General features: G+C 39.7%; 78 protein-coding genes and 1 pseudogene (1 of these 79 only partly in view). 36 read left to right on the top strand and 43 right to left on the bottom strand.

The features are described 5' to 3' along the window. Positions 1-66: 66 nt before the first annotated feature. From ACHFIZ_RS10000 to ACHFIZ_RS09980, 5 genes and pseudogenes are all read right to left on the bottom strand, one after another. On the bottom strand, positions 67-420 hold the full coding sequence (locus ACHFIZ_RS10000) for a hypothetical protein (RefSeq protein WP_410885367.1): 354 nt from the start codon (positions 418-420) through the stop codon (positions 67-69). 357 nt (positions 421-777) lie between these two features. After that, a pseudogene (locus ACHFIZ_RS09995) lies at positions 778-1,077 on the bottom strand (FMN-binding negative transcriptional regulator); the annotation flags it as partial. Positions 1,078-1,256: 179 nt separating this feature from the next. Then, positions 1,257-3,962 (bottom strand): outer membrane beta-barrel protein, encoded by a 2,706-nt coding sequence (locus ACHFIZ_RS09990; RefSeq protein WP_410885365.1) that lies wholly within the window; start codon positions 3,960-3,962, stop codon positions 1,257-1,259. Between the two features lie 9 nt (positions 3,963-3,971). Next, the gene (locus ACHFIZ_RS09985; RefSeq protein ID WP_410885363.1) at positions 3,972-4,997 is read right to left on the bottom strand and encodes a FecR family protein; all 1,026 of its coding nucleotides are present in this window, start codon (positions 4,995-4,997) and stop codon (positions 3,972-3,974) included. Positions 4,998-5,077: 80 nt separating this feature from the next. Continuing rightward, positions 5,078-5,692 carry an RNA polymerase sigma factor gene (locus ACHFIZ_RS09980; RefSeq protein WP_410885361.1) on the bottom strand — a complete coding sequence of 205 codons (615 nt, stop codon included), beginning with the start codon at positions 5,690-5,692 and terminating at the stop codon, positions 5,078-5,080. Between the two features lie 568 nt (positions 5,693-6,260). Here ACHFIZ_RS09980 and ACHFIZ_RS09975 point away from each other — a divergent pair. From ACHFIZ_RS09975 to arsB, 4 genes are read left to right on the top strand one after another with little or no spacing between them, the layout of a single operon-like run. After that, positions 6,261-6,590, top strand: coding sequence for an ArsR/SmtB family transcription factor (locus ACHFIZ_RS09975; protein WP_410885359.1), 330 nt, complete (start codon positions 6,261-6,263; stop codon positions 6,588-6,590). Between the two features lie 58 nt (positions 6,591-6,648). Continuing rightward, the gene (locus ACHFIZ_RS09970) at positions 6,649-7,119 is read left to right on the top strand and encodes a DUF6428 family protein (RefSeq protein WP_410885357.1); all 471 of its coding nucleotides are present in this window, start codon (positions 6,649-6,651) and stop codon (positions 7,117-7,119) included. A 15-nt stretch (positions 7,120-7,134) separates the two neighbouring features. Then, positions 7,135-7,548 carry an arsenate reductase ArsC gene (locus ACHFIZ_RS09965; protein WP_410885355.1) on the top strand — a complete coding sequence of 138 codons (414 nt, stop codon included), beginning with the start codon at positions 7,135-7,137 and terminating at the stop codon, positions 7,546-7,548. Between the two features lie 3 nt (positions 7,549-7,551). Next, complete coding sequence (arsB, locus tag ACHFIZ_RS09960) at positions 7,552-8,637, top strand: ACR3 family arsenite efflux transporter (RefSeq protein WP_410885353.1); 1,086 nt, start codon at positions 7,552-7,554, stop codon at positions 8,635-8,637. Between the two features lie 34 nt (positions 8,638-8,671). Here arsB and ACHFIZ_RS09955 read toward each other — a convergent pair whose 3' ends face one another. Further along, positions 8,672-10,735: a right-handed parallel beta-helix repeat-containing protein gene (locus ACHFIZ_RS09955; protein WP_410885351.1), complete on the bottom strand. Its 2,064-nt coding sequence runs from the start codon at positions 10,733-10,735 to the stop codon at positions 8,672-8,674. A gap of 309 nt (positions 10,736-11,044) precedes the next feature. Here ACHFIZ_RS09955 and ACHFIZ_RS09950 point away from each other — a divergent pair, with 309 nt between their 5' ends. Then, a complete protein-coding gene (locus tag ACHFIZ_RS09950) occupies positions 11,045-13,507 on the top strand; it encodes a TonB-dependent receptor (protein ID WP_410885350.1) in 2,463 nt (820 codons plus the stop codon). A 74-nt stretch (positions 13,508-13,581) separates the two neighbouring features. Here ACHFIZ_RS09950 and ACHFIZ_RS09945 read toward each other — a convergent pair whose 3' ends face one another. The 11 genes from ACHFIZ_RS09945 to ACHFIZ_RS09895 all read right to left on the bottom strand — a co-directional run bounded on the left by ACHFIZ_RS09945 (position 13,582) and on the right by ACHFIZ_RS09895 (position 28,548). After that, complete coding sequence (locus tag ACHFIZ_RS09945; protein ID WP_410885348.1) at positions 13,582-14,907, bottom strand: glycoside hydrolase 5 family protein; 1,326 nt, start codon at positions 14,905-14,907, stop codon at positions 13,582-13,584. Positions 14,908-14,963: 56 nt separating this feature from the next. After that, positions 14,964-17,288, bottom strand: coding sequence for a DUF2309 domain-containing protein (locus ACHFIZ_RS09940; protein WP_410885346.1), 2,325 nt, complete (start codon positions 17,286-17,288; stop codon positions 14,964-14,966). Then, complete coding sequence (locus tag ACHFIZ_RS09935; RefSeq protein ID WP_410885344.1) at positions 17,285-18,712, bottom strand: proton-conducting transporter membrane subunit; 1,428 nt, start codon at positions 18,710-18,712, stop codon at positions 17,285-17,287. Before ACHFIZ_RS09935 ends, ACHFIZ_RS09940 begins: the two co-directional genes overlap by 4 nt. A gap of 145 nt (positions 18,713-18,857) precedes the next feature. After that, entirely contained in the window at positions 18,858-20,210 is a 1,353-nt protein-coding gene (locus ACHFIZ_RS09930) for a dihydroorotase (RefSeq protein WP_410885342.1), read from the bottom strand. Next, positions 20,211-21,230, bottom strand: coding sequence for an L-threonylcarbamoyladenylate synthase (locus ACHFIZ_RS09925; protein WP_410885340.1), 1,020 nt, complete (start codon positions 21,228-21,230; stop codon positions 20,211-20,213). A 230-nt stretch (positions 21,231-21,460) separates the two neighbouring features. Continuing rightward, positions 21,461-22,849: a TolC family protein gene (locus ACHFIZ_RS09920; protein WP_410885338.1), complete on the bottom strand. Its 1,389-nt coding sequence runs from the start codon at positions 22,847-22,849 to the stop codon at positions 21,461-21,463. Beyond that, positions 22,839-24,203: an HlyD family secretion protein gene (locus tag ACHFIZ_RS09915; protein WP_410885336.1), complete on the bottom strand. Its 1,365-nt coding sequence runs from the start codon at positions 24,201-24,203 to the stop codon at positions 22,839-22,841. The genes ACHFIZ_RS09920 and ACHFIZ_RS09915 overlap by 11 nt, the downstream gene beginning before the upstream one ends. A gap of 8 nt (positions 24,204-24,211) precedes the next feature. Beyond that, entirely contained in the window at positions 24,212-25,900 is a 1,689-nt protein-coding gene (locus ACHFIZ_RS09910; RefSeq protein ID WP_410885334.1) for a peptidase domain-containing ABC transporter, read from the bottom strand. Between the two features lie 10 nt (positions 25,901-25,910). Continuing rightward, positions 25,911-26,774, bottom strand: coding sequence for a DUF6671 family protein (locus ACHFIZ_RS09905; protein ID WP_410885332.1), 864 nt, complete (start codon positions 26,772-26,774; stop codon positions 25,911-25,913). Continuing rightward, positions 26,761-27,069, bottom strand: a complete 309-nt coding sequence (locus tag ACHFIZ_RS09900; RefSeq protein WP_410885330.1) for a hypothetical protein — start codon at positions 27,067-27,069, stop codon at positions 26,761-26,763. The genes ACHFIZ_RS09905 and ACHFIZ_RS09900 overlap by 14 nt, the downstream gene beginning before the upstream one ends. Positions 27,070-27,111: 42 nt before the next feature. After that, positions 27,112-28,548: an NADP-dependent isocitrate dehydrogenase gene (locus ACHFIZ_RS09895; protein ID WP_410885329.1), complete on the bottom strand. Its 1,437-nt coding sequence runs from the start codon at positions 28,546-28,548 to the stop codon at positions 27,112-27,114. A gap of 90 nt (positions 28,549-28,638) precedes the next feature. Between ACHFIZ_RS09895 and ACHFIZ_RS09890 the strand changes: the two genes are divergently transcribed. Beyond that, the gene (locus ACHFIZ_RS09890; RefSeq protein WP_410885327.1) at positions 28,639-29,562 is read left to right on the top strand and encodes a LysR family transcriptional regulator; all 924 of its coding nucleotides are present in this window, start codon (positions 28,639-28,641) and stop codon (positions 29,560-29,562) included. Between the two features lie 200 nt (positions 29,563-29,762). Next, positions 29,763-30,347: a hypothetical protein gene (locus ACHFIZ_RS09885; RefSeq protein WP_410885325.1), complete on the top strand. Its 585-nt coding sequence runs from the start codon at positions 29,763-29,765 to the stop codon at positions 30,345-30,347. Positions 30,348-30,477: 130 nt separating this feature from the next. Here the strand turns inward: ACHFIZ_RS09885 and ACHFIZ_RS09880 are convergent, their stop codons facing one another. Then, positions 30,478-31,206 (bottom strand): esterase family protein, encoded by a 729-nt coding sequence (locus ACHFIZ_RS09880; RefSeq protein ID WP_410885323.1) that lies wholly within the window; start codon positions 31,204-31,206, stop codon positions 30,478-30,480. 68 nt (positions 31,207-31,274) lie between these two features. Next, on the bottom strand, positions 31,275-31,862 hold the full coding sequence (locus ACHFIZ_RS09875; RefSeq protein ID WP_410885321.1) for a GDSL-type esterase/lipase family protein: 588 nt from the start codon (positions 31,860-31,862) through the stop codon (positions 31,275-31,277). A gap of 150 nt (positions 31,863-32,012) precedes the next feature. On the opposite strand from ACHFIZ_RS09875, the gene ACHFIZ_RS09870 reads away from it, so the two are divergent. From ACHFIZ_RS09870 to ACHFIZ_RS09850, 5 genes are all read left to right on the top strand, one after another. Next, a complete protein-coding gene (locus ACHFIZ_RS09870; protein WP_410885319.1) occupies positions 32,013-33,194 on the top strand; it encodes a glycosyltransferase in 1,182 nt (393 codons plus the stop codon). Next, positions 33,191-34,102: a lysylphosphatidylglycerol synthase domain-containing protein gene (locus tag ACHFIZ_RS09865; protein ID WP_410885317.1), complete on the top strand. Its 912-nt coding sequence runs from the start codon at positions 33,191-33,193 to the stop codon at positions 34,100-34,102. The genes ACHFIZ_RS09870 and ACHFIZ_RS09865 overlap by 4 nt, the downstream gene beginning before the upstream one ends. Before the next feature lies 1 nt (position 34,103). Next, positions 34,104-35,264 (top strand): glycosyltransferase family 4 protein, encoded by a 1,161-nt coding sequence (locus ACHFIZ_RS09860; protein ID WP_410885315.1) that lies wholly within the window; start codon positions 34,104-34,106, stop codon positions 35,262-35,264. 160 nt (positions 35,265-35,424) lie between these two features. Next, entirely contained in the window at positions 35,425-36,702 is a 1,278-nt protein-coding gene (locus ACHFIZ_RS09855) for a leucine-rich repeat-containing protein kinase family protein (protein WP_410885313.1), read from the top strand. A gap of 68 nt (positions 36,703-36,770) precedes the next feature. Further along, positions 36,771-37,535 carry a hypothetical protein gene (locus ACHFIZ_RS09850; RefSeq protein WP_410885311.1) on the top strand — a complete coding sequence of 255 codons (765 nt, stop codon included), beginning with the start codon at positions 36,771-36,773 and terminating at the stop codon, positions 37,533-37,535. A gap of 15 nt (positions 37,536-37,550) precedes the next feature. On the opposite strand, the gene ACHFIZ_RS09845 is transcribed toward ACHFIZ_RS09850, so the two are convergent. Then, on the bottom strand, positions 37,551-40,793 hold the full coding sequence (locus tag ACHFIZ_RS09845) for a glycosyl hydrolase (RefSeq protein WP_410885309.1): 3,243 nt from the start codon (positions 40,791-40,793) through the stop codon (positions 37,551-37,553). 185 nt (positions 40,794-40,978) lie between these two features. On the opposite strand from ACHFIZ_RS09845, the gene ACHFIZ_RS09840 reads away from it, so the two are divergent. From ACHFIZ_RS09840 to ACHFIZ_RS09805, 8 genes are all read left to right on the top strand, one after another. Next, positions 40,979-41,350 carry a transmembrane 220 family protein gene (locus tag ACHFIZ_RS09840; RefSeq protein ID WP_410885307.1) on the top strand — a complete coding sequence of 124 codons (372 nt, stop codon included), beginning with the start codon at positions 40,979-40,981 and terminating at the stop codon, positions 41,348-41,350. A 10-nt stretch (positions 41,351-41,360) separates the two neighbouring features. Beyond that, entirely contained in the window at positions 41,361-42,071 is a 711-nt protein-coding gene (locus ACHFIZ_RS09835; RefSeq protein WP_410885305.1) for an EboA domain-containing protein, read from the top strand. Positions 42,072-42,081: 10 nt separating this feature from the next. After that, on the top strand, positions 42,082-43,068 hold the full coding sequence (locus ACHFIZ_RS09830; RefSeq protein ID WP_410885303.1) for a TatD family hydrolase: 987 nt from the start codon (positions 42,082-42,084) through the stop codon (positions 43,066-43,068). A gap of 34 nt (positions 43,069-43,102) precedes the next feature. Continuing rightward, positions 43,103-43,990 (top strand): UbiA-like protein EboC, encoded by an 888-nt coding sequence (eboC, locus tag ACHFIZ_RS09825; RefSeq protein ID WP_410885301.1) that lies wholly within the window; start codon positions 43,103-43,105, stop codon positions 43,988-43,990. A gap of 17 nt (positions 43,991-44,007) precedes the next feature. Then, complete coding sequence (locus ACHFIZ_RS09820; RefSeq protein ID WP_410885299.1) at positions 44,008-45,186, top strand: 3-dehydroquinate synthase; 1,179 nt, start codon at positions 44,008-44,010, stop codon at positions 45,184-45,186. Next, positions 45,176-46,384 carry a metabolite traffic protein EboE gene (gene eboE, locus ACHFIZ_RS09815; protein WP_410885297.1) on the top strand — a complete coding sequence of 403 codons (1,209 nt, stop codon included), beginning with the start codon at positions 45,176-45,178 and terminating at the stop codon, positions 46,382-46,384. The genes ACHFIZ_RS09820 and eboE overlap by 11 nt, the downstream gene beginning before the upstream one ends. A gap of 11 nt (positions 46,385-46,395) precedes the next feature. Beyond that, positions 46,396-47,766: an alkaline phosphatase family protein gene (locus tag ACHFIZ_RS09810; RefSeq protein ID WP_410885295.1), complete on the top strand. Its 1,371-nt coding sequence runs from the start codon at positions 46,396-46,398 to the stop codon at positions 47,764-47,766. A 207-nt stretch (positions 47,767-47,973) separates the two neighbouring features. Then, the gene (locus tag ACHFIZ_RS09805) at positions 47,974-50,625 is read left to right on the top strand and encodes a hypothetical protein (protein WP_410885293.1); all 2,652 of its coding nucleotides are present in this window, start codon (positions 47,974-47,976) and stop codon (positions 50,623-50,625) included. A gap of 416 nt (positions 50,626-51,041) precedes the next feature. On the opposite strand, the gene ACHFIZ_RS09800 is transcribed toward ACHFIZ_RS09805, so the two are convergent. Both ACHFIZ_RS09800 and ACHFIZ_RS09795 read right to left on the bottom strand, forming a co-directional pair. Next, positions 51,042-51,671, bottom strand: a complete 630-nt coding sequence (locus tag ACHFIZ_RS09800; protein ID WP_410885291.1) for a DUF1684 domain-containing protein — start codon at positions 51,669-51,671, stop codon at positions 51,042-51,044. 293 nt (positions 51,672-51,964) lie between these two features. Further along, positions 51,965-53,809, bottom strand: a complete 1,845-nt coding sequence (locus tag ACHFIZ_RS09795; RefSeq protein ID WP_410885289.1) for an alkaline phosphatase — start codon at positions 53,807-53,809, stop codon at positions 51,965-51,967. 161 nt (positions 53,810-53,970) lie between these two features. Here ACHFIZ_RS09795 and ACHFIZ_RS09790 point away from each other — a divergent pair, with 161 nt between their 5' ends. The 3 genes from ACHFIZ_RS09790 to ACHFIZ_RS09780 all read left to right on the top strand — a co-directional run bounded on the left by ACHFIZ_RS09790 (position 53,971) and on the right by ACHFIZ_RS09780 (position 58,780). Further along, a complete protein-coding gene (locus tag ACHFIZ_RS09790) occupies positions 53,971-55,509 on the top strand; it encodes a choice-of-anchor I family protein (RefSeq protein WP_410885287.1) in 1,539 nt (512 codons plus the stop codon). 58 nt (positions 55,510-55,567) lie between these two features. After that, positions 55,568-58,432 (top strand): M16 family metallopeptidase, encoded by a 2,865-nt coding sequence (locus tag ACHFIZ_RS09785; protein WP_410885285.1) that lies wholly within the window; start codon positions 55,568-55,570, stop codon positions 58,430-58,432. 165 nt (positions 58,433-58,597) lie between these two features. Next, entirely contained in the window at positions 58,598-58,780 is a 183-nt protein-coding gene (locus tag ACHFIZ_RS09780) for a hypothetical protein (protein ID WP_410885283.1), read from the top strand. Here ACHFIZ_RS09780 and ACHFIZ_RS09775 read toward each other — a convergent pair. Next, positions 58,770-59,033 carry an isoleucyl-tRNA synthetase gene (locus tag ACHFIZ_RS09775; protein WP_410885281.1) on the bottom strand — a complete coding sequence of 88 codons (264 nt, stop codon included), beginning with the start codon at positions 59,031-59,033 and terminating at the stop codon, positions 58,770-58,772. The genes ACHFIZ_RS09780 and ACHFIZ_RS09775 overlap by 11 nt on opposite strands. A 229-nt stretch (positions 59,034-59,262) precedes the next feature. Between ACHFIZ_RS09775 and ileS the strand changes: the two genes are divergently transcribed. The 5 genes from ileS to ACHFIZ_RS09750 all read left to right on the top strand — a co-directional run bounded on the left by ileS (position 59,263) and on the right by ACHFIZ_RS09750 (position 64,859). Then, complete coding sequence (ileS, locus tag ACHFIZ_RS09770) at positions 59,263-62,658, top strand: isoleucine--tRNA ligase (RefSeq protein ID WP_410885280.1); 3,396 nt, start codon at positions 59,263-59,265, stop codon at positions 62,656-62,658. A 5-nt stretch (positions 62,659-62,663) separates the two neighbouring features. After that, positions 62,664-63,047 carry a TraR/DksA family transcriptional regulator gene (locus ACHFIZ_RS09765; protein WP_410885278.1) on the top strand — a complete coding sequence of 128 codons (384 nt, stop codon included), beginning with the start codon at positions 62,664-62,666 and terminating at the stop codon, positions 63,045-63,047. Further along, a complete protein-coding gene (locus ACHFIZ_RS09760; protein ID WP_410885276.1) occupies positions 63,047-63,649 on the top strand; it encodes a lipoprotein signal peptidase in 603 nt (200 codons plus the stop codon). Before ACHFIZ_RS09765 ends, ACHFIZ_RS09760 begins: the two co-directional genes overlap by 1 nt. Before the next feature lie 82 nt (positions 63,650-63,731). Beyond that, on the top strand, positions 63,732-64,436 hold the full coding sequence (locus ACHFIZ_RS09755) for an SIMPL domain-containing protein (RefSeq protein WP_410885274.1): 705 nt from the start codon (positions 63,732-63,734) through the stop codon (positions 64,434-64,436). Between the two features lie 114 nt (positions 64,437-64,550). Beyond that, positions 64,551-64,859 carry a hypothetical protein gene (locus ACHFIZ_RS09750; RefSeq protein WP_410885272.1) on the top strand — a complete coding sequence of 103 codons (309 nt, stop codon included), beginning with the start codon at positions 64,551-64,553 and terminating at the stop codon, positions 64,857-64,859. A gap of 106 nt (positions 64,860-64,965) precedes the next feature. On the opposite strand, the gene serS is transcribed toward ACHFIZ_RS09750, so the two are convergent. Beyond that, positions 64,966-66,237, bottom strand: a complete 1,272-nt coding sequence (gene serS / locus ACHFIZ_RS09745) for a serine--tRNA ligase (protein ID WP_410885271.1) — start codon at positions 66,235-66,237, stop codon at positions 64,966-64,968. A 35-nt stretch (positions 66,238-66,272) separates the two neighbouring features. Between serS and rsmI the strand changes: the two genes are divergently transcribed. From rsmI to lnt, 3 genes are read left to right on the top strand one after another with little or no spacing between them, the layout of a single operon-like run. Continuing rightward, entirely contained in the window at positions 66,273-66,977 is a 705-nt protein-coding gene (gene rsmI, locus ACHFIZ_RS09740; protein WP_410885269.1) for a 16S rRNA (cytidine(1402)-2'-O)-methyltransferase, read from the top strand. An 11-nt stretch (positions 66,978-66,988) separates the two neighbouring features. Beyond that, entirely contained in the window at positions 66,989-67,672 is a 684-nt protein-coding gene (locus tag ACHFIZ_RS09735) for a PH domain-containing protein (protein ID WP_410885267.1), read from the top strand. Positions 67,673-67,689: 17 nt separating this feature from the next. Continuing rightward, positions 67,690-69,306: an apolipoprotein N-acyltransferase gene (lnt, locus tag ACHFIZ_RS09730; protein ID WP_410885265.1), complete on the top strand. Its 1,617-nt coding sequence runs from the start codon at positions 67,690-67,692 to the stop codon at positions 69,304-69,306. Here lnt and ACHFIZ_RS09725 read toward each other — a convergent pair. Next, positions 69,303-70,943 (bottom strand): NAD+ synthase, encoded by a 1,641-nt coding sequence (locus tag ACHFIZ_RS09725; RefSeq protein ID WP_410885263.1) that lies wholly within the window; start codon positions 70,941-70,943, stop codon positions 69,303-69,305. The genes lnt and ACHFIZ_RS09725 overlap by 4 nt on opposite strands. Before the next feature lie 18 nt (positions 70,944-70,961). Further along, the gene (locus tag ACHFIZ_RS09720; RefSeq protein ID WP_410885261.1) at positions 70,962-71,630 is read right to left on the bottom strand and encodes a porin family protein; all 669 of its coding nucleotides are present in this window, start codon (positions 71,628-71,630) and stop codon (positions 70,962-70,964) included. Between the two features lie 17 nt (positions 71,631-71,647). Here ACHFIZ_RS09720 and gldB point away from each other — a divergent pair, with 17 nt between their 5' ends. After that, the gene (gene gldB, locus ACHFIZ_RS09715) at positions 71,648-72,724 is read left to right on the top strand and encodes a gliding motility lipoprotein GldB (RefSeq protein WP_410885259.1); all 1,077 of its coding nucleotides are present in this window, start codon (positions 71,648-71,650) and stop codon (positions 72,722-72,724) included. Between the two features lie 7 nt (positions 72,725-72,731). Then, positions 72,732-73,520, top strand: a complete 789-nt coding sequence (locus ACHFIZ_RS09710) for a patatin-like phospholipase family protein (protein WP_410885257.1) — start codon at positions 72,732-72,734, stop codon at positions 73,518-73,520. Here the strand turns inward: ACHFIZ_RS09710 and ACHFIZ_RS09705 are convergent. From ACHFIZ_RS09705 to ACHFIZ_RS09675, 7 genes are read right to left on the bottom strand one after another with little or no spacing between them, the layout of a single operon-like run. Beyond that, positions 73,517-74,233 (bottom strand): 2-phosphosulfolactate phosphatase, encoded by a 717-nt coding sequence (locus ACHFIZ_RS09705; RefSeq protein ID WP_410885255.1) that lies wholly within the window; start codon positions 74,231-74,233, stop codon positions 73,517-73,519. The two genes, ACHFIZ_RS09710 and ACHFIZ_RS09705, sit on opposite strands and share 4 nt — an antisense overlap. An 11-nt stretch (positions 74,234-74,244) precedes the next feature. Next, entirely contained in the window at positions 74,245-75,324 is a 1,080-nt protein-coding gene (gcvT, locus tag ACHFIZ_RS09700; RefSeq protein ID WP_410885253.1) for a glycine cleavage system aminomethyltransferase GcvT, read from the bottom strand. A gap of 39 nt (positions 75,325-75,363) precedes the next feature. Then, positions 75,364-76,566 (bottom strand): glycosyltransferase family 4 protein, encoded by a 1,203-nt coding sequence (locus ACHFIZ_RS09695; protein WP_410885251.1) that lies wholly within the window; start codon positions 76,564-76,566, stop codon positions 75,364-75,366. Positions 76,567-76,584: 18 nt separating this feature from the next. Then, on the bottom strand, positions 76,585-77,196 hold the full coding sequence (locus ACHFIZ_RS09690; protein WP_410885249.1) for a ribonuclease HII: 612 nt from the start codon (positions 77,194-77,196) through the stop codon (positions 76,585-76,587). A gap of 24 nt (positions 77,197-77,220) precedes the next feature. Then, on the bottom strand, positions 77,221-78,312 hold the full coding sequence (locus ACHFIZ_RS09685) for an ABC transporter permease (protein ID WP_410885247.1): 1,092 nt from the start codon (positions 78,310-78,312) through the stop codon (positions 77,221-77,223). Next, positions 78,312-79,451: a glycosyltransferase family 2 protein gene (locus ACHFIZ_RS09680; RefSeq protein WP_410885245.1), complete on the bottom strand. Its 1,140-nt coding sequence runs from the start codon at positions 79,449-79,451 to the stop codon at positions 78,312-78,314. Before ACHFIZ_RS09680 ends, ACHFIZ_RS09685 begins: the two co-directional genes overlap by 1 nt. Beyond that, positions 79,429-80,406, bottom strand: a complete 978-nt coding sequence (locus ACHFIZ_RS09675; RefSeq protein ID WP_410885243.1) for a hypothetical protein — start codon at positions 80,404-80,406, stop codon at positions 79,429-79,431. The genes ACHFIZ_RS09680 and ACHFIZ_RS09675 overlap by 23 nt, the downstream gene beginning before the upstream one ends. Positions 80,407-80,449: 43 nt before the next feature. Between ACHFIZ_RS09675 and ruvC the strand changes: the two genes are divergently transcribed. After that, positions 80,450-81,013, top strand: a complete 564-nt coding sequence (gene ruvC / locus ACHFIZ_RS09670; protein ID WP_410885242.1) for a crossover junction endodeoxyribonuclease RuvC — start codon at positions 80,450-80,452, stop codon at positions 81,011-81,013. Positions 81,014-81,116: 103 nt separating this feature from the next. Here the strand turns inward: ruvC and ACHFIZ_RS09665 are convergent, their stop codons facing one another. The 10 genes from ACHFIZ_RS09665 to ACHFIZ_RS09620 form a co-directional block, all read right to left on the bottom strand. Next, positions 81,117-81,482: a hypothetical protein gene (locus ACHFIZ_RS09665; protein ID WP_410885240.1), complete on the bottom strand. Its 366-nt coding sequence runs from the start codon at positions 81,480-81,482 to the stop codon at positions 81,117-81,119. A gap of 318 nt (positions 81,483-81,800) precedes the next feature. Continuing rightward, positions 81,801-82,019: a hypothetical protein gene (locus ACHFIZ_RS09660; protein ID WP_410885238.1), complete on the bottom strand. Its 219-nt coding sequence runs from the start codon at positions 82,017-82,019 to the stop codon at positions 81,801-81,803. Between the two features lie 65 nt (positions 82,020-82,084). After that, complete coding sequence (gene atpG, locus ACHFIZ_RS09655) at positions 82,085-82,966, bottom strand: ATP synthase F1 subunit gamma (protein WP_410885236.1); 882 nt, start codon at positions 82,964-82,966, stop codon at positions 82,085-82,087. A gap of 9 nt (positions 82,967-82,975) precedes the next feature. Continuing rightward, entirely contained in the window at positions 82,976-84,550 is a 1,575-nt protein-coding gene (gene atpA / locus ACHFIZ_RS09650; protein ID WP_410885234.1) for a F0F1 ATP synthase subunit alpha, read from the bottom strand. 60 nt (positions 84,551-84,610) lie between these two features. Then, positions 84,611-85,159: an ATP synthase F1 subunit delta gene (atpH, locus tag ACHFIZ_RS09645; protein WP_410885232.1), complete on the bottom strand. Its 549-nt coding sequence runs from the start codon at positions 85,157-85,159 to the stop codon at positions 84,611-84,613. Between the two features lie 22 nt (positions 85,160-85,181). Continuing rightward, complete coding sequence (gene atpF / locus ACHFIZ_RS09640; RefSeq protein WP_410885230.1) at positions 85,182-85,676, bottom strand: F0F1 ATP synthase subunit B; 495 nt, start codon at positions 85,674-85,676, stop codon at positions 85,182-85,184. Positions 85,677-85,746: 70 nt separating this feature from the next. After that, positions 85,747-85,956 carry an ATP synthase F0 subunit C gene (gene atpE, locus ACHFIZ_RS09635; RefSeq protein ID WP_108553637.1) on the bottom strand — a complete coding sequence of 70 codons (210 nt, stop codon included), beginning with the start codon at positions 85,954-85,956 and terminating at the stop codon, positions 85,747-85,749. A gap of 40 nt (positions 85,957-85,996) precedes the next feature. Then, positions 85,997-87,121, bottom strand: a complete 1,125-nt coding sequence (gene atpB / locus ACHFIZ_RS09630) for a F0F1 ATP synthase subunit A (protein WP_410885228.1) — start codon at positions 87,119-87,121, stop codon at positions 85,997-85,999. 17 nt (positions 87,122-87,138) lie between these two features. Beyond that, a complete protein-coding gene (locus tag ACHFIZ_RS09625; RefSeq protein WP_410885226.1) occupies positions 87,139-87,525 on the bottom strand; it encodes a hypothetical protein in 387 nt (128 codons plus the stop codon). A 45-nt stretch (positions 87,526-87,570) separates the two neighbouring features. Continuing rightward, entirely contained in the window at positions 87,571-87,786 is a 216-nt protein-coding gene (locus ACHFIZ_RS09620; RefSeq protein WP_410885224.1) for an AtpZ/AtpI family protein, read from the bottom strand. A gap of 100 nt (positions 87,787-87,886) precedes the next feature. On the opposite strand from ACHFIZ_RS09620, the gene ACHFIZ_RS09615 reads away from it, so the two are divergent. Continuing rightward, positions 87,887-90,646, top strand: coding sequence for a tetratricopeptide repeat protein (locus tag ACHFIZ_RS09615; protein WP_410885222.1), 2,760 nt, complete (start codon positions 87,887-87,889; stop codon positions 90,644-90,646). A gap of 1 nt (position 90,647) precedes the next feature. Beyond that, positions 90,648-91,093, top strand: the 5' end (the start) of a protein-coding gene (locus ACHFIZ_RS09610; protein WP_410885220.1) for a penicillin-binding protein 1A. It continues 1,774 nt past the right edge of the window; only the first 446 of its 2,220 coding nucleotides appear in the window; its start codon is at positions 90,648-90,650; its stop codon lies off the right edge, out of view.

Genomic DNA, 91,093 nt, shown 5'->3' with positions numbered 1-91,093 from the left:
GTTTATGCACGTTTCAATAATTACACTCCATGCCCTAATTTTTTAAGTAAGAGACTCAAATTTTAACTACCTCAACCCTAAAGTCACACCACTGCTTTCCTCACGAATTTCACTTTCAGAAATAATTTCAAAGGTATAGGTGCCGGAATTTTGTTCAGTTTTAACCTTTATTTTGGACCCATTTATCTTGTAGGTGCCACCATATCTAATATCACCACCTGGATTAACTTCGGCAACGCCATTATGTTGCAGCGTTAAAGCCCAACCACCATCATAGGCATTCATTGGTATATGGCCAACTTCCCTATATTCCTTTACTTCATTTACTTCTAATTTATCCTTTTTACAACCGGTAGTCGTAAGGATGAACAAAAACAACACAATTGGTAAACAGCTAGCTTGTAATAGTTTTAGTTTCATAATCAAAATTTATAGGTTTTTATCAAAGTTGTTTCACTTAGAATTCTATGCTTAGAATTCTATGCATTGGATTAAACGATTAAATAACTGATAATGCTACACTTACGATACAAGACCTTGCGGTTTGTCAGGTAACCAGGGAATAGTGATAGGTTAAATTTACAGAAGAACCTAAAACTAATAACCCTTTTGTGCTTAGGTAACCTTTGGCCCTCATACAGCGTCTAATTCCGAACAAATAATATGATAGTCCGTTCCATCTTAATCTTATTTATAATTTCGACTTACATTCCAAATGTATTTTCTCAAGAAAGGAATAACAAAAACAAGATAGCAGAGGTTGAAAACGGACTACCATTAGGCGTAGTCTTTCAAGATAGTTCTGAGATAAAATATATTATCATTGATAGAATGCAGTTCTACAAAGTACCATCGGGTGTCTATCGCTGTTGTCGATGATGGTAAATAATATGGTCTAAACCATATGGTAAACGCGAGGCAACGTCTGTCAGCACCGCTGACTAAAGTACAACCTCCATTGACATGTACTGCATAATAATTGCAGGTCTGAACGCTTTCAAACTTATCATAGTGTTTAGGCGATATGTAGGCATGTGGCTCAGCAAAAATGACAAGTACTTTTTGACCTTCAATGTTCTTCCACTGCGGAGTATAGTTTGTACTTTAGTTAGCCCATGCGGTGTAATTAATTGGAAAAAAGATATTGTCTATTATAAATAATTCCTAATATTTACCGGTATAATTGGAAGTTCGCACTTGCTATCTTTATTATTAGGAAATTCGTTTCATTTTATAATGAAACAGGCCTTTTATGATCATAATCTTTTTAAAGCATCTTCATTACCTAGCTTCGCTTCGTTTTTGTTAATATGTGATTTTCCGAATTTATAGGTAAAACCAAGATAAATCCTTTTGCTGTCAGTATTCACTCTTTCCGCACTACGAAAACTTCCGTAATCCCTTGATATCAGGTAATCATTCCGTTTAAATACCAATTCATTTCCTCCGAGTCTCATTTGACCCTTTCCTTCCCATAAACTGAGCAAAAAGGATGCGTCAACATTTTTATTTCCTGTGTTATGTGAAAGATCCTGAACATAATCAGTCCAGTAATAGGCATCCACCTGAATTTTGAGCTTACTAGAGAACTTAAATATATGTGATGTTTTAAAATCCGAATGTAAGGCAGACAATTTATATTGCTGTCCAAGGACCATGCCTCCTGCCTGATTATATCCTATGGGTGTACCGCTGTTGATAGTTTGCCACCAATTATTAATCTGTAAAGGATAGAATAGATAGAGGGAAATATCTGAAGCACTTTTTAAATTTTGCCTCGTGAAGTAAGTCACTTTTGTTGTGACATCCTGCTTAACCGGGAATAGTCCGATCAACCCCTTGTTTCTCGTATAACTTACGGACAGGTTGAGTTTATTGACATTTGCATTTAAGGCGTATATATTATCAAATCCCGGAGTCAGCGCCGGATTACCTTGCTCAATGGTATATTGATTAATAAATACAATATAGGGTACCAGCTCATAATAGGGCGCACGGCTAATTGTTTTTTTATAAGATGCCGAAAGGTCTATAACCTTACTCAACTTATGCTGGTACAACAATGTTGGAAAGATGTTTGTATACTGTTGTCGGAAATGATCTCCAAAATTTGCTCTGGTATCCTCCAGTCGTACACCCCCTTGTAATTTAACATTTGTCCAACCCACAGAAAAAATACCATAAACTGCACCAATAGATTCCTGAAGTGTATTCTGACTAGAGAATTCAGAAACCTGTTGCATCTGTCCACTTCGGTCATCCTCGTAATACACACTCGTTGTTGAATTAGTTTTTTGAAATTTTATTCCGGTTTCAAACTTCCAACGGTTATTAAACTGATGGATGTAATCTGCCTGCCCAATGTAAACATCTATAGCACCTTTGTTCCTGGTCTGATATATAGCTGGGGTTCTGATCAGATTGCCTGCTCCATTATAAAGTGTCGATGGAAAACTTTGAAACATATTCCTCTGCCATGGGGTGAAGGTTGCTAGCATTGTTAAGTCATTCTTACCGGAATCAGACATTAAATGATAATTCAAGTTGTAGGTAGAAGAATTAGCCTTTTGATTAAAAACAGCGCCTGTAAGTGAAACTGAGTCTGACATGGCGTTCTGTCTTCCAAATTCATTTCTTGTAGCCCAGGGTCCTTCAAATCTGAAAATGTTTGCATCTGCGAAAAACCCTATAGTCTGATTATTACCCAATTGATAATCTATGCTGGCTTGAACGGAAAACATGTTATTATGCGAAAGACGTGTCCAGTTATTTGACATATAATAAGCTGGTTCTGTAGGGTCTTGAAATCTGGCGGAAGTCACTCCAAATAAGTTATCACCTTTAATAATTCCTCCATTTGCATAAACAGTCAAACGGTTACGTTTATAGGTCGCAGATAAGTTTGTGCTGCCGTTGGCATATTTTCCAGTTGAGGCATCAACGCGGAAGTTTCCGGTAAAACCTTCAATTTGACTTTTTTTAGTTATGATGTTAATCACTGCCCCATAAGAAGCATCGTATTTAGCTGAGGGTTGTGTAATTAATTCAAGTTTCTGAATGTTTCCTGCAGGCATAGTCTGTAAAATATTTTCAAGGGAAACATCTGGCACAGGCTTACCATCAATTAAAATCATTGTTTTTTTTCCTTGCAAGCTTACACTGTTATCGACAGATATCCGCACGAAGGGTGCCGACCTGAGCAATTGTAAAGAATTACCGGTAGCCATTGCACTGTTTTCGACATTAAAAATCAGTCTGTCGCTTTTCGTTTCTACAAGTGGTCTTGTAGAAGTGATCTTTACTTCTTTTAAAGTTTCTTCAGAAGCCCGCATGGCGATAGGCTCAATAGTAGCTTGGACAGCCCCCCCGACTGTAAATGGTTTGGTTGTGTAAGGATACTTTCCAATCGTGGAGATCCTGATCTTGTAAGTGCCCGCCTTAATTGCTGTAAAATTGAAATTACCATCTGGATCTGTTAAAGCATTCTCTACCAGGGAAGAATCTATGGCTGTCAGTAAGGTTACTGTTGTAAAGGCTAATGGTTTCTGGTGCTCGTCTAATACCCGCCCTCTGACCTGATCCTTTACTAATGAATCCTGCCCCAGTAACTTTAAGGCTGTTATCTGCTTTGTATTAGAAACTGTCGGGGCAGGTTTCGGAAATATGGAATAGTTCAGCACATCCACCTTATACCAGGAAAGGTTTAGTGGAACTAATAAACTATTAAGAACCTCAGTGATTGATTTTCCTTTGTGTAAGCTGGCATGGTATTTCACTTTTTGATGGGTAACATTAGCTTCTTCGTATAAGAAGTTGACTTTATACTGTGCTGCTAGTGCAGTAAGTACACTCGCCACGGATTGAGATGCTTCGGCAGGTTTTACTTGTCCTATCGCGGCAGTGGAACTGAAAAGGATAATACAGATTAAACTGATTATTCCAATTTTTAAGTGCTTTCTCATAACTCTCAATTATTTAGCTTTAATGATGAGTTCATGAGATGCCTTATTTGGCGTAATGCTGAGGTTTAAAGTCCTTGCAATTGTCTCAAAGAAAACCATTTCATTCTTGGAACTCATTGTTCCCGAAAGTCTCCTTTTTAAAATCTTGGGATCATCTACGCTGACTTTATAGCCATAGATGTCTTCGAAATAATTAAATATCTTAGATAGCGGAACATCCCTGAAATACAGCTTTCCGTCTTTCCATGAAGTGTATTCTACTACGTTAGTAGGTTTCTTATTTAATTTTCCGCCTGCATATTCTACGATATCTCCAGGGACAAGAATTAACGATTTTTCTTCTTGATTACGAAGAACCAAACTTATTTTTCCATCCAGTAGGGCAACTTCTGTCCTGCCTCTTCTGTCATTTACATTAAAGGAGGTACCAATTACTTCTACATTCAACGCGCCAGTGTGTACTACAAAACGCTGATGATCTTTAACCGGCCCATTTTTATGAAGATGGTTTACCCTCAAGAATGCTTCTCCTTCAATCCATACTTCCCTGATTTCATTGTCTTCCCAACTTCTATCATATTTGATATTAGAATTTGCATTTAAGGTCACCTTAGATCCGTCTGGTAAATTCACTATTTGCATCTGGCCATATGGTGTCTGAATAGTTACCTGCTGGAAGCTTGAATACAGGAGACCTACTGCGAAAAGTACACCAACTAATATGGCTGCTGCAGCATAAGAGGACCAAAGTCTGAACTTTCTAACTGGTATGCTACTTAGCGTAGTTCTGGCCGCAATTGTGTTCCAAAGTTCTTGTTGTTCTTTTTTATCCAGTATTTCAACTTCAAAACGCAGGGACAGTACGATCCTTTTGGCCTCTGCGATAATTGAGGTTAAGCTGGGGTATGCTTTCTGGATACTAATCCATTTGATGTCCAGCTCGTCAGTGGGTTGACTAACCCATAGCATAAAAGATTTGTCGTTAATCAGATCATTCAGCGTGTAGGATTGGTAATCACTTAATTGTTTCTTCATCTTAACTGCTTTGATCCTATTAGCTGACAATGACCCGTTTTACCCCACGATATCGATTTTATTTTACAGTCTATTGTTAATCAGCTAATTAATTTCAGATTCAACACAAAATAAAGCACTAATAGATCTTCTTTTGATAAATTTTCGCGTAAAAAGTTTAGCGATCTCGCCATTATCTTATAACTGGCCTTAACTGTAATGCCCATAACTTCTGCGATCTCCTCATAAGACAGCTGCTCATAAAATTTCAGGAAAATTGCCTCTCTTTGCCTGGCTGTAAGTCCTGAAAGGGTTAGTTGTAGCTGTTCACAAATATGTTTGCGATTTTCATCATCAATAAGTGCCTCTTCGATATTAAGGCAGACACTAAATTCATAGTCTTCCGCTTCATCAAACTCACTGTTCTTTTGCAACTGAGATACTTTTCTAAGAATAAGATTTCTGAAAGATTTGTAGAGGTAATTTTTAATATGACCCGGATTTCCAATTGAATTCCTGGATGTCCATATCTGTACGAACAGTTCTTGAATGCAGTCTTTAATCAGGTCTTTATCCCTGGAGAACTTCGCACCATAGTTATAAAGTCCTGCAGAGTATTGTTGGTAAAGATGGGAAAAAGCGGCCGTGTCTCCGGTCTTAAAGGCTTTCCAATGCCTATCTTCTGACTCGCCTAAATTAAAATATGGTGTTATCAATTGTCTTGTTTGCAGCTAAAATACAATTTTTAGGCTGTTATTGAACAGGCCGGGCTTGTAAATGTTTGTTGATATATGTATCTACCTTCTTGTAGGGATAAGATCATTTCGTTGCTTAGCTGTTCGAGAATATAAATTTAAGTCTAATACACTTATCTCAACGTGACGATACTTCAGCTTGGTGGTTCTGTAAGCGCTATCAAAAAATGGTGGAATTCTGATAAATAAATAAACTGTTCTGCTTTTAAAGGAGAAACGGCACAGCTCTTCAGCACCTACACGAGCTATTTCTTTCCATGCTGAAATAATGCGATTTAAGGCCATATTGATCGGGTCTAGCCTGCCGGATCATATAGGTTTATGCGCTGCTTGATGAAAAGTGCGTAACCTTTTGTTTCATTTGCAAATCTTTCAATTCGTTCTGCTTGCCCCCGTCTGGCACGGGGCTGTAGAGTTGCAAACGTAAGCACATTCGTTACCCAAGTTGATCCATCAATTTCCCCCTTCTTAAATTCTACTAAATTATCTTGTTATTTATTAATAATAATCGTAATATTGCAATATAAACATGGGGCTTACAAAAACAGAAATATTTACAGCGGAGCAGAATCAGCTTTCACAGCTTTTAAAAGCTATATCACATCCAGCTCGTATCGCTATTTTGCAAAGAATTCTGATTTCTAATACCTGCATTTGTGGTGATTTGGTAGAAGAATTAGGATTGGCACAGGCTACAATATCTCAACATTTAAAAGAATTAAAAAATGCCGGAATTATACAAGGTACTATTGAGGGGGTGAGTGTTTGCTATTGCATAAACCCAGAAACCTGGAAGCTAATGGAGAAACAAATCATGACATTCCTTACTGCATTTAAAGGTCCGGCAAGTTGCTGTTAGCTTTTTTTGTGTATATCAATCGTAAAATTGCAATAATGTAGTATATAAAATACCAATTATGAAATTATCCGAAATAAAAACCTATTTGACTGAGGCTGAAAGTGTAAATTTTAAATTAGAAAACGGCACACAAGTTCCTGAACACTTCCATGTAACTGAGGTTGGTGTTGTCACCAAAGATTTTATTGATTGCGGTGGCACGGTTCGTCATGAAAAAGTAGCCAACTTTCAGCTTTGGGATGCCAACGATTATGAACATCGTTTAAAAGCAAGCAAACTGCTTAACATCATATCGCTCTCAGAGAAAGTATTAGGGATGGAGGATCTGGAAATAGAAGTAGAATACCAGGCTCAGACTATTGGTAAATACGATTTGGGTTATGATGGTAAAAACTTCATCCTTATTACCAAAACAACAGCCTGCCTTGCATCAGATAAATGTAGTATACCTGAGGTAAAAGAAAAAGTTCAGTTGAAGAATCTTGGTACTTCAGGATCCGTGTGTACACCAAGTGGCGGTTGCTGCTAGTTAATTATAGATAAAATGAAGAAAATATTAGTGCTATGCACAGGAAACAGCTGCCGAAGCCAGATTGCAGAAGGATATTTAAGACATTTCGCTGGAGAGACAGCGGAAGTTTATAGTGCAGGTATTGAAACGCATGGCGTCAATCCAAAGGCTATTGAAACGATGAAAGCTGATGGAATTGATATTTCAGCACATACCTCCAATAACGTCAATGAATACATGGATATCGATTTCGACTTTCTGATCACAGTTTGTGATAATGCAAAAGAAAGCTGCCCTTATTTCCCAACTCAGGCGAAAAAGTTTCACTATAATTTTCCCGATCCGGCAAAAGCATCGGGCACCGAAACTGAAGTCCAGGAACAATTTAAAGTGGTAAGGGATATGATTAAGAACTATTCAAAAGATTTCATCAAAGAGAATATATAAACGATGTCTGCAAACCACTGTGCACCTGCTGTCGAAAGAAGAAAACTTAGCTTTCTAGACCGGTACCTTACCTTATGGATTTTTTTGGCGATGGGTATCGGTGTTGCTACCGGCTATTTTCTTCCATCTTCTTCCGGATTTATAAACTCCTTCTCCAGCGGAACCACTAATATCCCATTAGCTATTGGACTGATTTTGATGATGTATCCGCCACTTGCCAAAGTGAAATATGAAAAAATGGGAGAGGTATTTAAAGATACTAAAGTGCTGAGTGTTTCGCTTGTCTTGAACTGGGTGATCGGCCCACTTTTGATGTTCTTTTTAGCGATTATTTTTTTAAGAGATTATCCTGAATATATGGTTGGACTAATCCTTATTGGCCTTGCACGTTGTATTGCGATGGTAGTAGTTTGGAACGAACTGGCAGAGGGAAACAGAGAATATGCAGCTGGCCTTATTGCCCTTAACAGCATCTTTCAGGTATTATTATATAGTGTATTTGCTTACCTCTTTATTACCGTTTTGCCGCCCTTTTTTGGCCTGAGGGGCCTCGAAGTAAACATCACCATTTCAGAGATAGCCAAAAGTGTAGGGATCTATCTGGGGCTTCCCTTTGCAATGGGGATCATCAGTAGGTACGGGCTTATTAAATTGAAAGGGGAAGACTGGTTTCAAAACAAGTTTATCCCTCTGATTTCCCCAATTACGCTGATTGCCTTACTTTTCACCATTGCTATTATGTTTAGCCTTAAGGGGGAATTAATTGTGCAAATCCCTATGGATGTAGTGAGAATCGCTATACCTCTTGTAATTTATTTCTCAATCATGTTCGTGATCAGCTTTTTTGCTGGTCGTTACTTTGGCGCAGATTATTCGAGGAGCACCTCAATTGCTTTTACAGCGACGGGGAATAATTTCGAACTGGCCATCGCTGTGGCTATCGGCGTTTTTGGAATCAATTCCGGACAGGCTTTTGCAGGCGTTATTGGTCCATTGGTAGAGGTTCCTGCACTGATCGCCCTAGTGAACCTTGCTTTTTACTTCCGTAAGAAATATTATCCATCAAAAATCTTAGATACCACACCATAATGAGAATTGCACTCATAGGATACGTTTACATACTTTATCTTCTAAAAAGCCCCTCAAAATGTTTTTCGACTACTTTACCTAAAATCGCTTTTTGAGTCCAGCTTTTGTCGCCGTATACACCTGCATGATTTGCGTTGAATAACTTGAAATTTATACTTTGTAGTGCAGATTTATTTGTCGGCTGATTGTTAATTAATCGCGGATCTGCCAAAACTGAATGCTCATCCTTCCCACTTTTTTGCCATTGCTCTATAGGTAAATTGCCAAAAGTAATTTTCTTATTTGTTGTATTCCAGTAAAGATTGTAATCTGATTTAAAATTGGCGGTGCTCCAATTGATACCGCTTAGTGCTCCCGCCCCATAAACTATGATATTATTTGTAAACGTAAAGCCAGTATGTGGTTCTACTCTAGTCGCTTCTAATTGTGCCAGCTGCTGGTTGTAAAAGATATTGTTGCGAACAGTGTTGTCCTGCCCATAATGCTGATGAAATGCCGCACTTTTGCAGTTGTAAACCAAGTTATTTTCAAGTAAAATACCGGTTGATCCTTCGTCAGTATAGAGTCCCCAACCTCCGTATCCTTTAGAGAAAATATCGTGTAGAACATTGTTCCGTAGTACGGTGCCTTCCGACTTCCCGAGTGTGTAGATGCCGCCCATATCACTTAAGATACCCCATCCAAGATGATGGATATGGTTGTAGGAAATGTTATTGTTCTTAGCCAGACTCTCGCCGTAACCCCAAGTCCAACCAACAGAAATGCCTGTATAAATGAAGTCTGCAATGTCATTGTGGGTTATGGTGTTATTGCTCGACTGGAAAATAATCAGCGCAGCAGCAGAAGGAAAAACCTTTGAGCCACTCTGCATAATGCAGTTGTTTATTCGGTTATGATGGGTCTGCATAGCTTGGTTTTGAACAATAGATTGCTCCCCAATTTTAACTGCATTGGCACCCAAGTCTTTAAACAAGCATTGTTCCGCAGTGATGTAGGAACATCCTCTTCGAATCCAAAGTGCAGACTGACCAGTTTTGGTAATGCTACAATTGCTGAAACTGATGTTATCGGAAAAATCTAACACAATTGCCGCCTGTGTATTGGCTGCTGCCTGTACAGGCTCAATGCCGGTTTGTGGCATTGTGTATTTAGTCATCTCGAAACTCAATCCCTTGAAATTCAGAAATGCCACCTTACTGCCTTCTGATCCTTTAAAAACTAAAAACTGTTCGATAAAAGGTGTAGTCGCGATAGTAGTTTTTGGTTGTTCTCCCGGCTTTGGCCTATAAATAATGCTTCCATCCTGATCATAGTACCATTGTCCGCCGTTTTTTAATGCAGCGCTTACATTTTCAATCGCTATGGAGCTTAGTTTATTTAGCGGATTCCAGGATTTTATCTTATTTCCACTGATGTAAAATGCTGAATCTGCCTCGCTGTAGCTCAGGATTTTTTTTCTGCTGAAATCCCAATTGTGGTAAAAAGTTACTATGGCTTGATGTAAATCTGACTGGGATATCTTACTGAAATAACTAACCTGTTCTTTATTCAATTTGACCTTGATGATAGCGGAATCTACCCCGGCTTTACCTGCGTTCATGATTTTCTCAGTTACACCTGAAGGGGAGAAATAGCCACTATCGGGATATCTAGATCTTGGAACACGCAGCCCATTGATGAAGAGTTGCTCCGGTTCTCCATTCCTTTTGACTTTTGTCGGGACCTGGATAATCCAATTGCCGTCGGATTTAACTTTAAATTCCTGCAGTCTTATTCCGCCAGTAAATATAGACAAATTCGTTTTTTCTGCCAGGTAAGAAATGGGATGTTCCTTTGTCCCCGAATCTTCTGCTGTAAAGTATATTGATTCAGTGACAGAATATATACCGCTTTTAAAGATCACATTTACAGCCTCAATTAGTTTGCCTGCTTTTTTAAGCTTCCTGATCATATCCCGCGCAGCGATAAGCGTAGCCAAAGGCTTTTGTACGGTACCAGGATTGGAATCATTGCCTTTGGGTGAAACATAAATGTTTAAGGCCAATAGTTGCTGGCAAAAGAAAAGACCTGCAAGAAGAAATATTGCTTTAAGTTTCATAGTACCAAAAAGTATACTTAAAGGTACAATATTTTAGGGCAGTTCACATTCGCTCAGATCACAGGTGAGATAAATATTGGTATTCAAATAAGTGATCGGTTATTCACACTATCTTTTTATTTAACTTTAAGCGATAAGTTGCTACATATGACTCCTATATTTTTCAGTATTTTTTTGGTACAACGAGTATCGGCTTGCAGGTCGAAATGCGGCAGGCTTATCTAAATTTGCTTAAGGCAAGTAAATGAATAGGATGGATTACACAAATGGCAAATAGGTTGCGCAACAATATTTAAAAACAAATTAAAAATGAAATTCTTTGCTTTAAAAACTTTAATGGTTTCTTTTACCATGTGCCTCGCAATTAGCTCTGCTAATGCCCAAAAAACAGGTAGTGTTAGCGGAACAATTCTCAAAAAAAATAACAAACAATCTTTGGTTGGCGCAACCATAAATATTGTAGGCACAAATTTATCAGCTGCCACTGACTCTAATGGAAGGTTTAGAGTTCTAAATATCCCAGTTAAAACATATAACCTTATTGTTAGCGCTGTGGGTTTTAAGACAATTTCACTCTATAATATTGTTGTAAACAGTGGTAATGAAAATGTTTACACGGTCGAACTTGAGGAGGACGCAGCAATATTGGCAGAAGTAAACATTACAGAAAACAAACGCAGTGTTATTGCAGCCTCATTAGAAACACCACTAAGTGTTCAGCGGTTAACTGCCGAAGAAATAAGAAGTAATCCAGGAGGTAGTTTTGATATTAGCAAAGTAATTCAAACCTTGCCTGGGGTAGGTGGTGGGCAACAAGGAGGTTCATTCCGTAATGATATCATCATTCGTGGTGGTGCCTCCAACGAAAATGTATTTTATCTAGATGGCATCGAAATACCAGTGATTAACCACTTTCAAACGCAGGGCGGAAGTGGTGGCCCACAGGGAATTCTAAATACGTTTTTTATTGAGGATGTAAAACTTAGTTCTTCTGCATTTGATGCCCGATATGACAACGCACTTAGCAGTGTATTTCAATTTAAACAAAAAGTTGGTAACGCAAACAAATTCCAAGGCAATGTTCGCGCAAGTTTGATCGAATCCGCCATTACATTGGAAGGGCCTTTATCTAAAAATAAAAAAACAACCTTTTTAGCATCTGCCCGAAAGTCCTATTATCAGCTACTTTTTAAAGCACTTAACCTTCCATTTCTGCCGGATTTCTGGGATTTTCAAACAAAAATCACTCATAAAATCAATGATAAGTTGACCCTCAATTTTATTAGCATTGGTGCTATTGATGATTTTAGATTTGTTCCAATAGATAATGTTTCTCCAGAAAAATTATATCAAATAAGTTCAAGTGCAACTATACAGCAATGGAATTACACTATGGGCGTGTCTCTAAGAAAAAGCCTCGATAATGGCTTTTGGAATCTAGCTTTAAGCAGGACAAGATTCAATAATAATCTTCAAAAATTTGAGGATAATGAAAACCCAACTCCAGCAAGTCAAACCTTAGATTTTGTAAGTAATGAAACAGAAAACAAATTGCGGTTTGATATCAATGAATTTAAAAATGGATGGAAATTATCCTATGGAGCATCCACCCAGCTGGCAGAATATGACAATAACACATTCGCGGTACTTAAAAAAGAAGTTAGAGATACAAGCAATAACATCATACAACCGGGTGTAAATCAAAATTTTTCAAGCCCATTAAATCCTTTTCTGCGCCTGGGAGCTTTTTTACAGGTAAGCAAAAGAGCATTGAATGACAGGCTAGGCATAAGTGGCGGTGTTCGAACAGATATAAACACATTTACCAAAGGTGGGATGAATGGTTTACAAACCTTATCCCCCAGAATTTCCTTTAGCTATGTTTTAACCCCTAAATGGACAGCAAATGCATCTACCGGTATCTATTATAAATTGCCTGTTTATACCCTTTTGGGTTATTCCAATAATAATAATGTGCTGGTAAATCAAAATGCAAAATACACACGATCAACCCACTACACCTCTGGGTTTGAGTTTTTACCAAACGATGGGTTACGCTTTACCTTAGAAGGTTTTTATAAGCAATACGGAAATGTAGCTGTATCTTTAAGGGATGGAATTTCATTAGCTAACCTTGGAACTGATTTTACAGCGCTTGGCAACGAGGCGGTAAACACAAACGGAAAAGGTAAAGCCTACGGCATTGAGTTTTTTGCACAGAAAAAGTTAACGGAAAAATTCTTTGGTATTCTTTCTTTTACCTATTACCGCAGTTTGTATAGCGGAATCGATAACAAACTGATTGCAAGTAGCTGGGATAATCAACAGCTATTATCCATAACAGCCGGTTATAAGTTTTCTAGAAACTGGGAACTGGGTTTAAAATTTCGCTACCAGGGTGGAGCACCTTACACACCATTTGATGAAACTGCTTCTAGATTAAATTACTCCTCACAAGGAAGAGGAACCTTGGATTTTGCACGACTGAATACACAACGCTTGGGAGGCTTTAACAGCAGCGATGTACGGATAGATAAAAAAATTAATTTGAAAAAAACTACCATTGATGTTTTTTTAGATGTCACCAATTGGTATGTCGCGAGAAATCCAGCTATACCAGAATATACCTGGCAAAGGGCAGCCGATAATAGAACCTTTAAAACTACTGACGGCCTAGCGATTAAAGCTGATGGAAGTAATGCCATGCCAACAAATGTAAAAAATGATGAACCCCAGGTAATTCCTACAATTGGTGTAGTTTTTGAATTTTGATTTTATCCCCAAGATCATGCTAAAAAATGCGATTGCAAGATTCTGTATCCCTCAGCCCGGCAAATATCTCTAAGTTATTTCTTCCCTATTTTATCCATTTTTTCAGTGTACGTTTTAATGACATTAATGGTACTGCTGTCAGTATCATAAACAGAATACCATCCCTGTGCTTCATGCGGAGGATCGCCTATAAAATCGTCACCAGCTTTCCAGAAACCGTCGGGCACCCTGGGACGCCCCTCGCCTGCCCATGCCCAGAAATTTACTCCCGCAAGTTCATTGTCTTTTTTATTGGCTCTAATAAACACCTCTTCAAAAATTCTGGCGTAGTATTTATCTCTTATAGATGTCTGTGATGTTGCTTCATGGCTGTTCAAATCTCTTGAAATACCAAACTCTTCTAAAACCAACGGCTTATTTAACTTTTTAGCGATTTCGACATGCTCTTTAATATAATTCAGCGCATAATCAACAGATGGCTGATAGGTTTTATCGGCCCTTTTTGGGTCATAGAAGTTCCAGTTTTGCACCCATATGTGCATGGTTGTATAATCAATATATTTGCTGGAATGATCGTTTTTAAGATTGGTGCCTGATGCTACATCATCTGATGTTTTACCCTCGCTTCCTGTTGTTACCAAGTGGTTTTGATCTAGATTTTTTATAAAACCGGCAGTTGCATCTACCCATTTTAAAAAGTCAGGAATATTATTTACACCCCGGGGCTCATTAGCCAGTTCCCAAGCCATAATGGTCGGATCATCTTTGTAAGCAACTTTAGAAACAGAGTTGATCCGATTTATGATAAACTCGATATGTTTATTAAACGTTTCAACGGCCTTTTGATTAGAATAAAATTTAGCCGTGAATTCAGCGTATTTGCCCCAGTCGCCATTGGGATGTGGCGGTGGATATGGAATAGAGTCAGCAGCACCAGCCCAAACTAAGTACTGCCCCATGCCGCCCGACCATGGCCAAAAGTCATTTAGGCACATAACCGCTTTCATATCCCTTTTTTTCATCTCATTTAAAAGGAAGTCAAGACCCTCTACAACATCCTGATTATACTTACCAGGAGCGGTTTGCAATGATGGAAGCATTCTCCAAGGCTCAGTATCTGGCCCTTCACTTCCAGCAACAACACGCAGATTTCGCACACCCATAGCGGATAGGCGATCGAGTTCCCTAATTAATCGCTCTCTATCACCTCCTGCACCTTTGGAGCCAAGGTTCATACCGTACCAAAAATTGGTGCCCAGATAGTAGTATGGCTTTCCATTTATTTCGAATGCGCTGTTTTTAACTTTAACAAAGCCATTTTGATCTTTTTGCCTTTCCTTTCCGCTATTACAAGCAAAAAATAAGAGGGAAAAAAACAGAAGTAGATAATTCTTAATCATGCTTGAAGATTAGCTAAAGATATATAGTCAATTAGATGAGTAATAATACAAATTTTTTATATCAATGACCAATTCCCCGTATTTTTATAAATACTCATTTGATTGTTCTCCATAGGATCCATTACCATCAAGTATATCCAATTGTTAACTAGTAAGGATTTCAACTGACTATTTCGTTCCAAAATTTCCGACACCCTTTTTAAAGGTGCCTCGATAATAACTGACAATCTCAGAGGTTGATGAAACATTTCTTTATCTGCACGATTAACCGACTGGAGTGGAAGCCCTCTCTTTAAATCTCCCCCATTTCCCTGAACAACACCAAATTTACCGGTTACATTGTGCGTGATTTTGGACCCTCCACCGAACCTATCGTTGTCTACCGTTGAAAAGTAGTAATGGTTATTTATCCATTGGGTGACCACCATTGGGCCTTGCATAATGCCTTCCAGAAATTTTCCTTCCGCATCTAATCTCCAGTCGTAGGAATGTAGAAAGCATCTGCTCTCTAAGTCAATTTCTTTAGTAATATTGCGTGGACCGATTACAAATCCAGCATTGTTGGCTAAACCCCACTCCGGTCTTGTTTCTGCCCAATTTGAAGCATTTTTTATTGCCTTCTTAATGCCATGACTTTTTACCGCTAGCCTTTCTGAGATCGCAGACTGTTGTACGGCTGCTAAATCGACCTTTAACGCTTGTATCGCTTTGAGATGTGAACCCGGAGCTTCAGCGTCAAAAAGGATGATTTCGTCAGTAGTGGTATTGTGTTCTGCACCAATAAAAAAAGTATTGTCTGGGATATTGATATTGAACTCTTCTCGGAGCGCAGTCTTAACTTCCGGTAAATTGGCCAGTTTGGCCAGCATTCTCGCGTTGTGACGACCAGGACTTGCCGCGCAGGCTCCACAATCCAGGCTTGAACCGAAAGGATTATTCGCAGAGTGACTTGCATGACCAGCAAAAACAACTAGTGGCGCAAACGTATTCCATCCGAGAAGGTCAAAGGCTGATTTCACAATTGCTACTTTATCTTCTGTCGAAATCCCTGCAACTTGATTAGGAGTGGTGTCGTTTGAATGGATTTGCGGTTCACAGATCTGTTCATGCTGAACTTCATATCTACCAGCAATCAAATGATATTCCACCGGAAAAAGAGTCCTCCATACCATCTTGAAGCCGTATAGGAGACCTGCTCCTTCCACATAACCAAAAGCAGAAGGCAACATATTCTTCATACGACTGGACAAGAACGCTAAGAATTTTGAGAACTCATTTTTTTGTAGGAATTGGGTGAATTCCTTTGTCTTACCTGGCTGAGCGGTTTCTGAAATGGTATATGCAGAGGCAACGATGGGCGGACATGACTTACGTACTAATCCAGTACCTACCTCCATGTAATCTGTGGCTATTCCAAAAAAGCCTGCATAACCAAAGGTTTCATAATTATTCGTCTTCTCTATATGTCTTCTTATCAATTCTGATCTGGTATCAATGCAAAACACCATTTGGACAAGTGAATGAGGCTCTTTTTTAGATTGAAGTCCTAAGTCGGTTAAATTGGACTGCAACTTAAACCTCAATTGATTTTGGAATGTTTTTTCCCACGCTCTTAGCCAGGCATGCTGTACTTCAGTAAATTTAGATCTGATTTCGGAAACAGGATTTCTACCAACAATTTCACCATAGAGATGATTTGCCAGCCATAAACGAACAGCGAGGTATTCTTCTAAATTGATCGGATATTTCTGCTGCCAGGCTGAATTTTCGACCAGTCGATATTTGATATATCCTGTCCAACCAGGAAGTGCGGCAATATGTTGCTTAAAAATATCCAACTGTTCCTGCTCTGAAAATAAACTCAAAAGAGAACTCAGCATTTCAGTAGCCGTTTCAGGTATTTGTCCGGTCGATATAACTCCAATTTCCTGATCATATTTCGCCAATTCTCGCCATGCCTTATAAAAGCCTTTGGATCTGCCGGGCATTTCCCATTCTGCCATACCCTCGTCCAGAAAAACACCAAGCCATTTCGAAACTATCCTGTCTAGTTGATGCGTGGCATTTTTAGTGGTTGAAGTTCTTTCCGCCTCCATTTCTTTTAGGTAAAATTCGGGTTGCTGACACAGACCAGCTTTATTTAACAGATCCTGAAGTATGGCCTTGTCTATTTTTCCGCAATCCCATGCCTGGCGAAACAAGTATGCTTCAGGTAAGGATGAACCACCCATAAACTTATTCGCCTGTTGCGTAGCATCTTCGAAAGATAATCCCTCATAACCAGATAGCGGATTGGAAGTTACAAAGGCATATAACGGCCAAGTTTTACCCACTATAGCGGAAGCTTCTTCAATTTTACCAGTAAAATCTTGCTCGATCATATAGATTTTTTATTAAACATTAAAATTGTTTTTTTAAAGGGTTGAGATACGTTTAACAGCATTACATATACAAAAGGTACTTTTCGATATACACCAAGCTTCATGATAAAAAAGCATAGGAGGAAGGCTACACCAAAGGAAATTTGCAGGAAAGAAAGTGAAGACGGCACTTCTACATTGGGCATTCCTTTCATTACTTTGGTTACACCATTGTATATTAAGGCATAGCTAACGATGCCGGAAAAGAACAATACTATGGGTAGAAATAACTTTTGAAAGGCTTTCATAGTCTTCTGTTTCACAATATTATAAGTGGCCTGACCAACAGTAATCGCCACAATAAGTGTTAAGAAAATACTACTGTTAACTGAAGTTCCTTTACCGGTAAGAGCAGCAAAAAGTAGTGCTCCCAGTAGACCCATGACGACAACGGCTATTGCCTGCAATGGCTTTATATGTAAAAAAGCCGGCTTTTCTGGAGCAGAGGCTTCAATATTTTCACCCGAAGAGAGGAATAAATAGGCCTTGTAAAAGCCGTGCAGAATCAAATGGACTACGGCTGCGTTGAAAAATCCGAGTCCACATTGCATGATCATAAAACCCATTTGAGCAATGGTGGAGCAAGCAAGTTTCTGCTTAACTGTTACTTGTAGGAGCTTAGTGAACTGGGCAATTATTGCTGTAATACCTCCTATAACAAACAAAATGGTCAGCGTTCCAGTTGCAAAAAAAAGCGTGGAAAATAGCGTGAGCAGAATACCGGCCGCATTAACAAAGCCAGCGTGCATCAAGGCTGATGCAGGGGTCGGAGCCGTCATTGCCGAAAGTAACCAACGGTGGAAAGGGTAAATCGCCGACTGTATAATGGCCGCAAGTATGATAAGGCAGGCAGAGACTAACAATATGCGTGAAGACAAAGTTCCCAGACCTGCCGTTATTTCACTTAAGCTAAAACACCTACAGTTATAAGCCAATATTAAAATGCCCAAGGCTAGGAAAAGTGTTCCGAGCCCAAAATATCTGAAGCTGAATTTTGATGCTTCTTGAGCTTCAGCCCAATCCTTATCTGCTCCAATTAGTTTAGCCATAAAATAACCCATTGCAAACCAGCACAGAATAAATAGTCCAATATTGTCGCTGGCTACAAATAACATGACTGAAATTGTAAATCCCAGAGTTAGACGAGTAAAACGGGCATGAAATTTAAACCCCTGAAGGTAGGTTTGACTGTAACTATTAATCAGTGCACTGAAAAAGCTCACGACGGTCCATATCAATATCGTAAAACTGTTGACGCGGAAAATTCCAGAAATACTCCAGTCAATCTCGTTAGATTTTACTATCAAATAACTGATGTTTGCAAGGAACAAAATCCATAGAGAGCTATTAATAAATTTAGATAAATGATTTTCGCTTGTTGTCATTAACTGATTTAGTTTATATTAATGTTATATCGACCGCAAACTTCAGCAGTTTTTACCATATATTTATATATATATATTCTATGATATACATAAATTATATTAATGATATAATCCCTTTAATAAAAATCTTAATCAATATATTCAGCTACCTAATTTTTGAAAAGATGAGTCTCTTCCCTTTTCTACTTTCATTAAATAATCCTTGGTCATATACCAATACCCCATTGACAAATGTTTTAACAATCTGACTTTTAAAGCATTGGTTTTCAAAGGGTGACCATTTACACTTAGAAAGTATATTAGTAGAATTTACTGTCCAGGGGCTATCGTTATCAACCAGTACCAAATCTGCGTAATACCCTTCTCTGATAAATCCGCGTTCTTTAATCCTGTAAATATCTGCTACGTTGTGGCACATTTTCTCGACGATGGTTTCTAGACTTATCTTACCTTGGTGATATAGCTCTAGGGCTGTTGGCAACGCGTGTTGAACCAATGGGCCACCTGACAGTGCATTGAAATAGTTTCCTTCTTTTTCTTGTAGCGTATGAGGTGCGTGATCTGTGGCTATGACATCTAGCCTACCCGCTAACAGGGCAGATAAAAGGCCGTTTTTATCGTTTTCAGATTTAACAGAGGGGTTCCATTTTATTTTGGCTCCCAGCCTTTCATAATCCGCATCTGAAAACCAGAGATGGTGGATACAAGCCTCGGCTGTAATGCGTTTTTTGCCAACAGGCAATTGATTATCAAATAGATTTGCCTCTGCAGCCGTGGAGATATGAAATAAATGAAGACGGTTATTCCACTTTTTGGCTATTTCCAGAACACACTTTGTAGCGCTTAGGCAGGCCTCTTCATTTCTTATCAACGGATGAAATTTGAAAGGTATATCCTCATGGTATATTTTTCGGTACTTTTCAGTATTCTGGCGGATTATGACATCATTCTCACTGTGTAGCGCAACCAGTGAGTTAGTTCTCGAAAAAAGCTTCTCGAGGAAGTACGGGTAATTAGCTAAAATACCCTCTTCATTATTGAAGTAAAGACCGTCATCTGTTATTCCACAAACCTTTTCGTTATCAGTTTTTAAAGCCTCCTCAAGATTATCCTTAGCTATACCCATAAAAAAAGAATAATTAGCAAGTGAACTTTCGGATGCCAGCGTATATTTTTCTTCTAATAACTGCTGGGTAAGTGTATTCGGTAGTGTATTCGGCATATCCATATAAGACGTAATCCCACCTGCGACAGCTGCCTTGGATTCAGAGAAAATAGTTCCCTTATGAGTTAGTCCGGGTTCCCGAAAATGTACCTGATCATCAATAATGCCTGGTAATACATAAAGGCCTTCAGCAATAATTTCATCGTACAACGTTTTGCCGGGTAGTGCTATAACAGACTGGATCTTTTCAATTCTTTCGTTGGACAGGAAGATATCACTAACTACAACCTTTCCCTCATTTACCACCTTTGCATTCCGAATAACAGTTTTCATCTATTTTCTTTTTGATGCCCTTTCAAGCCGGTCATTGATTGTTTTACCCAAATCGTTATCTGGAAATTTCTCGGCAATAATTACATCTAGGTTTAGCCTGTCCAAACGGTGCATCGCACTAAATAAGTTGCTTGCGGCCTCTGTAATATCCCCATTTGTTGATAGTATTTCTTGATGGATTATCCCGTTATCGACAAGCCTATCTTTAAACACAAGAAGGCCAATTTTTCTTCCGTCAAAGATTTTAACCGTTTGGTTCACATTGTTGGTTACATGCAAATCTGTACGAGGGGCATAATGACGGGAGAGCATTCCAGGCGCATTTGGTCTGCTATCACTATTAGTCTGGAGGGCTAATGGTCCGATTACTTTTTCTATTTCTTCTATTGATAAGGCACCGTGCCTATATAAAATGGGTTGATTATGTTCAAATCCGATGATGGTTGATTCTATTCCTCTCACACATAAACCGCCATCCATAATAACTTCAATTTCTTTATTAAAATAATTTTGAACATGTTGGGCAGATGTGGGACTTATGCAGCCGAATGGATTTGCACTTGGTGCTACCAAAGGAAAATCAAGTTGCGCTAATAAATCCAGCGTCAATAAATGATTAGGAACCCTTACCGCAACGCTTTCTCTACCTGCTGTTACACTATCAGGTATACAATCCCGCTTTTTTAACACTAAAGTTAGCGGACCTGGCCAAAAATATTCAGCTAATTTTAATGCATCGGGAGGAATATCTTTTGCAATTTCATTTAAATAAGCGAACGATTTAATGTGAACAATCAAGGGATTATACTCGGGTCTCTTTTTTAGTGCGAATATTTTTTTTATAGCAGTTTCGCTAAAAGCATTACCTGCCAACCCATATACTGTTTCTGTGGGAATGGCAATTAATTTATTTTTTATTAATGCGTCTTTCGCCTGTTTGACATTTGTGGTTATTTCCATATGTTGATCTTTTTCTAACCACTTTAACCCTGGTTTTCCGACGGCATAAAATCCGATCATTTGGTCTTAAAGTTGCGTAAGTTTCCTGTGAGAGCCTATCTTGTTTCAACAACAGGCGATAAGTGTAAGATCCTATTATTATGGGAACTGAAGCGAAAAATTGATAGTAAGGAAGATCTTTGATAAAGAAAGACATCACCAAAAAAAAGATCATAAATACCGAACCTAAATAAATTTTTGTTTGTAGTCTCATCATAAAACCTATTTATTATTTATACGCGCACTTTTAATCATTTGATTAAGCCGCCCACAATCCATTCCCCTTTCAACCAGTTCTTGCGGATCTTATTCTCTGTCTCTATCAATTTTTCCTGTATTTCTAGTAGTTTACTTTCCCTGGCGTTCACCAGGAACAAAGAGCTGTCTCCAAACTTAAACCGCAGCTCCTCACCTTCCAACAGCTTCTGGTTTGCTTCCAGCGATTGACGGATCAGAACAAGCTGAGATCGAAGCGTCTCTTTTTCTGCGTTATTCTGATTTAGTTTAACGTTAAGGTCATTTCGAACCAAACTCTCTTCCAGCCGTGTATCTCGTAGCTTTATTCTGGCCTCGGCCAGCTCGCCTCTGGCCGTGGCAAAGGTCAGCGGAAAGGCTACCTGAATCCCAATCTTATTGTTGTTTTGCCCGTAAGGAACGTTCAGATTTCTAAAAGCATTAGAACCGCTGTTTAAGATTCCTAATTGCAGATCAATTGTGGGCCGAAGATTCTCTGCCTTTAACCGCCTTTCAATTTCCAGATCGCGAAGTTTAAATCCGTAACTGATTAGTTTAGGGTTATTGTTTATAGATGCATCCGGGTTACCTGGCAATATGACTGCAACACGCTGAGGAACTATGCTTAGTTTTTGAGGGTCAACAGGCTGGTTTTCTGGCAGCCATAAAAATGAGCTGATTTCGTATAAAGAATTCTGCAATTCTAATCGAGCCTCCAGCAACTGCACCTCACGCTGTTGCAATTGGGTCAGGGCCTCAACAGTATCAATTGCCGGTCGGTCGCCTCCAGAAAGCCCTTCCTTTACTGCTTGATACCGCACCGTGGAAAGCGCCAAAGCCTGTTCAAAAACCTGGCTAATCCTGTATTGATTCTGCCAATTCAGATAAGCCTCTCCCGCCTCAAAAACCAAGTCATTTAAGATGCGCAACTGCTCATTGGTAGTGGCTTCCGTAAAGATCCGGGCTTGTTTCATGACTGCCCGGCGTTTATCCATTAGTAGTCCCTTTCCTAATGATATATTTAATCCTACGAAGCTTAGCCCTTCCTGCGGTAATTTATTCTCGGGGTTAAGGTAAGCACCCTCGGCCTCAGAGAAGTTACCCTTTAATTCTACACCATACCAAAGTGGCAACTTTACCTCTGGCGTCGAAAAACGGTAATAATTGGTACCACCAAACCGTTTTTGATCGTAATTGTAGGAAAGCTTTGGTTCAAAATTGCCCCAAGCCTGCAACAAACGTGCTTTAGCAAGACTATTGTTCAGGTTTGCCCTTGCCACGATTGGATGATAGGTCATCAGTACCTCCTTAAACTGACCCCAGCTTAATGTATCCACTACCGTCTGGCCAAAAGCAGGTATAGCGAAATTTAACGTCAAAAGAACAGCGAATAGTTTATTTTTCATCTTTATTCTTGTCCTTTTTGTTATCTCCTGCAGTGTTGACTGCCTGGTAAAATTCGGGAGGGAATCCATTTAACTTTCTCCAAAGTTCATATACTATAGTTACGTCTTTCAATAAAGCAATTCCCTTTGCACCAGAACCATATCTCAATTGTTCGGGCCAGCTTTTTTCGCTTTCATCGGGTACTACCCATGCCCTAAATTTACCGCCTATACTGATAGATGGATTAACGGCGGCTATCTTTCCTCCGAAAGTACCGTATGATGAATTTGGCCAACCGGAAAATACAATCGCAGGAAACCCGTCAAACTGTAGTCTTACCTTCTGCCCTTTGTTCAATAAGGGCAAATCAACGGGTTCTACAAAGATCTCTACGGCCACATCAAAGACAGTGGGTACAATCTCCAGCAAAGGGTCACCTTCTTTTACCGTTTCGCCGATCCCTGCCTTACTGGCTTTTATAACCTGTCCGGATTGCGGCGCAGTGATCACATAAAAATTTCGTCTCATGCGGTAGTTGGCCAACTGATTTTGTAGTTTAGCCACTTCACTTCTCGTAGAAGCCATCTCTGATAAAGTGGAAAAGCGATCTCCAGTCGCTTTTAATATTTTCTCAGCGTATTCCTGGCCAATGGCGGATTGCTCTATCTTTATGTTGAGTAGTTCATTACGACTATTATAAAACTTATTTTCGGCACTTATCTTCTTAGATACTGCATCTTGGTAAGCTTGCTGGCGCTGCTCAAACTCGACCAATGATTTCAGTCCGGCATCATATAACTGCTTCTGGCGGCGCAGCTGCTGGTCGGCTATTTTCAACTGGTTTTCTGCGGCCGCAAAACTGATACTATCAGACCCTACAAGTAGCGCATATTGTTTTATTTTATTAACCAGCTGGCTTAGCTTTAATTTTCTGGAATTCCCTAAAGCGGCCGATTGTGAGCCAGTAGCCTCGGCCTTGTCCTTATAAAATTCAATAGAAGCACCCTTGGCCTTGATCTGTTCGTCTACCCGGGTTAGCTGCGAAGGATCAAGGTAATCTTCTTTAATCTCGGTAATACGGACCAGGGTATCTCCTTTATTAACCAGATCCCCATCCTTTACGTACCATTCCGCAATTCTACCGGCAATAATACTGTTGATCTGCTGGGGGCGCTGCTGGGGGTTCAAGGTAGAAACCTGACCACCAGATTGAATATTCTGTGTCCAGGGCAGAAATAAAGCTACTACAAACAACACAATAAGAATGGCAATCCATTTATTGCTAACCTTGTTTCCAGGATGTTGTCTCATTACTCTTCCAAAAGCTTTAAACTTGCTAAATTGTGCGTAAGGTATTTTTGTATCTAAAAACATAAAATTGCTTAAATAGTATTCGGTTTCATAGATCCCTTTTCCATATAGATCCTGCGGTCGCAACGACTCGAGAAAGTTTCGTCGCTGGTTACCGCTATCATAGTAAATTCACTTGACGCTGCTGTTAAATAGCTGATTACCTGTTCCCGAACTGACGCTTCGATACCCATCCAGCCGTCTTCCATTAATAGCAGTGCTGGCTTCAAGATCAAGCAGCGGGCAAGCAGGATCTTCTGGATAATGTTGTACGACAGCTTTTTTCCCTGCGGATCTAAAAAAACCTGATAACCTTTCTGCTGGCCGTGTATATAATCTATAAGTCCTACAATCTTGCAAACCGCATCAAGTTCTTCCAAACCAACTGCTTTATTTCCTACGGTAATATTTTCGAACAAAGTGCCGCTGAACAATTCTTCATCGGCCAGCAATATTGAAACCCGCCTATGAAGAATATTTCCAGGAATCATTTTCAGGGGCATATCATTGTAAAGAATATTGCCTGAAAAATCATTATAAATACCTGCTAGAAGTCGTAATAGGGTGGACTTTCCGGAACCTTCTGGGCCCATAAGGCATATTTTTTCTCCGGAAAGAATATGTATATCTATTCCGTTGATTGCCGGTTTGTGATCAGGGTAACTGAAAGTGAGGCCGTTGATCTTGATATCCATGCCAGTTGTAATGGCCATCTGGTGATTTAAAGTTAGGGTATGTTCGTCATCCTGGGGCTTATCCAGTACTTTGTTTAATTTTTCTAATGACGTAAGAACATCGTACAGCACCTCAAGACTTAAAATCATTTTTTCAATAGAATTTAAAACAGTGATAATGATAATTTCAGCCGCAATGAACTGCCCAAGGTTAATCTGTTGCTTGATGAACAAAAAAGATCCAACGATTAAAATGGCACCGATGACGACCACTTTAAAAGCAATCATTACCCGGTACTGGAAAAGCAAAACAGAAAAATGAGCATCCCGCGACTCCAAGTACCCGGTAACCAGCTTATCGGTACGATCCAGGTGCAGTTCATGTTCCTGACCAAATTTAAAGGTTTTAATAGCTCTAGACACTTCCTCCAGCCAATGCGCCACGTCGTATTTATAATCTGATTCGGCCATGCTGGTGTTAAATCCTCTGGGGCTGGTAAGGTAAAATATCAGTACAACCAAGGTGATGATCATCAGGGCAAAAATGATAAATACCGGATGATAAAAACACAGCAGGGTTAGCCCGAAGAGAATCTGGATGCTGGCAGCTGGGAAATCAAGCAACAGCTTAGAAAAACCTTTCTGCAAGTTTGCAGTATCAAAAAATCTGTTCACTAGTTCGGGCAAATAATATTCATCGATGCTTAACAAACTAATCCTCGGAATACGATAGGCATAGGCGAAGGTTAGACGGGTGAAGATTCGCTGCTGGATCCGTTCGGTAATCCTCATCTGCCCAACTTGCAAAACCCCATTTAAGATTACTCCTAGAATAACCACCCCGATCAGAACAATTAGGGAAGTACTTACCGTGCCACCGAATAGCAAATTGGTAATTGCCTGTATGCCCAGCGGAAGGGATAAAAGAATGAACCCACTGATGACCGCATAAAAATATACATTCATTATTTCCCTGCGCTCAACATTTACCAGCTGGTAAAACCTGTAAATTGCTTTTCTAAGTGAATATTTTTTTTTTTCGTTCATTAAATTTAGTTTATGGATTACAATAGTAACAATATCCCGCATACGCCACTGTTTTTTTTTCAGGGAATTTTTCCTCGGTATTGAAGTGGCAGCTTCCGCATTCGTAAAAATGGCTCAATAGCAAGCGGGTAGGCAAATGGCAGCTTTCGCATGGCAAGCCTTTCCTGTATTCTGTAATTCCGAAACCGGGATAATGGCACGCTGGGCAAACGGTTTTCAGACGAGATACGAGGCCTAACGCAGCTAAACCGATATTCTCCATGCGGGTCGGATTATAGCAGGCGCGCATATCTGTTTCTACAGCTACAGCCCCTGTTTCTGATATGGCGATGAAATGTTGAAAAACCTGTTGCAATATTTCAACAGATCTAATCCCCTTCAAAATTTCCTGATTACCATCGCCAATATTTACTTTTAAAATAAGCCCATGCTTAGGAAAGCCCATACCCCCAGCAAAGTCCATCAACTCTGCAAAAGTTGAAACTTCCGACCGTGCCATATTTGTATGAGTAGAATAATATTTTACCAGTACATCAACACCCGTCTTACGGTCTATTAGCAGTAGCAGCTCTTCATTTAACGTTGAAAGCGCAAACATCGGATTAGGAAAAAAGGATCCCTCACTTGAAATAGCGGTACGGCATTCTGGATTTTGACGGAATACCTGTTCAATCTTCAACCTTGCGGTTTCTTCAGGGCTGTATTTGCGTTCAATCTCCCCGCTGAATGTGCCGAAATTATCTGTATCCAGGTTTTCGGCAACCCTTAGATCTATATTCAGTTCCGTTTTTAGCCAGGGAGCAATCGCCTGCTCTTTTCCGTGCATCGAGGCAAGCATTATTTCTCTAACTGAATAAAAATCATGAACCTTCATTTGAAACAGATTGCGATTCTTTAAGCACAAAACTTAATGCTATTATGCTTTTTATCTCCACCTGATCTCCGTGTTCTATGGCTTCCCTCATTTTTTGTTGAAAAGCCTGTCGGGATTTTTTCAGCTCGGAAACCCTTTCATCCTCTTGTGAATGGTTGGTTCCACCTTCATGTGCCCTGAGAATATTTCGGTTATGGTATTCGATCTTCGTACCAAACAATGTAGAGATCAAGGTTAATGCGTCCATAGGATCGAACTTTCCTTCAATAAGTGTGAATATTTCTTTACTTTCCATTGTGATTTAATAAATTACTTTTCTTGTCAGATTAGATTGGTTTTACTGCCCCTGTCCAAGAGAAAAACCTGCTTTGTCATCGAAATAATAGAGATTTTCAGTTTTTATTACGTCTATACCGTTTTGTATGGCTGCCCACAGAATGTTTACAATTTCCCTTTTTGAGATTGTTTTTCCATCCGCTGCCTTGAACCTACATCTCCAGTGATCAGTGCAAAAGGTTTCCTCAAATCCATGAGGCCAGACTTTAATCCCCCTGTTAGTAATCATGTTGATTGTAAGACTTTTCGTATTCAGTTTGCTGATAATCTCTCCTAGTTCATTGGGGTCAAGTCCCTTCCAGTGAACAAAAGCATCAAAGCCAACCAATTCTTTTTTTGTGGAAGGTTTACGCTGATAAGGCTTAATGATTATTGGACTTACCTCGCTATAATTTACTGTCTTTAAAATCTTGGGACTTTGATCCAACCTACTGATTACCGCTTGGGCGAATTCTTTGGTACCTACTTTTTCTTTGCTGGTGTTTTCCTTATAAATATCGTAAGTATGTATTCCATCCTCTAGAGTTTTCAACCAAGCATTTTGTACTTTTTCTGCTATATCATTCTGCCCGATATGGTTCAGCATCATAACCGCACCTTGTAATAAGCCTGATGGATTGGCCATGTTTTGTCCCGCTCTTCTAGGAGCAGAACCGTGTATGGCTTCAAACATGGCGCACTCCTGACCTATATTTGCCGAGCCTGCAAGTCCAACTGAGCCCGCTATCTGGGCAGCGATATCAGAGATCACATCACCATATAAGTTAAGGGTAACGATCACATCAAATATTTCGGGAGTATCGGCCATCTTTGCAGCACCAATGTCAATAATCCAATGCTCCTTTTCTATGTCCGGGTACTCATATCCTATTTCATTGAATACTTCATGGAAAAGGCCGTCGGTCTGTTTCATGATATTGTCTTTTGTGAAACAGGTTACTTTCTTTCTGCCATATAGCTTGGCGTATTCAAAGGCGTAACGTATTATTTTCTCGCATCCGGGTCTGCTGACTAATTTAAGGCACTGGACCACTTCATCAGTTTGCTGATGTTCGATACCTGCATAAAGATCTTCCTCATTCTCACGAATGATGACCATATCCATATTTTTGTGCTTGGTTTCTACGAAAGGATATAGACTACTGCAAGGCCTTATATTGGCGTAAAGTCCAAGCATTTTACGGGTAGTCACATTCAGGCTTTTATACCCTCCACCTTGCGGGGTAGTAATGGGGGCTTTCAGAAAAACCTTGTTGCTTCTGATACTTTCCCAAGATGCCTTGGCAATGCCCGAAGTATTCCCTGCAAGATAAACTTTTTCACCTACCTCGATTTCGTCAATTTCTATCCTAGCTCCCGCAGCCAGGATGATGTCTAGGGTAGCATCCATTATTTCTGGCCCGATGCCGTCGCCCTTGGCAACTGTAATTTTTTTCATAATTTTACATTAGTTGATACCATACAAACCTATTGCAGATAATCCATATATTATCATTTATATTTGCTATGTAAACCATAAGCATTTTTTATGAACTATACCCTTCATCAGTTGCAAGTCTTTCTCAAGATAGTTGAGACTAAAAGCATAACCAAGGCTGCCAACAAGCTTTTTTTAACTCAACCCGCAGTTTCAATTCAGTTCAAGAACTTTCAGGACCAGTTTGATATCGCCCTCACAGAAATAGTCGGAAAACAGGTTTACATTACTGACTTCGGACATGAAATAGCAGAGATGGCTCAGCGGATAATTGATGAAATGTATGCTATCAATTATAAAACCTCCCATTACAAGGGGATTTTATCTGGGCGTCTAAGACTTACAATAGTGTCTACAGGAAAATATATTATGCCCTATTTTCTATCGGACTTCCTAAAAATAAACCACGATGTTGAGTTGACTATGGATGTGACCAATAAATCAAAAGTTTTGGAAAGTCTGGCAAATAATGAGGTAGATTTCGCATTGGTTTCGGTCTTACCCGATAAAATGAAAGTTGAGGAAGAAGTGCTTCTAAAAAATCATTTGTACCTCATTGGCAATCTTGATGAAAAGTTTCACAAAACAACCTATCCAAAGTCTTTTTTAAATGATATTCCCCTAATATACAGGGAAACTGGGTCAGGAACCCGCTTCGTAATGGAAAGTTTTTTCGAAAAAAGTAGGGTAAAAGTTCGAAAAAAGATGGAACTCACTTCTAATGAGGCGGTAAAACAAGCTGTTATTGCCGGTTTAGGTTATTCGGTTATGCCATTAATCGGCGCTCATACAGAGCTGTTGAACAAGGACTTGCAAATTATTCCTATTTCTGGCTTGCCTGTTACATCGACCTGGCGATTAATTTGGTTAAAAAGCAAAAAATTGTCTCCTGTTGCACACGCTTATCTTGACTACCTTAAACAACATAAAGAGGAAGTTCTTGAAAAAAATTTTAGCTGGTTAAAGGAATTCTAGTAATTACACTTAACATTAATTTATTTTTCTATCCTGGCTCTAAAAGAATTTCAGATGCGATAGAAAGCGCATTCAGCGGCACAAAAATAGTGGATTTCCCAGCCTCCAGAAGCAGACTTACAAAAAAAGACTGAGAGCAATCAGGAATCAAGAAAAGGAAATGAATGCAGAATAAAAAATTATATGATAACTTTGCATCCATGTCAGAGATCAAACAACATCACGTTTTAACATATATTTCGGAAAAGATTAAATCTGCGATAGCGGATGCCAAAATAGAGAAGCAATCAGAAAATATAACCATTATCAAAGATGGTAATGACCAGATTCATTTGGAACAAGTAACAGATATCTCTAGCAATATCACCATTCAGATCACCGACAAAAAAGAAATACTTTACAGTGAAGATCTTTTAGAGCCTTTGCAAAACATTGAAGAGGGCACAGAATCACAAATAGAATTACACGGAGCTTTACGATCTACTACCATTGTAGTGAACGGTTTAAGCATTGAAACAGATTTCGTATTTCAGGCAGTAAAAGACTGCTTCGATACCTTAAGCAGCAGTTATCAATTTGTAAAAACGATTTCTAAGCAAATTAACGGGCTTACCATATCATTTCAATTTGGCGATCACAAGTTTCAACTTGTAGTAGTTAATGATGCCGATAACATCCTTATAACCTGTGATTTAAATGAAGTGAAAGATATAAAGGTTAAAAAGACAATTGAAGGTGACGTTTCTAAAGTACAGCAAGCGTTGAATAAAATGTTTAAAGAATAAGAGATCGAATATATTAGCGCCAATAAAATATTTTAAGCGACTGTTGTTGCACATGAGGTAAAAATCTAGCAAATTTAGATGGTTCACCGAGCTCAAATGCTGATCTTCTTTCCATAAACTACCTAAACGACTATAAATATAATGGTAACATTTGTCGCCAATAATGCGGTTTATGTGCATAACTGCCCCAGACATGGCATTGATTAGAAATATTTTTACTCCGAAGCGTATCCCTTAATTCCATGTTTGACTGGAAAAACGGATCTGTTTCTCCTATCACTAAAATCAGCTCAAGTCCACGCAGGGCATTCAACAATGAACTATCGCTTAGATTGGGAAGGTATTGCGCAGGCATATTAAAGTAAACATTTTTATCGTGGCGCCCATCCAGAAGGTCTTTGAAAGTGCCAAGGGTCTTGGTGAGGTCGTACCTGCCGCTTATGCCGACAGCTTTATTAAATAGCCATGGATATTTCATAGCAAGGTTAATGGCGTGGTAAGCGCCCATACTGCAGCCAGCAGTTTCAATATATCCACTTCCATTCTTGTTGTAGATTAATGGGATGACTTCGTTGATGATGTAATCTTCATACTGAAGATGCCTGGCGATTCTCACACCCGGATGAACGGCTGTATTGTAAAAGCTCTCACTGTCAACACTATCGATGCAGAACAGTTGTAGTACGCCACGATTGATCTGTTCGCGGAGCGCATTGACAATCCCCCAGTTCTCATAATCGTAAAATCTGGCCATCCGCGTTGGGAAGAACAAGACTGCACGACCTTTATGGCCAAATATCAAAAGTTCCATTTCCCGGTCAAGCCTGTGGCTAAACCACTTATGGTATTCCCTGTTCATAATGCATAAAGCTTAATTGTGGAAATATCACGCTTAGATGTTAAGGTCATGTTATTAATGCGTAATGATTAGCCCAGGTGAGAATGAATTATATCTTTCCATAACAGATAGCCATCCGCACTTAAATGCAACCCGTCTTGCTCATAATACCTACCGTTAGGCATGCCATTCTTATCCAGCATGCATTTATAAATATTGATAAACGTCCAGTTTCCGTTGCATTTTATGATCTCACTTTCGATCAAATTGTTAGTATAACTAAACTGATCAGCCAAGTGCCAGCGTGTCAAGCTTGGCTTTAGGGAGATAAAATAACATGGTATGTCGCCAAACCTCAACGCGACCTTAACCATTAGCTGCTGAAAGAAGACAAAGATCTCTTCAGGATGCCTGCCATCTCCCAAGTCATTATCACCGGCATAAACCAACAATACCTTAGGCTGGTAATGCATCATGATTCTTTCAAAAAACCATACACAGGCAGCAAGGGTAGATCCGCCGAAACCGATATTAGTCACCCTTCTAGTAGGAAAATCCTCATATAAACGATCCCATAAACGAATGGAGGAGCTGCCATAAAATATAGTCTCGGGTTCATATCCCTCTTTGAGCCGATCTCCTTCCAATCGCTTCACCTCGTCTTCGTACCAATACATCCAATTTTCTTATCAACTAAAGGTAAGCGCATTTACCTTTAAGTAGAACGCGTATATCTTATAAATAACAATTTAATAATGTTAAAAAGATGCTAAGGCAACAACATAACAGGTTATTTGAGTAGTCGTTCCCTACTATTTATCTTCCCTATGAAAAGGACTAAAGTTGCTTTTTTTGCAGAAATACTAATCGAAGATTTTGATGGTGCTTCCCGTACCATGTTTCAGCTAATCAAGAGAATTGACCACAAACAGTTTAAATTTCTATTTATATGCGGCGTTGGTCCGGATCGGATCATGGGTTGTGATTGTATGAAAATTCCAGTTATCAACCTGCCGATAAATACCAATTACACGATGGCACTTCCTGCATTGGCTAACAAAAAGCTAAAGAACAAACTCACTGAATTTGGGGCAGATGTTATTCATATAGCTACGCCATCCCTGCTAGGCGCTTTCGCCCTTAAATACGCCAATAAAAACCATATCCCTATCATCTCTATTTATCACACTCATTTCATCTCTTATATAGACTATTATTTTAAACATGCACCCTTCCTTATCGGCAAAGTAAAACGGGCAATTGCAGGAACGCAAAAGGCATTTTACAACCATTGCGATGTAGTTTATGTTCCTGCAGAAAGCATTCGCCGGGAACTCGAAACGATGGGTGTCGAAACGTCGAGGATGTGTATTTGGCGAAGAGGAATTAATACAACACTATTTTCTCCAGAGAAAGCTGATCGGGCGTTTATGCAAAAGTTGACGGATAACGACTATCCGACAATATTTTTTGCAAGCAGATTGGTCTGGGAAAAGAACCTGGAAACACTCTTTAGAATTTACGATAGGATTCAAGAGTCTGCGTTAAAGGTTAATATTCTAATCGCCGGCGATGGGGTAGCATTGAAAGCTTGCAAAGCAAAGATGAAAAATGCCATTTTTACGGGTAAGGTGGATCACGAAACCCTCTCTATGCTGTATGCCAGTACCGACGTATTTCTTTTCACCTCGGTATCTGAGACCTATGGCAATGTGGTATTGGAAGCCATGGCCTCAGGATTACCATGTGTAATCGCAGCCGGCGGTGGCTCGGCAGACTTTATAACACAGGGATTGAACGGCTTCAAATGTGCACCTTTTGATGAGGAAGATTATTTTAGAAGGATCTCTCAGGTACTGGGTGATATCCCGCTGAAAAATCAATTCATTACAGAAGGACTGGAGCGCAGTTCCTCCCTACGATGGGAGCACCTGGCAGGAACATATTTTGAAGAAATCCAACAAATGCTTCTTCGCAAAGAAAAAAAATATCTCGGAAATCAGGTATGAAAAAAAGCCTGTTCCTAGCTATCTCGCTTTGCATCGCGGCTTCTTTACTGGTGTTTATTCAGGCCACTGACCTCAGAAAAGCTTTAGCATTGATCTTCCAGATAGGTTATAGATTTTATCTATTGATATTTATCACCTTTATAGCCTACGTTTTGGGTACGTTGAGCTGGCAATATACTTTGGGAAATGATGCTAAAAAAGTATCTCTAACACGTCTATTTCTGATTCGTCATGTTGGAGAAACAGTAGCGTGGTTTAACCCAACAAGCGTGATTGGCGGGGATGCCTTAAAAGGGCTGTTATTGGCAAAATATATGATAAATAAAAAATCACTGGTACTTTCCATACTGCTCGCCAGATTAATTATGATTTCAACTCAGTTGTTCTTGCTGGCGAGTACGGTCGGCCTGATATTGATACAACATCCTGAAACTGCCTCAAGCCACTTCCAATCCATGAAAATGGGAGTTGTACCTATTGGATTAATGAACAGATCCGCATTATTAGCCAAGCTGAAGGAGCTGACGGCCGACATTAAAAAAGCAATTCACCTACACAGCAAACTATTGCTTTTTTCTTGCTTATTCGCCTTGCTGCATTGGCTGGCAGGATCGCTGGAATTTTATTTCATTTTAAAATTTTTGGGCTTAAAAGTGACACTTATGCAGGCGCTACTGGTCGACCTTGGAGTAATCATTTTTAAAGCGGCTGGCGCCTTTATCCCAGGCCAACTAGGTGTAGAAGAATATGGAAACAAAATTATGCTGATGGTTATAGGCATTCCCGGCGTAGAAATATGGGTCTCGGCATCTATACTTCGCAGGGCAAGACAATTGGTATGGGCCTGTTTTGGTATATCCGTGTACTTTTTGATATTCCACCGGAAGATACCTGTTTTGCAAACCTGATATGGAGATCTTATTCGTAAGTCATAAATACCCTCCGGCTACAGGAGGGATGGAAAAGCAAAGTTATGAATTGATCAGAGGAATGGCTGCGCTTACCAAAGTTCATCAGCTCGTTTACACCCAAGGCGAAAGTCGAATTTGCTTTTTCTTGTCTTTAGAAAAAAGAATAAAGCTGCTATTAAGCAAGAACCCCGGCATTACCATTATTCATTTTAACGACGGACTGATTGCAGCTGTAAGCTTGCTTCATACGGGTTACCTGTACTTGAAACGCTCCGTTACTTTTCACGGACTGGACGTCGTATTTCCCTCCCTGCTTTTTCAGAAGGTAATCTTTCCAAAGTTCAATAATTTTGATCTGGTATTTGCAGTGAGCAGCGCCACAGCAACAGCATGCAGGCAGCGCGGCATTTCAGAAGAAAAGACTGTTGTGGTAAAGAATGGTGTTGATGTGTCGGACGGAATAGCCGTAACACGAACTGATATTGACGACATGATGGCTAGAAACCATGGACTGGACATCCGCGGAAAGCAAGTGTTGATGGCCATTGGCAGACCGGTCAAGCGCAAAGGCTTCTCTTGGTTTATCAAGAATGTTTTGCCTCTATTAGATCTTGACACGGTGCTACTCCTAATTGGTCCGACACAAGATACTACATCTTTTTCGCACAGGTTTATTGGAGCGCTGCCCAATCGTTTGAAGGATAAAATTGAATTATTTTTAGGCTCACCTAGTGATGAACGGGAACTTCGGCAGTTGCTGGAATATCCCAACCAAAACCCGAAGGTGATCAGAATGGGTAAATTACCTTTGCAGGAGATGAATGAGCTCCTTAGTGTTGCGGATGCTTTTGTCATGCCCAACATTGAAGTTTATGGCGATATGGAAGGCTTTGGGCTTGTTTGCCTAGAAGCTTGCATGCAGGGTGCAAAGGTATTTGCTGCAGCAAGTGGCGGAATAACCGACGCAATCGTTCATGGCAAAAATGGCGTGCTCCTACCATCCGGTGATGCCGAAAGCTGGGCTGCCGCCCTTAACCGCAACCGCTTAAATCAAGAAGATACTTTATTAAGTCCTGATCAGATTATCTCGTTTACAACGGAAAATTTCAGCTGGGAAAAGATGTCTTCAGAATACCATCAACACTTCTTAAAACTTTAGAGGAAGCTCGTAGTTATTTACAAATAGCTTTAAAGATTCGCTACCTGCCCCTAATGATTTAACCTATTGATCAGCGGCAAAGTAGATGGGTAATGTGACTAAAAACTATGAAGTCGATTAAATGTATGTTAAGAACTTCTATATTTAGCGTCATCACTATATGCATACACTTACACAATTACGTAACGGAGAACTTAAAGGGGCAGCAACACTTAAACTCTCCGAAGATCTATCTCAATTTCCGGAGGAGATTTTCGAGCTTGCAGATACCCTGGAAACGCTGGATCTCTCCGGCACAGGACTCAGTGAATTGCCAAAAGATTTCGGACGACTAAAAAAGTTAAAGGTCTTTTTCTGTTCAGATAACAACTTTACATACCTACCGGGGGAATTAGGCGACTGCCTAACACTGGATATTGTTGGCTTCAAATCTAACAAGATAGAAACCATCTTTCCTAAATCGATAAATTGTAATTTAAGGTGGCTGATCCTGACCAACAATAAGATTCGCGAGTTACCCTCAACTATTGGTGGTTGTACGCGAATGCAAAAGTTAATGCTTGCCGGAAACAGACTGACGGATCTTCCTGAAACACTTCAAAACTGTAGGAACTTAAGATTGTTAAGAATTTCTGCAAACAGACTGAACGGTCTACCAGATTGGTTGCTGAGCATGCCGAAACTTTCATGGCTTGCATTTTCGGGAAATCCCTTTGTTAGATCTCCCAAAATTGAAGCGCTTGATTTGATTAGTTGGACGGACCTGGAATTGAAGCATATTCTAGGCCAGGGTGCCTCAGGGATAATCTATCAAGTACGGAGAAATAGCCGAGTTTTAGCGGAACAGCTGGCGGTTAAAGTCTTTAAAGGCGAGGTTACCAGCGATGGGCTTCCAGAAGACGAGATGAACACCTGCATTACTGCCGGACTTCATCCAGGTTTAGTAAAATTGGTTGGCCAGATCAGCAATCACCCAGAGAACAAGAAGGGTTTAGTGATGGAGCTTATACCTTCTAACTTCCACAACCTGGGAGCTCCACCAACCCTGGAATCCTGTACCAAAGATGTATTTCCAGAAGGACTCAAACTTACATCAGAAAAGGCGTTAAAGATCGCCAGCACGATTGCCTCCGTGGCAGCACAATTGCACAACAAAAAGATTATGCACGGCGACTTGTACGCGCACAATATCTTAATTGATAATGATTGCAATACCCTTTTTAGCGATTTCGGCGCTGCTACTATTTATGAAAACCCTTTGTTGGAAAAGATTGAGGTAAGCGCATTCGGATACCTGTTAGCCGATTTAATAGGCTTATGCAGGGTGGATGACAACAATCTAACGGTGGAAAAACTTCGTAAACTTCAAAAAAAATGCCAACAGGAATTGCCGAATTTACGACCTAGATTTGAATCGATTGCCATGGAATTAGGATGAATTGGAACAAATTAACCCTTTCTAGTTCCAGTAAAATTTCCGTATTTTTAATTCTACATTGGTTTGTGATGAGAAGAAATACTTTGATTTTTGTACTGCTTAGTTCAGTTGGGCTGCTTTCTTGCACCAAAGAAAGTGAGAAGGGGATGGCATTAAATACCTCTGAACGACATTTGGTTAAAATCACTGAGGTGAACGGCATGACAACTACAATTACAACACTGACCTACAACGAAAAAAGACAACTATCTACCATCAAAACGGGTAGTGAGCTGACGAAATACTTTTACACTGACGATAAATTAACAAGCATGGATGTCAATGATGGGTATCTAAATACAGTCTCAGAAATCACTTATAAGGATAATTACCCTTCTAAGGGCGTTACCAAGATTTATACAGCTGGAGTTCTTAAAAGGACACTGAATTTGGATTATATCAGCAGTCTTTCTCAAACCGGACAGATCAATATTTTTGAAACAGGGAGCAATACAAGAAGACATTATTACGAATACGATAACGCAAACATTATATCGGAGGTTGAAATCGCAAATAGGGCATTTATTAACTACGATTTTGAATACGGTGAAAAGAAGAATGTATTCTTTAATGCTTCTATCAGATGGCCGCTTGCCATCGAAAAATTCGATCGTGTATCTACAAACGAAATTCTAACTATCAAAACCGAATCAAGGGGAGTAAAGCATCAGAGGTCATTCAGCTATGTTTATGACACTGATGGGATGCCGCTTAGCGCCATAGTTACCGATACTGACCCACCATCAAAATTGGAATATAAGTCCGCAATTACTTACTCCTACGAATATTTATAAAAGCTGTTAGTATGATCAGTATTTGATTTTACTAACAGTTACTATCCCTGTTAAACCAGAAGCATCCAATTTGCTATCCGGACGGTAAGGATTATTGTTTGTCCATGTTTTCCTTTGGGATTCCGGCAATCTACTATCGCCAATTAGGCGATTCACCCATGTGTTCACCACCGAAATTTCTAATGTATTGCTACCAGCTTGTATGGCATCAGTTATATCTACTCTCCAAGGTGCTGTCCATACACCTCCTACAGGTATGCCGTTTACTTTTACTTTAGCCATCACTTTCACGCCATCTAGATTTAAATATATACGTTCTCCGGCAGCTGCCTTGGTAGTTTTAAAGCTATTGTTATAAACGGCTGTACCTGAGTAATACTTAATGCTTTCTTCCGGCCTTGATGTCCAGTCAACTAGCTTACCGAATACTACAGTTTCCTTTGGACCCCTCATCTTCTCATCGAAATTAACTTTCCAGGGACCTTTAATTTCTACTGCTTCACTTGCCGAAGGGAAGTTTGTAGCAGCAGTCGCGCGAAGGCCAGTTGCTTTCTTAAATACAATGAATATGCTTTGCAGCGGCGCTAAAGTGAGTGCTACTGCAGCTACCTTATCATTCTGCGTAAATTCCGGCAATACTCGTATCTCGCCAGTAACAGGATCCCAGATTTCGGGATGCATCCCTTGAGTCCTAAATTCAGGAGTCAATTTTATTTCTCTTTCGTTCTGATTACTTAGGAAATAGATCTCTCCATCTGCAGAACTACGGTGGATATACAATACTTGGTCTTTAGTGTTGGAACTAAAATCAGGGACGACCCCTAAATTGTTCAATGCGGATGCCATATCCATGCCAGACATCACTTTCCCTTTACCAAGGCTTCTTGACTTCACAGACGTGCCGTTTACATCCCCCCAAATTTCTGAAACCAATGTCTTGACTTTGCTATCGGCTTCAGGGAAATTAGCCAAACTAGGCGACCGCTCTGGCGCTGGCCCCATTACAACCGCACCCTGCATTATTAAATCCTTGATTTTTGCCAATAACTCTGGGCGGATTGTTTTTAGTTTTGGAAGTACGAGCACCTTATATGACATTCCGTCCGGCAATACCAGCCTACCGTCTACAACTTTTACTCTCGTGTTGATGACTTCTGCATTGATATAATCGTATGAGTATCCAGAAGGAAGCGCAGGGTCCGTTACCCCGGTCATCTTTGGTGCGTCTTCTCCGATAAAATAAGCCACATCCGCTACATATTTCCCTTGCTGCAACATAAAGTTGGTACGTTTTAAATACATCGTAAATAGGTCTAAATAACCGAACCAGGTATTATGACGATTAAATTCATTACCAAAATTCGCATTTATGCCTGGTACTTTTTCGTCGCTCGGCTGTTCGATAAATACGTGTAGCAACGTGTTATTAATCCCTTCTGTGAAGAAACGATCACCTCTCTGTTTCATTACATAGGGATATCTTTTATAAGGTTGATCTCCGGCAGTAAAGGACTCGGCAGAAACCTTTGTCTTACCATAAATGTGAGCCGCTGAAGATGCCGCTCGGTTCTCAATGTTCCCCAGTTCACCTTCACTCCAGAATTCTCCACCAATTTCATCAGATTGTCCACCGTATTGCAGAAACTCTCCCGGGAAACCCCAGTGGCCATAATTTTCCAACCAGGTAGTTAAGCCATGTCTGTGACTTACATCTCGCAATCCACCTACGTAATCATAAGCTACGCGATCAGCAATAAATCTTCTCAGGTCCCATAAGAAACGGTCAGATTTGTCTTGCGTACCAACAACTTCACCCTGTAATACTGGAAGAAATTGAATTGGATCGTAACCGTAATTAGCCCTAAATTTATCGAGCATTCCATCTGTCCAGTTTTGTCCACCGGTTTCATAGCTGTCTTCAACTACGATCTTCCAGGTTTTGCGGTCGGCCGCTGGGATTCGTCTCAATAGCTCTCCCATAAATGCATCAAAGTGAGTAGCTACGTGTGCTTTGCTCATCTTATCGATTTCCAAGCCTGTTCCTTCTGGTGACGCTGGTCCATTTTTTACTCCCGTTGGCAACATCCCGCTACGCATAATTGTCCAGTCACCTTGCGGAACCGTCCATTTCAACACCCCATCATCAGTCATAAATTTTGAAATATCGACAACAGTTAAAGGATCGATTACTAGTTTTGGGTCGTCTATGACAGCCTGATCCGCCCATTGGTATTCATTCCAGTATGGCAGCGGGGTCTGATACATCTTCGCCAGCGTTTTCTCTATAAAATTTCCAACGACCGGAGTAGCAGAGATCTTTATCTCCTGGATCAGGAAGTCTCCTGTTCTGCTAAACACCAAACGATAGTTACTCGACGTTACTGTTGGAAAGGAAACTGCAATTGGACCATAAGGCTTAAAACCTACATTCAGGTTATCATTGCTGCGATTGATATCAAATGATTTGATCGTTTTATATTGTCCATTTTCCTTTACTTGAAGTTGAGCCTGGAGATTTACTCCTTTTTTCCCGGGATATAGAACAAGACTTCTAGCTGTAAAGGCTTTCTCTACATCGAAGTCGATACTAAAATTTTCTGAACCTGGGATCCTGACCTCCGTATCCATTTTGCCATCGATTAGTCGCTCGACGTCATCCACTTTTTGTGAGGTACTGATCTTAGGATTGAAGGCCGAAATGCTATTTACATAGTTCTTAGGAGTTTGGTAAGCAATTAGCTTTACGTCCTGAAAGTCACCTTCTGGTCTCTCTAATTTTAGATTGATCCTTTTCGGTCCTATAACATTTACTTTCGACGATGAAAGGTAACGCATAGATTCGCTAGGTTTAACCCATGGACCGCCAGACTGGCTCCATCCCGGACCATTGAAAATCCCGATCTCAATATTTAGTTCAGTTGCGGTTTTTAGTGCAGTGTGCATGATGTTCCACCACTCCTCTGAGAACAATTTCACCTTGCCATAGGGCGTAGATTCGTATCCGATGTTTCCTATGAATGCTCTGTTTATGCCCACAGATTTCATGGCATGCAGATCCTTTACCACACCTTCTTTAGAGATATTATCTGACATCCAATACCAATAAACGCTTGTCTGGATGGAATCTGGCGGTTTGATAAAACTAGTTTCTAATGAAGAAGCGGGAGTACTAGAAGAAGTCTTAACAGCTGGTTGATTACTTACACAGGAGAAGAGGAATCCTAGTGCAAGCACGAGTAAGGGAACTTTTTTTAACATTCTGATTTTGAACTATTTGGTCATCAATGCGCTGGGCATTTACTAATTGTTGATCAAAATACAACTTAATACACAAAGAGTTGTCATATATTTTCTTTTTTGCAATTGCCTATTGTTAAATCGATTTATTTATCTGTTTCTTTGTGTTAAGTAATCAAATAACACACAAATTAAATTTCATTACCATGCTGCTGAGCATTCTAAACGCAATTTTTTGCCTTTCTTTCGTCGTCTTCGCTTATCTCAACTTGAATGATATAGATCCATGGCTTTGGGTTCCAATCTATCTGGTTGCTTCCGTTTGTTGTGGATTTGCCATTTTTAACAAATTTTATCCAAATGTTTATTTAGGTGCCATATCTTTCTACTTGATATATGCAATCATATTATTCTTTTCCGAGGATGGCGTGCGAGACTGGATTCAAAAGTACAAGAGACCCAGCCTGGTAGAAAGTATGCAGGCGACTAAGCCCTACATCGAGAAAACCAGGGAATTCTTTGGACTGCTGATTATCAGCGGAGCGCTTGCCATTAACTATTTTGTGGCCGTTAACTAAGATTAAAAAAATGTCTTCATTAAGTACAGTGCAGCTCAATGAGCTAGACGCTATTTTCTTTTCAATATTAAAGAAAAACCTGTCCAACGACGCATTTGGATGGTTAGAATCAAAGGCCGAAAGTATTCGAACGGAGGATAAGTCCTTGCAATTAAATCAGGCTTTTTCTCAATTACCAAATCATGCCGGAAAGAACTTATCAGCGGTTTCTGAAGAAGAATTGACCAAATTAAAAGAACGAGCCCCTGGCTTTTCAACAGAAGGCTGGAGCATCGACAGGCTGGGCAGGGTGTGGCTGTTAATGCAGGTATCTCCCGCAGATAAAGATGGTTATCTAAAGAAAATAAATGGACTCTTTACTGCATCAGAAATGAATGAGCAAGTGGCGTTATATTCTGCATTACCTTTTTATTCTTATCCTGAAGAATGGATCGGCATAGCTGAGAATGGTATTCGTAGTAATATCGGTACCGTACTCGAAGCCATTATGTATCATAATCCTTTTGCAGCAGAATATCTTTCAGAAAATTCTTTTAATCAGTTGGTACTGAAAGCCTTTTTTACCGAAAAGGATGTGACCAAAATAACAGGCTTGTACAGTCGTATTAACAAGGCTTTGCAAGATACGCTAAGTGACTATATTGCCGAGCGAACAGCTGCTCATCGGACCGTTGAGCCCAACATTTACAAATTAATAGAACTAAAAAATACAGAAATTTAAATATTGAATTATGTGCTGTAATGATAATTTCCAAGAGAGAAATGAAGGAAAGAAAATTCAAACTACGCTTGATCTTAACCTGATAAGCGGAATGAAATTCTTTGATCCGCATGTACATATGACTTCCCGGACTACTGATGATTACCAGGCAATGGCTGATGCGGGAATCGTAGCATTGATTGAACCAGCCTTTTGGCTTGGACAGCCGAGAACGGGAGTTGACAGCTTTACAGATTATTACAGCAGTCTGATTGGATGGGAAAGGTTCCGTTCTTCGCAGTTTGGCATCAAACACTACTGTACAATCGGTTTGAATTCCCGTGAGGCAAACAATGAGCAGCTTGCAGAGCAAGTGATGGAAATTCTTCCTAACTTCATCTTTAAAGAAGGAGTTGTTGGCATTGGTGAAATTGGCTTTGATGACCAGACCGCCGCTGAAGATAAATATTTCAGGCTGCAATTGGAGCTGGCGCTGGAAGCAGGCTTACCTGTTCAAATCCATACCCCACACCGCGATAAGAAAAAAGGCACGCAACGCAGTATGGACATCGCTATAGAACATGGCATTCCCTCTCATATGGTAATCATTGACCATAACAATGAAGAAACTGTTAAAGAGGTTTTAGACAGAGGCTTCTATGCGGCATTTACAATCTACCCTTTTACAAAAATGGGTAATGAACGCATGGTTGAGGTTGTAAAACAATATGGATCCGAAAGAGTAATGATAAATTCAGCTGCAGATTGGGGAATCAGTGATCCTCTTGCTGTTCCGAAAACAGCCGCATTAATGGTACAGTCCGGCATCTCTTTAAAAGATATCGAGATGGTAAGTTATCGAAATGCGATCAATGCATTCGGACAAAGCGGACAAATAGTTGAGAACGACTTTGCTGCAATTAAAACCATTGACCAGAGTCAGAAGTTCGAAAGCAACTCCATTCTAAGAGGTGGTCAACAACCAAGAATAGATAAAAATTCCATCATCATCTCTTAAGAACTTGAAGAAACTAATAGGATACCTCAGGTTAATGAGGCCTGCAAATGTGGTTACTTCGGTTGCAGATATATTAGCAGGGATCGCTATAGCGGGTTATTTTGTGGCCTCAAGCGGTCCGTGGTTTACACCCGTAAATGGGGCTAACCTTCCCTTTTTACCAATCATTTTACTTTGTATTTCCACCATTGGCTTATATAGTGGCGGGATCATCATGAACGATGTTTTTGACGCACAGCTAGATGCAGTAGAGCGTCCGGAGCGACCAATACCAAGTGGTTTGATCTCTAAAAATGCGGCGACTATATTTGGTGGAATCTGTTTTTTCATCGGAATATTTACAGCAGGCTTATTGGGAAGAAATGCACAATATCTCGCTGCAGCGATTATGATTTGCTGTCTAATCTATGATAGGTTTTTGAAGCATAGCACGATTTTTGGTCCCATCAATATGGGCTTATGCAGAGGTTTAAACCTGTTATTGGGAATTTGTATTATCCCAGAGCAAGTAGAGCATTACTGGTATCTTGCCATTGTGCCCATAGTATATATTGCCGCAATTACAATGATCAGTCGTGGTGAAGTTCATGGCGGAAGTAAGAACACGCTTTATTTTGCAGCGGGATTATATACTGTTGTGATTGCGACAGTGACCTATTTTGCTGTAATAAACCATTATTACCTGCCTATTACAATGGCATTCCTCGGATCATTTGGCGCTTTCATCTTTATCCCATTAATTAAAGCTATTAAAAACCCTGTCGGACCTAACATCGGTAAGGCAGTGAAATCAGGCGTTATTGCACTGATCGCACTGAACGCCGCTTGGGCTGCCGCATTTGGAGCGTTACCAATAGCAATTGCTATTATCATTTTACTACCAATATCACTTGCGTTGAGCGCAGCTTTTGCGGTTACCTAGTTTTGAATTTAACCAATATGAACTACCTGGAACAATCATTTAGCGTAAAATTTGAGTACAAGATCTTCTTTACCTCGTCGCTGTTCAATATAAACAACAACACCCTAATTGATTTCTTTAAACAGAAGCCATCTGAATCACTGCGTAAGCTGTTTTTTGTAGTCGATCAGGGCGTAGCTGATGCCCATCCTAATCTTTTAACGGACATCTCCACTTATTTTGCTGGCTACCCAGAGGTTCAGCTGATTAAAGAAGTAATGATCATTCCAGGTGGTGAGGCCGCGAAGAATGATATCGCCCATTTTGATAGGATTGTTGAGGCCGTTAATGGATTTGGTATCGACAGGCACTCTTATATAGCTGCTATCGGCGGTGGTGCCATTTTGGACTTGGTTGGCTACGCAGCAGCGGTATCACACCGTGGCATCAAGCACATCAGAATTCCTACAACAGTATTGTCGCAAAACGACTCTGGCATAGGTGTAAAGAACGGCATCAATTACAATGGAAAGAAAAACTTCCTTGGAACCTTTGCGCCACCAAATGCCGTGTTCAATGATGACGAATTCCTCGCGACGTTAACGGATAGAGATTATCGTTCAGGAATCTCTGAGGCTATTAAGGTATCTCTGATAAAAAAACCAGAGTTTTTCCAATGGATAGAGGAACATGCTGATGAATTGGTAGCGAGGAATAAAGTCAGCATGAATCACTTGATCAAGCTTTGTGCACAATTACACCTAAACCACATTGGCGGAGATGATCCTTTTGAAACAGGATCCGCCCGCCCATTAGATTTTGGCCATTGGGCAGCGCACAAACTGGAGCAGTTGAGCAATTTCGGCGTGCTACACGGGGAAGCAGTAGCGATGGGTATTGCGTTAGACAGTACCTATTCCTTTTTAAAAGGTATGTTGACTGAAGAAAAGTTACACCGCATTTTAAAGTCACTGGTAAAGCTTGGATATGACATTTCTAATCCATACATACAGATCAATGACCTGGAATCGCCAATATTGAAGGGTCTTGCCGAGTTTCAGGAACATCTTGGCGGCAGACTTAGCATTACTTTGCTGACTGATTTAGGTACCGGTGAAGAAGTCCATGAAATGGATCAACAATTATTGATCAAAGCAAGCAAATATGTGAGGGATTTTACAGAATCGAGTTCAACAACTACTGCTTATGAAAGTTAATACGGGTCATCTAACCTATTGTACTAATATCCATGCTGGCAAAAACTGGTCGGAGGATTTTGCCGCCCTGCAAAAGAATTTTCCGTTAATTAAGGAAAATGTTTCTCCTGAAGCAGTGCTGGGCTTAGGCTTGAGGCTCTCCAATGAGGCTAGTTTGAAGCTGATACAAACAGCCCCTTTGGCTGATTTTAAAGCATGGCTGGCCGAGAATAAAGCATACGTATTTACCATGAATGGCTTTCCATACGGAAAGTTTCACAATACTGTGGTGAAGGAGCACGTGCATACGCCCGACTGGACTACACAAGACCGCGGAGATTACACGATCCGCTTATTCCACATTTTAGAAGAGCTATTGCCTGCAGGAATGGACGGTGGGATTTCTACCTCCCCACTTAGTTATAGGCATTGGTTTAATACAGCTGAAGAACTTAAAACAGCGATACACACTGCTACATTAAATATTATAGCTGTTATTAAAGAGCTTGTTCTCATCAATAAGAAAACAGGAGTGATAATGCACCTGGATATCGAGCCTGAACCAGATGGAATACTGGAAACAGGAAGAGAATTTATAGATTGGTTTGAAGGCGATCTCATATCCCTTGGTATCCCGGAACTGGAGAATTCATTCAATGTTTCTGCCGCTGAAGCAAAAGAACTGCTGGAACGTCATTTGAACCTTTGTTACGATGTTTGTCATTTCGCTATTGGATATGAAAAGCATGCAGACGTACTAAAAGAGTTGGAAGAAAAGAATATTAAAGTCGGCAAAATACAAATTAGTGCTGCCCTGAAAGGCAATATGAATCTCGCTCCGGACAAGAAAACGGGTATGAAAACCGCATTTAGTAAGTTTAATGAACCTACTTACCTCCACCAGGTTGTAGCCTTAAAAAACGATGGCGAAGTGATCAGGTATCAGGATCTTCCTGTAGCCCTCGAAGATTTCGACCACGAAGATGTAGCTCAATGGCGTGCACACTTCCATGTTCCAATTTCGATTGAAGAGATTGGACTACTGGAATCTACTCAAAGCGATATCGTCGAAGTACTTAAGTTGCAAAAAAACAATCCGTTTACAAACCATATGGAAGTAGAAACCTATACCTGGGAAGTGCTTCCTGAACAATTAAAATTACCCATTACCCAGTCGATCAGTAAAGAGTTGCAATGGGTGGTTGATCAGTTGAAATAAAACGAGTTAAGATGAAGAAAACAGTAGTTATAGACGTAGTAGGTTTATCGGCAAACCTGATTGCTGAGCACACCCCATTCTTATCGGCCTATGTAAAAGACAAGAAGTTATCGGCCATTCAACCAATGCTTCCTGCTGTAACCACCGCTGTTCAATCGACTTATTTAACGGGTAAAACGCCTACAGAACACGGAATTGTTGGAAATGGTTGGTATGATAAAATTGATTCTGAAGTCAAGTTTTGGAAACAGTCCAACAAACTAGTTGCGGGAGATAAGATATGGGATCGTGCTAAGAAAGAAGATCCTAACTTCACTTCCTCGATGATGTTTTGGTGGTACAACATGTACTCTAATGCTGATTTTTCTGTTACGCCACGACCAAACTATTTAGCCGATGGTAGAAAAATGCCAGATTGCTATTCGCAGCCTGCAGCCTTAAGAGATACTTTGCAAGAGGAACTAGGCACATTTCCACTATTCCAGTTTTGGGGTCCGGGAGCGAATATAAAATCTACCAGATGGATTGCTGATGCTTCGATGCTGGCCGATGAACTCCACGACCCAACCCTTACCCTGATCTACCTTCCTCACCTGGATTATTGTCTTCAAAAGTTCGGTTCCGATTTTAGTCGTACCGGCAAAGAACTGAGAGAGGTGGATGAAGTGATAAAAGATTTGGTGACCTATTATGAGAAGAAGGGTGCCAATGTGATCATTTTATCAGAATATGGAATAGTGCCGGTAAGTAAGCCCATCCATATCAACAGGATGTTTCGCGAAAACAACCTGCTACAGATTCGTGTAGAAAGAGGGCTGGAACTATTGGACGCAGGTGCCTCCAAAGCTTTTGCCGTGGCAGATCACCAGATCGCGCACATCTATATCGTCGACCCAACAGTTAAAGATAAAGTAAAAAGCCTGTTGGAGAAGTTACCCGGAGTCGCCCTTATTTTAGATGATCAAGGTAAGAAAGACTATGGAATCGACCATGAGCGTTCGGGAGACTTCGTTCTTGTTGCAGATGCTGAAGCCTGGTTTACCTATTACTTTTGGCTTGATGATGCTGTTGCGCCTGATTATGCAAGGTGCGTTGACATTCACAAAAAGCCAGGCTATGACCCGGTTGAGATGTTTATGTCTTCAAAGCCACGCGCTGCTTATAAACTATTGCGCAAGAAAGCAGGATTCAGATACATAATGGACGTGATTCCATTAAATGCCAGCCTCATAAAAGGATCACATGGAAGTGTCCATACACCTAAAGAATATCATCCGGTATTAATTACCAACCGCACCTTATTGGAAGATGCAGGTGTAGATCCGCAACATGTTAAAGCAACAGATGTGTACGATGTGATCTGGAAAGCATTGCACAGTTAATCTCATAGTTTATGAATGTAAGAAGGGAGTTTCTAAGAAGGCCCGTTAATCGTTAATGTATCTTTGTCACTATGACCGGCTAGATATCCCCTTCTAAACGGAAGAAAATTCTACTTCCGATCCACTCATGGGGGGCTGATCTAACGTGTTTTAGCATTCGCTGATTGCAAGAAAATTATTTACATTTGAGTAACTAGAAATGAAACAATGTTTAAACTTGAATTAGTACTTGTGTACGCATTCCTGATCCTTCTTGGATTTGGGTGGAATGCGAAGCAGGTAGAGGTCAACAAATCCTCAACCTCCCTTTTAAAAATCGATACATTACGCAATGCATCCAAATGGCCAGTCGAACTTAGGCTTACCAATTTCGCGGCATCAGAAATCACACCAAGTCCCGCTTGCGTTGCCGTTGCAGCTACCGGCGAGGTTTTCGTTGGGGTAGACAAAATTGGCTCCCTTGGAAAAGAACCAGGAAAAGGAAGCATCGTTAAACTGATCGATAGTGACAACGATGGTAAGGTGGACAAACACACTATTTTTGCTCAGGTAGACAATCCTCGTGGCATTCTACCCATCGGCGATAAGGTTTATGTGCTTCACACGACATTTAACAAGGAAACCGGTATCGCCACTGGAATGGCGCTTGTGGTATTTGACGACAAGAACAATGATGGTGTTGCCGACGCTGGGCCACAGCCTTTAATAGAAAACATCAGTTCCCCTAAATTCGTCCAAAGTCGCGGTACTGACCATGCCACTAATGGTATTCGCATGGGTATTGACGGATGGATTTACATCGCTGCGGGAGACTTTGGATTTTACAATGCAGTCGATCGCGAAGGCACAAAATTAACCTTGCATGGTGGTGGAATCGTACGCGTGAGGCCGAATGGTAAAGAAATGGAACTGTATACCCATGGCACAAGAAATATTTATGATGTTGCTATCGACCCATACATGAACATTTTTACAAGAGACAATACCAATGACGGTGGTGGCTGGAACATTCGCTTTAGTCATGCCATTCAGTCTGGTGAATACGGTTATCCACTGCTATTTAAGAATTTTACGGAGGAGATTATTCCCGGATTAGTTGATGTTGGTGGTGGTTCAGGTACTGGATCGTTGTTCATGGACGAGCCAACCTGGCCAGATAAATATAACCATGTACCAATGATGGCTGACTGGGGAAATAGCCAACTGTATATTCACCGTATAACTCCAGATGGAGCAAGTTTTACGCAGAAAGACGAAGAGTTTATTAAACTCAACCAAATCACCGACCTTGACGTTGATGGGTCGGGTAGATTATACCTTTCTGCATGGGATGGAGCAGGTTATTCAGGTAGTCCGGATAAAGGATTTATCGTTCGTGCAGTCCCTAAGAACTGGAAATACAAAGCATTTCCAAACCTTGCGAAAGCTTCGATAAAAGAGTTATCTACGATGATTAAGTCTAACAGTGCCGTTGCCCGTTTAAATGCACAGCAAGAACTGTTAGGTCGACCCGCCAAGGACGCAATTAAAGCTTCATGGGCAATCGCCTCCGACAAAAGCTTACCACTATACAACCGTGCAGCAGGTATATTCACCTATGCTCAGACGGCGGGAGAAAGTGGTATTGAAAATTTGGTATCGTTGACAGCTGATAACGATGTCAAAGAATTTGCTTTACGTGCATTGGCAGATAGAAAGTCGGCCAATAAAAACGTTCCTCTTAAACCATTTTTGGATGGACTGAAAGATGTTTCTTTGCGCGTTCAGGCAGCCTCAATTATCGGATTAGGTCGGCTAGGTAAGCAGGAGGCTATTGCAGCATTACTAGAAATCAAAGTTCCGTCTTCTTTTGTAGCACCTAAGAAAGGAACCGAAGGCCCACATGCTATACCAAATTCAGGAATTATCCCTGCACACCTTGCAGTCCGTTCGTTATTGAGTTTAAATGCGGCGGATCAGGTTGTCAATGCTATTGGAACACCAAGTTCTGACCTTGCGTTGTGGACACTTCGTTACATGCATGATCAGAAAGCTGTAAATGGCTTAATTGCAGCTTATAACAAGAGCGGCGATAAAGTATTGAAGGATAAAATTTTAACTACCCTTGCGCGTCTGTATAAAACAGAAGAGCCCTACCAGGGATTAACATGGTGGAATACCAGACCTGATGGACACGGGCCGTATTACATGGCAGTAGACTGGCAAGGATCTCCGGCAATCAAAGATTTCTTAAGAGCAGAGTGGCTTAAAGCCGGTGCTGAAAGAAAAGACTTCTATGCAGACCTGAATGCGAAAAACCAAATGGGAATATTAGAATTCGGAGGTGAAGAAGCTGAGGCCCCAAGAGATGAGGTGACAGTTGATTTGGCGAAGATCAGAAATAAAAAAGGTCAGATTGGAGAATCTTCGATTGAAAATGTGATGCTTGCCATGGCAAAGATCAAAGGTGATGCATCCCTTGGAAAAGGCCTATTTACCAAACAAGGATGTATTGCTTGTCACAGTTTAAACAAAAGCGAACCTTTGAAAGGCCCATTCATGGGTCAGATTGGTTCGATCATGAACAGGGAGCAAATTGCCGAGTCTATCCTTAAACCGAACGCTTCCATCTCTCAAGGTTTCGCTACCGTGATGATTGAAGCAAAAGGGGACAAAAGTTATATGGGCTTTGTGACCTCTGAAACCGCCACTAGGGTGAGCCTAAGAGATATCGCAGGACAAGTGAGCAATATCAAAACCTCCGACATTATTTCGCGTAAAGAGATGGAAACCTCGATGATGCCTGCTGGCATGGCAAATTCACTTTCTTATGAAGAATTTGCCGCGCTGATTACATTTTTATCTCAACAAAAGAAGTAATTTATTATAAAACCAATCTTACTGAATCAATTTGAAAGGCAATAAGCTATTATCTTTAGATTGAATCAGTAAGATTTATAGGCATTGGATACTCAACGGCCATCTTAAGATTTAAATTTAAGTAAATCTTGATATTCTTCCTCATGTCGAGTGGTTATACCTATTTTTGACAACTTTACTTCGAGGCCTTCCAAAACTGATTTCCTATACTCCCAAAGCTCGAAGAGGTCTCTGTTATTAGAATATTAAGCTGGCTTTTAATCGTTCCCAAGCACGTTTTCCATGTTATCAAAGTGCTCATCGATATTCGCAAATTTTTCGTCCACCAAAGTTTTACAACCTCATGTTTGCTTTTACCAAGTTCAACGAGAGATAAAACTGTAGTTTCTAATTTGGTTAATCTTTCTTTCGACTCACTATTTTTTAGCGCCGGAGAAAACCATTTCTCCAACGTTTATATTCTGTTGAATTCTATTCTCAGTTGGCGGCTTTGGGCATTGATAGCCATTACTGTAGGCACAATAAGGATTATAAGCTTTATTGAAATCTACCTTAATCCTATCATTAATGATGTCTTTTCTGTTCAAGTCAATGTACCTTCCACCGCTATAAGTATCTTTCCCATTCGTGAAATCCGTAAAAGGCAAAAATAAGTAGTCCTTAAAATCTGCAAGTTGAGACAAAACGATACTTTTGTAAATAGTCAACTCTTGAGGCTTGCCGTTTAAAGTAAACTTTAAACGCGCATAACGAATATATTGTTGTGGATTACCACTGTAATTTGACATCAAAAAGGGTGTTTCCTCTGTAAGCAATTCAATCTTGGCATTAATTGCATAACTGCTATCTGCTTTGAAGAAGCTGAGGTTGATTAAATCTTTCTTTTTGAGGGGTGACCCCGTCTCTTCTAAAAAAGCATTCTTATAAGCCTCCCTATACTTTTCTATTTCTGTTTTGAAGTTCTGGGAAAATGAAGAAAAAGACAATAAAAGTAAGAATATTAAAAGTGGTGCTTGTTTGAAAATGTTACTATGAATTTTCATCATTCAATAAATGTAACAAAGATTAGCTAAGTTTCTCGATCAGTTCATTAAGGAGTTCTTTTTACCGCTTATTGATGTGTGTTGCACCTTCCGCATAATTGAACTCCCATTCTTCATCTACTTCCGGAATGGATTAAACATTACAGACCGAGGTGGCCATTCAAATTCAAACACATTACTCTTGACGGCCCACGGGGATGCACCAACAAAAACTCAAGCTCAGTGCATCTTCTGAATAACAAAATGCCAAAGCTCCTTTTCATATTGTTATAATAAGAACGATCAGTGATGGTTGACTATTTTTTGGAAAATGCCTTGATAATCTTCTTATAGATTTCATTGTTTGGATAAGCACCCATGAATTCCATTGCACCCGGACCATAAGCAAATAACGGGACCATAATATTCGTGTGGTCATCCGTGCTAAAATTGCCACGTACCATTCCTGTTTTTGCTGAAGCATCTAATAATGACAAACCGCCAGTCTCATGATCTGCAGTAACAATAACTAGGGTCTCGCCATCTATATCAGCAAAATTAAGCGCAGCGCCAATTAGGTTGTCGAAATCAAGTTGCTCTGTGATTACGAAAGGCAGGTCGTTTGCGTGACCGCCATGGTCAATTTGCGCTCCTTCTGCCATGATAAAGAAACCGTTTTTGCTAGTTGATAAGAGTTCGATCGTCTTTAGTAGTGAACTTTTGAGCATCTCTCCTCTACCATCCAGTTTTCTCCTTGTTACCGAATCCTCCAGCAAAACCAATTGCTTACCAGAACTTGTTTTTTGAAAATCAGATAAAGTTTCTGAATAGTTAAACCCTTTGGCTTTTAAGCTAGACATCAACCCTCTGTCTTTATTATCAGTGAAGCTTTTTCTATTTGAACCCACCAAGATAGAGATTGGACTGTTGACCAAATCAGCAGCAATTTCCTGAGTCAGAGATCTTTCATTTTGATGGGCGTAAAATGCAGCAGGAGTCGCGTCAGTGACGTCACCACTACTTATGATACCGCTTACGATACCTTGCTTTATTAATACTTCCGGTAAGGCTATTAATTTTTTTCCATTGGAATCAACAGATATGTACCGGTTATTGGTTTTTTCGCCTGTTGCCATTGCCGTTGCACCCGCTGCAGAATCTGTGAAATCTGAATTCACCGCCTCTGTCCTTGATAAACCCAGGTGTTTAAAAGTCATTAGATTGGAATAGCCGAAGTTTGCAGTAAGACCAGCTTGAATTTGCGCCAGCCCCATTCCGTCGCCAATTAAAAGGATAACATTTTTAGCCTTCTTTTGTGCTCCATCTGATTTGTATGACGGTTTGTAAGGTTGATAGGGCTTAGTGTTCTTGTATTCAAGTTTTTCACGACCGCTATAATAAGCTTGAAGCTTTTCCGGATGATCAGTTCCTATCCAGTCGGCGCCTATATTTTCCAGTTCTTTCCAAGTATTGGGATTGTCTTTAGTGCCCCAAAAACGAAAAGGCTTATTCCATTTATGTGCAATTGCGATGGCATTTTTAAGTTTAAGCTTGTCTACAGGCGTTGGTGTCCCCTTTCCATTCCAGACTGTAAACGCAGCGATACTTTCACTTACCATACCTACTCTTTTAAGTTCTCCATCGGTGTAGGTATTTGTAGTACGACCATCGAAGTTGATGTAATCGGGGTAGTCCTTGAAGTTGGCTGCTGGTGGTACATCGCCGCTGATCAGAATTTGCACCGCATTTCCATTTCGCTTGGCATCGAATACGTCCAAGTAGGGTTTAAGATCAGTAATCAAAACCGCTAATACCTGTTGGGAACCGGCTTTGATGTCGATCAGCAATTGCAGTTTCTTGGTTTTATCTGCATAAGGTCTGCCCATATTTTCGCGGAATACCTTTGAAATGGGTTCCAAATATAATGTTTTGATGTCTTTAGCCACATCGGTATCTTCCTCATTATGGGCTACCAGCAGTTTACCATTCTTAAGATATACATCGGCCTCTACGGAACCCATGCCTGCATAGTACGCCTGGTAGAAAGGAAAATTCTGATTGTAGTCATTGTGGCTGTGTCCGAAATTTTCGGACTTTTTAACTTGCTGTGCACTTGCAAGAGTGCTAATTGCTAAAAGTGCAATAAATAGTATTTGTTTCACAGTACAAAGATATTTCCCAAATGTTAGTTTTAAATTTTCTCAGTATTAACAAACCATAAAATTAGTTGAAAAAATTTATCCGCCTTAACAATATGATAATCTAAAGCTAAATTTTCTATAACCTAACTTGTATAGCTTCGAAGTTTATTAAAATTTAATTTATGAAAAGAATAGTACTATTTGGTTTTCTGTTGACGGCCTTGATTAGCTGTAAGAAAGATAACGCGGTAATTACCGAGCCGGAGTTTTTTGTGAATGAAGATGCCGCTACGTTTGCTGAAACAGCTTCGTTTGATGTAGGCGAAACAGGTGCTGCAGAGATCACAGCCTTTGACCCGATTACAAAAAAACTTTTTGTAGTTAGAAATGAAAATGAAGGTCTTACAAATCAAGTAAATCAGATTGAAGTAATTGATTTTAGCAATCCGTCAGCAATGAAATCTATTGGCTCCATCACAATGCGTCCTTTTGGTGGTGCGGTGAACGGCGTTGTCGTTTATGAAGGAAAACTTGCTGCAGCAATTCAATCAACTGACAAACAGGCGAATGGAAAAGTGGTTGTTTTCAAAACTAGCGATTATAGTAAAATTGCTGAAGTTATTGTAGGCGCTCTGCCTGACATGGTCACATTCACGCCAAACGGCAAGTACATCTTATCAGCTAATGAAGGTGAACCTAACGCCGCATATACTAATGATCCTTCTGGAACTGTATCTATCATTTCGGTAGCCGACAATTACTCAGTAGTGACCATTGACTTCTCCTCAATGGCTAGTCAGCAAGCAGATTTGAAATCTAAAGGTTTTAGAATCTTTGGAAAAGATGCCTCCTTCGTAAAGGACGTTGAGCCGGAATACATCACCATTTCTGAAGATTCAAAAACTGCATGGGTAACTTTACAAGAAAACAATGCAATCGCAAAGATCAATATTGAGTCCAAAAGCATTACAAATATTTTTCCTTTAGGCTTTAAAGATTATAGTCTGGCTGGAAATGAAATTGATCCAAGTGACCTTGATGGCGGCTTTAAACCAGCAAAATGGAATGTTAAAAGTATGTATTTACCTGATGCGATCACTTTACTCGAAGAAAATGGAACGCCATATCTTTTCACCGCCAATGAAGGTGATGCAAGAGAATATGATGGTTTCTCTGAGATATTACGTGTTAAAAACAAAGATATAAAGTTAGATGCGACTGCTTTCCCGGATGCTGTCACTTTAAAATTAGATGCCAATTTAGGAAGGTTAAACGTCACTACGACTCTTGGTGACAAAGACGGTGATGGAGATCTTGACGAATTGTATTCTCTTGGATCCCGTTCATTCAGCGTTTGGAATGGCAACACAGGTGGCCAGGTTTTCGATAGTAAAAATGAGCTTGACAAGCTTTGCTTTACTGCTGGCGTGTATGACGATAACAGAAGTGACGATAAAAGTGTGGAGCCTGAAGGCATCACCATTGGAAAGGTTGGCAATAAAAAAGTAGCATTTTTAGGAATGGAAAGAGCAGATGCCGTAGCCGTATACGATCTTACAGTCCCCTCAAAACCTGTGTTTCTTCAACTATTGAAGTGCGGTGATGCACCGGAAGGTGTGTTGTTTATTCCAGCTAAAGATAGTCCGACTAAAAAAAGCCTGCTATTGGTTAGCAGTGAGGGAGATGGCATAATCAAGGTTTACACACCAAAAACTATCTAATTTTTGATAAGTTAATCGGGATAAAAGATTATTTTTAGCCCGATTAACTTATCATTCTATGAAAAAAACAATACACGCTATTGCAGCAGGAGTTTTAATAGGCTTAGTGTTGAGCAATCCTGTTTTAGCACAAAAGAAAACAGTTGCCGCCAAGAAGCCCCTAACAACGGTTGCAAAACCATACGGATCTATTATTCCCAACGATCCCAATGTCAAAATTGGCAAACTTGCTAACGGATTAACCTATTACATCAGAAAAAATACCGAGCCTAACAAAAGGGCTGAGTTGTATTTAGCTAATAAGATTGGCTCTTTAATGGAGGAGGATAACCAGCAAGGCCTAGCTCACTTTACAGAGCACATGGCCTTTAATGGCACCAAAGATTTTCCTAAAAATGAGATGATAAATTACCTGCAAAAAGCAGGTGTACGTTTTGGAGCAGATTTGAATGCTTATACCGGTTTTGAGCAAACCGTTTATCAACTTCCAATTCCAACCGACAGTGCAGCGGTATTCAAGTCTGGCTTCAAGATTCTTGCGAACTGGGCTGGAAAGGTATTGATGGAAGGTGAAGAGATTGATAAGGAACGCGGTGTGATCATTGAAGAGGACCGTCAGCGCGGAAAAAACGCAAGTGAACGTATGAGCAAGCAATTGCTGCCTTTACTTTTAAAAGGCTCAAAATACGAAAAACGTCTTCCGATTGGGAAGATTGATATTCTAAATACTTTTACCCACGATAAGATCAAAAGTTTTTACAAAGATTGGTATCGTCCTAATCTTCAGGCGATCATCGCTGTTGGAGATTTCGATGTTAACGAGGTAGAACAGTTGATAAAAACAAACTTTGAAAATTTAGCCAATCCATCTAATCCAAGGACGAGAGCGCGCTATAGCCTTCCTGAGAACAAAGAACCTTTGATTAAAATTATCACCGATCCTGAGCAGCCTTACAACGTAGCCATGATGATGTACAAGCATAAAGATGGAGCGGTTAGGACAACTACGGACTATAAAAGAGACTTGATTCACAGCATGATCAACAGCATGTTGGGTGCTAGATTTCAGGAAATTTTGCAAAAAGGAAATGCACCGTTCTTATTTGCACAAAGCAGCTACGGACCTTATCAAGGCGGCTTAGTATCGGGAGTTAGTGCATTTCAAACTGTAGTAGCAGCCAATTCAGGTGCTGTATTGGAGAAAGCGTTTACCGCCGCATTGGCTGAGAATGAGCGCATGAGTAAATTTGGATTCCTTCAATCTGAATTGGATGTAGCCAGGAAAAACATCCTTGCAGGAAATGAGAAGCAGTTTAAAGAAAAAGATAAAACGCCTTCTTCAAAGTTTGTTCAAGAGTATCTAAGTAATTTCTTAAGTGGAAGCGCAATTCCTTCAATTGATTACGATTACTCGGAGACCCAAAAAGTACTTGCCGCAACTACCTTAGCAGAAGTAGATGCTATTGCTGAAGAGTTGATCACTAAGGAAAATCAAATTATCGTTGTTCAAGCCCCTGAGAAAGATAAATCCAGTTTACCAACTGAATCGCAGATGATCGCCGCAGCTAGAAATGCGGGCAATGGAGTGTCTGCATATGTTGACAATACGGTTAATAAGCCATTGATCTCTGTTGCGCCAGTTGCTGGGAAAATCGTTTCAGAAACTAAGCTGGATGCAGTTGACGCAACAGAATTGAAGTTGAGCAACGGCATAAAAGTAGTATTAAAGCAAACCGACTTCAAGAACGACCAGGTGTTGTTTAATTCATTCTCTAAAGGAGGACTATCGCTTGCAACTGATGCTGATTTTCAATCAGCGCAGATGGTAAGCCTGATTTCTCAAAGTGGAGTCGGTGATTTCAACCCTACCCAGTTGAATAAGCTACTCGCAGGAAATACTGCCCGTGCTGGTGCTTATATTGATGACCTTTACCAAGGTTTTGGCGGAAATGCTTCACCAAAAGACCTGAAAACAGCCTTTGAATTGGTATATGCTTACGCAACCAATCCAAGGAAAGATGTTGAAATCTTCAATAAGAACATCAGCGACACCAAAGTAATTCTTGCAAATAAAAACGCAGATCCTGGAAGTGTTTTCTCTGATACCGTACAGGCAGTATTGAATTCCTACCACAAGCGTGGAATGCCTACAACTGTTTCTGATCTTGATCAGGTATCTTTGGATAGAGCATTTGCTTTTTATAAAGATCGCTTTGCTGACGATAGTGAGCAAGTGTTTGTAATTGTTGGTGCCTTCGACATGGCAACGATTAAACCATTAATCGAAACTTATATCGCCAGTCTACCTTCCCTAAATAAAAAGCAAAACTTCGCTGATAATGGGCTACGAGCACCAAAAGGTAAAGTAAGCAAAACCGTATACAAAGGTTTGGAGGATAAAGCCTCCGTTCAACTGTATGTGCATGGAGACTATAACTATAGTGAAAGCGAGAACATCCAGTTGGATGCTGTGAAAGCTGCTCTCGAAATAAAGATTCTAGAGCGTTTACGTGAAAAAGAAAGTGGTGTATATAGTCCGCGTGTAGGTTTAAGTGTGGAAAAAGAGCCAAATGCACATTATTATTTTACCATTTCGTTTAGTTGTGCCCCAGCAAATGTGGAGAAGCTCATCGCCGCTTCATTGGACGAGATCGCTAAAATAAAAGCCAGTGGAGCTTCGACAGATGACGTGAGCAAGTTCAAGTCTGAAGAGCAGCGTCAACATGAATTGAGTCTTCGTCAGAATGGATATTGGTTAAACTATATCACTACAAGATTGAAATTTGGAGAAGATATGGGACAGTATAAAAACTATGTTCAGAAAGTAAATGCAGTGACTGCAGAAACTAGCAAAGTTGCTGCACAAAAGTACCTGAATGAAGACAATTATATTCGACTGGTTCTGTTACCAGAGAAAAAATAATAGCTGTTTTGGTTAAGGAAAGGGGTTGCATTAGTATAGGTAATGCAACCCCCTTTTCTGTTGTTACTTTTTCGAGGTTGGTTCCGCGTTGGCACAGCCTTGGTACTGACTCCATGAATTATTAACCATAACTTAGTGATGAGCAAGTCAAGAAACGATAAATAAATGATTAGATTAAATCAAGACACAACATCCGAGATACTTCAGGCCGTTAGAGAAGGGCATTTGGTGACCGACACATTTAGCAAAACAGGATTGGTGGAAGAAATTGAAATCGAAGATGATGAATTATACCGGATTTATACTTTCAAACTGGTAACAGGACGAGTAATCACTGTTAGGAAGTAGCGCCTTCTGGCTCTTGTTCCATTGCCTCCCGTTTTTCAGGATCCAGCTCGACTTTACCTTTCTTGTCTTTTTTCCCAAAAAGAATTGGGTATATCGCCATCAAGGAACCTGCAATAAAAAGCAACCCGGCCAATGTAAGTACATAAGAACTGGACTCTAATTTATTCGAGCTCATGATGATATAGGCAACGAGCGCTAAGATCCCTAATATGAAGGAAATAACTGCTTTTTGTAGTTTCAATACTTTTATCATAGCGGCGTGTTTTAAATCCTAAATCGTTTGATATTATCAAAAATCAAACCAAAGCTAAATGTAATTATTACATTGTCAGAAACGCGACTTGGCATGGAAAAAAGTAAACTTTTTTCAGACAATAAAACAGATTTCGAGGCGGTATTAACCGTAAAAGATTGCTCATATGTTCAATTTCTCAATCAAAAATGTTAACTTTGCATCCTTAATTTTTGAGGATACTTAATTGATGTATAGGGAATTTAAACAATTAGAACTAGCTAAAATAGGGAAAGAAATACTGGAGTTTTGGAAGTCAGAAAACATCTTTGAGAAAAGCATTTCCAGTCGCCCAAAATCTAACCCATTCACTTTTTATGAAGGCCCACCTTCAGCGAACGGAATGCCTGGTATTCACCACGTAATGGCGCGGGCCATTAAAGATATTTTTTGCAGGTATAAGACACTTAAAGGCTTCCAGGTAAAACGCAAGGGAGGATGGGACACCCACGGTCTTCCTATTGAGCTTGCTGTTGAAAAAAAATTAGGGATTACCAAAGAAGACATCGGAAAGAAAATCTCTGTTGAAGAGTACAATACGGCCTGTCGTGAGGAGGTAATGAAGTATACAGACGTTTGGAACGACCTTACGGAAAAGATGGGCTACTGGGTTGATCTTGAAAACCCCTACGTTACATACGAAAATGAATATATTGAAACTTTATGGTGGATCCTGAAGTCATTTTACGACAAGGGATTACTTTACAAAGGATATACGGTACAACCGTATTCTCCTGCTGCAGGAACTGGATTAAGCTCGCATGAATTAAATCAGCCCGGCACCTACAAAATGCTGAAGGATACTTCCATCACTGCGCAGTTCTTTTTAAAGAAAAATCAACAGCATGCATTGTCAAACATCCTTTTTAGCGATCCTACAGAGGAAACAGCCATCATTGCCTGGACCACTACTCCATGGACTTTACCATCGAATGGCGCTTTAGCTGTTGGTGAAAAGATTACTTATGTGAAGGTGAAGACCTTTAACCAATATACTTACCTGCCAATCAATGTTGTTCTGGCCAAGGATCTTTTGCCCAAGCATTTCAAGGCTGAGGCAAAAGACGCGTCATTTGCCGATTATAAGGGTGGCGATAAACTGATTCCATGGAAGGTTGCCGGAGAATTTACCGGGAAAGAATTAGTAGGCTTGCGTTACCACCAATTGCTCCCTTATGTCACCAATGCAGAACTGGAAGAGGAGGCATTTCGTGTCATTCCTGCTGATTACGTAACCATAGAGGATGGCACTGGAATTGTTCACATTGCTTCTGTATTTGGTGCAGACGATTTCCGGGTTGCTAAAGAAAGTGGGGTGCCTGCAGTTATGATCAAAGATGATCAGGGAAATGAGCTTCCGTTGGTAAATAAGCAAGGGAAGTTTGTGGCTGAGGTTACAGATTTCGCCGGCAAGTATGTTAAAGAAGAATATTACAGTGATGAAGAGCGCAAAGCAGCCGACTTTAAGCCGACAGATGTATTGCTGGCCATCAAATTGAAGGAAGACAACAAAGCCTTTGACGTAAAGAAATACGAACACAGTTATCCGCATTGCTGGAGGACTGACAAGCCGATCCTTTATTATCCGCTAGATAGTTGGTTTATAAAAACCACTTTTGTTAAGGAAAAAATGGTGGCTTTGAATAAAACGATCAACTGGAAACCGGAAGCGACAGGAACCGGAAGGTTTGGTAACTGGTTGGAAAACCTGGTAGACTGGAATCTATCGCGGTCCCGTTACTGGGGCACACCGTTACCGATCTGGCGCACAACTGACGGATTAGAAGAAAAATGTATTGGGTCCATTTCGGAGCTCAATTCAGAGATTGTCAAGTCTGTGGAGGCCGGCTTCATGGAAGCTTCTTTTGAATTAAAAGATATGCACCGGCCATATGTGGATGACGTGATACTTGTCTCCCCTAAAGGAGAGAAAATGGTTCGTGAGCTGGACTTGATTGATGTGTGGTTTGATAGTGGCGCGATGCCCTATGCGCAATGGCACTTCCCTTTTGAAAACAAAGCAGAGTTTGAAAACGCTTATCCCGCAGATTTCATCGCGGAAGGTGTAGATCAAACCCGTGGTTGGTTCTTCACGCTGCATGCGATAGCGGTAATGCTTAGCGAAAGCAGTGAAGAAATTAAAGCGATAAATAAGCACGTAAACAACGACGGTGTGGCGTTTAAAAACGTAATATCAAACGGCTTAGTACTGGATAAGAATGGTAATAAAATGTCTAAGCGATTGGGCAATGGTGTGGATCCATTCTCTACTATAGATACCTATAGTGCTGATGCTACTCGCTGGTACATGATCAGCAACGCCTCTCCATGGGACAACCTTAAGTTTAACATGGAAGGGCTAGATGAGGTGCGCAAAAAGTTCTTCGGCACGCTATACAACACCTATGCATTCTTTGCGCTTTATGCGAATATCGACAAGTTTGAAATTGATGAAGAAAACCTTAGTACGGTTGCTGAACGTTCTGAATTAGATCGTTGGATTCTTTCCTTATTACAAACGCTTACTGCAGAAGTAGATGAAAGCTACAATACATATGAGCCTACAAAGGCTGCAAGGGCAATCCAGACTTTTGTGGATGAACACCTAAGTAACTGGTACATTAGATTGTCCCGTCGCCGTTTCTGGAAGGGCGAAATGACTGCCGACAAAAAAGCGGCATACGAGACGTTATATTCCTGTTTAATGAGCATCTCGCAATTGATGTCGCCTATCGCTCCTTTCTTCTCGGACTGGTTGTTTATCAACCTAACTGCAGGCAAGGCCGGTGATAACGCTGAATCTGTGCATTTAACTATCTTAAAAAAAGCAGACGCTTCTTTGGTCGATACAGAGTTAAACGAGCGCATGCACCTTGCGCAGGACATATCTTCGATGGTCTTGTCTTTACGTAAAAAGACGAGCATCAATGTTCGTCAGCCATTGGCGAAGATTTTAATTCCAGTATTAGACAATCATTTTGCAGCGCGCGTGGAATTAGTTAAAGAATTGATCCTATCGGAAACCAACATCAAGGAAATTGAATATATCACTGACACTGCGGGTTTTATTACTAAAAAGATTAAACCCAATTTCAAAGCGTTAGGACCTAAGGTAGGCAAGAATATGAAAATGGTTGCTGAAGTAATTACAAAACTCAATCAGGAACAGTTGGCGCAGTTTGAGGCTGATGGTAAGTATAGCATACCAGACACTCTTTATGAGATCAATCTATCTGATGTTGAAATTATGGCTGAAGATATACCAGGATGGCAGGTGACCAGCATGGGAAGCTTAACGGTCGCGCTTGATGTGACCATTACTGAGGAATTGAAGCAAGAAGGACTATCTCGTGAGTTGATCAATAGGATCCAAAATCTGCGTAAAGAATTGAATTTTGAAGTAACAGATAGAATTAATGTTAGGTTACAAAACCATAATCTAATAGCTAATGCAGTAAGGAAAAATAAGAACTACATTTGTTCCGAAATTTTGGCTGATGATATTGCGCTAACTGATGAAATAAATAGTGTAAACACAATAGTAATCGACGAGGTTGAACTACAGATTTCGGTTACAAAACAATAATTATTATGGAAAAATCTACAAAAACAAGGTATTCTGATAGCGAATTACAAGAGTTTAAGGGGCTAATTCAGGAAAAATTACGTATGGCGAGGGAAGAATTTCTTGATCTGACAAACTCATTGAGCAGTCCAAACTCTAATGGGACTGAAGATACTTCAGGAACCTATAAAACGCTTGAAGACGGTTCTGCTACTTTAGAAAAAGAACAGCTTAACCAGTTAGCAGCACGTCAAAAAAAGTTCATTGAAAACTTAGAGGCAGCTTTGGTACGCATTGAAAACAAAACTTATGGTATTTGTAGGGAAACTGGCAAATTGATTCAGAAAGAACGTTTGCGTGCGGTTCCTCATGCTACTTTGAGTATGGAAGCTAAACTGAAGCAGTCGTAATGAAAGGATATACTAAACCTTTACTTATTATTTTTCTTGTGCTCTTGGCTGATCAGGTTTTAAAAACCTGGATTAAGACGAATATGTATATCGGCCAGGAGTTTAAAATTATTGGCAATTGGTTCATCATTCATTTTACTGAGAATAATGGAATGGCCTTTGGTCTAGAGTTTGGGGGTGAATTTGGCAAGCTTGCTTTGTCTCTGTTTAGAATATTTGCGGTGGGCGGTATAGGTTACGGACTACATTATCTAATTCAAAAGAAATACCATAGAGGACTTATCCTAAACGTAGCACTGATATTTGCAGGCGCTCTTGGAAATATCATTGACTCTGTGTTTTATGGTAAGATTTACGGATATGCAGAGTTGTTCCATGGCCGTGTAGTTGACATGTTCTATTTTCCGATAATGGAAGGACATTTTCCAACCTGGTTCCCGATATGGGCAGGAGAAGAATTTGTGTTTTTTAGGCCGGTTTTCAATATTGCGGATGCAGCTATTTCGGTAGGGGTGATCATTATTCTTATCTTCCAAAAAGTCTATTTCAAGGAAGAACTGCAGGAAGAAATCGGGCCTAATAATGAGATAGTTGAGGAATAATTTCTCAACTCTTTAAATATTCTTGTGGAATTGGTACGATAATTACATCTGTCTATCAAACACAGATGAAAATTTAAATATTATGAAAAAGTTATTAACCATCGCCTTCGTTACTTTATTTAGCCTAAGCGCGAGTGCACAACAGGTAGATTTAAGAAAGAAAATTAGTGTAACTGGCTCGTCTGAGATGGAGGTCACTCCTGATATCATCTATTTGAGCATTTCTCTGAAAGAATATTTCAAGGATAACAACAGCAAGAAAAAGGTGGACATCACCACGTTAGAAAATCAATTGTTTAATGCTGTACAGAAAGCAGGACTTGATAAAGAAAATTTGACCATTAACAACTTATCCAGTTACAACTACGCTACTGAGAAAAAAAGGAATCCTGATTTTTTGGCAAGCAAACAGTATCGTTTGAAAGTAACAGACTTAAATAAATGGAACAATATTATAGGGGCTGTAGATTCAAAAGGCATAGCTTATACAAATATTGAAAGTTATGATTATTCAAAGATCGAGGCCTTAAAAAAGGACTTAAAAATTAAAGCTTTGCAAGCTGCAAAATTTAAAGCTACTTACATGGTTGAAGCACTCGGCGACAAGCTTGGAAGTGTTATCGATATTCAGGAAGTTAACAATGAACAATATCCTCAGCCAATATATCGTACTAATATGATGATGAAAAGCAATACGGCTGACACAGCAGAATCTGCACCTGCAGAAATTGACTTCAAAAAAATCAAGCTCAACTACACAATGAATACAGTTTTTGAGATCAGATAGATTTATCTGACTTAAACACTATACACTATATTTCAAAATATTATTTAAAGCCTACTAAACACTTTGGTAGGCTTTTTGTTACTATTAAAATATATCACCAAAACCTTACGTATTATGAAAAAAATTATTTACTCTTTAGTGCTAGTTTTCACATTAGCCATCAGCGCGAACACAGTTTCGGCTGCCGATAAAAAAGACAGAAAAGAAATGACTGCTGAGCAGCAAGTTCAACTTCAAAGAATCACTAACCGTGTTGAAGAAATCAAGGCTATGGATAAGTCTAACTTAACTAAAGTTGAGAAAAAGGAACTAAAAAATGAATTGAAAGAGATGAAAAAGCAAGCTCGTGCTGTAGGCGGCGGTGTTTATCTTTCAGTTGGTGCGATCATTATAATTATATTACTACTGATCTTAATTTTGTAGAATCTTCCTATATCCAACAATTAAATAAAAAAGCTTCCAATTGGAAGCTTTTTTATTTAATTGTAATTTCGATATTTTTTGTGGTATGCAAGTTCTTTGGTGTTTTCTAGTCTATATATTCAAAACCCGTATATTTTACTAACGCTTCAGGAATCTTTATTCCTTTATCGGTTTGATTATTTTCTAAAATAGAGGCAACTATACGCGGCAAAGCTAGAGCACTTCCGTTTAGGGTATGTGCGAACTGCGTTTTACCGCTCGCACCTTTAAACCTCAACTTTAGCCTGTTACTCTGGTAGGTTTCAAAGTTAGATACAGATGAAACTTCAAGCCACCTTTTTTGTGCAGCACTCCACACTTCCATATCATAGGTCATCGCAGCGGTAAAACCCATATCTCCACCACATAGGCGTAAAACCCGGTAATGGAGACCTAATTCCTTCAGCAAGGATTGAACATAAGCGCTCATTTCTTCCAATACATGATAAGAAGTATCGGGGTGTACAACTTGTACTATTTCAACCTTATCAAATTGATGAAGCCTATTTAATCCTCTTACATGTGCCCCATAAGAGCCAGCTTCACGACGGAAACATGGCGTATATGCAGTATTTTTTATAGGAAGATCCTCTTGTTTTAAGATTACATCCCGATACAGGTTAGTAACAGGAACTTCAGCGGTGGGAATTAGGTATAGGTTGTCTATTCCTGAATGATACATCTGGCATTCTTTATCAGGGAGTTGTCCGGTCCCGAAGCCTGATGCTTCATTTACCAGATGTGGAACCTGCATTTCTCTATATCCATTTTCAGTTGCATGATCCAAAAAGAAGTTAATTAGTGCTCGTTGTAACTTAGCTCCTTTACCCTTGTATACAGGAAAACCTGCACCGGTTATCTTAGTTCCCAGTTCAAAATCGATAATGTCATATTTCGCTGTCAATTCCCAGTGGGGTAAGGCATTCTCTGGAAGAACTGCGGGCTCACCGTGTTCATAGACCGTTTCATTTTCTTCTGCAGTACTTCCTGTGTTAACGAGATGGTACGGAAGGTTGGGCAATTGAACGATGAGGTTTTGAAGCTTTATCTCTGCCGCACTAAGCTGATCTGATAAATTCTTATGCTGCTCCTTATTTGAACCAGTTTGTACCTTGAGTACTTCGACTTCTTCCTTTTTACCATTGCGCATCAAATCTCCGATCTGCTTAGCAGCAGAGTTGGCCAGCGCAGAAAGATTGTCTAGCGAAGTTTGAAGCTGTCTGCGTTCTTCATCAATGTTAATGATCTCATCAACCAATTCAGGTTGTTTGAAATTGCGTACGCTCAATCGTTCTAAAACTTTCTCTCTATTTTCGCGGATATAGTTAACTTGCAACATTATTTTATATTTTGACCAAAGATAATAACATAACTGTGATTGGTAAACTATTTCTCGTCCCTACCCCCATCGGAAACCTCGAAGACATGACTTTTAGGGCGATAAGGATCTTAAAAGAGGTGGATATTATTCTCGCAGAAGACACCCGTACAAGTGCGCCAATGTTGAAGCATTTTGGGATAGACAAAAAGGCATATTCTCATCACCAGCACAATGAGCATCAGTCTACTTCAGAAATTATCAAATTTTTAAAAGAAGGTAAAAACGTAGCACTTATTTCTGATGCGGGGACCCCTGCTATATCAGATCCAGGTTATTTTCTCGTAAGGGAAGCCATAAAAAACGAGCTCGAAGTTGAATGTTTACCAGGGGCTACTGCTTTTGTACCTGCTTTGGTTAATTCAGGCTTACCCTCAGATTCCTTTGTTTTTGAAGGATTCCTACCAGTTAAAAAAGGCAGACAAACGCGTTTTAGGAAGCTAGTAGAAGAGGATAGAACAATTGTTCTTTATGAAAGTCCACATCGTTTACTTAAAACCTTGGAAGAGCTTGGGCAATATCTGGGCTCCAATAGGCAAGCCTCCGTAAGCAGAGAGTTAACCAAACTCTACGAGGAGACTGTAAGAGGAACTTTAGAAGAGATTAAATCATATTTTGAGAACAATATATTGAAGGGTGAATTCGTAATTTGTATTTCGGGTTGCGAGCCAAAGAAAGCGGGCAAAAAGAATTACGATTAAAAAAATTGAACATGATATTAATAGATAGATTTTTAAGCGACGACCAAGATCCTAAAGCAGTTGAACGTATTCTGGGTAAGCTTAATGACATGCTAAGCAGCAATGAGGAACTCATTTATCTAGCCGTCCAGAAAAAACCTGCTGTCAACCTGCTGCCAGACTGTATTGCTGTGAGTAGCAAGCGCATCTTTTATTGTGAGCCCGGTAACTTCGGAATTACCATGAACTTCAAAGATATCTCCTGGAAAAGCATTAAAGAAGTTTCATTCAAAGAAGAGTTTTTCGGATCCAAGTTTATCTGTGTTCCGCAGCATGGAAAAAATATTATCACTGAATACATACCGAAAGTTCAGGCTCGCAAATTATACCAGGCGGCGAATCAACAGTTAGAGAATTTTAACGAACAACAAAAGCAAACTGAACTTGACGAGAAACGCTCAGCAGCACCTACAGGTATTATTAGTGTTAGTGATGAAGAGCCAGTTCCTGAAGCTAAACAACCAGAGCTAGTTGAGGAGCGTACTACTTCTTTTTTCGCTCCTCCCGTGACACCCTCTGCCTCTATTCCCGCAATGGAAGAACCTGAAGACGAAACTACGCTCAAACTGAGGAAGCTAAAAGCCTTGTTTGATAAGCACTTGATTACACAAGAGGAGTACGATGCTAAAAAAGCGGATATTCTGGACGCCTTATAATACCTTAAATTAATGGAATGAACGCTAAGAAAACGTTGCTCCTTGCACTGTTAAGTGCTTTTTTAATGTGGCTTGGATGGCCACCAATACCATACACCACGCCCATTTTACTGATTGGATTGGTCCCACTGTTTATCGCCTATAATGCTATTAAAAATGGCGAAACCATTAAAAAGGGAAAGCGCGTGTTTCTTACTTCCGGAGTTACATTCTTAGTCTGGAATACAGCAAGTATATATTGGATATACAATGCAATTCGTGGTGTTAATGAAGCCTTTACATCGGCGTTGGTATCGTTAATTCCCTACGGATTAGGTGCTTTATTGATGACATCAGCGTTTTGGTTATACTATAGGCTAGATCGTGTTGCGAATAAATATGTTGCTTACACTGGACTTATTGCCTTTTACATCTCCATGGAATTCTTGCACCAAACCTGGGATTTATCTTTCCCATGGATGAGTTTGGGTAATGGCCTGTCAGGCATGCACCAACTTGCACAATGGTACGAGTATACAGGAGTTTATGGCGGATCTTTTTGGATCTTATTAAGCAATATTTTGGCTTATGAAGCCTACGTGGCTTATCGAACGGGTAACGATTTCAGTAAATTAAGACCTTCATTTATTTGGCTGCTGGTCGTATTATTACCGTCTGCATACTCCTTGACCCGATATTTTCAATATGAGGAAAAGCAAGTTCCTGTAAATGTGGTTACTGTTCAGCCTAATATTGACCCAAATGATAAATTTGGCCGCATCAGCTCCATAGCGCAATTGGATATTTTGATCAAACTATCTGATTCCATGGCACAGCCCAACACAGAATATTTCCTTTGGCCAGAAACGGCAATACCAGACCCCACAGATGAGGCTCAAATTAGAAACAGTGCGCCCTACATAACAACACTGTCTTTTTTAAGCAAATATAAGAACGGAACGCTGGTTACAGGTATTGAGAGTGTTAAATTTTACCAAGATAAAGAAACCATATCTGCGAGACCAACTGGAAATGGTGGCTTTTACGACGTTTTCAATGCAGCTATGCAGATAGAGAATTCTGCCAATGTGCAGTTTTACCATAAATCTAAACTTGTTCCTGGCGTAGAAAAAATGCCTTTTCCTTCTGCGCTTTCATTCCTTGGGCCTGTATTTAAGGGTTTTGGCGGTTCAGTTGGCAGCTATGGCTGGCAGGACAAACCCGGTGTATTTTATGCGTATAGTGGCATCGGGGTGGCACCAGTAGTTTGCTATGAATCAATTTGGGGAGGCTGGATTGGAGAGGCTGTTAAAAACGGTGCGCAGTTTATTGCAGTAATCACTAACGATGGTTGGTGGGGCAACACTTCAGGGAAGAACCAGCACCTGCTTTATGCGAAATTAAGAGCCATTGAAACAAGAAGGTATGTTGTTCGTTCTGCAAACACCGGTATCTCCTGTTTCATTAACCAGCGTGGAGATATTACACAGCAAAGTAAATGGTGGACCAGAACTGCATTAAAAGGCAATATCAATCTAAATGATGAGCTGAGCTTTTACGTGCTTCATGGGGACTATATACCAAGGATATTTTGTGTCCTAGCTGCCATACTTGTATTGATCTTACCTTATAGACGATGGGTGAACAAAGCTTAAGAAAGGTATTTACCAACTATAGGCATCCTTCTACCCATACCAAAAGCTTTTGGTGATACCCTTAAAATAGGTGGCGTCTGGTACCGCTTAAACTCGGCAGCATTCACCATTTTGATGATTCTTCTGACCAATGTCTCATCATATCCTTGAGCAATAATTCCGGAGGAACTTTGTTTCAGCTCGATATATTGAAATAATATCTTGTCCAATATATCATATTCAGGCAGTGAATCGGAATCCTTCTGATCTGGTCTAAGTTCTGCTGAAGGTGGTTTTACGATTGAATTTAAAGGAATCATTTCGCCATCCTTATTAATAAACTTTGCAAGCTCGAAAGCCTGCGTTTTATATACATCTCCAATTACTCCAATTGCTCCGCACATATCACCATATAGCGTGCCATATCCCACTGCGCATTCACTTTTATTTGAAGTATTAAGTAAAATATACCCAAACTTGTTCGACATAGCCATCAGAATCAGACCGCGACACCGGGCTTGAATGTTTTCTTCAGCAAGGTTTTGCGGCAAATCTTTAAACGCGGGGTCAAGGATACGTTCAAATGCATCGGTAGTTTCTTTAATAGGAATGATTTCGTGCATGCATTCGAAGTTATTCACCAAATCCAACGCATCCTTAATGGAATGGTCAGAAGAATGTTTTGAAGGCATTAACACGGCCATTACATTTTCTGCACCGAGCGCCCTACAGGCGAGCGCACACACAATAGCAGAATCTATGCCGCCGGATAACCCCAGCACCGCTCTACTAAATCCTGATTTTACGAAATAATCCTGGATACCAAGAATCAATGCATGGTAGATCTGTTCAATATCAGAAACTGGCAAATGTTGTTTGGGTTTTAATCCATTGATATTATTTCCCCTCACTTCATATAAACGGAGATCTTCTTTGAAATACTCCATCTCGTCAAGAAGGTTACCGATTCTATCAAATACCAGGGATCCACCGTCGAAGACGATCTCAGTTTGCGCCCCTACCTGGTTGACATATAAAAGCGGCAGATTATACTTTTTAGCATTATCAGCCAGCACCACCATTCTTTCATCATCGTGCGAATAAGAGAAGGGCGAGGCGGCAATATTTATCATTAGATCTGGTTGCTGAAGAATCAGTTGATCCATCGGATTGGAAACATACAATGGATTGTCGTTGATATTCCAAAGATCTTCGCAGATGGTAAGTGCAATCTTTCTTCCCTTAAAGTTGATGCAGTCAAACTGTATTCCTGGTTCGAAATATCTGTGTTCATCAAAAACATCATAATTGGGCAACAAGGCCTTCTTTACAGTAGCCTTTATTTCTCCATCTTCTATAAAGTAAGCAGCGTTATAAAGATCCTTTCCAGCTGCCTGAGTATTTTTTACAGGAAGGCCAATGACACAGGCGATACCATTGCAATGTTGAGCAATCTTTAGAGCCGACTGATGACAAAGTTCGATAAACTCATCAAATTCTAAAAAGTCTCTTGGTGGATATCCGCAAACAGCAAGTTCAGCAAAGACAACCAATTCCGCACCTTCCGTTTTCGCTAATTGAATATGGTTTATTATCTTTCTTGTATTGGCTTCAAAATTCCCAATATGGTAATTAAGTTGTGCCAGTGCTATCTTCATATGCCCTTGTAAATCTATTTAAAAAAAGAAACCAAAATTAATGCTTACATAGTGGTTTCTAACAATCGATGATTTCGAACTGGTAATGTCTGTAAATCCGTTATTAAAAGTTAAACCTGTAGTAATACTTGTATTTTCTGAAATTTCGAACTCTGCTCCTGCTCCGATAATTAGACCTGCCCGATAGAACTTGATATCGTCTTTAATATTAATATCTCTTCTAGATGCTCCTCCAGTCATATCAGCATCTTGCTTTGCCCCGATTAGAATACCGTTCGAGAGTCCGAACTGACCAAAATACCTGACTTCATTGATCTTCACCGTTTTCAACTTCAAAGTTAAGGGAACCTCAACATATTGAATTTTATATTTCAACTCATACTCTGCCTGGGAAGGTATCGCTGATCCACTATTGCTGGTTACAATTTCTGTACTCTTACCATTTACAGTTGTTATCGTCAGACCTGTAGCAAAACTATAGTTTTGAGTAAAGTTAAAATCACCGATTAGGCCGTAGGAGAATCCTAGTGAAACACCATTGCTCTTACCAATATCTGGCTTTAACCAACCGATGGTGGGATGAGCCGTAAGTCCCAATCTAAAACCATAATATGGGGATGAAAAATCTTGAGCGAATACGCTACCCGTCAAAAACAAAAGTATTAACCCGATAAATGTCCTTTTCATAATTATATTTGTTATCAATGATGTATAACGCTATATACCGCCAAAGCTATCTATTTTTTCTATTAAATACTATTAACCGCCAAGCTGGAAATCGTTTCATTTTGCCTGCGTTACTGTCTGTCTTTGTGTCCTGCAAACAAAACAGTAGACCTGATGTAAGCGGAGATTCTATGCGGATAAAAGTGGAAAGATTTGATGAAGATCTGTTTGTAGGCAAAGGAAAAGACATAATCAAGACTGACGTAATCCTGAAAAAAAAATACGGAACATTTTATAGAGACTACATCACACGGATAGTTGGAGACGGCAATTACAGCGGTCCTCAGATTCTATCTACGCTATATAAGGACAAGGCGTATACTGACTTGAACAATGAAGCAAGCAGCGTCTTTCCCAACATGAAGAATATCGAAAGTGATTTAGCGCAAGCCTTTAAGTACATCAAATATTATTACCCAAAAAGCAAAACCCCTAAATTCATCTCTTTCATTTCTGGATTTGCCGTACAAACCCCTATTGGCGATGATTATTTGGGAATTGGGTTAGATATGTTCCTGGGCAAGAAAAGCAAATTTTACAGAGGTATTGTGAAAAGCATTCCAGTTTACATCTCCCGCCGATTTTCTCCGGAATATGTAGTACCCAGGCTAACAGAAACTTTTGCAAGGGAGGAATTGTTCTCTGAGCGTGACGAAGACCGAACTTTGATTTCTAAAATGATCCATAACGGAAAAATCTTATATTTTATGGATCAGGTATTAAGTGAAGCACTACCTGACAGTCTCAAAATCGGCTACACTTCAAAACAACTAGAATGGTGTAAAACCTACGAAGCAGATATCTGGGGATTCTTTTTAGAGAATAACTTGTTGTTCGAAACCGACTACCAGAAGATACAAGTTTACTTAAGTGAAGGCCCTTTTACGCCTGGTTTGGGAGACAAAAACCAGTCTGCCCCAAAACTAGGCATCTGGATGGGTTGGCAGATCGTCAGGAAATATATGGAGGAGAATAAAGAAGTGACCCTGCAGCAACTTATGGCGGAGACGGATGAAGAATTTATCCTTAACCGTTCAAAATACAAACCAAAATGATGCGAATATGAAAATTGGAATAGTTTTATCAGGTGGGGGAATCAGAGGTATTGCGCATCTAGGTGTTTTGAAAGCATTTATCAACGCAGGCATCAAATTCAGTCACATTAGTGGAACAAGCGCAGGATCAATAGCAGGCGCATTTTATGCAGCAGGCATAGATCCTGAAGAAGGATTGAACATCTTTATAAAGACAAGGTTATTGAGATTCATAAGGCCAGCGATGGGTTCTTTGGGATTAATCAATATTGAACACACTTCGGAAATTCTTAAAGACTATTTTCCAGAGGATAGCTTTGAAAGCTTAAAAATTCCGTTGACTATAGCTGCCACCAATTTTAGTGAAGGAAGGTTAGTTTACTTCAATAAAGGTCCATTGATCAGAACTATTCAGGCATCAAGCTGTATTCCAGGAATTTTTAAACCGATCATGATAAATGGGCAAATGTATGTTGATGGTGGAATACTAAACAATTTCCCAGTGGAGCCGCTGATGGAAGATTGCGATTTTATAATCGGCTCATCGTGTAACCACTTGAATTCGGTAGATAAAATAACCAATATAACATCGTTGATTACCCGTGCAAGCATCATGTCTATCAATAAAGACATGGAGGAAAAAGCGACACTTTGTAATGTGCTGGTAGAGCCCAAAGGCATGGGCGAGATAAATACATTTGATATAAAAAAGGCTGAAACCATTTATTGGCTTGCCTACGAAGAAACCCTAAAAGCGATTAAAAGTAACGAAAGCCTAAAGTTTCTCGCCAAGAAACCAGATAAAAAGCTTAGTTAAGCTTGGAGTGCTACTAATCGCTCCCCTTCCAATACAGGGATAGCCTTGCAGATATTATATTGGAGACAGAACTTAACATCTTCCTCGATATTTAATACGGCGAGTCTGTGGCTATGTGATGATTTATTGATGTATCCCCTTAGATCGGCTTTAGCCAATTGATATAAGTCTTCGGCGGCAACACATGAATCGTCAAAATGACTAAACTCATTCTTCAACTGTGCTACTACAGCACCGGCAAACAAAGTATCCTCCAAGTTGAAATTATCCTTCCAGCCTGCACAAAGAAGTAATACACTCCTATTTTGCTGCTTAAGCCAGCCGCATAATGCTTCGAGATTTAAAAAAGAGCCGATCACAACCTGATATGCTCTTGCATTTGCGAGATGCAAAGCTTTAGTACCATTAGTTGTGGTTAAGACGACTGTCTTACCAGCTACCTTTTCGGGAGTGTAGGAGAATGGGGAGTTTCCAAAATCATATCCTGTAACGACCTCACCGTTACGTTCGGCAGCAAGTAAATAACCGTGTTTTGCATAACCCAGACAGTCTTCCACTTGGGCAACGGGAATAATTGCGGTTGCGCCATTGTCGATTCCGTAGACGATTGACGAGGTTGCCCTCAATATGTCGATAACAACAACAATGCTATCCTCAATAGAATATAGATCCAGCAATGCAGGGGTTAGACAAACCTCCAGTCGTTTTACCATAACGCTGTTACCTATTTGTTAAAAGGAAACTTTACTACTTTAGCTTTGATGTTGGCATTTCTGATCACAATAAAAATTTCAGTGCCTTCTTTATCAAAACCCTTATTTACGTAACCCATTCCAATCGCCTTTCGCAAAGAAGGAGCTTGGGTTCCGGAAGTGACACTACCTATAATATTTCCCTCATTATCAGCAATTTCATAATCATGACGTGGAATACCTCTGTCGATCATTTCAAAGCCAACAAGCTTGCGTTTAATACCTACTTCCTTCTGCGCAAGCAAAGCTCCAGAATTAGTAAATGATTTTGTGAATTTGGTAATCCAACCCAGGCCTGCTTCGATCGGTGAAGTAGTGTCATCGATGTCATTTCCATATAAACAGAAACCCATTTCTAAACGCAAGGTATCGCGTGCACCTAAACCAATCGGTTTAATGCCTAAAGGTGCACCAGCCTCGAAAATAGCATCCCATATTTTCAAAGCATACTCATTGTCAAAATAGATCTCAAAACCTCCCGCACCCGTATACCCCGTAGCTGATATGATTACATTACTTACTCCAGCAAATGTTCCTTTGACAAAGCTATAATACTCCATGGATGCTAAATCGACCTCTGTAAGAGATTGCAATGCCTCTGCAGCTTTGGGGCCTTGGATTGCAAGTAGGGAAGTTTTATCTGAAATGTTGTGCATTTCAACTTTCTTAGTATTGTATTTCTGAATCCAATTCCAGTCTTTCTCAATGTTGGAAGCATTAACAACTAACATGTAGGTTTTTTCATCAATTTTGTAGACTAAGAGGTCGTCTACAATCCCGCCATCTTCGTTAGGAAGGCATGAGTATTGTACCTTACCATCATAAAGTTTTGATGCATCATTACTTGTAACACGCTGAATCAGATCCAATACGTTTTCGCCTTTTAAAATGAACTCACCCATATGGCTCACATCAAACACACCGACACTCGTTCTAACAGTGTTGTGCTCTGCATTTATGCCTTCATACTGAACGGGCATATTGTAACCTGCGAAAGGCACCATTTTGGCGCCCAATGATATGTGTTTTTCTGTAAGTGCAGTATTGTTCATATAAAGAGTCTGTAAAACGTGGGCAAAATTAGTGAAAATTTAAGCACTAATTAGTTTTTGATAGATATTGAGCATTTTTTTAGATATCGTGGAGATATCGTGGTCACGTTCGACGGTTCTTCTGGCATTCTCTCCAATTTCCCTCCATTTATTTGGATCTGTAAGGCACTGCAGGATGGATCTGTAAAATTCATCGGCTGTATTTGCGATCAGGATATCCTTGCCGGGGTTACATCTAATTCCTTCAGCCGCCATACTAGTTGCAATAATACATTTCTTCATGGCCATACCTTCTATGATCTTCACCCTCATTCCGCTGCCCGAAAGCAAAGGAACAATCATTATGTCTTTGGAATTTATGAATTCTACAGCATCAAAGACTTCACCTTCTACAACGAGATTTTCTGAATCGTAATCAAAAAATTCACGTTGCATATTTTTACCCGCGATGTAAAATCTCAACTCGCTGTTAAGTGGTTCAATGTCTGGCCAGATCTCATCAAGAAACCATTCCAAACCTTCTTTATTTGGCCGCCAATCCATTGCTCCCAAATGAAAAAGCGTTGGAAAAGTATTTTTACTATCTCCCGTGATGTACCTGTCGAAATCAAGTGCAACCGGAAATACTTCGATACCTACCGAACATCCAAAACGAAGAATACTTTGCCTATCCTGCTCGCTGATGGCAAAGACCTGATGGAAACGATTAATTTGCTCGGTCTCGTAAACTTTAAGCCTCCGTGCAAGGAACTGAAGATACTTACGCCTAGGGGTAAAACGCTCAATCATGGCCACCCGCTCCCAAACATCAAACTCAATATTGTGTGCTCTGTAGATAATTTTTGCAGAGCTATTTCCTTTTACAATGTCAAGGTAGGGCACCACAAAAAGCCCTTCAAACTGCACGATATCAAATACATTTTCTCTTAAAACATTTTCCAAAAGCCTACCTGCCTCCTCATCGAAATAACGGGAAACATTGTAGGACTGATTTGAAAATATGTTAAACAACGCTCCCCACACATTTACATCCGTATCAAGACTGAAGGAGTGAAATTTGATACTTTCAAAAATAGGGTCGTAGATATCTTCCACATCTACTTTGTTTTTAACGGGATTGATGCTAAATAAAGTAACCTCAACGCCAAGACGCAATAATCCTTTGATAGTATTGTAAACAACTATCGGGTATCCGCTGTTCGGCGGAAAAGGAACTCTATTTGTTAGGATAAGTGCTTTCACTGTAGGTGAAAATACTAATTATCCTTCGGTTTTTAGAAGGAGTTCGAGTTGCGGGTCTGTGATCCTGAAACTTTTACGATGATATGGTGATAGACCATGTTCCAAAGCGGCAGTTCTATGAACTATAGTTGGATAGCCCTTATTCTGATGCCATTGATAATGAGGATACTGCAAAGAAATATCTACCATATACTGGTCACGGTGCGTTTTTGCTAAAATAGAGGCTGCTGCAATATTTAAGTATTTACCATCGCCTTTAATTATACAGGTATGGGAAATGTTGGGATAGGTTTTAAACCTGTTTCCATCGATGCTCAAATGCCTTGGCTGAATCGCAAGTTTTTCTACAGCGCGGTGCATCGCTAAAAAAGATGCGTTTAAAATGTTGATCTGATCAATTTCAACATTATCTACTGCTGCAACTGCCCATGCTATCGCTTCCTTTTCAATAATCAGTCTTAAAGAGCAACGTTGTTGGTGAGTAAGTTTTTTAGAGTCATTGAGCTCGCCTGGATCGAAATTCTTCGGTAAAATAACCGCTGCTGCAAAAACAGGGCCTGCCAGGCAGCCTCTTCCGGCTTCATCACATCCCGCCTCCAACAAATCTTCCTGATAGCAATTTAACAACATAGTGATAAAGTTAATAATATTCGTTTAAACAGAAATATTTTGAGATTTGACATCGAAGGCATCCCTCAATCCAATTGCCAACAAATTAAATGCATAAACCGTCAACATAATTGCCAGACCTGGAAGTATGGCCAGATACGCTGCGTCCATAATGATGTAACCATAATGTTCCTTTATCATAGTACCCCAGCTTGGCATTGGAGGTTGGGCGCCAAACCCTAAAAAGCTAAGACCTGTCTCCAGTAAGATAGCTGCAGCGAAATTAGCTGAGGCAACAACCAGGATCGGACCTGCAATGTTAGGAAGAATGTGCCGGGTAATGATCCTTGTTGTTGAAAAGCCAAGTGCTTTTGATGCTTCGATAAACTCGACTTCTTTTAAAGACATTACTTGCCCTCTAACTAGCCTGGCAACGTCAACCCAAGTAGAAAGACCTACTGCAATAAAGATCTGCCAAAAGCCTTTGCCTAATGCAAACGAGATTGCAATCACAAGTAATAAGGAAGGTAAAGACCAGATCACGTTCATAAGCCAACTTATAGAAGCATCAACCTTTCCTCCAAAGTAACCAGCAATAGCACCTAGTCCCACTCCTATAAAAAGTGAAATGAGTACGGCCATCAAGCCCACAGAGAGGGAAACCCTGATCCCCAGGATTAATCGGCTGAGCAGGTCTCGACCATAAATATCGGTGCCCAATAAAAATTTCTGCTGGTAATGGTATTGTCCCGATACTAATGGATATTGCTTTTCTTCTGCTTGCTCATCGTCGCCAATATACTCCCTGGCATATGCGTGGTTGCCCTGCTTTCTGATAGAGGTGACGGGAATACTTTTAAAATTAGATTCTTGGCCGTAAAACATTTTTTCAAGGATGTTTACTTGCCTGATATTTGGATTTATACTGATAATCAGAAATTGAAAGTTACTTCCTGGTTTTCTATTACTCAGTTGCAAATGCATGGTATTCGCTTGAGGCGTCTCATCTGGCGTTATTAAATAACCCAAAATACCCATAAGCATCAGAATCATTATAAAGCCAAGGCCCGCAAGAGCGAACCTGTCTTTCTTAAATCGTTTCCAAATCTTTTGCGAAGGGCTGTTATTTTTAATCATCACCTTACCATTCTACCTTTCCAATTATATTTCCCTGAATTTCCAGCTATACCGATATAGACAATATACATGATATGCATGATGTTAAGTAAAGGAAGCAGGATTAAGAGCTTTTTTCTTCTGGCGAATTTTGTAACCCCAATAAGGAATAAAAACTCTAAAAACATCTTAATCAGGAGCTGCACTATTGCTACTTTGAAAAGTAAAACTGTAAAAATACCGGCAAACAGGTTCAGAATAATACTGACATTGAAAACCCACACAGTGACACCCAGAACTATAATTCCTTTATTTTTATACCTTGTACTTTTAGAGGCCCATCTTTTTCGCTGTTGTATGAATTCAGCCAAGTTTGGTTTCGCATGGGTATATACAATTGCCTCCTCATTTTTTAGAAAGCCAATTTTATTACCGTAACGAGCGGCCATCTTATGCAACAACAACTCGTCATCTCCAGAGGCAAGATCGTCTATACCAGTGAAACCACCGACTTCATAAAATGCCTTCTTTTCATAGGCCAAGTTAGCTCCATTACATGTGGATGGATTGTTGTTTCCTATAGTTGAAGCTCCTAATCCAATAAGATAAAGAAACTCCAACGACTGCGCCATTTCAAAAACGCCTTTCTCTTCGAAATAGGCTACGGGAGAGGAGATCATTTTGAAACTATTTTGTTCGTAAAAGGCAACAATGGTAGCTAACCAATCTGCACCCATTCTGCAATCTGCGTCGGTAGTGATAATCAAATCTCCTCTGCATTGTCCTATTGCAGTTTGAATCGCTTTCTTTTTATACGAATTTAATGCATTAGATTCATTTAGCGTAATCAAATTGACACCTTTGTCCGCATATGAAGAAATAATTCGAGCAGTATGGTCAGTAGAATGGTCGTCGATAATAATGATTTCGGTCAGACCATTTGAATAGCTTTGCTTAAGCAAATCTTCAATTGTCTTAGAGATGATTTCTTCTTCATTCCTTGCCGCTACAATAATTGAGACAGCGGTAGATCCTGACTGTTCTGAGGAGGGTATAAAGTCAGTCAATCGGCTCCATCCTCTAATAAAAGAACAAACTATTACTCCATATATAAATGTAAGCAGATAGGAAAAAAAACTAATTGCGGGGAGTATTTCCAAAAAAGTTCAGTTTAATCACGAAATAAGAGCCTAATATAGCAGGAATTATAATATTTGTCAGCCATATGCTTGCCGTACATGCAATGACGGCCACGTCTTGGTCGGTAATGAAACTGAAGAAATAAGAAGCTGTAACACTTCTTACACCGATGTCGAACAAGTCTAATGAGGGAAGTGTGGATTGTACGAAAAACAAAATGCTGACCATCATCAAAATATCTAGATGATGAATTTGTGGAATAAGCCAATAAAATAGGATAAAATATTGACTGCTAAACACAGCATATCTTGCAAGGCAGAAGAGCAGTATTTTTAGCAGTTCAATTTTTTTATACCTTCCAAGGATGCTGTAAAACTTCTTATATTTCCTTGTGAATTTCATCGAAAGTAGCATTCCATTTAACCATTTTATATTGAAATAGAAGGTAATGAAAAATGCACAAAACATGATGGAGAGCATCATCAACGCATAGAATAATCTGTAGTCTAGGTCTGCAAACCGATAGATAAAAAAGCAAAGTGCAACCGCCCCAAAGACATTGGTCAAAACCATCTGACCAATATTTCCAACAGCCATAGCCACAATACCAACTATTCGTCTATTAGGAGATAGGAAAAACACCCGACCGCCATACTCTCCCAGTCTGTTCGGCGTGAATACAGCCCATGTCAATCCGCAAAATACAGATTCTATCGCTCTCCAAACTGTTATCTGCTCCACACTAGAGATCAGCTTCTTCCATTTCAAGGCTTCTAGTCCCCAGTTAACAAACATAAGAAGTAATACTATGCCCATTACGAAAGTAATTTCCAGCATAGGCAGACCGCTTAAAAGATTTTCAAATGACTTAAGATTCTGGTTAGCAGTGAGCTTATTATAGATAAACCAAAACGCGAATAAGACGATGCCGGATTTGATAAAAACTGAGAAGATCTTTTTGTATCTGGTGGTCACTTTGTTCCTTTTACTATCTGCAAATATGCTTAATATTGTGGTAATGTTGATCGAAAAAAAAGAGCGGGTAATAATGGGTATCGATCCAGGCACATCCATAATGGGGTATGGGGTTGTACTAGAGCGAGGTAGTAAAATTGAACTCATTACAATGGGAATTGTTCGCATGGATCATCTAGATGATCATTTCCTGAAATTACAGCGCATATTCGAAAAAACTATAGTTCTGCTTGATGAGTTCAAACCTGATGTACTTGCTCTGGAGGCACCCTTTTATGGAAAAAATATTCAGGTAATGTTGAAACTTGGAAGAGCACAGGGTATAGCAATGGCAGCTGCACTTTCGCGAAACATACCAATTGCTGAATATGCTCCAAGAAAGATTAAACAATCGATAACAGGTAATGGAAATACCAGCAAGGAACAGGTGGCAGCAATGTTGCAGCGTCTATTGAATTTCAAAGAAACGCCAGAGTTTCTGGATGCAACAGATGGACTCGCCGTAGCCGTATGCCACTCTTTTCAAAGAATATCAACATCTGGCTCCGGCAAGTCTTACTCTGGCTGGGAAGCTTTTGCTAAAGACAACAAAAAAAGGGTAAAATGATCAGATTAAATGGCGGCTTTAGGTTTGCGGTAATACTTGTAGCTAAAATATCCAATACCAATAGCAGCTCCATAAATATATTCTATCCACCCTGCAGGTTCAATCAAAGCCTACTAAAAAATTTAGGCCGATAATCTTCTAATTTTTCGTTTTCTACCATCATCCTTTTTACAGTATTATCCTGGTAGAAGCTCATAGTAATGGTTCTATAGTTCACACGCTCATCAATGCCTGAATTTTCAACTTTCCTATCAACGTAATTATCTTTAAGGTAATATGCCGTTTCCACGTTATTATTTTTCCTATTCGCATGATTATTTAGCTGTTCTATAGCCTCTACCTTATTCTCATTCTTAAGTTTATTGGCCAGGTACAAAATACTCTGGTCATCCATCCTCATAGATTGCTGGTCCATAAATACCGCCATCTTTGCGACTTTGTTAGTGAATTTATCGATTTGATCGAACATCCTTAACCCTGAATCTCATATCAGTCGTCTTCATAATTTTCTCTACTAGGGTTGTATCTGAACTTTCAAGGGAAGGACTGGTTTGATCAGCGGTGTCTACAAAAGACCTTTCTCATTTGAGCATCCGAAGATGGCTGCGGAAAGGAATGCCAGAACTGAGTATTTTTTCATGATCATATTGGTTAGAATTCACCCATAATACCAAACTATAAAATAAGTGATTTTAAAGCCCGTTTGACGTCGAAAGCGTAGAAATGGCAAAATAAAGTCCTTACCGATCAATAATCGATAAGGACTTTATTTTAAACCGCTTAAAATTTAGGCGGCTAATATTTTAAATACACCCTTACAAGCGATAAATGCGCCAACAAAGAGGATCAACCATGAAACGATAGACAATGTAGTGGAATCAAACGCAAACCGAAGGTAGACACCAACAAGACTTACTAAAACTCCCGCAACAATCATGGTGTAGATTGAAGTTTCGTTTGCTCTTTTCATGCTTTCTTCCGTACTCTTATTTGTTGTATTTTCCATGTCCTAATGATTTGTGATCAAAAATAATATAATTATCCTAATCCTATATGTTAAACCTAATAATACTATCCATTTAATGCAGCTGCACCACTAACAATCTCTGTTAACTCAGTGGTAATCGCCGCTTGGCGCGCCTGGTTGTAAGATAATTTCAATGCCTTTAATAAATCGCCCGCATTTTCCGTTGCTTTGTCCATTGAGGTCATACGTGCTCCATGTTCAGCAGCATGCGAATCTAAAACCGCTTTGTATAGTTGTATTTTAATAGACTTCGGTATCAACTGCTCAACAATATTCTCTTTAGAAGGTTCTAAAATATAGTCAATGTCGGCTGGTTTAACCTGCTCTACTGTTGCATTCTTAGGCAAAGGCAACAATTGTTCAGTCGTCAAGATTTGAACTGCAGCATTCTTGAACTTATTGTAAACCAATTCTACTTTGTCAAACTTGCCTTTCTCAAAGCCTTCCATGATAGACTCCGTAATTTTTGTTACGTTTTCGAATGTTAAAGCTGCATATACTTCGTTATTGTTTCCGATTGTGTTATAGTTTCGCTTCTCATAGAAATCCTGAGACTTTTTACCGATTGCCACAATGCTAACATTACCATTTTTATACTGCTCATTGTACTTTTGGGCAATTAAATTATTCGTTGCTTTAATCACGTTCATATTAAAAGCACCTGCTAATCCGCGGTTAGAAGAAACAACGATGATCAACACCTTGTTGGGCTCACGCTCCTGGATAAAAGGAGAAGATGATCCTTCTAAGCTAGCTGAAAGATTTCCAAGGATCTCTTTCAGTTTAGTAGCATAGGGACGTAATTGTACTATAGCATTTGTAGCACGCTTCAACTTAGCAGCCGAAACCATCTTCATGGCTTTGGTGATTTGCTGCGTAGATTGTACTGACGCTATACGAATTCTTACTTCTTTTAAATTTGCCATTGTATATTATTAGTATCTGCCCGAAAGTTCTTTTGCTACAGTTTCCAACACTCCAGTGATTGTATCATCAAGCTTTCCAACTTTTAAAGCTTTCAAAGTATCAGGATGACGCAATTCTAGTTGCTGTAAATATTCTGCTTCGAATTCCCTTACTTTATTCACAGGAACTGAACGCATGAGATTTTTAGTGCCAATGTAAATGATTGCAACTTGCTTCTCAACAGTCATTGGTGAGAATTGACCTTGCTTAAGAATCTCCACGTTACGCGAACCTTTATCTAATACAGATTTTGTAGCAGCATCTAAATCAGAACCGAACTTAGAGAAAGCCTCTAATTCACGGTATTGTGCCTGATCAAGTTTCAATGTACCTGCAACTTTCTTCATTGATTTAATCTGTGCATTACCACCCACACGGGATACCGAAATACCTACGTTGATAGCCGGACGAACACCTGCGTTGAACAAGTTACTCTCTAAGAAAATCTGTCCGTCAGTAATCGAAATTACGTTGGTCGGGATATATGCAGAAACGTCACCAGCCTGAGTTTCGATAATTGGCAATGCCGTTAATGAACCACCACCTTTAACGATTCCTTTTAAGGATTCAGGAAGATCGTTCATGGCCTGTGCGATCTCATCATTTGAGTTGATCTTAGCAGCACGTTCTAATAAACGACTGTGAAGGTAAAACACGTCACCAGGATAAGCCTCACGACCTGGTGGACGACGTAACAATAATGAAACCTCGCGGTAAGCCACGGCTTGTTTAGAGAGATCATCATAAACGATCAAAGCTGGTCTGCCCGTATCACGGAAGAACTCACCAATTGCTGCACCAGAGAATGGAGCATAGAATTGAAGAGGAGCCGGCTCAGCAGCAGAAGCAGCAACAACTACTGTGTAAGGCATTGCACCATTCTCTTCAAGAGTACGTACAATGTTAGCAACAGTACTTGCTTTTTGTCCACAAGCAACATATATACAGAATACAGGGTTACCTGCTTCATAAAATTCCTTTTGGTTAATGATGGTATCAATACAAACCGCAGTTTTACCAATTTGCCGATCTCCGATTACCAACTCACGCTGGCCACGTCCGATTGGAATCATACCGTCAATTGCTTTAATACCAGTTTGCAGAGGCTCAGTAACCGGCTGACGATAGATTACTCCCGGAGCTTTACGCTCAATAGGCATCTCATAAGTCTGACCTAAAATTGGACCTTTACCGTCGATCGGCTCACCAAGCGTGTTTACCACACGACCCAACATACCTTCACCAACTTTAATTGAAGCAATTTTCTTGGTACGCTTAATAGTATCACCTTCTTTGATATTGTCTGATGGCCCTAAAAGAACCACACCCACGTTATCCTCCTCAAGGTTCAATACAATACCCTGTAAGCCAGATTCAAACTCAACTAGCTCTCCAGATTGAACTTTAGTTAAACCATAAACACGGGCAATACCATCACCCACTTGTAACACAGTACCTACTTCTTCAAGTTCTGCTTCTGATTTGAATCCCGCCAATTGTTGCCTGATAATTGCCGATACTTCGTCTGGTCTTACCTCTACCATAATTTTATATTATTTCTTTTGTAAATCAGTAAATGTTATCTCATATAAATTGTCTGGATATTACAAGATACCCTGAGCAAATTCTTTTTTAAGTTTGTTCAAGCCATGAGCTATACTTGCATCAAACTGCCTGTCGCCTACTTTTAAAATGAAGCCACCGATTAGCTTTTCGCTAACTTTTGACTTGATCACAACTTGATTTGCATTCGTTTCTCTTTTAACTATCAATTCAATCTCTGCCTTGCTCGCTTCTGTCAGCTCAATTGCAGAAGTAACTTCTGCAGTGACAATCCCCTTTATGACATTGTATTGCTCGATAAATGCTTTAGCAGTAACAAATAAAATCGCAGCGCGACCTTTCATCACAACTAACTTCATAAAGGTACTTGTAAGTGGTTGAACTTTACTACCAAAAATATCTTTCAGAATACCAGCTTTTTTGTCCAAAGGAACAATTGGATTTTTTAGGATGGCCTCCAGCTCAGAGTTTTCGTCGATAGTTTTTGCCAACAAAACCATGTCACCTTTAATTACTTCAAATGCATTTTGCTCATTTGATAGGTCAATTAGTGACTTAGCGTATCTTGAGGCTGCTTTATTTTCTGACATTTTCTTTAATTATCTAGGGCGACTAGTTTAATTCGACATCCTTTAAAAAGGTATTTACCAATGCTTGTTGAGTAGCTTTATCCTGCAATTGATTACGTAAAACACGCTCAGCAATATCAAGGGATAAGCTAGAAACCTGATTCTTCAGTTCTACCAAAGCAGCTTTCTTCTGATTCTCAATTTCAATTTTAGCCTTCTCAATCAATTTAGCTCCTTCCGTATGCGCTTGCATTTTTGCCTCATGAAGAATGCTATCTTTTAAGGACTTAGCTTCTTTCAATATCAGGTCACGCTCTAAACGTGCTTGCTTCATCAACTCCTCGTTCTGAGCAGTTAAACGTGCCATTTCCTGTTTTGCAAGTTCAGCTTTATTTAAAGCCTCATCGATAGACTGCTCACGTTCTTTAATGGCTGCCAGAACTGGTTTCCATGCAAATTTAGCCAATAAGAACATCAGCAATAAAAACGCTATCGTTTGAAGGATAACCAAGCCAATTTCCGGTACTAGTAATTCCATCTAGGTGTATTTTATTATTTTATTCTTTAATAAAAAATGTACCAGGCCAAACGCCTGGTACAAATTAACTTTAGCCATTACCCATTAGGGCAACAACTACTGCAAATAACGCAACAGCCTCAACGAAGGCAGCAGCGATCAACATCGCAGTTTGAATTTTAGAGGCAGCTTCCGGCTGACGAGCGATACCATCCATAGCGGAACCGCCAATTTTACCGATACCTAGACCAGCGCCAATCGCAGCTAATCCTGCACCAATTGCAGCAATACTTCCTGTAATCATGATTTTATATATTATAGTTGTTAAAAAATAATTCTAATTAATGATGCTCTTCAATTGCCATTCCAATAAATAAGGCCGACAAGATTGTAAATATGAACGCTTGAATAAAAGCAACAAGCAATTCGATTGCTCCGATGAATACCGCAAATGCGACAGACACTGGGGCGATGTATAAACTGTCGAAAACAAACACAAGACAGATGAGTGAAAGCACTAATATATGACCAGCGGTAATGTTCGCGAACAAACGTATCATCAAAGCAATTGGCTTAGTAAAAATACCAAACAATTCAACTGGAACCATTACAATATACATCCACCAAGGCACGTTTGGCATAAAAATATGCTTCCAGTAATATTTATTACCATTGAAAACGGTTATACAGAAAGTAGCTGTTGCCAGTACTAAAGTTACCGCTATATTTCCCGTAAGGTTTGCTCCTCCTGGTAGGAAAGGTACCAAACCTAACATATTGTTGAACCATATGAAAAAGAAAACTGTCAATAAATAAGGCATAAAACGCTCATATTTATGACCAAGGTTTGGTTTAGCTATATCATCACGAACAAACAAGATGATTGGCTCCATCCACGATTGCAATCCTTTTGGAGACATTCCTTTGCGTTTCTTGTAGCCATTAGCAACATTCAGAAAAACAGCAAGTATAACCACAATAGAAATCAATAATGTACAAGCATTCTTCGTTAGGGAAACATCTATCGGCCGCGCATTGGTTGCATGATGCTTTTCATCAAGATCAACATATTGTCCGTGCTCATTCGCAGTTTCAGATGCGTAATATATCTTTTCATGCACTTTAACAAAACGGAGGCCCTTACGCTCTACAATCACGGCTCCTTCATCATCGTGATGAAAATCGCTGGAACTGAAATTTACAAATCCATTTCTAGTGTACAGAATAATAGGAAGGCTGATGTAAGTATCGCCAATTACATGCCAACTGTGCGAGTCTGCAATGTGGTGCAATGCAAACTTTCCTATATCAAATTTCTTTTTGGTAGTCTCACGATGAGCTTCTTCAGAAATATAGGTAGAATCTGTTTGCGCAAACACTCCTGAAGCAGAAAAAAACGCTAGGAAAAGCGTAAAAACAACAATTAACCTTTTAACTTTAAACTCAAAAACGTGGCTACAATCCATTTAGTCGCAGATTTTTACTATTTATTTTGGTGGCGCAAGTTACGTAACAAACAGTATATTTCAAAGAAGCTGAACAATAAATATAAAGAAAAAAAGTTCAATACAAATACCTTCCCCTTTTCGTTGCTATTGAGACTGTAAATCAGCACAAAAGCCATTGAAAAAATCATTTTTAATGCGATTGATCCCATAATCGCCATTATACCACTTCCAGGGTTCCTTTTAATCCCCAAATCAGCAACTGCATAGGCAATAAATGTAATACCAGCTAAAAATCCGAACATCATCCAGAAATTACTCGCCAAAATTCTTAGGTCTGAAAATTGGTTCTGCAATACATAAGCGATACCTGCAAGAGTTAAGGTGTAAATGAGATAGAAAATGCCAAAATGTAGTAATTTCAATTTAAAAGATTTTCAACAAAAGTAAAGAATTACAATCATTAAACTCTAATTCTCCTTTTTATTGAGCTGCTTTACCACTTGGTATAAGGAGATGATTACACCAATCAAACTAAATATCGCTGAAAAAATTGGGGCTTTAGTTTGATTGTATTTGTCTAACTTAAACCCTATAAAAGCAAAAACGCCGATGGTTGCCAACATTTGAAACCCAATTGATGAATACCTTGCGAAGTTGTTTACATTTTTATTGTTATCGTCCATATGTCAAATTAATAAATGTTGATTAATTCATAACTTAATAATGAATAAAATACTTTTGCATTTAATTTGTAATTTTAAGTATTAACCCTAAACATCGTTTTTGAAAAGTTCCAATTTATATACGCTAAAGTTATCACTATTTAGTCTATGCATCTTCACATTGTTCGCTTGTAGTACTCAAAAAGATACGGCAACGAGCAGGGGCATGCAAAATTTAACTGCTCACTATAATTATATCTATAATGCCAACCTGGCGCTTCTGAATCATCAAACAGAACTAAACGAAACCTATAGCGGTAATTACGATCAGATCCTCCCAGTATACCTCGGTCCTGAAGTGTACAATACGCAACTCAATGCCTCCCTCAATATTAAGAGCATGGATGAGATCATTAAGAAATCACAAGTCATCATTCTCGAAAAAAATTTTAGTAAATACGTTGATGAGGCTTATATTCTGCTGGGTAAGGCGAACTTTTTTAACGGCAACTACTACACCGCCTCTGAATACCTCGATTACGCTGCGAAAACTTACCGAACCAATATTAACAGCTATACCGAAGCATTGACATGGAAAGCAAGGAGTCTAATGCAAATTGACAGAATCTCTTCTGCAAATACCGTTCTGGATAGCTTGGAATCCGTCGTACCATTGATAAAAATAGATAAAAATCTTGCAGAACCTTTCGCCACCATGGCTCAAATGAGTATCTACCAAAATAATAATGAAGCGGCAATATCCTACATTAAAGATGCTATAAAATCAAGTAAAATTCGCCAGAATAGGATTCGCTGGACCTACATCCTTGCCCAGCTATATGAAAAACAGAAGAATTATCCAGACGCTCTAATTCAATATCGAAAAGTGCAAAATAGCAACGCGCCTTTCGAAATGTATTTCAACGCCAAGCTAAGACAGATCAAATTGAACTCGGAGCAGGGAAAAGTTGTAGACAAAAAAGCTTCACTGCTCGCACTTCTCAAAGACGATAAAAATACAGAATATAGCGATCAGGTATATTTCCAGATTGCAGAAAGTTTAAATGATGGTGGTGCATTTGAAGAAGCACAAGCAAACTACCTGACAGCAATCCAAAATAGTACTTCTAATCAGTATAGGAAAGGCCTTTCCTATCTTAGAATTGCAGAGTTGAATTTTAAGTCTTTACGAAACTACCTGAAAGCAAAATCCTATTACGACAGCACAGTGAATACACTACCGAAGAGCTTTCCTGGCTATGAAACGATCCTTAAGAAAAGCTCAAACCTCCAGTATCTTACACAGAGATATGAAACGATAAGTTTGGAAGACACCTTGCAGGCCATTGCAAAATTACCAGAGACCGAACGTCAAACCAAACTTCAAAACTTCGTGAATCCGGTTTCCGAGAAAACAGTTGCAACTACCGGGACTTCAGTAGACTATAACTACCAACCTCTAACTAATAGAAATCCTACGCCACAAAGTTCCTTTTATTTTAGTAATCTCATCGCGGTAGATAAGGGGTACTCCGAGTTCAAAAAGAAATGGGGCAATCGCAAACTGGAGGCTAACTGGCGACAAAGTATTCGAACCTCTGCTCAAGCTACCTCTCAGGATATAGCCGGTGCTATTGCCATCGTCAGGTCGGGTGCAGACACACTCGCCGCTGTACCTGTTAATATAGAATCTCTAATACAACAATACACCGCATCGTTACCTGTGTCTGAACCATTGTTAGCGGCCTCCAATCAAAAAATTATTGATTCCTATTACGAGATTGCAAGTTTTTATCTACAAGAAATTAACGATCCCAAAGAGGCGGAAGATGTCTATTTGACGCTGATTCGAAGATTTCCAATCAACAATCATCTTGACGCCGCCTTATATAGCTTATACTTGATAAATAAAGCAGGTGATCTGAAGCAGTCTACCATTTACAAGAATCAGATTTTGCTCCAATTCCCAAATTCCGTCTACGCTAAGACAATAACCGACCCGTCTTTTTCTGTAAGACAGTCTGAAGCTGAAGTTGCCGTTAACAAACAATACAACAAGGTATTTGACCAATACTTGAAGAAAGATTTTCCTAGCGTAATTCTTAGTGTTAACGAAGCCGAAAAATTACAGGGTAATTATTTGTCGCCACAACTTGCTTATTTAAAGGCGATAGCTATCGGCAGAAGTTCTCCCGTTGACAGTCTTTTAACCACATTTAACCGCATTATTCTTTTATATCCAAATGATCAGGTAATTACTCCGCTTACCAAAGAGCACTTAGAATACATCAATCAACATCTCGAAGAATTCAGAAGACGAAGCGTTGCATTGGTAGATTTCGACCCAAATGAGCCTCCATATATAGGTAATAGCAATACTATGCCGTTACCTATAAACCAACCTTCAAATGTACCAGTGCAGAACACGAATCCACCAATAATTGCAAACAATCCTGTTACAATAACACCTATACCAACAGCTCCCACTCTTATAGCTTTTCCCGGAGTTAAAACAGATGGAACTTTCAGTGACGCTGCTTCCACAGTTTACTATTTTATTGTTGATGTTGAAGATGCGTCATTGACCTTAAGTTCTTCAAGATTTGGTATTGGACAATTTAATCGTGGAAACTTCTCAGGCAGCAATTTACGTCATCGATTAAAAGAATTTGACAATGATCAACTGATATATGTTGGGAACTTTAGTAGTTTTGAAGACGCTAACAACTATGCTAACGGAATAGGCCCCCAATTAAAACAAATAATGAAGGTTCCCGTTAGCATCTACACCAGCTTTATCATAAGCAAAGAAAACTTTGATAAGCTCAACAGTAAAGCTTTGCTGGATAAATATTTAGAATTTTATAAAAACAGCTATTAACATGAAGAAACCTCTTTCCCAGCAAGATATTCAAAGTTATAATTTTACGTTGTGGAAAATATTAATTGGAGCAATTGCTTTTTTTGCGTTGTTCATTGTCTTAATTGGATATGAGGTGTTTGGACCACTACCATCTTTTAGAGATATTGAGCACCCTAAAAGTAACCAGGCGTCAGAGATTGTGACTGATGACGGAAGGGTTTTAGGAACCTACTTTGTTCAAAATAGGTCTAATGTGACGTATCCCGAAATCTCTAACAACGTCTTAAACGCTTTAATCGCCACCGAAGATATCCGATTCAAGGAGCATTCAGGTATAGATTTCAAACGCACATTCACCATTTTCTTTTATAACATCATAGGCAAAAAGCAAGGTGGCAGTACAATAACTCAACAGCTTGCCTTCAACCTTTTTTCAGAAGAACTTCGTCAACGTAACTTTTTCAA

It is taken from the genome of Pedobacter sp. JCM 36344 (assembly GCF_046546555.1).
Taxonomy (GTDB): Bacteria; Bacteroidota; Bacteroidia; order Sphingobacteriales; family Sphingobacteriaceae; genus Pedobacter.
The sequence above is the reverse complement of the archived record's forward strand: the minus strand, read 5'-3'. Positions and strand labels throughout refer to the sequence as shown.

Coding starts and splice junctions, on each gene's coding strand:
- ACHFIZ_RS10000 (WP_410885367.1), bottom strand. CDS start 420: ATGAAACTAAAACTATTACAAGCTAGCTGTTTACCAATTGTGTTGTTT.
- ACHFIZ_RS09990 (WP_410885365.1), bottom strand. CDS start 3,962: ATGAGAAAGCACTTAAAAATTGGAATAATCAGTTTAATCTGTATTATC.
- ACHFIZ_RS09985 (WP_410885363.1), bottom strand. CDS start 4,997: ATGAAGAAACAATTAAGTGATTACCAATCCTACACGCTGAATGATCTG.
- ACHFIZ_RS09975 (WP_410885359.1), top strand. CDS start 6,261: ATGGGGCTTACAAAAACAGAAATATTTACAGCGGAGCAGAATCAGCTT.
- ACHFIZ_RS09970 (WP_410885357.1), top strand. CDS start 6,649: ATGAAATTATCCGAAATAAAAACCTATTTGACTGAGGCTGAAAGTGTA.
- ACHFIZ_RS09965 (WP_410885355.1), top strand. CDS start 7,135: ATGAAGAAAATATTAGTGCTATGCACAGGAAACAGCTGCCGAAGCCAG.
- arsB (WP_410885353.1), top strand. CDS start 7,552: ATGTCTGCAAACCACTGTGCACCTGCTGTCGAAAGAAGAAAACTTAGC.
- ACHFIZ_RS09955 (WP_410885351.1), bottom strand. CDS start 10,735: ATGAAACTTAAAGCAATATTTCTTCTTGCAGGTCTTTTCTTTTGCCAG.
- ACHFIZ_RS09950 (WP_410885350.1), top strand. CDS start 11,045: ATGAAATTCTTTGCTTTAAAAACTTTAATGGTTTCTTTTACCATGTGC.
- ACHFIZ_RS09945 (WP_410885348.1), bottom strand. CDS start 14,907: ATGATTAAGAATTATCTACTTCTGTTTTTTTCCCTCTTATTTTTTGCT.
- ACHFIZ_RS09940 (WP_410885346.1), bottom strand. CDS start 17,288: ATGATCGAGCAAGATTTTACTGGTAAAATTGAAGAAGCTTCCGCTATA.
- ACHFIZ_RS09935 (WP_410885344.1), bottom strand. CDS start 18,712: ATGACAACAAGCGAAAATCATTTATCTAAATTTATTAATAGCTCTCTA.
- ACHFIZ_RS09930 (WP_410885342.1), bottom strand. CDS start 20,210: ATGAAAACTGTTATTCGGAATGCAAAGGTGGTAAATGAGGGAAAGGTT.
- ACHFIZ_RS09925 (WP_410885340.1), bottom strand. CDS start 21,230: ATGATCGGATTTTATGCCGTCGGAAAACCAGGGTTAAAGTGGTTAGAA.
- ACHFIZ_RS09920 (WP_410885338.1), bottom strand. CDS start 22,849: ATGAAAAATAAACTATTCGCTGTTCTTTTGACGTTAAATTTCGCTATA.
- ACHFIZ_RS09915 (WP_410885336.1), bottom strand. CDS start 24,203: ATGTTTTTAGATACAAAAATACCTTACGCACAATTTAGCAAGTTTAAA.
- ACHFIZ_RS09910 (WP_410885334.1), bottom strand. CDS start 25,900: ATGAACGAAAAAAAAAAATATTCACTTAGAAAAGCAATTTACAGGTTT.
- ACHFIZ_RS09905 (WP_410885332.1), bottom strand. CDS start 26,774: ATGAAGGTTCATGATTTTTATTCAGTTAGAGAAATAATGCTTGCCTCG.
- ACHFIZ_RS09900 (WP_410885330.1), bottom strand. CDS start 27,069: ATGGAAAGTAAAGAAATATTCACACTTATTGAAGGAAAGTTCGATCCT.
- ACHFIZ_RS09895 (WP_410885329.1), bottom strand. CDS start 28,548: ATGAAAAAAATTACAGTTGCCAAGGGCGACGGCATCGGGCCAGAAATA.
- ACHFIZ_RS09890 (WP_410885327.1), top strand. CDS start 28,639: ATGAACTATACCCTTCATCAGTTGCAAGTCTTTCTCAAGATAGTTGAG.
- ACHFIZ_RS09885 (WP_410885325.1), top strand. CDS start 29,763: ATGTCAGAGATCAAACAACATCACGTTTTAACATATATTTCGGAAAAG.
- ACHFIZ_RS09880 (WP_410885323.1), bottom strand. CDS start 31,206: ATGAACAGGGAATACCATAAGTGGTTTAGCCACAGGCTTGACCGGGAA.
- ACHFIZ_RS09875 (WP_410885321.1), bottom strand. CDS start 31,862: ATGTATTGGTACGAAGACGAGGTGAAGCGATTGGAAGGAGATCGGCTC.
- ACHFIZ_RS09870 (WP_410885319.1), top strand. CDS start 32,013: ATGAAAAGGACTAAAGTTGCTTTTTTTGCAGAAATACTAATCGAAGAT.
- ACHFIZ_RS09865 (WP_410885317.1), top strand. CDS start 33,191: ATGAAAAAAAGCCTGTTCCTAGCTATCTCGCTTTGCATCGCGGCTTCT.
- ACHFIZ_RS09860 (WP_410885315.1), top strand. CDS start 34,104: ATGGAGATCTTATTCGTAAGTCATAAATACCCTCCGGCTACAGGAGGG.
- ACHFIZ_RS09855 (WP_410885313.1), top strand. CDS start 35,425: ATGCATACACTTACACAATTACGTAACGGAGAACTTAAAGGGGCAGCA.
- ACHFIZ_RS09850 (WP_410885311.1), top strand. CDS start 36,771: ATGAGAAGAAATACTTTGATTTTTGTACTGCTTAGTTCAGTTGGGCTG.
- ACHFIZ_RS09845 (WP_410885309.1), bottom strand. CDS start 40,793: ATGTTAAAAAAAGTTCCCTTACTCGTGCTTGCACTAGGATTCCTCTTC.
- ACHFIZ_RS09840 (WP_410885307.1), top strand. CDS start 40,979: ATGCTGCTGAGCATTCTAAACGCAATTTTTTGCCTTTCTTTCGTCGTC.
- ACHFIZ_RS09835 (WP_410885305.1), top strand. CDS start 41,361: ATGTCTTCATTAAGTACAGTGCAGCTCAATGAGCTAGACGCTATTTTC.
- ACHFIZ_RS09830 (WP_410885303.1), top strand. CDS start 42,082: ATGTGCTGTAATGATAATTTCCAAGAGAGAAATGAAGGAAAGAAAATT.
- eboC (WP_410885301.1), top strand. CDS start 43,103: ATGAGGCCTGCAAATGTGGTTACTTCGGTTGCAGATATATTAGCAGGG.
- ACHFIZ_RS09820 (WP_410885299.1), top strand. CDS start 44,008: ATGAACTACCTGGAACAATCATTTAGCGTAAAATTTGAGTACAAGATC.
- eboE (WP_410885297.1), top strand. CDS start 45,176: ATGAAAGTTAATACGGGTCATCTAACCTATTGTACTAATATCCATGCT.
- ACHFIZ_RS09810 (WP_410885295.1), top strand. CDS start 46,396: ATGAAGAAAACAGTAGTTATAGACGTAGTAGGTTTATCGGCAAACCTG.
- ACHFIZ_RS09805 (WP_410885293.1), top strand. CDS start 47,974: ATGTTTAAACTTGAATTAGTACTTGTGTACGCATTCCTGATCCTTCTT.
- ACHFIZ_RS09800 (WP_410885291.1), bottom strand. CDS start 51,671: ATGATGAAAATTCATAGTAACATTTTCAAACAAGCACCACTTTTAATA.
- ACHFIZ_RS09790 (WP_410885287.1), top strand. CDS start 53,971: ATGAAAAGAATAGTACTATTTGGTTTTCTGTTGACGGCCTTGATTAGC.
- ACHFIZ_RS09785 (WP_410885285.1), top strand. CDS start 55,568: ATGAAAAAAACAATACACGCTATTGCAGCAGGAGTTTTAATAGGCTTA.
- ACHFIZ_RS09780 (WP_410885283.1), top strand. CDS start 58,598: ATGATTAGATTAAATCAAGACACAACATCCGAGATACTTCAGGCCGTT.
- ACHFIZ_RS09775 (WP_410885281.1), bottom strand. CDS start 59,033: ATGATAAAAGTATTGAAACTACAAAAAGCAGTTATTTCCTTCATATTA.
- ileS (WP_410885280.1), top strand. CDS start 59,263: ATGTATAGGGAATTTAAACAATTAGAACTAGCTAAAATAGGGAAAGAA.
- ACHFIZ_RS09765 (WP_410885278.1), top strand. CDS start 62,664: ATGGAAAAATCTACAAAAACAAGGTATTCTGATAGCGAATTACAAGAG.
- ACHFIZ_RS09760 (WP_410885276.1), top strand. CDS start 63,047: ATGAAAGGATATACTAAACCTTTACTTATTATTTTTCTTGTGCTCTTG.
- ACHFIZ_RS09755 (WP_410885274.1), top strand. CDS start 63,732: ATGAAAAAGTTATTAACCATCGCCTTCGTTACTTTATTTAGCCTAAGC.
- ACHFIZ_RS09750 (WP_410885272.1), top strand. CDS start 64,551: ATGAAAAAAATTATTTACTCTTTAGTGCTAGTTTTCACATTAGCCATC.
- serS (WP_410885271.1), bottom strand. CDS start 66,237: ATGTTGCAAGTTAACTATATCCGCGAAAATAGAGAGAAAGTTTTAGAA.
- ACHFIZ_RS09735 (WP_410885267.1), top strand. CDS start 66,989: ATGATATTAATAGATAGATTTTTAAGCGACGACCAAGATCCTAAAGCA.
- lnt (WP_410885265.1), top strand. CDS start 67,690: ATGAACGCTAAGAAAACGTTGCTCCTTGCACTGTTAAGTGCTTTTTTA.
- ACHFIZ_RS09725 (WP_410885263.1), bottom strand. CDS start 70,943: ATGAAGATAGCACTGGCACAACTTAATTACCATATTGGGAATTTTGAA.
- ACHFIZ_RS09720 (WP_410885261.1), bottom strand. CDS start 71,630: ATGAAAAGGACATTTATCGGGTTAATACTTTTGTTTTTGACGGGTAGC.
- gldB (WP_410885259.1), top strand. CDS start 71,648: ATGATGTATAACGCTATATACCGCCAAAGCTATCTATTTTTTCTATTA.
- ACHFIZ_RS09710 (WP_410885257.1), top strand. CDS start 72,732: ATGAAAATTGGAATAGTTTTATCAGGTGGGGGAATCAGAGGTATTGCG.
- ACHFIZ_RS09705 (WP_410885255.1), bottom strand. CDS start 74,233: ATGGTAAAACGACTGGAGGTTTGTCTAACCCCTGCATTGCTGGATCTA.
- gcvT (WP_410885253.1), bottom strand. CDS start 75,324: ATGAACAATACTGCACTTACAGAAAAACACATATCATTGGGCGCCAAA.
- ACHFIZ_RS09690 (WP_410885249.1), bottom strand. CDS start 77,196: ATGTTGTTAAATTGCTATCAGGAAGATTTGTTGGAGGCGGGATGTGAT.
- ACHFIZ_RS09685 (WP_410885247.1), bottom strand. CDS start 78,312: ATGATTAAAAATAACAGCCCTTCGCAAAAGATTTGGAAACGATTTAAG.
- ruvC (WP_410885242.1), top strand. CDS start 80,450: ATGTTGATCGAAAAAAAAGAGCGGGTAATAATGGGTATCGATCCAGGC.
- ACHFIZ_RS09665 (WP_410885240.1), bottom strand. CDS start 81,482: ATGTTCGATCAAATCGATAAATTCACTAACAAAGTCGCAAAGATGGCG.
- ACHFIZ_RS09660 (WP_410885238.1), bottom strand. CDS start 82,019: ATGGAAAATACAACAAATAAGAGTACGGAAGAAAGCATGAAAAGAGCA.
- atpG (WP_410885236.1), bottom strand. CDS start 82,966: ATGGCAAATTTAAAAGAAGTAAGAATTCGTATAGCGTCAGTACAATCT.
- atpA (WP_410885234.1), bottom strand. CDS start 84,550: ATGGTAGAGGTAAGACCAGACGAAGTATCGGCAATTATCAGGCAACAA.
- atpH (WP_410885232.1), bottom strand. CDS start 85,159: ATGTCAGAAAATAAAGCAGCCTCAAGATACGCTAAGTCACTAATTGAC.
- atpF (WP_410885230.1), bottom strand. CDS start 85,676: ATGGAATTACTAGTACCGGAAATTGGCTTGGTTATCCTTCAAACGATA.
- atpB (WP_410885228.1), bottom strand. CDS start 87,121: ATGGATTGTAGCCACGTTTTTGAGTTTAAAGTTAAAAGGTTAATTGTT.
- ACHFIZ_RS09620 (WP_410885224.1), bottom strand. CDS start 87,786: ATGGACGATAACAATAAAAATGTAAACAACTTCGCAAGGTATTCATCA.